Annotated in this window: 124 protein-coding genes and 2 riboswitches (2 of these 126 only partly in view); of the genes, 25 read left to right on the forward strand and 99 right to left on the reverse strand. The window is 46.1% G+C overall.

Annotated features, from left to right (window positions below; all coding sequences use genetic code 11):
- The 4 genes from der to BTA31_RS14345 all read right to left on the reverse strand — a co-directional run.
- On the reverse strand, window positions 1-47 hold the start of the coding sequence (gene der, locus BTA31_RS14330; protein WP_076792639.1) for a ribosome biogenesis GTPase Der. The gene continues 1264 nt to the left of window position 1, outside the view; the window shows 47 of its 1311 coding nt (coding positions 1-47); the start codon lies at window positions 45-47; its stop codon lies beyond the left edge, outside the window.
- 162 nt (window positions 48-209) lie between these two features.
- Entirely contained in the window at window positions 210-404 is a 195-nt protein-coding gene (locus BTA31_RS14335) for a capping complex subunit for YIEGIA (protein WP_076792641.1), read from the reverse strand.
- Window positions 401-1300: a YIEGIA family protein gene (locus tag BTA31_RS14340; protein WP_076792644.1), complete on the reverse strand. Its 900-nt coding sequence runs from the start codon at window positions 1298-1300 to the stop codon at window positions 401-403. The genes BTA31_RS14335 and BTA31_RS14340 overlap by 4 nt, the downstream gene beginning before the upstream one ends.
- On the reverse strand, window positions 1297-1899 hold the full coding sequence (locus BTA31_RS14345; RefSeq protein WP_076792647.1) for a YphA family membrane protein: 603 nt from the start codon (window positions 1897-1899) through the stop codon (window positions 1297-1299). The genes BTA31_RS14340 and BTA31_RS14345 overlap by 4 nt, the downstream gene beginning before the upstream one ends.
- 71 nt (window positions 1900-1970) lie before the next feature.
- Between BTA31_RS14345 and BTA31_RS14350 the strand changes: the two genes are divergently transcribed.
- Window positions 1971-2102: a YpzI family protein gene (locus BTA31_RS14350; RefSeq protein WP_076792650.1), complete on the forward strand. Its 132-nt coding sequence runs from the start codon at window positions 1971-1973 to the stop codon at window positions 2100-2102.
- A 29-nt stretch (window positions 2103-2131) separates the two neighbouring features.
- On the opposite strand, the gene fni is transcribed toward BTA31_RS14350, so the two are convergent.
- The 17 genes from fni to BTA31_RS14430 all read right to left on the reverse strand — a co-directional run bounded on the left by fni (window position 2132) and on the right by BTA31_RS14430 (window position 18508).
- Complete coding sequence (fni, locus tag BTA31_RS14355) at window positions 2132-3181, reverse strand: type 2 isopentenyl-diphosphate Delta-isomerase (protein ID WP_076792847.1); 1050 nt, start codon at window positions 3179-3181, stop codon at window positions 2132-2134.
- 15 nt (window positions 3182-3196) lie between these two features.
- A complete protein-coding gene (rpsA, locus tag BTA31_RS14360; RefSeq protein ID WP_043927968.1) occupies window positions 3197-4345 on the reverse strand; it encodes a 30S ribosomal protein S1 in 1149 nt (382 codons plus the stop codon).
- Between the two features lie 217 nt (window positions 4346-4562).
- The gene (gene cmk, locus BTA31_RS14365; protein WP_076792652.1) at window positions 4563-5243 is read right to left on the reverse strand and encodes a (d)CMP kinase; all 681 of its coding nucleotides are present in this window, start codon (window positions 5241-5243) and stop codon (window positions 4563-4565) included.
- A 79-nt stretch (window positions 5244-5322) separates the two neighbouring features.
- The gene (locus BTA31_RS22865; protein ID WP_023857462.1) at window positions 5323-5499 is read right to left on the reverse strand and encodes a YpfB family protein; all 177 of its coding nucleotides are present in this window, start codon (window positions 5497-5499) and stop codon (window positions 5323-5325) included.
- A 162-nt stretch (window positions 5500-5661) separates the two neighbouring features.
- Complete coding sequence (gene ypeB / locus BTA31_RS14370) at window positions 5662-7014, reverse strand: germination protein YpeB (RefSeq protein WP_076792655.1); 1353 nt, start codon at window positions 7012-7014, stop codon at window positions 5662-5664.
- 16 nt (window positions 7015-7030) lie between these two features.
- Window positions 7031-7948, reverse strand: coding sequence for a spore cortex-lytic enzyme (gene sleB / locus BTA31_RS14375; protein ID WP_375844483.1), 918 nt, complete (start codon window positions 7946-7948; stop codon window positions 7031-7033).
- 185 nt (window positions 7949-8133) lie between these two features.
- Window positions 8134-8802, reverse strand: a complete 669-nt coding sequence (gene prsW, locus BTA31_RS14380) for a glutamic-type intramembrane protease PrsW (protein ID WP_076792661.1) — start codon at window positions 8800-8802, stop codon at window positions 8134-8136.
- A gap of 79 nt (window positions 8803-8881) precedes the next feature.
- Complete coding sequence (locus BTA31_RS14385; protein ID WP_076792663.1) at window positions 8882-9850, reverse strand: asparaginase; 969 nt, start codon at window positions 9848-9850, stop codon at window positions 8882-8884.
- Between the two features lie 108 nt (window positions 9851-9958).
- Window positions 9959-10924, reverse strand: coding sequence for a YpdA family putative bacillithiol disulfide reductase (locus tag BTA31_RS14390; RefSeq protein WP_076792849.1), 966 nt, complete (start codon window positions 10922-10924; stop codon window positions 9959-9961).
- An 89-nt stretch (window positions 10925-11013) separates the two neighbouring features.
- On the reverse strand, window positions 11014-12288 hold the full coding sequence (locus BTA31_RS14395) for a Glu/Leu/Phe/Val family dehydrogenase (protein WP_043926775.1): 1275 nt from the start codon (window positions 12286-12288) through the stop codon (window positions 11014-11016).
- Between the two features lie 195 nt (window positions 12289-12483).
- Window positions 12484-13068 (reverse strand): genetic competence negative regulator, encoded by a 585-nt coding sequence (locus BTA31_RS14400; RefSeq protein WP_043926776.1) that lies wholly within the window; start codon window positions 13066-13068, stop codon window positions 12484-12486.
- A 153-nt stretch (window positions 13069-13221) separates the two neighbouring features.
- On the reverse strand, window positions 13222-14007 hold the full coding sequence (locus BTA31_RS14405; RefSeq protein WP_043926777.1) for a metallophosphoesterase: 786 nt from the start codon (window positions 14005-14007) through the stop codon (window positions 13222-13224).
- Between the two features lie 80 nt (window positions 14008-14087).
- A complete protein-coding gene (locus BTA31_RS14410) occupies window positions 14088-14477 on the reverse strand; it encodes a YpbF family protein (RefSeq protein WP_278192793.1) in 390 nt (129 codons plus the stop codon).
- Between the two features lie 121 nt (window positions 14478-14598).
- Entirely contained in the window at window positions 14599-15384 is a 786-nt protein-coding gene (locus BTA31_RS14415; RefSeq protein WP_076792669.1) for a LysM peptidoglycan-binding domain-containing protein, read from the reverse strand.
- Window positions 15326-15970 carry a CPBP family intramembrane glutamic endopeptidase gene (locus BTA31_RS14420; RefSeq protein WP_043926782.1) on the reverse strand — a complete coding sequence of 215 codons (645 nt, stop codon included), beginning with the start codon at window positions 15968-15970 and terminating at the stop codon, window positions 15326-15328. The genes BTA31_RS14415 and BTA31_RS14420 overlap by 59 nt, the downstream gene beginning before the upstream one ends.
- Entirely contained in the window at window positions 15964-17457 is a 1494-nt protein-coding gene (locus tag BTA31_RS14425) for a RecQ family ATP-dependent DNA helicase (RefSeq protein WP_076792672.1), read from the reverse strand. Before BTA31_RS14425 ends, BTA31_RS14420 begins: the two co-directional genes overlap by 7 nt.
- Window positions 17450-18508 carry a YpbB family protein gene (locus BTA31_RS14430; protein WP_076792675.1) on the reverse strand — a complete coding sequence of 353 codons (1059 nt, stop codon included), beginning with the start codon at window positions 18506-18508 and terminating at the stop codon, window positions 17450-17452. The genes BTA31_RS14425 and BTA31_RS14430 overlap by 8 nt, the downstream gene beginning before the upstream one ends.
- Before the next feature lie 263 nt (window positions 18509-18771).
- Between BTA31_RS14430 and BTA31_RS14435 the strand changes: the two genes are divergently transcribed.
- The gene (locus tag BTA31_RS14435; RefSeq protein WP_003183064.1) at window positions 18772-19020 is read left to right on the forward strand and encodes a ferredoxin; all 249 of its coding nucleotides are present in this window, start codon (window positions 18772-18774) and stop codon (window positions 19018-19020) included.
- 155 nt (window positions 19021-19175) lie between these two features.
- Here BTA31_RS14435 and BTA31_RS14440 read toward each other — a convergent pair whose 3' ends face one another.
- Window positions 19176-19754 (reverse strand): ECF transporter S component, encoded by a 579-nt coding sequence (locus BTA31_RS14440; protein WP_076792851.1) that lies wholly within the window; start codon window positions 19752-19754, stop codon window positions 19176-19178.
- Between the two features lie 153 nt (window positions 19755-19907).
- Window positions 19908-20041, reverse strand: a riboswitch (FMN riboswitch).
- Between the two features lie 253 nt (window positions 20042-20294).
- Between BTA31_RS14440 and serA the strand changes: the two genes are divergently transcribed.
- Complete coding sequence (gene serA, locus BTA31_RS14445) at window positions 20295-21872, forward strand: phosphoglycerate dehydrogenase (RefSeq protein WP_043926785.1); 1578 nt, start codon at window positions 20295-20297, stop codon at window positions 21870-21872.
- A gap of 47 nt (window positions 21873-21919) precedes the next feature.
- On the opposite strand, the gene BTA31_RS14450 is transcribed toward serA, so the two are convergent.
- The 20 genes from BTA31_RS14450 to BTA31_RS14545 all read right to left on the reverse strand — a co-directional run bounded on the left by BTA31_RS14450 (window position 21920) and on the right by BTA31_RS14545 (window position 41967).
- The gene (locus BTA31_RS14450) at window positions 21920-22744 is read right to left on the reverse strand and encodes a M23 family metallopeptidase (RefSeq protein WP_076792677.1); all 825 of its coding nucleotides are present in this window, start codon (window positions 22742-22744) and stop codon (window positions 21920-21922) included.
- 122 nt (window positions 22745-22866) lie between these two features.
- Window positions 22867-23973, reverse strand: coding sequence for a GerMN domain-containing protein (locus BTA31_RS14455; RefSeq protein ID WP_076792680.1), 1107 nt, complete (start codon window positions 23971-23973; stop codon window positions 22867-22869).
- Window positions 23909-24493, reverse strand: a complete 585-nt coding sequence (gene sigX, locus BTA31_RS14460) for an RNA polymerase sigma factor SigX (protein WP_003183073.1) — start codon at window positions 24491-24493, stop codon at window positions 23909-23911. The genes BTA31_RS14455 and sigX overlap by 65 nt, the downstream gene beginning before the upstream one ends.
- Before the next feature lie 274 nt (window positions 24494-24767).
- On the reverse strand, window positions 24768-25682 hold the full coding sequence (locus tag BTA31_RS14465) for an LCP family glycopolymer transferase (RefSeq protein ID WP_076792853.1): 915 nt from the start codon (window positions 25680-25682) through the stop codon (window positions 24768-24770).
- Between the two features lie 33 nt (window positions 25683-25715).
- Window positions 25716-26546, reverse strand: a complete 831-nt coding sequence (locus BTA31_RS14470) for a polysaccharide deacetylase family protein (RefSeq protein ID WP_076792682.1) — start codon at window positions 26544-26546, stop codon at window positions 25716-25718.
- 354 nt (window positions 26547-26900) lie between these two features.
- Window positions 26901-28025: a WD40 repeat domain-containing protein gene (locus BTA31_RS14475; RefSeq protein ID WP_076792685.1), complete on the reverse strand. Its 1125-nt coding sequence runs from the start codon at window positions 28023-28025 to the stop codon at window positions 26901-26903.
- Window positions 28022-29473 (reverse strand): sensor histidine kinase, encoded by a 1452-nt coding sequence (locus tag BTA31_RS14480; protein WP_076792687.1) that lies wholly within the window; start codon window positions 29471-29473, stop codon window positions 28022-28024. The genes BTA31_RS14475 and BTA31_RS14480 overlap by 4 nt, the downstream gene beginning before the upstream one ends.
- Before the next feature lie 3 nt (window positions 29474-29476).
- Window positions 29477-30178: a response regulator transcription factor gene (locus BTA31_RS14485; RefSeq protein ID WP_076792856.1), complete on the reverse strand. Its 702-nt coding sequence runs from the start codon at window positions 30176-30178 to the stop codon at window positions 29477-29479.
- A gap of 431 nt (window positions 30179-30609) precedes the next feature.
- Window positions 30610-32391: an ATP-binding protein gene (locus BTA31_RS14490; protein WP_076792690.1), complete on the reverse strand. Its 1782-nt coding sequence runs from the start codon at window positions 32389-32391 to the stop codon at window positions 30610-30612.
- Complete coding sequence (locus BTA31_RS14495) at window positions 32388-33110, reverse strand: response regulator transcription factor (RefSeq protein ID WP_043928422.1); 723 nt, start codon at window positions 33108-33110, stop codon at window positions 32388-32390. Before BTA31_RS14495 ends, BTA31_RS14490 begins: the two co-directional genes overlap by 4 nt.
- Window positions 33111-33254: 144 nt before the next feature.
- Window positions 33255-34430, reverse strand: coding sequence for a c-type cytochrome biogenesis protein CcsB (gene ccsB / locus BTA31_RS14500; RefSeq protein WP_043928421.1), 1176 nt, complete (start codon window positions 34428-34430; stop codon window positions 33255-33257).
- Between the two features lie 12 nt (window positions 34431-34442).
- Window positions 34443-36083 (reverse strand): cytochrome c biogenesis protein ResB, encoded by a 1641-nt coding sequence (resB, locus tag BTA31_RS14505; protein ID WP_076792692.1) that lies wholly within the window; start codon window positions 36081-36083, stop codon window positions 34443-34445.
- Window positions 36080-36616 carry a thiol-disulfide oxidoreductase ResA gene (resA, locus tag BTA31_RS14510; RefSeq protein WP_043928418.1) on the reverse strand — a complete coding sequence of 179 codons (537 nt, stop codon included), beginning with the start codon at window positions 36614-36616 and terminating at the stop codon, window positions 36080-36082. The genes resB and resA overlap by 4 nt, the downstream gene beginning before the upstream one ends.
- Before the next feature lie 87 nt (window positions 36617-36703).
- Window positions 36704-37438, reverse strand: a complete 735-nt coding sequence (gene rluB, locus BTA31_RS14515; RefSeq protein WP_076792695.1) for a 23S rRNA pseudouridine(2605) synthase RluB — start codon at window positions 37436-37438, stop codon at window positions 36704-36706.
- A 160-nt stretch (window positions 37439-37598) separates the two neighbouring features.
- Window positions 37599-38135 (reverse strand): spore maturation protein, encoded by a 537-nt coding sequence (locus BTA31_RS14520; protein ID WP_076792697.1) that lies wholly within the window; start codon window positions 38133-38135, stop codon window positions 37599-37601.
- Between the two features lie 4 nt (window positions 38136-38139).
- The gene (locus BTA31_RS14525; RefSeq protein WP_076792700.1) at window positions 38140-38727 is read right to left on the reverse strand and encodes a nucleoside recognition domain-containing protein; all 588 of its coding nucleotides are present in this window, start codon (window positions 38725-38727) and stop codon (window positions 38140-38142) included.
- Entirely contained in the window at window positions 38715-39869 is a 1155-nt protein-coding gene (locus BTA31_RS14530) for a D-alanyl-D-alanine carboxypeptidase family protein (RefSeq protein WP_076792702.1), read from the reverse strand. Before BTA31_RS14530 ends, BTA31_RS14525 begins: the two co-directional genes overlap by 13 nt.
- Window positions 39870-40022: 153 nt before the next feature.
- Complete coding sequence (locus tag BTA31_RS14535) at window positions 40023-40514, reverse strand: YpuI family protein (RefSeq protein ID WP_043928413.1); 492 nt, start codon at window positions 40512-40514, stop codon at window positions 40023-40025.
- Between the two features lie 114 nt (window positions 40515-40628).
- The gene (gene scpB, locus BTA31_RS14540) at window positions 40629-41222 is read right to left on the reverse strand and encodes an SMC-Scp complex subunit ScpB (RefSeq protein ID WP_043928412.1); all 594 of its coding nucleotides are present in this window, start codon (window positions 41220-41222) and stop codon (window positions 40629-40631) included.
- The gene (locus BTA31_RS14545; protein ID WP_043928425.1) at window positions 41212-41967 is read right to left on the reverse strand and encodes a segregation/condensation protein A; all 756 of its coding nucleotides are present in this window, start codon (window positions 41965-41967) and stop codon (window positions 41212-41214) included. Before BTA31_RS14545 ends, scpB begins: the two co-directional genes overlap by 11 nt.
- 181 nt (window positions 41968-42148) lie before the next feature.
- Here BTA31_RS14545 and BTA31_RS14550 point away from each other — a divergent pair, with 181 nt between their 5' ends.
- Both BTA31_RS14550 and BTA31_RS14555 read left to right on the forward strand, forming a co-directional pair.
- A complete protein-coding gene (locus tag BTA31_RS14550; protein WP_003183108.1) occupies window positions 42149-42244 on the forward strand; it encodes a YjcZ family sporulation protein in 96 nt (31 codons plus the stop codon).
- Between the two features lie 119 nt (window positions 42245-42363).
- On the forward strand, window positions 42364-42885 hold the full coding sequence (locus tag BTA31_RS14555; protein WP_043928411.1) for a DUF309 domain-containing protein: 522 nt from the start codon (window positions 42364-42366) through the stop codon (window positions 42883-42885).
- A 10-nt stretch (window positions 42886-42895) separates the two neighbouring features.
- Here BTA31_RS14555 and BTA31_RS14560 read toward each other — a convergent pair whose 3' ends face one another.
- From BTA31_RS14560 to BTA31_RS14610, 11 genes are all read right to left on the reverse strand, one after another.
- Window positions 42896-43270: a GNAT family N-acetyltransferase gene (locus BTA31_RS14560; RefSeq protein WP_020452011.1), complete on the reverse strand. Its 375-nt coding sequence runs from the start codon at window positions 43268-43270 to the stop codon at window positions 42896-42898.
- Window positions 43271-43371: 101 nt separating this feature from the next.
- Window positions 43372-43836: a 6,7-dimethyl-8-ribityllumazine synthase gene (ribH, locus tag BTA31_RS14565; RefSeq protein WP_076792705.1), complete on the reverse strand. Its 465-nt coding sequence runs from the start codon at window positions 43834-43836 to the stop codon at window positions 43372-43374.
- Window positions 43837-43870: 34 nt separating this feature from the next.
- On the reverse strand, window positions 43871-45067 hold the full coding sequence (locus tag BTA31_RS14570; protein WP_076792708.1) for a bifunctional 3,4-dihydroxy-2-butanone-4-phosphate synthase/GTP cyclohydrolase II: 1197 nt from the start codon (window positions 45065-45067) through the stop codon (window positions 43871-43873).
- Between the two features lie 21 nt (window positions 45068-45088).
- Window positions 45089-45736 carry a riboflavin synthase gene (gene ribE / locus BTA31_RS14575; protein ID WP_043928409.1) on the reverse strand — a complete coding sequence of 216 codons (648 nt, stop codon included), beginning with the start codon at window positions 45734-45736 and terminating at the stop codon, window positions 45089-45091.
- A gap of 11 nt (window positions 45737-45747) precedes the next feature.
- The gene (ribD, locus tag BTA31_RS14580) at window positions 45748-46836 is read right to left on the reverse strand and encodes a bifunctional diaminohydroxyphosphoribosylaminopyrimidine deaminase/5-amino-6-(5-phosphoribosylamino)uracil reductase RibD (protein WP_076792711.1); all 1089 of its coding nucleotides are present in this window, start codon (window positions 46834-46836) and stop codon (window positions 45748-45750) included.
- 108 nt (window positions 46837-46944) lie between these two features.
- Window positions 46945-47095, reverse strand: a riboswitch (FMN riboswitch).
- A gap of 101 nt (window positions 47096-47196) precedes the next feature.
- Window positions 47197-47541: a hypothetical protein gene (locus BTA31_RS14585; RefSeq protein WP_003183123.1), complete on the reverse strand. Its 345-nt coding sequence runs from the start codon at window positions 47539-47541 to the stop codon at window positions 47197-47199.
- 263 nt (window positions 47542-47804) lie between these two features.
- Window positions 47805-49994, reverse strand: coding sequence for an RNA ligase (locus tag BTA31_RS14590; RefSeq protein ID WP_076792714.1), 2190 nt, complete (start codon window positions 49992-49994; stop codon window positions 47805-47807).
- Between the two features lie 138 nt (window positions 49995-50132).
- A complete protein-coding gene (locus BTA31_RS14595) occupies window positions 50133-50570 on the reverse strand; it encodes an Hsp20/alpha crystallin family protein (protein WP_076792716.1) in 438 nt (145 codons plus the stop codon).
- Between the two features lie 158 nt (window positions 50571-50728).
- Window positions 50729-50998 carry a hypothetical protein gene (locus tag BTA31_RS14600; RefSeq protein WP_076792718.1) on the reverse strand — a complete coding sequence of 90 codons (270 nt, stop codon included), beginning with the start codon at window positions 50996-50998 and terminating at the stop codon, window positions 50729-50731.
- Window positions 50988-52118, reverse strand: coding sequence for a Rap family tetratricopeptide repeat protein (locus BTA31_RS14605; RefSeq protein ID WP_076792721.1), 1131 nt, complete (start codon window positions 52116-52118; stop codon window positions 50988-50990). The genes BTA31_RS14600 and BTA31_RS14605 overlap by 11 nt, the downstream gene beginning before the upstream one ends.
- A 229-nt stretch (window positions 52119-52347) precedes the next feature.
- Window positions 52348-52785 carry a peptidylprolyl isomerase gene (locus BTA31_RS14610; RefSeq protein ID WP_003183133.1) on the reverse strand — a complete coding sequence of 146 codons (438 nt, stop codon included), beginning with the start codon at window positions 52783-52785 and terminating at the stop codon, window positions 52348-52350.
- Window positions 52786-53122: 337 nt separating this feature from the next.
- Between BTA31_RS14610 and BTA31_RS14620 the strand changes: the two genes are divergently transcribed.
- Window positions 53123-54019, forward strand: coding sequence for a DUF1002 domain-containing protein (locus tag BTA31_RS14620; protein ID WP_043928400.1), 897 nt, complete (start codon window positions 53123-53125; stop codon window positions 54017-54019).
- Here the strand turns inward: BTA31_RS14620 and BTA31_RS14625 are convergent.
- Window positions 53985-54875, reverse strand: a complete 891-nt coding sequence (locus BTA31_RS14625) for a poly-gamma-glutamate hydrolase family protein (protein ID WP_076792727.1) — start codon at window positions 54873-54875, stop codon at window positions 53985-53987. The genes BTA31_RS14620 and BTA31_RS14625 overlap by 35 nt on opposite strands.
- A gap of 238 nt (window positions 54876-55113) precedes the next feature.
- Window positions 55114-56433 carry a diaminopimelate decarboxylase gene (lysA, locus tag BTA31_RS14630; RefSeq protein ID WP_043927050.1) on the reverse strand — a complete coding sequence of 440 codons (1320 nt, stop codon included), beginning with the start codon at window positions 56431-56433 and terminating at the stop codon, window positions 55114-55116.
- Between the two features lie 363 nt (window positions 56434-56796).
- On the opposite strand from lysA, the gene BTA31_RS14635 reads away from it, so the two are divergent.
- Window positions 56797-57126 carry a hypothetical protein gene (locus BTA31_RS14635; RefSeq protein ID WP_043927049.1) on the forward strand — a complete coding sequence of 110 codons (330 nt, stop codon included), beginning with the start codon at window positions 56797-56799 and terminating at the stop codon, window positions 57124-57126.
- Between the two features lie 44 nt (window positions 57127-57170).
- Here the strand turns inward: BTA31_RS14635 and BTA31_RS14640 are convergent, their stop codons facing one another.
- From BTA31_RS14640 to BTA31_RS14730, 19 genes are all read right to left on the reverse strand, one after another.
- Entirely contained in the window at window positions 57171-58643 is a 1473-nt protein-coding gene (locus tag BTA31_RS14640) for a spore germination protein (RefSeq protein ID WP_043927048.1), read from the reverse strand.
- Window positions 58603-59205, reverse strand: coding sequence for a stage V sporulation protein SpoVABEA (gene spoVAEA / locus BTA31_RS14645; protein ID WP_076792730.1), 603 nt, complete (start codon window positions 59203-59205; stop codon window positions 58603-58605). Before spoVAEA ends, BTA31_RS14640 begins: the two co-directional genes overlap by 41 nt.
- 6 nt (window positions 59206-59211) lie before the next feature.
- The gene (spoVAE, locus tag BTA31_RS14650; RefSeq protein WP_076792733.1) at window positions 59212-59562 is read right to left on the reverse strand and encodes a stage V sporulation protein AE; all 351 of its coding nucleotides are present in this window, start codon (window positions 59560-59562) and stop codon (window positions 59212-59214) included.
- A 1-nt stretch (window position 59563) separates the two neighbouring features.
- Window positions 59564-60583, reverse strand: coding sequence for a stage V sporulation protein AD (gene spoVAD, locus BTA31_RS14655; RefSeq protein WP_076792736.1), 1020 nt, complete (start codon window positions 60581-60583; stop codon window positions 59564-59566).
- A gap of 12 nt (window positions 60584-60595) precedes the next feature.
- A complete protein-coding gene (gene spoVAC, locus BTA31_RS14660; protein ID WP_043927044.1) occupies window positions 60596-61045 on the reverse strand; it encodes a stage V sporulation protein AC in 450 nt (149 codons plus the stop codon).
- A 13-nt stretch (window positions 61046-61058) separates the two neighbouring features.
- On the reverse strand, window positions 61059-61484 hold the full coding sequence (locus BTA31_RS14665) for a stage V sporulation protein AB (protein WP_043927043.1): 426 nt from the start codon (window positions 61482-61484) through the stop codon (window positions 61059-61061).
- Window positions 61474-62094, reverse strand: a complete 621-nt coding sequence (locus BTA31_RS14670; RefSeq protein ID WP_076792738.1) for a stage V sporulation protein AA — start codon at window positions 62092-62094, stop codon at window positions 61474-61476. The genes BTA31_RS14665 and BTA31_RS14670 overlap by 11 nt, the downstream gene beginning before the upstream one ends.
- A 169-nt stretch (window positions 62095-62263) precedes the next feature.
- Window positions 62264-63031 carry an RNA polymerase sporulation sigma factor SigF gene (gene sigF, locus BTA31_RS14675; protein WP_020452031.1) on the reverse strand — a complete coding sequence of 256 codons (768 nt, stop codon included), beginning with the start codon at window positions 63029-63031 and terminating at the stop codon, window positions 62264-62266.
- Between the two features lie 12 nt (window positions 63032-63043).
- A complete protein-coding gene (spoIIAB, locus tag BTA31_RS14680; protein ID WP_043927039.1) occupies window positions 63044-63484 on the reverse strand; it encodes an anti-sigma F factor in 441 nt (146 codons plus the stop codon).
- Window positions 63481-63834 (reverse strand): anti-sigma F factor antagonist, encoded by a 354-nt coding sequence (spoIIAA, locus tag BTA31_RS14685; RefSeq protein WP_043927037.1) that lies wholly within the window; start codon window positions 63832-63834, stop codon window positions 63481-63483. The genes spoIIAB and spoIIAA overlap by 4 nt, the downstream gene beginning before the upstream one ends.
- A 93-nt stretch (window positions 63835-63927) precedes the next feature.
- Entirely contained in the window at window positions 63928-65100 is a 1173-nt protein-coding gene (locus tag BTA31_RS14690) for a D-alanyl-D-alanine carboxypeptidase family protein (protein ID WP_076792741.1), read from the reverse strand.
- Window positions 65101-65257: 157 nt separating this feature from the next.
- The gene (locus BTA31_RS14695) at window positions 65258-66064 is read right to left on the reverse strand and encodes a purine-nucleoside phosphorylase (protein ID WP_035316189.1); all 807 of its coding nucleotides are present in this window, start codon (window positions 66062-66064) and stop codon (window positions 65258-65260) included.
- A gap of 20 nt (window positions 66065-66084) precedes the next feature.
- A complete protein-coding gene (gene deoB / locus BTA31_RS14700) occupies window positions 66085-67269 on the reverse strand; it encodes a phosphopentomutase (protein ID WP_076792744.1) in 1185 nt (394 codons plus the stop codon).
- A 193-nt stretch (window positions 67270-67462) separates the two neighbouring features.
- Window positions 67463-68353: a site-specific tyrosine recombinase XerD gene (xerD, locus tag BTA31_RS14705; RefSeq protein ID WP_043927033.1), complete on the reverse strand. Its 891-nt coding sequence runs from the start codon at window positions 68351-68353 to the stop codon at window positions 67463-67465.
- Window positions 68354-68359: 6 nt separating this feature from the next.
- The gene (locus BTA31_RS14710; protein WP_043927032.1) at window positions 68360-68584 is read right to left on the reverse strand and encodes a YqzK family protein; all 225 of its coding nucleotides are present in this window, start codon (window positions 68582-68584) and stop codon (window positions 68360-68362) included.
- A gap of 122 nt (window positions 68585-68706) precedes the next feature.
- Window positions 68707-69156, reverse strand: coding sequence for a ferric iron uptake transcriptional regulator (fur, locus tag BTA31_RS14715; RefSeq protein WP_003183178.1), 450 nt, complete (start codon window positions 69154-69156; stop codon window positions 68707-68709).
- Between the two features lie 118 nt (window positions 69157-69274).
- Complete coding sequence (spoIIM, locus tag BTA31_RS14720; RefSeq protein WP_043927031.1) at window positions 69275-69931, reverse strand: stage II sporulation protein M; 657 nt, start codon at window positions 69929-69931, stop codon at window positions 69275-69277.
- Between the two features lie 112 nt (window positions 69932-70043).
- Window positions 70044-71390 (reverse strand): PTS sugar transporter subunit IIC, encoded by a 1347-nt coding sequence (locus BTA31_RS14725; RefSeq protein WP_043927030.1) that lies wholly within the window; start codon window positions 71388-71390, stop codon window positions 70044-70046.
- A 19-nt stretch (window positions 71391-71409) separates the two neighbouring features.
- The gene (locus BTA31_RS14730) at window positions 71410-71709 is read right to left on the reverse strand and encodes a PTS sugar transporter subunit IIB (RefSeq protein WP_043927029.1); all 300 of its coding nucleotides are present in this window, start codon (window positions 71707-71709) and stop codon (window positions 71410-71412) included.
- A gap of 264 nt (window positions 71710-71973) precedes the next feature.
- Between BTA31_RS14730 and BTA31_RS14735 the strand changes: the two genes are divergently transcribed.
- The 3 genes from BTA31_RS14735 (at window position 71974) to BTA31_RS23710 (ending at window position 74201) form a co-directional block, all read left to right on the forward strand.
- The gene (locus BTA31_RS14735) at window positions 71974-73455 is read left to right on the forward strand and encodes an NCS1 family nucleobase:cation symporter-1 (RefSeq protein WP_076792747.1); all 1482 of its coding nucleotides are present in this window, start codon (window positions 71974-71976) and stop codon (window positions 73453-73455) included.
- Between the two features lie 186 nt (window positions 73456-73641).
- Window positions 73642-73812: a hypothetical protein gene (locus BTA31_RS23705; protein WP_422109657.1), complete on the forward strand. Its 171-nt coding sequence runs from the start codon at window positions 73642-73644 to the stop codon at window positions 73810-73812.
- Between the two features lie 35 nt (window positions 73813-73847).
- Window positions 73848-74201: a GNAT family N-acetyltransferase gene (locus BTA31_RS23710; protein WP_422109658.1), complete on the forward strand. Its 354-nt coding sequence runs from the start codon at window positions 73848-73850 to the stop codon at window positions 74199-74201.
- Here the strand turns inward: BTA31_RS23710 and BTA31_RS14745 are convergent.
- The 4 genes from BTA31_RS14745 to BTA31_RS14760 form a co-directional block, all read right to left on the reverse strand.
- On the reverse strand, window positions 74130-74408 hold the full coding sequence (locus BTA31_RS14745; RefSeq protein WP_076792749.1) for a hypothetical protein: 279 nt from the start codon (window positions 74406-74408) through the stop codon (window positions 74130-74132). The genes BTA31_RS23710 and BTA31_RS14745 overlap by 72 nt on opposite strands.
- Before the next feature lie 64 nt (window positions 74409-74472).
- Complete coding sequence (locus BTA31_RS14750; RefSeq protein ID WP_076792752.1) at window positions 74473-74925, reverse strand: GNAT family N-acetyltransferase; 453 nt, start codon at window positions 74923-74925, stop codon at window positions 74473-74475.
- A 21-nt stretch (window positions 74926-74946) separates the two neighbouring features.
- On the reverse strand, window positions 74947-76110 hold the full coding sequence (locus BTA31_RS14755) for a TIGR00375 family protein (RefSeq protein WP_076792755.1): 1164 nt from the start codon (window positions 76108-76110) through the stop codon (window positions 74947-74949).
- Complete coding sequence (locus BTA31_RS14760; protein ID WP_094777439.1) at window positions 76107-76664, reverse strand: NUDIX hydrolase; 558 nt, start codon at window positions 76662-76664, stop codon at window positions 76107-76109. Before BTA31_RS14760 ends, BTA31_RS14755 begins: the two co-directional genes overlap by 4 nt.
- A gap of 76 nt (window positions 76665-76740) precedes the next feature.
- On the opposite strand from BTA31_RS14760, the gene mciZ reads away from it, so the two are divergent.
- The 4 genes from mciZ to BTA31_RS14780 all read left to right on the forward strand — a co-directional run bounded on the left by mciZ (window position 76741) and on the right by BTA31_RS14780 (window position 78784).
- Complete coding sequence (mciZ, locus tag BTA31_RS14765; protein ID WP_076792758.1) at window positions 76741-76884, forward strand: Z-ring formation inhibitor MciZ; 144 nt, start codon at window positions 76741-76743, stop codon at window positions 76882-76884.
- 86 nt (window positions 76885-76970) lie between these two features.
- On the forward strand, window positions 76971-77576 hold the full coding sequence (locus tag BTA31_RS14770) for a TetR/AcrR family transcriptional regulator (protein WP_076792760.1): 606 nt from the start codon (window positions 76971-76973) through the stop codon (window positions 77574-77576).
- A 13-nt stretch (window positions 77577-77589) separates the two neighbouring features.
- A complete protein-coding gene (locus BTA31_RS14775; protein ID WP_275667494.1) occupies window positions 77590-77790 on the forward strand; it encodes a DoxX family protein in 201 nt (66 codons plus the stop codon).
- Window positions 77791-77863: 73 nt separating this feature from the next.
- The gene (locus BTA31_RS14780; RefSeq protein ID WP_043927020.1) at window positions 77864-78784 is read left to right on the forward strand and encodes an aldo/keto reductase; all 921 of its coding nucleotides are present in this window, start codon (window positions 77864-77866) and stop codon (window positions 78782-78784) included.
- Window positions 78785-78825: 41 nt separating this feature from the next.
- On the opposite strand, the gene BTA31_RS14785 is transcribed toward BTA31_RS14780, so the two are convergent.
- Window positions 78826-79059, reverse strand: coding sequence for a YqkE family protein (locus tag BTA31_RS14785; RefSeq protein WP_043927019.1), 234 nt, complete (start codon window positions 79057-79059; stop codon window positions 78826-78828).
- 142 nt (window positions 79060-79201) lie between these two features.
- Here BTA31_RS14785 and BTA31_RS14790 point away from each other — a divergent pair, with 142 nt between their 5' ends.
- Window positions 79202-80131 (forward strand): alpha/beta hydrolase, encoded by a 930-nt coding sequence (locus BTA31_RS14790; protein ID WP_043927018.1) that lies wholly within the window; start codon window positions 79202-79204, stop codon window positions 80129-80131.
- 23 nt (window positions 80132-80154) lie between these two features.
- On the opposite strand, the gene BTA31_RS14795 is transcribed toward BTA31_RS14790, so the two are convergent.
- Entirely contained in the window at window positions 80155-80394 is a 240-nt protein-coding gene (locus BTA31_RS14795) for a YqkC family protein (protein ID WP_003183211.1), read from the reverse strand.
- 13 nt (window positions 80395-80407) lie between these two features.
- Entirely contained in the window at window positions 80408-80731 is a 324-nt protein-coding gene (locus BTA31_RS14800; protein ID WP_020452052.1) for an iron-sulfur cluster biosynthesis family protein, read from the reverse strand.
- 108 nt (window positions 80732-80839) lie between these two features.
- Here BTA31_RS14800 and BTA31_RS14805 point away from each other — a divergent pair, with 108 nt between their 5' ends.
- A complete protein-coding gene (locus tag BTA31_RS14805; protein WP_043927017.1) occupies window positions 80840-81037 on the forward strand; it encodes a CDGSH iron-sulfur domain-containing protein in 198 nt (65 codons plus the stop codon).
- A gap of 14 nt (window positions 81038-81051) precedes the next feature.
- On the opposite strand, the gene BTA31_RS14810 is transcribed toward BTA31_RS14805, so the two are convergent.
- The 3 genes from BTA31_RS14810 to BTA31_RS22870 are packed head-to-tail and all read right to left on the reverse strand — an operon-like array spanning window position 81052 to window position 82575.
- On the reverse strand, window positions 81052-82023 hold the full coding sequence (locus BTA31_RS14810) for a bifunctional GNAT family N-acetyltransferase/GrpB family protein (protein ID WP_076792765.1): 972 nt from the start codon (window positions 82021-82023) through the stop codon (window positions 81052-81054).
- Entirely contained in the window at window positions 82020-82388 is a 369-nt protein-coding gene (locus BTA31_RS14815; RefSeq protein ID WP_076792768.1) for an antibiotic biosynthesis monooxygenase family protein, read from the reverse strand. Before BTA31_RS14815 ends, BTA31_RS14810 begins: the two co-directional genes overlap by 4 nt.
- 16 nt (window positions 82389-82404) lie before the next feature.
- On the reverse strand, window positions 82405-82575 hold the full coding sequence (locus BTA31_RS22870) for a hypothetical protein (protein ID WP_158039120.1): 171 nt from the start codon (window positions 82573-82575) through the stop codon (window positions 82405-82407).
- Between the two features lie 398 nt (window positions 82576-82973).
- On the opposite strand from BTA31_RS22870, the gene BTA31_RS14820 reads away from it, so the two are divergent.
- On the forward strand, window positions 82974-83588 hold the full coding sequence (locus BTA31_RS14820; RefSeq protein ID WP_076792770.1) for an esterase/lipase family protein: 615 nt from the start codon (window positions 82974-82976) through the stop codon (window positions 83586-83588).
- Between the two features lie 143 nt (window positions 83589-83731).
- Here the strand turns inward: BTA31_RS14820 and BTA31_RS14825 are convergent, their stop codons facing one another.
- Window positions 83732-83944: a hypothetical protein gene (locus BTA31_RS14825; RefSeq protein ID WP_043927010.1), complete on the reverse strand. Its 213-nt coding sequence runs from the start codon at window positions 83942-83944 to the stop codon at window positions 83732-83734.
- Between the two features lie 272 nt (window positions 83945-84216).
- On the opposite strand from BTA31_RS14825, the gene nikA reads away from it, so the two are divergent.
- Genes nikA through BTA31_RS14855 form a run of 6 tightly spaced genes read left to right on the forward strand, consistent with a single transcriptional unit; the run spans window position 84217 to window position 90493 of the window.
- Window positions 84217-85746 (forward strand): nickel ABC transporter substrate-binding protein, encoded by a 1530-nt coding sequence (gene nikA / locus BTA31_RS14830; RefSeq protein WP_076792773.1) that lies wholly within the window; start codon window positions 84217-84219, stop codon window positions 85744-85746.
- The gene (gene nikB / locus BTA31_RS14835) at window positions 85743-86684 is read left to right on the forward strand and encodes a nickel ABC transporter permease (protein ID WP_076792776.1); all 942 of its coding nucleotides are present in this window, start codon (window positions 85743-85745) and stop codon (window positions 86682-86684) included. Before nikA ends, nikB begins: the two co-directional genes overlap by 4 nt.
- The gene (gene nikC / locus BTA31_RS14840; RefSeq protein ID WP_076792778.1) at window positions 86681-87520 is read left to right on the forward strand and encodes a nickel transporter permease; all 840 of its coding nucleotides are present in this window, start codon (window positions 86681-86683) and stop codon (window positions 87518-87520) included. Before nikB ends, nikC begins: the two co-directional genes overlap by 4 nt.
- A gap of 1 nt (window position 87521) precedes the next feature.
- Window positions 87522-88364 carry an ATP-binding cassette domain-containing protein gene (locus BTA31_RS14845; protein WP_043927006.1) on the forward strand — a complete coding sequence of 281 codons (843 nt, stop codon included), beginning with the start codon at window positions 87522-87524 and terminating at the stop codon, window positions 88362-88364.
- Window positions 88364-89149 (forward strand): ABC transporter ATP-binding protein, encoded by a 786-nt coding sequence (locus BTA31_RS14850; protein ID WP_076792781.1) that lies wholly within the window; start codon window positions 88364-88366, stop codon window positions 89147-89149. The genes BTA31_RS14845 and BTA31_RS14850 overlap by 1 nt, the downstream gene beginning before the upstream one ends.
- 15 nt (window positions 89150-89164) lie before the next feature.
- Window positions 89165-90493: an MATE family efflux transporter gene (locus BTA31_RS14855; protein ID WP_076792784.1), complete on the forward strand. Its 1329-nt coding sequence runs from the start codon at window positions 89165-89167 to the stop codon at window positions 90491-90493.
- Between the two features lie 51 nt (window positions 90494-90544).
- Here BTA31_RS14855 and BTA31_RS14860 read toward each other — a convergent pair whose 3' ends face one another.
- The 3 genes from BTA31_RS14860 to BTA31_RS14870 form a co-directional block, all read right to left on the reverse strand.
- The gene (locus tag BTA31_RS14860; protein ID WP_076792786.1) at window positions 90545-91186 is read right to left on the reverse strand and encodes a FusB/FusC family EF-G-binding protein; all 642 of its coding nucleotides are present in this window, start codon (window positions 91184-91186) and stop codon (window positions 90545-90547) included.
- Between the two features lie 210 nt (window positions 91187-91396).
- Entirely contained in the window at window positions 91397-91735 is a 339-nt protein-coding gene (locus tag BTA31_RS14865) for a YolD-like family protein (RefSeq protein WP_076792789.1), read from the reverse strand.
- A 15-nt stretch (window positions 91736-91750) separates the two neighbouring features.
- Window positions 91751-93013, reverse strand: coding sequence for a Y-family DNA polymerase (locus BTA31_RS14870; RefSeq protein ID WP_076792791.1), 1263 nt, complete (start codon window positions 93011-93013; stop codon window positions 91751-91753).
- 274 nt (window positions 93014-93287) lie between these two features.
- Between BTA31_RS14870 and BTA31_RS14875 the strand changes: the two genes are divergently transcribed.
- Together BTA31_RS14875 and BTA31_RS14880 are read left to right on the forward strand one after the other, a co-directional pair.
- Window positions 93288-93500: a YqzH family protein gene (locus BTA31_RS14875; RefSeq protein WP_003183240.1), complete on the forward strand. Its 213-nt coding sequence runs from the start codon at window positions 93288-93290 to the stop codon at window positions 93498-93500.
- Between the two features lie 126 nt (window positions 93501-93626).
- Window positions 93627-94865 (forward strand): MDR family MFS transporter, encoded by a 1239-nt coding sequence (locus BTA31_RS14880; protein WP_076792794.1) that lies wholly within the window; start codon window positions 93627-93629, stop codon window positions 94863-94865.
- A gap of 51 nt (window positions 94866-94916) precedes the next feature.
- Here the strand turns inward: BTA31_RS14880 and BTA31_RS14885 are convergent, their stop codons facing one another.
- The 11 genes from BTA31_RS14885 to BTA31_RS14935 form a co-directional block, all read right to left on the reverse strand.
- Window positions 94917-95300: a VOC family protein gene (locus BTA31_RS14885; protein ID WP_076792797.1), complete on the reverse strand. Its 384-nt coding sequence runs from the start codon at window positions 95298-95300 to the stop codon at window positions 94917-94919.
- A gap of 14 nt (window positions 95301-95314) precedes the next feature.
- Entirely contained in the window at window positions 95315-96274 is a 960-nt protein-coding gene (gene coaA / locus BTA31_RS14890; RefSeq protein ID WP_043927052.1) for a type I pantothenate kinase, read from the reverse strand.
- Between the two features lie 259 nt (window positions 96275-96533).
- A complete protein-coding gene (locus tag BTA31_RS14895; RefSeq protein ID WP_043926997.1) occupies window positions 96534-97499 on the reverse strand; it encodes an ABC transporter permease in 966 nt (321 codons plus the stop codon).
- On the reverse strand, window positions 97477-98139 hold the full coding sequence (locus BTA31_RS14900) for an ATP-binding cassette domain-containing protein (protein WP_076792800.1): 663 nt from the start codon (window positions 98137-98139) through the stop codon (window positions 97477-97479). The genes BTA31_RS14895 and BTA31_RS14900 overlap by 23 nt, the downstream gene beginning before the upstream one ends.
- A gap of 115 nt (window positions 98140-98254) precedes the next feature.
- Window positions 98255-98743: a hypothetical protein gene (locus BTA31_RS14905; protein WP_043926995.1), complete on the reverse strand. Its 489-nt coding sequence runs from the start codon at window positions 98741-98743 to the stop codon at window positions 98255-98257.
- Between the two features lie 536 nt (window positions 98744-99279).
- A complete protein-coding gene (locus BTA31_RS14910; protein ID WP_043926994.1) occupies window positions 99280-99891 on the reverse strand; it encodes an undecaprenyl-diphosphatase in 612 nt (203 codons plus the stop codon).
- Between the two features lie 113 nt (window positions 99892-100004).
- On the reverse strand, window positions 100005-100739 hold the full coding sequence (locus tag BTA31_RS14915; protein ID WP_043926993.1) for an ABC transporter permease: 735 nt from the start codon (window positions 100737-100739) through the stop codon (window positions 100005-100007).
- A complete protein-coding gene (gene bcrA, locus BTA31_RS14920; RefSeq protein WP_142243753.1) occupies window positions 100732-101652 on the reverse strand; it encodes a bacitracin resistance ABC transporter ATP-binding subunit BcrA in 921 nt (306 codons plus the stop codon). The genes BTA31_RS14915 and bcrA overlap by 8 nt, the downstream gene beginning before the upstream one ends.
- A gap of 69 nt (window positions 101653-101721) precedes the next feature.
- Window positions 101722-102756 carry a sensor histidine kinase gene (locus BTA31_RS14925; RefSeq protein WP_076792803.1) on the reverse strand — a complete coding sequence of 345 codons (1035 nt, stop codon included), beginning with the start codon at window positions 102754-102756 and terminating at the stop codon, window positions 101722-101724.
- The gene (locus tag BTA31_RS14930; protein ID WP_043926990.1) at window positions 102743-103459 is read right to left on the reverse strand and encodes a response regulator transcription factor; all 717 of its coding nucleotides are present in this window, start codon (window positions 103457-103459) and stop codon (window positions 102743-102745) included. The genes BTA31_RS14925 and BTA31_RS14930 overlap by 14 nt, the downstream gene beginning before the upstream one ends.
- 158 nt (window positions 103460-103617) lie before the next feature.
- The coding region annotated (locus BTA31_RS14935) for a non-ribosomal peptide synthetase (protein WP_094777437.1) crosses the window boundary (this coding region is incomplete at its 5' end): on the reverse strand, window positions 103618-114194 show 10577 of its 16736 nt. 6159 nt of the annotated region lie beyond the right edge of the window.

Below are 114194 nucleotides of genomic sequence, written 5' to 3' on the forward strand. Positions count from 1 at the left end.
TTTCCCACATTGGGTCTTCCAACTATGGCTACGACAGGTTTTCCCATAGTACCCTTCCTTTCAATTCAGTAAAGCTTTTCCATCTTTAAATGAATGATCATTTGTTTCTCTTTTCAAAAAATCAGTTTGAAGAAAGAAACCCTTCTTATTCCATGCAGAAGGGCTTAACTCATATATTATATCAATTTCTAAAGAGATCACAACTGTAATTAAAAATGTTTCACAATCAAATAAAGGTCATCTCCTATCCCGTGGGCGATTCCGTCGAGAATGGCTTCAAGGTTTTTCGCGTACGTGTTCATTTCCTCGCGGGTGTCGCAGAAAAATGCAGCCGTCCCGCCGATCACCCGGTCTCGCCTTGTTGTGACGACGGCGAGAATGAATTTTTCGATTGATTCGCTCATTTTATCACCTTGCTGTGCTTTTCTTTAATGAATTCCATCGGTATGCGGATGGCGTTTTCCAGCGTCGGAACATCGCCGATCACCCTGATCGCAGTCTCCTTATCCTTGATGACCGGAAGGACAAAAACCGCGACCCGCCCGTCATTCAAATCCCTTTTCGCAAGCGGCGAAAGAGAGGGCTCTCCAGAATCTCGATACACGCCGAGCACATTGGAAACGTCAAATAAAATCGCTTGCCTTTGCCCGAGGTTGGCAATCGTCACTGCAGAATTAAAATTTTTCGGTTTCAAAATAAAACCCATGCCATGTTCCAAAATCAGCTTCTGCTTTTCAGGAAGCCCGATATTCATAATGTAAATATTGTCGACATAAAGTCCGGCCCCTTCAAAATGAGGCTTTTTATACTCTATATCGACGATATCCTTAATAAAGCTTCCGGACATTAAAATCCTGCCTGCGATAAAACAGATCAAAGCAGCAGCAAGGCCTGCCCATACCGATGAAAACAGAATGTATGCGAGGGTCGTCAGGAGCGATGTGAAAATGACAATGTAATTTCTGCTTTCAAAGGCGATCGCGATTCCTTCGATATACGTGCTGCCTCTTGAAACGAGTTCATAGCCGTCAAGCTGCGTCAATGTTTCCCGTTCCATATTCCGGACATCTCTGAATTGAGTTGCAGCCAGCGTTAAAAACGTAATCGCTGTATAATCCGATTTCAAGATCGACGGAATAATGATCGCTCCAATGCTGGCAGCGATCAAAGCCAGCGCAATATGTATCGTTTTCCCATGAAGATAAGTGGGGTACTGGCGGTAGTCGGTTCGGAGTATGTACACTCTGACAACAATACCGGCGATAATTCCCAAGATGATCGGATAAGTATATTGGCTCATGACATTTTTGCTGCTCCTTTATTCAATCGCTTCCATTTATGATAGACCTGATGCATCAGCCGTTCATACTGGGATATTCCGTAAACGAGAACGATACCCGCAGCGCACATTGACAGCCAGGAATAACCGCCCGCTGCAATGTCTCCATAAAGCTTTCTGATGACGAATGTGTACAAGAGCTCCCCTTGGCACATCCCGAGCACAAACAGCCCGAGACGGGCGGCGAAGCTTCTTTCAAAAGCCGCCGTCATGATGACAAACAGGATGATGATCAGCCATTCAGGCTTTAGGATAAACCAAACAGGGTCATATAATGCAAACAGAAACAAAAAACCGTAGGCAGACACCATCGAGAGCTGAAGCAGCAGCCGCTTAAAGCTTTTATGAAGCCTCAAATAACCGCACAGCATGAAGGCTCCCATATAAAACGACAAATAGGCGGCATTAAAATACAGAAAGAGCTGAACCTGATACATACTTAACATGATGTTGAGCAGAATAAATGCTGACGCATAAAAACGAAAGCTGTTTTTCTCAAGGATAAAAGTCGTCAACACCCATAAAAACCACATTGACCAATAATAATAGAATTCTTCCATATGTTTTCGTCCTCCATTTTCAGTATGGAGTGACTTGAGATTTTTTAAACATCTGATAAGGAGGGAACAGCGTGGGAAAAGACAGACAGGAAAAGAAGCTGATACAGCAGAAGCGAACCGAATCCGACCGTGACCAGTCCATCAGCTACAATGGTGCCGCCTCTCTTGAAAGCGCGGAGGACGCGCGGAAGCGAAACCCGTAAAAAAACCGGCTTATGAAAAGCCGGTTTTTTTAACGCTTGCTGTAAACAAAGGGGTCAACACCCCTCGCTTTCAGCCAATGATATGTATCGCCCTTGATGACGAGCGGTGCTTTTTTCAACTGTTCAATCGTCCTGCATCCCAAGACGGTCATGATCCTTTTGAAATCTTCGATCAGGCTCTCGATTTCGGCGGCTAACGCCTCTTCTCCCGAAGCTGTCAGCACTTGGAGAAAATAGCCCGCCATCCCTGCCGCAGACGCTCCCAGCGCTATCGATTTAGCCAAATCAAGGGCATCTTGAATGCCTCCTGATGCGATAATCGGCTGATCGCCGAACAGAGAGCTGACTTCGGCCAGGCTGGCAGCTGTCGATATACCCCATTGATCGAAAAACTCAACCGCTTTATCTCTGCGCAAATTTTCGATTTTCGAAAAATTCGTTCCCCCGAAACCGCCGACATCGACCGCCTGAACGCCGGCGTTAAAAAGCCGGGCTGCGGTATCCCTGCTCATCCCAAAGCCCACTTCTTTTACGGCGACCGGTACGCTGACATTTCGGCAAATGTCTTCAATCCGGCGCAGGCGTCCTGTAAAACTGCGGTCGCCTTCAGGCATGACGATTTCCTGAATCACATTGAGATGAATTTGAAGCATGTCGGCTTCAATCATGTCGACCGCCCGCTTTGCCTGATCCACTGTCGCTTCGCTCCCCAAATTGGCGAATACAAGCCCCTTCTGATTTTCTTTTCTGACAATCTCGTATGAAGGACGCTCATCAGGATCTTTCAAAGCCGACATTTGCGAGCCGACAGCGACCGGTATGCCTGTTTGTGCAGCCGCCCTCGCTAAAGCCCTGTTGATCTCAAACGTCGCCTTCCCGCCCCCGCCTGTCATCGCATTGATAAAAATAGGCGAACTTAAAAACAGTTCGCCTATTTTGGTTGAAGTATCAACTTGTGACAATTCCGTTTCCGGAAGGCTGACGTGAACAAACGTGATATCATCAAGCCCGGTCTGACGTTTCTGTCCGGTTGACAGGGCATGATCAATGTGTTCTTTTTTTCTTTTTGCTCGCGTCACCATTATCACCAAATTTTACTTTAATTTATTCAGTTTGTCTCCGATCATTTCACCAAGCTGGAATCCTGAAGACTCTTCCTTCGCCTGGTACTGACGGTAATCTTCCTGCTCTGCTTTATCGGCGTTTTCTTCAAGCTCTTTCATGCTTAAAGAAATGCGCTCTTCCTCTTCATTGACGTCAAGAACTTTCACTTTTACGTCCTGGCCTTCCTCAAGCACTTCATGAGGCGTTCCGATGTGTTTGTTAGAGATTTGCGAAATGTGAACGAGGCCTTCAACTCCAGGAAGCACTTCGACAAATGCACCGAAGCTCACCAAGCGCTGAACTTTTCCGTCCAATACGTCTCCAGGCTTCACTTTTTCACCGATGTTGGACCAAGGTCCAGGAAGCGTTTCTTTGATTGATAGCGAAATCCGTTCATTGTCGCGGTCGACGGACAGCACTTTGACTTTGACATCCTGGCCTTCTTCGACGACATCTGACGGTTTTTCAACGTGTGAATGCGAAAGCTGGGAGATGTGAACAAGACCGTCAATGCCGCCGATGTCAACGAAAGCACCGAAGTCTGTCAGGCGCTGGACTTTTCCTTCAAGCACCTGTCCGGCTTCCAGCGTTTGAAGAAATTCCTGTTTTCTTTCTGACTGCTTTTTTTCAACAACCGCACGGTGTGATAAAATCACGCGGTTTTTATCTCTGTCAAGCTCAACGACGATTAAAGTCAGCGTCTTTCCTTTATAATCTGTAAAATCTTCAACAAAATGCGCCTCTACAAGCGATGCCGGAATGAATCCGCGCACGCCGATATCGACGACCAGACCGCCTTTGACGACGTCTTTTACTTCGGCTTCAAACACTTCTTTTGACTCAAACTTTTTCTCTAGGTCTTCCCAAGCGCGGTCTGCATCAACAGCACGTTTTGATAAAATCAATGCATCGTCTTCCACTTTTGTCACTTTTAATTCAAGCTCATCGTCTACATTGACGACATCTGATGCTTTTTCAACATGAAGACTTGATAATTCACTGATTGGGATAATTCCGGTTTGCTTGCAGTTGGGGATGTCAACATCGACATGCTTGTCCTCAACTTTCGTTACAATACCTTTCACCACATCTCCAACCTCTGGTACTTGAACATCAATTTGATTCATTTCCTCTGTCATTTCAATAACCTCCTTGGTCCAAACCTACACAGCTTTTGTAAAAACGGTTATTCCGGACGAAATGATATCCGATCCGGACAGCCGATATGTATTAAAGAACCATTCAAAAATGGATATTTGAATGTTCTAAAACATGATTTATTATTACTAACTTCTAATAAAAGCCTGTGTTTGTCAAGTCAAAACATGCAGACAATAAGTAATTTGCCCGGATTTTTTATTTTTGAGCCTTTTTGTCTACAACCTGCAGGATTTTTTCGGCCACCTCATCGATCGTCAATGAGGTTGTGTCGATTTCAAGCGCATCGTCCGCTTTTTTCAACGGTGAAATCTCGCGTTCTGAATCGAGTTTGTCACGGCGCCGGATTTCTTTTGCAAGCGTTTCATAGTTTACATTGTACCCTTTTTTGACGTTTTCTTCAAAGCGGCGTTTTGCCCGCTCTTCCACGGACGCCAAGAGAAATATTTTCACTTCCGCATTCGGGAGAACGTGGGTTCCGATGTCGCGACCGTCCATGACGACGCCGCCTTTTTCAGCTAGCTGCTGCTGCCTTTTCGTCATTTCTTCGCGGATCCCGGCGTGTTTGGCGGCGATCGAGACTTGGTTGCTCACGTCATCCGTGCGGATCGCCTCTGTTACATCTTCGCCTGCGATATAAACCTTCTGTTCTCCTTCAGGCGAAACCGTGAGATCGATGGCAGATTTTTTTAACAGGGCCGTCAGCGCCGTTTCGTCGGTTAAATCAACGCCCTTTTTCAGCGCTAAATACGTAATCGCCCTGTACATGGCACCGGTATCAATATAAATATACGACTTTTTTCTGGCCACGATTTTCGCCACGGTGCTTTTTCCGGCTGCCGCAGGGCCGTCTATTGCAATGCATAATTTCTTTTCCATAATTCCTCTCCTTGCTATCTGGTACTCCTTATAGGATTGTATCATGTATTAGGCGAAAAAGGGGAGATTTTAGCGTGAATTACGGCTTAAATGTCTCGATCCATTCGCCGATTTTCATGTTGTTCACGCCTTCATACTGTACGACCTTTGACAGATAAGGCTCAGCCTTGGAGAAATGAAAAAGAAGCTGCACGCTGATTAAAATGACCGCCTGTACGACGAGAATCTTAAATAATAACCGTTCGATTGTTTTCATATCTTTCCTCCGCTGCCCGGAAAGTTTATGGCCCCGGGCATGTATAATTTTCACCGGCGGACGCGCCGCCCATACGTTCAGTATGGAAATGTTTACAGCGAATTATTCCGAATGCTAAAAAGGAAAAGGCATGTTATCGCCTTTTCCCTCTGATCTATCGTTTTACAAGTCGTTATATATCGGTTCTGCACTTTTCATTTTTTGGACCTTCTCTTCCGTGCCGTCTTCGGTATTGATAAACATGCGGAATGTATCGTTTTCAATCGTGCCGAGAATTTCGTAGCAGAGCACTTCTTGTGAAAGCTCATTCGTGACTAAAGCAAGGCGCGTCTCCTGAACTTTCACGTTGGGATTCAGGCTTGCTTTCGCTTTATCAAGCGTTAATTTCGGCTTCGGCAAGTCTCTTTTTTTATGTGAGATTAAGAAATCCTTTGCATTAAATCCGGTAATCTCGCCGTCGTCAAGTGCGACCTTGATGCGGATGCTGTCCGGATAAAGCCAGACATCGTCCTGGACCGGAACAAATGAAAATACGCCGACGCCGTCGTATTGCGAGCTTTCATCCATCTTCAAGTCTTCGGTTTTATAGCCGTTTTTTTTCAAAAATTGAAGGGCTTTGTTCGACGCATCGTTTAGGCTGATTTTTTCATCTTTAATTTTTTTGTTTTGGATCAAATAAACCGGATATCCGCCTTTTTCGGTAATGTCCATATAAATATCCGCTTTTTGATCAGGGTCCTGCATGCTGATGCTGTATACATCCCTGTTCGTTTTTTTGCCGCTTTTCGACACTTTGATATTGTAATTTTTGTCCTGAGCGAATTTTTGGGCAATCTTGCGCGCTTCTTTTTCGGTTATTCTTTTGCCTTGTAAATGGTCGTACCCTTGCTGCTCTTTTTTCGTGTTCGTCATCTCTGTCGCGCCTAAATCTGTATCCGAAAATGCACTTGCGCTTTTTTCAACGGTTTTAAATCCATTAATAATCGTATTGTCGCTCTGTTTTTGGCCGGACGCGAGCGCAAGCTCTACATCCATCCATCTCAAATTTTTGTCAATAATCAAATGCTGGACATTACGCAGTTCATTTTGTATATCCTTCGAATTTTCATATAGCTGATTTAAAGAAGCGTATTCTTTTTTATTGAGCGGCTCTTTGTCAAGGTCGCGCACGGCTGCTTTGTAGCTGAAATCTCCGACCTTTGCCAAAAACTCTTCAGTCTTGTTAAACGGCATTAAGGTCAGCGGCAGCTGGCTGACATTGTTATGCGCCTCAGAAGTCGTTTTCCAGACTTCCGCCAAAGCGGGAGACAGCGTTTTTTTGCTGTTCATCGCAAGCGTGCTCCCGATTTTATCATGCAGCTGATCCACCTGATAAGTTAAGTCGTGAAATGCCCTTTGATAGTTGTTTTCGGCATGAAGCAAAACGGCGTCTTTCTCCTGATGTTCTTTATAGCCCCAATAGCTTGTTCCGACGATGGCGACACCTAAAAGGGCGATTAAAATTCCTCTGATCATTTATAGCACCTCGCTTTTATTCACAGAAAATGTGTTTACCGATCCTTTTAATTTGAGGTCTGCCCCAAATCCATGAGCTAGTGGCCGTGTCAGGGTTAAAATAGTAAGTGGCACTTTCTGATGGGTCCCAGCCATTGATGGCGTCAAGAACGGCTTTTTTCGCCGTTTCATCCGGCGTCATATAAATCTGTCCGTCCGCGACAGCTGTAAATGCAAGCGGTTCAAAGATAACGCCCGCCACCGTATTCGGGAACGTAGGGCTGTTGAGCCTGTTTAATATAACAGCTGCAACGGCAACCTGGCCGTCATACGGTTCTCCGCGCGCTTCACCGTAAACCGCTTGTGCCAACAGGTTGATGTCGTTGTTCGAGAAGCCGCCCGGCATGTTGGCTGCAACGGCATCCTGTTTTTTAGGCGCGTCTTGTTTCGGTGCAGCCTTTTGCTGCGCTTGTTTTTTCGGCTGTGCAGGAGCGGCCTGCTGCTGTTGCTGCGGCTGTTGTTGGGCAGTGCCCTGTTGTTGTGCACCCTGCTGCTGTCTTGCTTCCGCCTTTTTTCGCGCCTGCTGCTGCACTTCTTTTGAAGGCTTCGTCTGATACTTCAGCGGCAGCCCGCCGTAATGTGTAAATTGGTTTCCTTTTCGAAGCTGTCTGTGCACGTAGTCGCTGTAATATTTAGTATGATTGATTAAAAATCGTTTTGTTTTCGGCCCGACCAGGCCGTCTGTATCCTTTAAGCCGAACTGATTTTGGAAATTGCGGACGGCCCAGTATGTCGCCCACCCGTATACTCCGTCAATTCTGCCATTGTAATAGCCGTTGTATTGAAGCCTTGCCTGCAGTTCAATCACATCATCCCCTGTCGCCCCCCGCTGTATTACCTGTTCAGAAAAGGCAGCGCTTTTTTGACTGAATGGAAGTGAAAGACTGGTTGCCATAATGGTACATAAAATGACATTCAAACAAAAAGAACCTTTCGACTTCATGTTTTAAGCCTCCTCCAGCATTTTTGTAACCATATCTTTTGTAGCGAGGCAGATTTTATACACGCTTTCCTTTCTGTTTCATCTTTAGGCAAATATGCCTGACAAGAAAAATAAAAAACCGCCCTTTTACAGGGCGGCTATTGCTGAAGGGGCTGTCCACCGGTTTTGACGGAACGGGCTTTTTTTGCTTTGCGCAAGCCGAACCACCAAAGAAACGCCATAAAGGGCAGCATAAAATAGATCCAGTTTTTTAAGGCTAGCAGAATATAATCGTAGAGACCGTGAAGCAAAGCCGGAACAAAAAGCGAGCATAACAGCCATTTCATCTTTGTTTTGCTTGCCGAAAAACGGGCTTTGCCGATGTAAAAGCCCATGATCACTCCGAATAGGGCATGGCTGGAAACCGGAAGCAAAGCGCGCATAAAGGCGTACTCCACCCCGTTCCCGATGAGATACAATATATTTTCAAGCGTCGCAAACCCCAATGAAAGGCTTGTCCCGTATACGATTCCGTCATAGTGTTCATCAAAGTCGATATGCTGAAAAGTGCTGACCATCAGCAAAAACCATTTTAAAAATTCTTCCAAAAAGCCTGAAGTTAAAAACGAAACGACAAAACTGCCCTCAGAAATGTGTTCTTTTTCCAATACATATTGGATAAACATCGTCGGAAAAACGAGCAAAACCCCCAGTATAAAAAGGCGGATAACCATATGAATGGGCTCGGATTCAAATTTTTCCTTTAAGTAAAAATATATTAACAGTGCAATTCCGGGAGCTAAGCCTGCTGAGATAATTCCGAACATGAGGAAACCTCTTTCCTTTTCATCTCATTCTATCCTACCATGATTCGGATTGTTTTGAAATTGAAAAAGAACAGGTCGCCTAGTAGCAGAATTTGTCTTTTATGCCTTCTTCATAGCTTGCAAGAAGGACGGCGAGTTTCATTCTCGCTTTTTTGCTGTCATAATCCTTGCCTAAGATGACCCCTTTTTTCGCCAGGTCATAGCTGCTGCCTGCATAGTCATAGGTCGTATAAACCTCGCCTTCCTCTGCGCTCGTCGTGATGACGATATATACTCCCTGGTTTAATGCTTGTTCAATATCGCCCATCATATTTGGCGGCACCTGTCCCCTGCCAACTCCCTCAAGGACAATTCCTGCGACACCCTCGCGGACGGCGGCTCTGATAAACTTGCCGTCTCCATCTAGATAGCATTTGACGATATCCACTTCAGGAAGCGGTCTTTGCAGCTGATGAACATCCCGCTTTAACGGCTTTTGATAGACGTATACTTTATCATTATCAATAATCCCTAAGTAACCGAAGCCGAATACGTCAAAACCCTGCAGATTCGAAGCGTGCACTTTTTTAACGTAGCGCGCGTTAAAGATCCTCTCGTTAAAAACAACGACCGTGCCGGCTCCTTTTATATCCGGGCTGCACGCTGTATAAACGGCGTGCCTGATATTTGTATATGCATCTGTGCCTTGCTGCTCGGGGGCCCGCTGTGAACCTGTGACAACGACCGGCCTCTCGTCCTGCAAGGTTAAGTCCAAAAAATAAGCGGTTTCTTCAAGCGTGTCCGTACCATGCGTCACAACCGCACCGTCATAGCTGCTGTCCTGAAACACGCGTTCGACGGTTTGTTTGAGCTCTAGTAAATGCTGAAATGTAATATGCATACTCGGAAGCTGAAACGCCGGATAGACATCGATCCGGACATCTTCCGGCAAGCTGCACATTTCGGCTAATTCAGGACCGCTGATCGCCCCTGCCGCTAGCCGGCCGCTTTCGGTTTTCCGGCTGGCGATCGTGCCTCCCGTAGTAATAAGAGCTACTTTCTTTTTCATGTTAGGCTGCCCCTTTTCTGTTGATCTGTGTGCCGATAAAAAAGAGAGCACATCTATATATAGAATATGCTCTCTTTTGCCTGATCCAAATCATAAAATATCCGGTTTTTATATCCGTTTTGCAATTTCAGCTGCAATTAAGCCGCCGTGAAAACGGCCGTTTTCAATAAAGATTTCATTTGCGTTATTCCCGGCCGCAATAACGCCGGCGATGAAAATACCTTCTTCGTTCGTCTCCATCGTTTCTTCATTAAAGAAAGGACGGCCCGATTCCGCGTCAATTTCGACTCCCATTTTTTGAAGGAAGCCGTGATCAGGGTGATAGCCTGTCATGGCGAATACAAAATCATTTTTGATCCTGTTCTCTTTTCCGTCGACAGAAAAAATCAGCCCGTCTTCCGTAATTTCTTTGACGACTGCCCGGAATTCCATTCTGATTTTTCCGTGCTTGACAAGCGAAAGGAATTCCGGAAGGATCCACGGTTTGATGCTCGAGGAATATTCGTTCCCTCTGTACAGCACGGTCACTCTTGCGCCCGCTTTAACGAGCTCCATCGCCGCGTCGACGCTTGAATTTTTGCCGCCGATAACCGCAACATCTTTATCAAAATAAGGATGAGCCTCTTTAAAATAATGAAATACTTTCGGAAGGTCTTCTCCCGGGACGTTCATATAGTTCGGGTTGTCATAATAACCCGTTGCGATAACGCAAAATGAAGACAAATACGTATCCTTTGATGTTTCCACGATAAATTGGTTATTCTCTGTTTTTGTTACGGATTGAACTTTCTCAAACGCGTTGATCCGCAAATTTTTCCGCTTGGCGACTTCCCTGTAATAAGAAAGCGCCTGATTTCTGACCGGCTTGTGATTTTCAGTAATAAAAGCCACATCGCCAATCTCCAGTTTTTCGCTTGAGCTGAAAAAGGTTTGGTGTGTAGGATATTGATAAATGCTGTTGACGATGTTTCCTTTTTCAATGACGAGTGCATCTATTCCGATCTCTTGCATGTGAATAGCTGCTGAAAGCCCGCAGGGGCCGCCGCCGATAATGATCACTTTTTCTTCTTTCATGTTCCGTTCATCTCCTGTCATATCCGGCAAATCAAAAAATCTCCTATTTTATGATAGGAGATTTTTTGGGTTGTTGCAAATGTTTGAGCCTATATCCAGCCTCTGAAGCGGGATGCTTCCGCCATCTTGCGGACGCCGACCATATAGGCGGCAAGCCTCATGTCAATTCTGCGGTTGTGCGCCATTTCGTAAATATTGTTGAACGATTTGACCATCATTTTTTCCAAACGTTCTTCAACTTCTTCTTCAGTCCAGTAGAATCCCTGGTTGTTTTGCACCCACTCAAAATAGGATACGGTTACACCGCCGGCGCTTGCCAGCACGTCAGGGACAAGAAGAATGTCGCGGTCGGAAAGAATTTTCGTCGCTTCGAGCGTCGTCGGGCCGTTGGCTGCTTCGACAACGATCTTCGCCTTGATGTTATGGGCGTTTTCCGCGGTAATTTGATTTTCTATTGCAGCCGGCACCAGAATGTCGCATTCCAGCTCCAGCAGTTCTTTGTTTGTAATGGTGTCATTAAACAGCTTTGTGACCGTTCCGAAGCTGTCCCGGCGGTCAAGCAGATAATCGATGTCAAGCCCTTCAGGATCATACAGGCCTCCGTATGCATCAGAAATGCCGACAATCTTTGCACCTGCGTCATACATGAATTTCGCAAGGTAGCTTCCCGCATTTCCGAACCCCTGCACGACGACAGAAGCTCCCTCAATGTCGATGTCTTTCTTTTTCGCCGCCTCTTTAATGCAGATTGTAACCCCTTTTGCTGTCGCAGATTCTCTGCCGTGAGAACCACCTAAAACGAGCGGTTTGCCGGTAATGAATCCCGGCGAGTTGAATTCGTCGATTCTTGAATATTCGTCCATCATCCATGCCATGATTTGAGAATTGGTAAATACATCAGGAGCCGGTACGTCTTTTGTCGGTCCGACAATTTGGCTGATCGCCCGAACGTACCCTCTGCTTAAACGTTCCAGTTCAGGAAAGGACATATCCCGCGGATCACAGATGATCCCGCCCTTTCCGCCTCCATATGGAAGGTCGATGATGCCGCATTTCAGACTCATCCAAATAGAAAGCGCTTTAACTTCTTTTTCTGTAACTCCCGGATGAAAACGGATGCCGCCTTTTGTCGGCCCTACTGCATCATTGTGCTGGGCTCGGTAGCCCGTAAAAATCTTAACAGATCCATCGTCCATACGAACCGGAATTTTCACCGTTAAAAAACGGATCGGTTCTTTTAGTAATTCATACACCTCTTCAGGATACCCCAATTTTTCAAGCGCCTTATGTATCACCGTTTGCGTTGATTTCAAAACGTCATGTGTGTTTTCTTCAGTATGACCGGTGTTTTGATCGGCTACCATTATAAGTTAACCTCCTAAAGTCTTTCTGGCATGTTGTCCTTTCAGAGAATAGTATACACCCTTGCACTAATCATGCAAAGAACAATCAACCATTTTTCGTGAAAATATTCAAGAAAAATCTTTTTTGTTATATTCTTATTTTCGGCAGAAAAAAACTGCTGTTTAACACAGCAGAATATCTTTTTTGAATGCGGGCTATTTGAAGTATCTCTGAATGGTCTGAATGGCATTGTTGTCCATGATTTTCTTTCCGTATTCCTGAAGCCTGTAAATCGTTAAAGTCGTCGGATTTCCATATTCGGCTAAAATCGAAATCACGCCGTCAACCTCATGGGAGTCAAAATCGTCAAGACTTAAGAAATACCTGCCCTCGTAGTGGTAGACTGTCCCGCCTTGAATACCGATGCGGTCCAAATTTTTGGAAAGTTCAATCAGATGCTCAAACGTTTGAAATTCATATATAATGTCAACACTCTCGCCAAGTTTGACTTGCATTTCAATATAGTCCTCATCATACTCATTATCGTCTTCATCTGTTTCCTGATTTTTTGTGACAATGATGACCATTCCTTGTGCTTGAAGAGAATACACTTCAACAGCAATTGGGCCATTTGCTTCGAACCCGAGCTCTGTATTCGCTTCGTTCATCATGTCTTTAAACAGCTGCTGAACCTTAAATGAGTCTTTCCAAAGGTCTTCTTTCGTCAGCCCCCGGTCTGTCAGATCGTCAAGTGTCAGAAAGATTTTGATCTTATTATAATTTAGACGCTCAAGCCGCATAACGTTCCCTCCTGCCTCTTCTTGCACACATCATATATCTTATTATATGGAGATGATGAGTCATAGGTTCTTAATTTTGATACCAGTTTACACTGTGTTTAGGCGGAAGACAAGCACAATGCCGCCTTTTCGTTTCTTTTCAGTGAAAAAGCATCAGTTTCCTTCCATGCGGGGTCCCGGAACCAGCTTGATCAGATGGGTTTCCGGCCTCGCTCCCAGCCGCAGAGGAAGCTTCGACGTTCCATAACCGTTGCTGATCAAGTACGGAGCCTTGTAAACGGTACCGGTTCCTCCGATTTCACAGAGCCCGAATCTGCCGAAGCGAATCTGTCCTCCGTGGGTATGACCGCTCAATATCAGGTCAATACCGTCCGCCTCCTGTATTTGATGATGAATTTCCGGATTATGTGACACGAGGATAGTCGGAAAGCCCGGCTGCACGCCGCCGAGAGCTGCCGGGTAATCATCCAATTCGAGTCTGATGTCATCCACTCCGCAAATATTGACGGCTTGTCCATGATGATCATGCAAAACCGAAGCATTGCGCAGAGGCGTTACGCCGTATGTCTTGAAAATTTCCTGGAGCCTTTCCTGATCAACTTCGTAATCGTTATTCCCCCATACAAAATACGTTTTTCCCAAACTTGAAAGCCTTTTGATATTTTCTTCAATTCTCGTATAAGGGACGCCGCCCTCCGCTAAGTCGCCACCGATGATGACGAGTTGAATCCCGCGTTCTTTCACTTCACGAATAATGTCTTCACTGACTGTCCGCCTATGAATATCTGAAATAAAAAAGACATTCAATTCCCTATTCAGGCGTCTGAGTGAAAATTCAGCCTTCAACAGCCGGTTTTCACGCGCAATGGCTGACATTTTCCACACTAAAGCAGCAAGACCGATGAAAGCGGCCGAAGCCAGACTGAGCCAATAGATCATGTGCATTCTCCAATCTGTTTTGTTTATGATAAGACGGCTTGATGCAAAAAGACGTTTCTTTTAACAAGAAAACGTCTTTTTTATTTGCTTTCGAAATAAAGATTAATGTCATACTGCTGTTTCATGATCTTAAAAACCGTTTCCCTTGATTTCCACTCTTCAGGCTGGGGCCATAGATCCGTGCTTTTCTGAATAATCTCGCATCTCAGCTTATGATATTCCCCTTCTGCTTTTTCTTCCTTCTTTTTAAAATAGTAAGCGGTGCTGTATGCAAAAGCGGCCGACAAAATCCAAAGAAGATAAACGGAGTCATTCAGCAAGCCGGAAAGGAAGCCGTTTTGCCCGAGCCCTTTTGACGCTGCAAACAAACAAAACGAAACCGCGCATATCGCCGCCAGCGCCTGCCACCTGAATGTCTGTCTGGCATAGTTTTCGTACTTTTTCTTCCTTTTAATTAAGGCGCGGAGCATTTGTTTCGTCGGTTCATCCGTAAAACGGTCCAGCTCTTCAAGCTCGCTTCCCACAGTCCTCACACCTTGTCCTATTTGTTAGTACAATGTATATGTATTCGCGGGCAAAATCATGCCACTGTTAATAAATCGGGATATCCAGGACCTGGCCGGCGTAGACATTGTTGCCTGATAATTGATTGTAATTGCGGATTTTTTCCTCTCCTGACCGGTTCTTATAATATTTCATCGAAATCCGGAAAAGCGTCTCTTTTTCGCCAACCGTATGCTTCAGCACCTTTTTGGGCTGCGGTGCTTGCTGAACTGGCGGTGTTTGAGCTGCGCTTGCCGTATTCTTCTCTTGTTCCGCAGGCTGCTTCGGTGCGGGCTTCTTTGCAGCGACAGGCTGCTCCTCAGCTTTTTTTGCCTCTTTCGACTGCTCTTTTTCTTTTTGCTTTTGCTCGTCTTTTTTTGACGGTTCATCCTCTTTATTTTCCGGTTGTTTGCTCTCTTTCAGCTTTTCTTCTTGAAGGGCGGCGGCTGTATGCTGCGAAGCCGCCTTTTGATCTGCCTCTTGTTCACCGTTTTGATTTTCATTCGTCATTCCTGTTTCACTGGACTTGTTTTCATAAAACACATCATCATACTGATCAGGGTTGGAATCGCCGCCTTGATTCAGCATGTACATGAACACCACGAAGACGATGATCGGAATGAAAACAAACAGGACTGCAAGAGACGTGAATAGTGGATTTCTGTCTTTATTCTTTTTTTTGCTGGGCTTCTTTTTTTTATGATAAGTCTGTCTGGAAGGAATCTCATCATCAGGTGTCTTCAGTTCAACAGCCGCGGCCGCCTCCCGGCTCGTTTCAGCACGGGCCTTCTCCTGCTCCCTCTTCTTCCTCTCTATTCTTGACATCTCCGTCATGTGAACTCCTCCTTACGTGTTGAAAACGAATCTGGCACGCAAATACAACATCGATCAAAAAATGTGCCGTGACAGGAACGAATAAATTCCCTGTCCATTCAAAGCTCAATCCGAGCAAAAAGCTGATGGACACAACCATTACAAACAGCAGCCATTTTTTCAAATAACGAAAATGCAAAATCGCGAAAATAATGCTCGCCGCCCAGAGACCGAAATGCGTCTGGATAACGCCCCTGAACAATATTTCCTCTGCAAATGCAATGAAAAGGGTAAGAATCACGATATGAGGATACGAGCGTTCACGAAAGAGCTTTTCATTTATCCCTTCATCGTCATACATATGCTTCGGAGCCCATTTCATCACCATCAGGTCGGCAATGATCACGAGGGCCGCGAGCGGCGCCCCGTACTTCAGGATGAAAAAGTCCGATGGATTCCAAAGCGATAGAAAAGCGTCTGTATCATCAAATAAAAAGATGCCCATCAATAATGCGGTAAAAAGCATCAGCATTTGGGAAAAATAGAGCTGTTTCAGCATTTCCCTGTCTGACAGGCGCCGTATGATTTCTGACTGTTTTTTCAGCATACACGATCACAGCTGGCGGCAAATATGGTATCCAATTCTTCTTCCCACGCTGTCAATTTGTTCATAGACGGACGGTCTCCTTTGACTTCGTATGCTTCAAGACTTAAACCGCAGGATGTACAGCACGTTGCATCCGTTTTCTGCGTTTTATTTTGTTCATTAAAATAAGCGAGCAAGCTTTCCCTGAAACACCCTTCGCTTTCGGTGATGGCGGCGAATCCCGCCGCTTTTTTCAATTTAAGCTGCCTGCGGCTGTCCATCTCCCTCTGAATGACTGCCCGGCCATCGCCGCCCAGATGATGCACCTTCTGATAAAGATGGAGAAAATGGCGGGCTTGCGTTTCCGATAAACCAGCCAGCTGCAGAACTTCCCGCCGGCTGCGTTCATCTTTCACTCCGGCAAGCTTTTCGTATAAAAAGCCGATATCATTTTGGGAGAGGGCTTCCATTTGAATCAGCTGCTCCTGGATCTCCTCGTCTCCCGGGGCTTTCAGCAAAATGCCGAGGCTCTGCTTTCCATCCCTGCCGGCACGTCCGATTTCCTGCAGATACGCCTCTATCGTCTGCGGAAGGCTGAAGTGGATCACATATCTGATATCTGGCTTGTCCACTCCCATACCGAAGGCGTTTGTACAGCAGACCACATCAAGCTGATTGCGGATGAACTGCTGCTGGATCAGCATCCTGTCGCTTGCCTCCATCCCGCCATGATAAAATCCCGTTCTCAAGTTTGTTTCTTTACGGAGCCTGTCAGCCAGTTCTTCAGCCCATTTTCTCGTCGGGCAATAAACAAGACCCGGACCTTGCAGCTTTTGAACCAGCTCTGTCAGCCGCTCCGTCTTCTCAGCGGTATCCCGCAGCTTTTCAATATGAAGCGCAATGTTCGGACGATCGACTGAATGGATCAAATAATTGGCGCCTTTAAGCCCCAGCATATCCGAAATGTCCTTCAATGTCGCTTCGGTTGCCGTCGCTGTAAGCGCCAGAGTGACGGGATGACCGAGGAGAGCCTTGATGTCTCCAAGCTTCGAATAATCAGGCCTGAAATCATGCCCCCATTGTGAGATGCAGTGAGCTTCATCAACGACAAAAAGACTGACATTGAGCAACTGAAGCTTTTTCAGCATTGGGCCGGACTGGAGTGCTTCTGGTGAAATATACAGATACTTGAGGCGGTGAAGCCGATTTAATACGGCATTTTTTTCTTGGTGTGTCAAAGCGCTGTTCAAGGCGGCAGCTCTCTTCTCTCCGCGCATCTTCAATTGCTGCACCTGGTCTTCCATTAAAGACAAAAGCGGCGAGACGATCAGGACGGTTCCGTCTTTCAACAGCCCTGGAAGCTGATAGCACAGCGATTTCCCGCCTCCTGTCGGAAGCATCGCCACCGTGTCCCGCCCCTCCAGCACGCTTTTGATGATCGTTTCCTGACCTTTTTTAAAAGTATGATAACCAAAATACCGGCGGAGCGCCTGATGAAGTTTATCCATTCCTGATCACCGTTTTCGACAGGGCGAGGCGGATTTTAAAATAACTGTATCGGCCGCCGAGTCCCTCTTTAATTTGTCTGATTTTATTGGTTTGGTTCGCTATCGCATAATCGGCAATGATTTTCTGCTCCTCTTTCGACACGTACTGATCGATGGAAAAAGACGGATCATGAATCGCAATTTCCACAATGTGATCCTCGATCGTCGCCGATTTCAGCTTTCGAATTTTTGCGATCCGGTCTAATGTATACCCTTCTTTTATAAGAAAGAGCGTTTTTCTCGTCGATTGTGTCAGACCATCCTTCAAAGGTATGTCCTGAATGAGCGTTTGAAAAAGCGGACTTTCACCATTTTGGGCGGATTGAATAAAATGATGCAGAACATCCCAAAACAGTGTATATATGTACCACTCATCAAGGTCCATTTTTTCGGAAAGCTGTCTAAATGTATAGCCCGCTTTTGCTCCGGACGTCAGGGAGTGAACAAAAATAGCGGCCTGTTCATCATGATTTAAAACAGACAGCTTCTCTTTCAGCTCTTGGTGAAACTGGGCTGCTGTTTCAGCGGCATTCCGGTTTCTTAAATACTGTTTAACCCAGTTCTGAATCTGATCATCTTTGACGATCGGCAAATACACGCGTTCACGGTAAAGCTTGTTGGAGAGCACTTGAATCAAAAGCGACATCCTTGCCCACATCACTTTGGCTGCTGCCTGATAATAACCGCCGTGAAAATGGCGGGGCCACGGGTAAAGGGCAAAAAAGCCGGCAAGTTCCGCTTCCCCTTTTTCGGTGACGGTGTAGGCGCCGCTTTCCGCTTTTTCTTTGACCAAAGACTCCTGCTTCAATTGTTGAACGCTGACTGTCACCTGCTCTCTCGACAGAGCCGAACAAAAGCCGAAGTATTTTGAAACGGCAAATAAACCGGCGTCCTGTATCGTCTGTGACGACCGTTTTCCTTTTAATAAATGATAGACGGCGCTTGGAGAACGCTCACCCTTCATGGATGACAGAATGTCAAGCACAATGGCGTCAAAAAAATGAACCGGCATATCTTCACCTACAATCTTCCGGCAACATTCGATCATTTCTTCTTTTTATTTTAACAGATTTTGCGGAGAAATCGACGTTTAAACTCATATAAAAGGGGTATGTTAGCAGTAGAACCCTTGTGTGATAAGCATTCTCAATATTTTTGAGTTGAAATGTAAGATTAACACCATTACAATAAGGAATGGGAATAGGTTTCATATCGGATAGATAGAGGGTTAAACCATTTGTTCCAACGAAGAACAATCTGGGAGGTTTTTTATTCATGCCAAAATATACAATTGTAGACAAAGATACGTGCATCGCATGCGGAGCTTGTGGTGCTGCGGCTCCTGATATTTATGATTACGACGATGAGGGAATCGCATTTGTGACCCTTGACGATAATCAGGGTGTCGTCGAAGTCCCTGACGTCTTAGAAGAAGACATGATGGACGCGTTTGAAGGCTGTCCTACAGATTCGATCAAAGTTGCGGATGAGCCGTTCGAAGGCGACCCGCTTAAACACGAATAAAGCCAAAAAAACATCCGGTGCATAAGGTGCCGGATGTTTTTTTATCAGATAAGGCACAGCTTCATCAACAAGCAAAAAGAAGCCGGCTAAAGAGATCCGGCTTCTTCTGCAGCTGAAAATATCCGGGCACATGTGCCTGTTATTTTCATGTCTATTTATTTGGCCATGCGGACGGTTTCCTTCAGCCGCGGCTTCAGCGAAAGGAAAATCGGCGTGGACACGAGAGCCACGGCGATGCCTTTGATGAAATTAAACGGCAGGATTCCAGCCAGAACTGTGGTCTTGAGCGCTTCTCCTGATAGCACTGGAGCATTCAAAAACCAAGTGTAGGCAGGCAGAAACAATAGATAATTTAAAATGCTCATCGAAACGGCCATCACAACCGTCCCTGCGAAAAGAGCTGTGACAAACCCTTTGGCAGAACTTGATTTTTTAAGCAGTACAGCTGCCGGCAGGATAAACAATGTTCCGGCAATGAAGTTAGCCGTCTGATCAATCGGCACACCTGAGGCGCTTCCTGCAATAAAGTAATTTAGCACGTTTTTGATCGCTTCAACGGCAATTCCGGCTCCCGGACCATACAAAATCACAGCGAGCAGTGCCGGGATATCACTGAAATCGATTTTTAAATACGGGAATGCCCCCAAGATCGGAAAGCTCAGCATCATTAAAATAAATGCGATGCTGCTCAGCATGCTGATTGAGACGAGACGTCTCACCTTGTTGTGTTTCATTTTGTCACTCTCTCCTTTTCGATCACATCTCACGAAAAGAGGAATGGTTCTTTCCCCTGCCCTAAACAAAAAACCCGCTTTATTGAAAAAGCGGGGCTGTTTTACAGACAGGTCAAATAAACGTTTGAAAATTTCTTTCAAAACGCACGGAACCTCCATCTTCTCCCATCCAGACTATACTGTCGGCTTCGGAATCGCACCGAATCCTGCCCCTAAAGAGGCTCGCGGGCTTAGAGCGCTTGCTCATCACCGCCGGTAGGGAATTTCACCCTGCCCCGAAGATTGATCTTATTTATTTTTAATACTGATATTATTATAAATTAATTGTGAAAAAATGTACAGATTCAAAGCTTATTGCGCTGTTTTGGGACGTCCGCCAGGATATTTCGGCAAACTCACTTTTTCCACATGCTAAAAACCGCACATTCACAGTTATTTCATTTTTAATTTTCGTCTTTCCGCGCGAAACTCATTGACACCCTTTATGGAATATGGTAAATTATCAGATATTTATGACGCTTATTTAGGAGGAAATCTTACATGTTTCGAGTATTGGTCTCAGATAAAATGTCCAGCGACGGCCTTAAACCATTAATGGAAGCAGATTTTATTGAAATTGTAGAAAAGAATGTTGCGGAAGCGGAAGACGAGCTTCATACGTTTGACGCTCTCTTGGTGCGGAGCGCCACGAAGGTGACCGAAGAACTGTTTAAAAAGATGACTTCGTTGAAAATCGTCGCCAGAGCAGGTGTCGGCGTCGACAATATCGATATTGATGAGGCGACAAAACACGGTGTCATCGTCGTAAACGCGCCAAACGGAAATACAATTTCAACTGCTGAACATACTTTTGCAATGTTTTCAGCGTTAATGAGACATATTCCGCAGGCAAACATCTCCGTTAAATCAAGGGAGTGGAATCGTTCGGCTTACGTCGGTTCAGAGCTTTACGGAAAAACGCTCGGCATCATCGGAATGGGCCGCATTGGAAGCGAAATCGCGAGCCGCGCAAAAGCGTTCGGCATGACCGTTCATGTATTTGACCCGTTCCTGACTCAAGAAAGAGCAAGCAAGCTCGGCGTTAATGCGAACAGCTTTGAAGAAGTTCTGGCATGCGCCGACATCATTACGGTTCATACCCCACTCACAAAAGAAACGAAGGGACTTTTGAACAAAGAAACCATTGCAAAGACGAAAAAAGGCGTTCGTCTCGTTAACTGCGCAAGAGGCGGCATCATCGATGAAGCGGCGCTTTTGGAAGCTCTGGAAAGCGGACATGTCGCAGGCGCTGCCCTGGACGTATTTGAAGTCGAGCCTCCGGTCGATTCAAAACTGATCGATCATCCGCTTGTGGTCACGACTCCTCACTTAGGCGCTTCAACAAAAGAAGCCCAGCTGAATGTTGCTGCACAAGTTTCCGAAGAAGTCCTTCAGTATGCACAAGGAAATCCCGTGATGTCCGCGATCAACCTTCCGGCCATGACAAAGGATTCATTCGAAAAAATCCAGCCTTATCATCAGTTTGCCAATACAATCGGAAACCTTGTGTCCCAGTGCATGAATGAGCCTGTTCAAGATGTGGCCATTCAATATGAAGGCTCTATCGCCAAGCTTGAAACGTCATTTATTACGAAAAGCCTTTTGGCCGGATTCCTGAAGCCGAGGGTCGCGGCTACCGTTAACGAAGTGAATGCCGGCACCGTTGCGAAAGAGCGCGGCATCAGCTTCAGCGAAAAAATTTCTTCCAATGAGTCAGGCTATGAAAACTGCATTTCTGTGACTGTCACCGGAGATGTGACGACATTCTCTTTAAGAGCGACGTACATTCCGCACTTTGGCGGACGTATCGTTGCCTTAAACGGCTTTGATATCGATTTTTATCCGGCTGGACACCTTGTGTATATTCACCATCAGGATAAACCAGGGGCTATCGGCCATGTCGGACGAATTTTAGGAGACCATGATATCAACATCGCCACTATGCAGGTGGGCCGAAAAGAAAAAGGCGGAGAAGCGATCATGATGCTTTCATTTGACCGCCACCTTGAGGACGCCATTTTAGATGAGCTGAAAAACATCCCGGATATCGTGTCTGTTAAAGTCATCGACCTTCCTTAATAAGAAACCCCAGAACCTGAAAGGAATTCCTTTCGGGTTCCGTTTTTTTAGGAATTCTCCCTGATCTCAAGCAGCTGGCGGGGATAAATCTGCTTTCCTTTCAAATCGTTCCATTCGATGAGGTGCTGTACAGTAACGCCCATTTTTTCGGCGATACGATGAAGCGTATCCCCTTTCTGCACTACATATGTGCCGGTCTTCGATTCATCGGCATGAAGGCGGAGTGTTTGACCGGCTTTAAGATTCGAATGTTTCAACCCGTTTATTCTCATGATCTCCTCGATTGATATACCGCTATCCCTGCTGATTTTCCAGAGCGTGTCCCCTTTTTGAACGGTTACTGCACCGCTCATTGTCCCGGCGTTTTGATGAACGTGGACAGAATTTTGCCGGAACGCCTCTTCACGAAACACTGTCAGCGGATTGATTGCATATCTTTTATCTTCAGTCCATGAACCGTAATGCATTTCAAAATGCAGGTGGGTTCCGGTCGATATTCCCGTATTGCCGATGATTCCGATTTGCTCGCCTTTTTTCACCCGTTCTTTTTCCTTTTTCAGGCGTTTGCTTAAGTGGGCATAAACGGTTTCATACCCGTTGTCATGTTTAATAAATATCACTTGGCCGTAGGAGTCGGATTGATACGATTTGCTTACCGTTCCGTCTGCGGCTGCCGCTACAGCCTCCCCTTCGGGAGCAGCGATGTCAAGCCCCTTATGCTTTCCGCCTCTCGTCCCGAATTGATCTGTGATCTCCCCTTTAATCGGTTCAATCCACTCTGAGGCTGCCGCTCCCGGCGCGGTGACGAAAAGCGCAAGTCCCGAAAGCCATGCGATCGCGAACAGGAAGTTTTGATGTCTGAGTTTCTTCAAAGTTTTCCATATCCTCCTATTACATGCATCTTCGGTAAAATTCCCCCCATTCGGAGACAGCTTAGTATACTTCCAAATCAATACATTTTATACATAAAAAAAAGACTCCGTACGTGGAGTCTTTAGCTTTCTATCGTCATCGGATTCGGTGCGTACGGAACCTGTACAGATTTCGACAAGTCATAGGCGCCGACCTTGGTTGTAGATGCATTTTTAAATTTCACTTTTGTGAACCCGAAATCTTTGGCGGTCAATAGAAGGCCTTCCACCATCAAGACGTCTTCAGGTTTATTTTCAATATTCGCGGAGGAAGAAAATTGAATGATCAGTTCTTTTCCATTCTTTTGTATATCTTCAATCTGCGTATCATCGGATAGAATGGGTTTTAAATGAGTGCCGCTTTCTTCATTTTTCATCATCTTTATCGCTTCCTGCACCGTTTCGTAAGGTTCGCTTGAAGGTGCAAGGAACCGGCGTCCATCAGAGCTTTCATATAAATAATAGCCTTTTTGCGTTTGATGCATAATCGCCATATCGGCGAGCATTCCGAATGTTTCAAACTCAACACCTGATTCATCATTGGAAATAAACAGAACAGAATCATACGAACCCCATTTAAAGGTTTCATTGATCACATTTTTCAGCCGTTCGAAATCTTCGACTGAAAGCCCCGGTATTTTCTCATTCACTTGAATCGTCAGTTTTTTACTGTTTTTCTGTTCTTTGAACTTCACCTGATCAAGATAAGATGTATCAAACGATGTAAATTGGTCCACTCCAAGCCGGCTGTACGCGTGAAGCGCGTCTTCAAGGTTCGTCATGCTTATGCTTTTCTCAAGGCTTATCGGGACAACGACAGACTTGGACTCGTCAAGGAAGGCGAAGGTGATATAGTCGTCTCTTTGATTCTGGGGGACGACAAACGTATTTGCCGGTTCAGACTTGGCAGCATCAGCCTCCGTCTGCACCAATTTTCCGTCAGAAGAAATGCCGGCGTCGGCGCTGTTTTGAGATCTGATCTGTTCGATTAATTGGGGAGTGATCAGCATCAGAAGAAAGAGAACCAAAACTGTAGCAGCAAATGCGCCGACCCGTTTTTTCGGTGATTTACGCTTTGGTGCGAAAATCAGCTTTTGATAGATCTGATTTGCCGAACGATTATCCTTAACCGTTGGAAGTTGGCTTAGTAACGCCTTCAGCCGTTCTTCGTTCCATTCTGACTTCTTCATTCTTTGGATCCTCCTTCAAAAGCTCCATCTGTTTACGAAGCACTTTCAGACCGCGGTGCTGAGTGGTTTTTACCTTGCTTTCGGAAAAATTCAAGGCTTTTGCTGTTTCACTGATCGAATACCCTTGGATAAACCGCAATACGATGACGGATCTTTGGTCAAGCGTACACTTGTCAAGGGCCTCGAAAATTTCCTTAAGGTTTTCATTTTGCATCACGATGTCCTCAGGCAGAGGCTTGCGGTCTTTTACATCTTGTTTCTCCCAGTCAAACGTCCCCAAAATCCGCTGGCGGATCGTCTGCTGCTTTCTGAACCAGTCGATCGCAACGTGCCGCGCAATCGAAAGAAGCCAGGTTTTTTCGCTGCTCCTGCCTTCAAATGTTTCATAAGAATGCAGAACGCGGATGTATACTTCCTGAACTAAGTCTTCCGCCTGGTTTTTGTCTTTTACCATATAAAATAAAAACTGAAATAAATCCTGATGATACTGATCATATATTTTCTGAAAGGTTTCTTCCACCTGAAAACCCTCCGTTCAATTTATTGTCGTTTGTCAATCTTAAAAGGTTACATTACAACTATTACAACTATATTACGAACATATGAAAATGGAAAGGGGGTTTAACTAAAGTTAAGCTTAATTTTAACTTAACAAGCATAAAAGCACCCGTTCGAAATGAACAGGTGCCAAGCTTATAGGAGCCCACATGTTCACTAAGCAGGCTTTCGTACTCCTGATCGGAGCGTTCAGGCAAATAAGGCGGATCCGTTGAAATGGACTGATGTCCATCTGTTTATGACTTTAAGTCCAATTGTTGGCGAAGCTTTTTGGAAATCTCCTTTCTCTTTTCGTCAGTCACGAGGTGATACCATAAGCCGTCAACTTTTTTATCTTCACCTTCAATTTCTATCTGTTTAATATCCTTAGCAGCTTCTTTATAAGAATTTTGAATATCGATCATATTGTCCAGTGTTAAGTTTGTTTTGATGTTTTTTTCTAATGCTGACAAAATCTCTTGATAGTTTGTTAATGATTTTAATTGTGCACCTTCATGAATAACTTCGTTGATGATCTCACGCTGACGCTCTTGACGTCCAAAATCACCGCGGGGGTCGTCTTTTCTCATCCGGGCATATGTCAAAGCAGTTTTGCCATCAAGATGCTGCTTCCCTTTAGACAGATGCACGCCTTCAAGAGTGAAATCAATCTGATTATCCACCGTAACGCCGCCAATTGCATCTACAATATCTTTAAACCCCTCCATATTGATTTTGATATAATAATTGATTGGAATGTTCAAAAATTGTTCTACAGTTTCAACGGTCCCTTCAATTCCGCCATAGGTGTAGGCCGAATTCATTTTCGAAAAGGTATTCTTTGATTTGATAAACACCCTTGTATCACGCGGAATACTTGTCATGGTCGTTTTCTTTGTCTCCGGGTTAACAGTCATCACAATCATAGAATCCGGGCGCCCTTTATCACCAGGGCGCTCATCTATCCCTAATAAAAGAATGGATATAGGGCCGTGCTGAGCAGCATCCTTCTGCTCAGCATCCCGATGAAGAGGCTCGTACATTCCATTGATTGATTTTGCGACGGTACGGTAAATCCCGTATGACACCACACTGCCAATCGTTATCACTAGCGCGAGGACAAACAATATCAAATTTTTCATCTTTAGTTTTCTTTTTCTCATTTTCACTATACTATCCCTTCCTTGTTGATGCATCTCATATTTTTAATTCCATCTGAAATGAACCGGTTTGATCGAATCATGCATTGGTTTCATTTCATATCCGTTTTCTTGGAAGTATTTCAACAGTTTTTCCAAATGGGCGGCAGTCGTCGGTTTTTCATGCATTAATACGACAAGCGGCTCAACACCGGCAAGGTTATTGACTTGCTGAATCACATTATTCACAAATTGACCGTTCGTATTTGCAGATTTCCAGTCCTCTGAATCAACAGTCCAATCCCAAAGGTTAAAGTGGTCCCGCTTAATGACTTCTTGAAATGGACCGGTAATATAAGGCTTTGATCCGTAAGGCGATCTGATCAAATGTGTGTCAACGCTGGTCGTTTCTTTGATCGTTTTCAGCGTATCGTTCATTTCTGCTGCAAAGCTTTCAGGAGATTTATAGATTTTCGATACTTGATGCGTCACTCCGTGAGAGCCGACAGAATGGCCGTTTTCAACCATTTTCTTCACAATATCGGGATTTTGTTCAATATTCGGTTTTAACATGAAAAATGTAGCTTTTGCATGATACTTATCGAGCAAACGTAAGATTTTATCTGAAGCTGCAGGATTCGGCCCATCGTCAAATGACAAGTAGACGACCTTTCCGATTTCCGGCGCTGTTTGCTTGTTTTCTTTTTTCTCTGCTTTATGCTTGCCTCCCGACACCGGCGCTGACGCGGCGGAATTTTCTTTTATTGGTTCCTGCTTTGGGCCGGCAAGTGCATTCCAAGACATGCATAACAAAGTGATACCCAGTACAATCAACATACCCAACACTAATTTTCCTAGTGCGCTCAATTTATGATCTTCTTTTGGTGAATTTGACACTTTTTCCAACTCCTTAGGCTATCATTATCAATCACTAGGTTTCTTTTAAACTCGTCACATACAAATGACATTTTTTAAGCTGTATTTTGAAGACAAAGTTCTATAAGAAGGATGCTCTTTAAATATAAGGAGAAGATATCGCAGAAGTTCGACCAACTTGTAAACAAAATGTCACAAAAAGAAGAAAAACATCATTTTTTGAGGAGTAAATATTCGGACTTATTACCCTGCAGAAAATAGTGAGAAGGGAATAAACGGGTGAAAAACATGAGGTCTTTACAAAAGAAAAACCTTATTTCGGTATTTAACTGAAATAAGGTTTATTTGTCTGATCTTAAAGTGGACAATGATCGGTTATTTAAATGTGATGATATATGCTTGTTCTTCTAAAAATCGCGCGGATGCACTCTCTACGGAAGGATACTGGTATTGTGCGTTAACGAGCAGGCTGTTGCCGTCCGGGCTCCAATATATTTCCGAAGGGATGGTGCCGTGGTATACCGGTTCTTCATACAGGATATTTTTCCCTTGAAGCTTGCCTGCATAGATATTGTCTTCATCCTTCAAAGAGTAAGCGATTTTCTTTCGGTCATTTGAGAATGTGAACGCGGCTACTTTTTCGAGCAGAGCAGAAAGCTCGCCGTTTCGGCGATCGTATTCGTACAGGGTTTCCCCGGTACCGAGGAATACAAATTGATCATTGTTTAACCAAACAGGCTCGCCAAGGCTGTTTTGACGCTTGTCCTGAATATCGATGCGATTGCCGTTAACAGTTCCCATCATGATGCTTTCTTTCTGCCCCATCTGTAACACAGTAAGCAGCAAGCCGCGTCCATTATCAGAGATGCGAACTCCCGTAAGCGAATCTTTCTCGGCAAAACCCTTCAATGAATACGTTTTGTGCGTTCCGGAATCTGTATCGAAAACATGAAGGCTAGTCTGACCATCTTGCCCGGCATCTATGACTAGATAACAAACGTATTTGCTGTTATTTGACCATGAAACATCTTGGACATAAACCTCACTGCTTGAGGGAAAACTTACGATTTCCGTTTTTTTCCCGTTTACCAACGAGATCAGATTCATTGATGCCTTATTTGATGACACGGTTACCCCAGCGATACTCTTTCCATCCGGAGACACCTTTAGGTTGGACGTATTGCTTTCAATTCCTTGCAGATTTTCAGCTTTTTCATAAGGGGAGGATAGACGCTGAAGACGGTGTGTTGCACGTTCAGGTGTCTCATCTCCCTTGAAAAAACCAACGATGGAGTCCGATGAAGACCATCCAAGCAACTGATCTGCTTTGGGAAGGCGATATATTGTTTTTACTTGAAAGGGGCGGTTCTTCTGAACATTCTCTTCCTTGCTTGGTATAATAATGGTTTCCGAGCGTTTTCCCACATTATAACTGGACACGATTATCACGAGACACAACAGCACCCCTGCCCATATGATAAATGGTTTGTTCTTCATCATTTCTCAACCTTTGCGTAAGCTAATTCAACATGAATCACTGTATCGTTTTCCTTGTAGAACATCTCAATTGTTCCTCCGTGTTCGTCAACAATTGTTTTCACAATGCTTAATCCCAAACCTACACTTCCCTCTTCCGTGATCTTTTGGTTTACCGAATAAAAGGGCTGAAACATTTTAGAGTGTTGGTTATGTTCAAATGGAGCACTCGGATTCTTGAACGTAAAAAGAACTTTTTCTCCAACGATCCCGGCTTTAATGATGATTTCCGAATGGGATAAGCTGTATTTGATCGCATTGTCCAGCAAATTGATAAAAAGCTGGCGCAGCCTATTCACCTGACCGTGAACGTACAGATCTTCTTCAATGTCACAGGAGATCGTTTTCTTATACCGTCCCGCCCGAAACTTCATCGATTCGCATACATCTTTTAAAATGTCCCCTGCGTCGATTCTGGTAAAATGATCATCCTTGGACGTTTCCCGGGATACTTCAAGAAGCTTGATCACCAAATTGTGCAGGCGGCGGCTTTCTTCAACAATGTGGTTCATTCCTTTATCAAAAAATGCCCGATCCGATTCCCCTTTATCTTTTATGATCTCTGCATATCCTTGGATGGAAGTCAGAGGTGTTTTCAGCTCATGCGTCATATTGTCAAAAAAGCGTTTCTCTTGCTCGTTCAGTTCCTTTAAGCGATCCCGATCCCTTTCAATGGTTGAAATCTGTTCTCTAATCCTGTTGATCATATCATTGAAATTGACGGCAAGCTGGCCAATCTCATCTTTTCTCTGAAAGTGGATATCCACATCCAACTTGCCCTTTTTGACTTGTGATGAAGCCTCTGTCAGCTTCACGAGCGGAATCGTGATATGTCTGGAGAGGATATAGGAGAAAAGAAACGCCGCCACAAATATGGCAAGGGCGATGTAAAAAACAATATCGAGAATCTCTCCGCTTTGCTTATAGAGCAGGTCAAAATCTTTCGAAAAACGCAATATGCCTACTTTTGTTCCGTCAATGACAACTGGATATGAGAAAAACACCTCCGCTTTATTTCGATCATAGGTGATATGATAGGCGGACTTTCCTTTGATAGCCTGTATAAGATCATCATCACTCCCTTCGGAAAACACCTTCTTATCGGAAGAAGACAGCAAAGTGCCATCCACGGTATAAACACCGACATTGCTTCCTGTAGAGTGATTTAAATTATCCACCATTTCATCGGCCATATCGCCGAAATAAAGTTCATTGTTTTTATAATGATTGATTAAAAATGCTTGGTTTACATACACGGTACTGTTTTTTTTCAATTCGACTAAATCCGATGTCACAATGTTTTCATTACTCGACCAAATGACGTTCTTGACCGTGTGATTGAGCACAAGGAAGGAGAGAGAAAAAATCAGAAAAAAGCCAACAATAAACTTGCCCTTGATGGTCCGTAACACGCTCTACTCCTCCTGCTTCTCGAATTTATATCCGATGCCGAACACTGTTTTAATCAAGTCGCTTGCATCAAGCTTTTTGCGGAGTCTTTGAATATGGGTATCGACTGTACGGGTGTCACCGAAAAAATCGTATCCCCAGATGAATTCCAAAAGCTCTGAACGCGTAAAAACTTTTCCCCGATGGTCAACCAAAGTCATCAGCAGATCATATTCTTTAGGAGTTAATTCAACGGCTGCCCCGTCTTTTTTCACCAGTCTTTCACCCGGAACGATCACAATATTTTTAAACCGGATCTCATCCTCTTTTTCCGTTTCCCGTCCGTTCACATGATGGGCTTGCTCCAGACGCCGAAGGATCGTGCGGATTCTCGCGACAACTTCGCGCAGATCAAATGGCTTTGTAATATAGTCATCGGCCCCGAATTCCAACCCAAGTATTTTATCCGTGATATCTGATTTGGCGGTGATCATCAGTATCGGAATATTATAGCTTTCGGTCACTTTTTTGCAAAGATCCAAGCCGCTGCAGTCCGGCAGCATCCAATCGAGCAGCAGAAGATCAGGTTTGAACTGATCTAATTTCCTCATTCCTGAAGAACCGTTATTGACCGTACACGTTTCAAAGCCTTCGGACGTCAGCCCGTATGAAAGCAAATCAGCAATTGCTTCATCATCTTCAATAATCAATATTTTGGTTTTATCCATCAAGTCATCACTCATTCCTTGTTTCATCCTTATTTTATCTAAAGAATCTCTTTTGTTTCTCGCATCCTTCTATAGAGATTATACATAAATCCAAACCAAAATCTTCATTTGACAGTCCGCAATTCGATCGCTGGCGGACTTTAAGGCACAGAAAAATATGAACTGCCTTTTACAGATTATCAGAACGGGAGCGATCATTTCCATATGCGGTTTTCTATGATAAAGTTTCCGGCTGTCCCAAATGCTTCATCCATTTCCTCTTAGACGTTCATCTGTCTTTTGAAATGCTCACTTTTTTAACGGCAACAAAGGCATAAACGTTTCAGGATCAGCAGAAATTTTACAAATTGGATACATTTTGCCCTCAAATAACTAAGCACCTGTTCTGCATGAACAGGTGCTCTTTGTTTCTTATGGAACAAGATTCTTCGTCAAATTTGGCCATCATCCTGCTTATTTCTTGGAATGTAAAACGTGAAGGAAGTACCTTCGTTCAACATGCTGTGGACGGTGATCGATCCGTTGTGTGCATCGACGATGTTTTTGACGATCGCAAGTCCTAGGCCCGTCCCGCCTTTTCCTCGCGTCCTTGCTTTATCCGCCTTGTAAAAGCGCTCAAAAATAAACGGCAGGTCCTCTTCGGGAATGCCGCTGCCCGAGTCTTTCACGGCGATCTTCAGCCCGCTTTGCGCTGACTGCACATCGACATGTACGGTGCCGCCGGCATTTGTATGGCGGATCGCGTTGTCAATCAGGTTTGTTAATACCTGCTCCATTTTGTCCGGATCAAACACAAATTTGGCTTCGTCCAGATCAAGATTGTGAGAAAGCGTAATATCTTTGTCCCCGGCCACTCCGTAAAACTTTCTGAACACCCTCTCAAAAAATTCACGGATTTCCACCGGTTCAACGTTTAAGGAAATATGCCCCGCCTCCATTCTGGCAAGGTCCAGCAAATCATTGACAAGCCTTCCCATTCTTAAAGACTCGTCATAGATGACCTGTGCGATTTCCTTTTTTTCTTCCTCAGAGCTTGCGATGTCGTCAACGATCGCTTCACTGTACCCTTGAAGCATCGAAATCGGTGTTCTCAGCTCATGGCTGACATTGGCGATAAAGTCTTTTCTCAGCTTATCAAGCCGTCTTTCCTCCGTCATATCCCTCAACACGGCGACCGCTCCGCGTACATGGGACTGATTGTACAGCGGACTCATGAGCAGCACCCATGTTCTGCCTTGCAGGGTCATTTCAATCATCTGCTCTTTCTCCGTGCTGACCGTGTTTTGAAAAAGCTCGCGCGCTTCAGGAGGCAGTTCATGGCCTTCTTTTACATTCATGTTCTGCTCATAATACCAAGCCTGTAAAAAGCGTTCAGCCGGAGGGTTTGTCACAAGGATCGTCCCGTCGATATTGATGGTGATCACGCCGTCGGCCATACTGCTTAAGATATTCGACAAATGCTCCTTTTCCTGATTGAGTGCTGTAATATGAAACTTCAGCTGGCGCCCCATTTGGTTAAAGGCAATTGCCAGCTCACCGATTTCATCCTGGGTCAGGATCGGAATCTTCGTATCAAACTTCCCTTTTGCCAAGTCCTGGGCACCCTGCCGCATTTTTCTGAGCGGGTAAGTAATCCGGCTTGAGAGGAAGAAAGCGAAAATCGTCGTTAACACAATCGCAATGGCAGCGGCAAAGAGGATGTACCTCGTCGTATGCTGTGTCGTATCCTTCACGGCGAGAAGCGATTGAGAAAGAAACACCATGCCTTCATCTTCGCCTTTCCCGTACGGTACGCCGACAATCAGCTGATCGTTCTTTTGATTGGAGATAACCGTCCTTTTCTGCACTTTTTGATGTTTGCGAAGGGCTTCGTTCAGATCGGGATCGGCTTTAATATCTTTTAATGTGATGGAAGCCACTTTTTGATGTTCCCGCGGCGAATACCAATATTCATTCTCATTTTTGATGACTGCGATGCTCGTCAGTTCATCGGCAAGCTCCCATGTGATCGACCTTGCTGTCTCCTGGTCTTTATGGTTTTCCATGATGACGGCCACCTTGCTGGCAAGCTTTGTCAAATCAGCTTCCGCTTCATCAACATGGTAGTTTTCAATAAACTCAAGCAGAAAGACCGTAAGGATAAATAAGACAAATGAAACCAAAAGCAGTATGGTAAACCACAGTTTACCGACTACGCTCTTCCAAAACTTCATTCGGTTCCGACCTCAAATTTATACCCGACACCCCATACTGTTACGATTTTTTTCGCAGCTTTCGGAGAGACTTTGTTCAGTTTTTCACGTAAACGTTTAACATGGGTATCGACCGTTCTCAAATCGCCGAAAAACTCGTATTGCCATACTTCCTTCAGCAGCTTTTCACGATCGTATACTTTATCAGGGGTTTTAGCCAGGAAGTAAAGCAGTTCGTATTCTTTCGGCGTCAGGCTGACTTCGGTTCCGTCCGCCATGACTCTGTGAGCATCGTGATCAATGGATAAGTGAGAAAAAACAAGCACATTTTTTGCCGTTGTATCTGTATTCAGGTAAGAGGTTTGCGATGATCTTCTCAAGAGCGCTTTGACTCTCAGCACCACTTCCCTCGGACTGAAAGGTTTTACAATGTAATCATCGGTTCCGACTTCAAAGCCCTGCACCCGGTTCGCTTCTTCGCCTTTCGCCGTCAGCATGATGATCGGAGTGGCTTTTTTATCGCGTACTTGGCGGCATACTTCAATGCCGTCGGTTCCGGGCATCATCAAATCGAGCAGGATTAAATCGTAATCGTTGCCGAGGGCTTTATCGATGGCTTCATCGCCATTCTCGGCTTCTTCGATCTTATAGTTTTCCCTTTCCAGGTACATTTTTAAAAGTCGTCTGATTCTTGCCTCATCATCTACTACCAATATTTTTGTCTCTTTCGTCTGTTCCATCGTAAACCTCCTGATTTGAATCTTCTTACATTCATTTTATTAGAAAAGCGATCGTAAGCCAAGCTAAGAATGGCCATTCCGCAATTTAAAACGAAAAGCTGTGGAAGGCCCGTGAAAAGCCCGGACCTTCCTGCTCCGCACGGATCATGCATAAGAGTGAAGTCCGGCGATGACAAGGTTTACAAAAATAAGATTAAACATAATAATGGCAAAACCAATGACGGCGAGCCACGCCGATTTTTCGCCGTGCCAGCCTCTTGAAAGCCTGAGATGCAGATAAGCTGCATAAAACAAAAATGTAATCAGCGCCCAGACTTCTTTCGGGTCCCAGCCCCAGAATCTGCTCCATGCCAGCTGTGCCCATATCATCGCGAAAATTAGCGCGCCAAGCGTAAAAACCGGAAAGCCGATCGAAACGGAGCGATAGCCGATTTCATCGACAAGGTCAAGGTTCACATTTTTCACGAGCGGCTGAAGAAGCTGACTGATGCGTTTTCTGATGATCAGCCTGATGACACCGTAAAGCAAGGCGCCGGTTCCAAACGACCAGAGAACGGTATTCAGCTTCCGGCCTGAAAAAATAGGCGGCACATTGACAAGCGGCTCCATCCTCTCCTCCGTTAAAAGTTCGCCCTTGTTCGGGCCGATAAGAGCGGGAAGCTCATAAATCATGACGTCTTCCTGATTGTCTTTATCAATCCACTTAAACTGCGCCTCATAACCCCCGATGCGGAATGAGGTCGTCACAAGGATAAACGCGAGCGTTGTCACAAGCATAAACATGACAAATTCGAGCCAGAACGTTTTTTTGCCCGGCTTTGACTGATCCACATGCTTGAGCAGAAAGATCACGCCGGCGACAAAGCTGATGGCGAGAATCGCCTGCCCGAGAGCTGCAGTCGTGACATGAATATAAAGCCAGTTGCTTTGAAGCGACGGTATCAGCGGTGTGATATCGGTCGGAAACATGCTGGCATATGCGATTAAAAGCAGAACAACGGGCAGTGTAAACAGTCCCAGAGCAGACAGCTTGTAAATAAAGTAGATGATGATGAACGCAAGGACGAGCATCATGCTGAAAGCAGTTGTAAATTCAAAGAGATTGCTGACCGGTGCGTGTCCGGAAACGCTCCATCTCGCAATAAAATATCCAAACTGGCATACAAATCCGATGATCGTGATCAACACTGCGATCGATGCCCAGCGGTTCTTCTTCTTCCGTTCTGAAGCCTTGCTCCTGATGGAGCCGCCAAAAAAGAAGACCGCTGAGAGATACAAGAGAAATGCCGCGTACAGTAAATTGCCGCTTAACTCTGCCATAAAAACCCCTCCCTATGCTGGCCGTTTATTTTTTTCCTTTGACAGTTCTTTTTGATCGGCCGGTTCGGATATCCCCGTATCCTCAAGTACGGCCTTCAAGTCCTGCTTCAGCCCGTACCAGTTTTTGTTCGTATGTCCGGCGACGAGCACTTGCCCGTCCAGCGTTCTGAGCCAGATCCTTCTGTGGTGCCAGTACATCCCCTGGATGACGCCGATCATAAAGATGGCGCCGCCGACCATGAGCACCCACAAAGTCAAATCTTTTCTGATTGTGAGGCCTGAGAGATTCTTCGTTTCGACATGGTCAAACTTCATTTTGTATTTATTGTCGTCAGAACCTTCGATTGTTTCCTGAATCGCCACGAAACTCTTTTCTCCTTTAGGCTTATCCGGTGCGGTGATCTGGAATACAAAAGCCGGATTGTTCGGATTCCTCGTTTTCGTGCTCGGCTCCCCGTCTTTGTTAAAATAAAAGTCCGGCAGGTAGCTTGCAATATGAACTTTGTAACCGTTACCAAGATCATATTCCGGTTTCGGCTCCAAGAGGTCGATTGCCACTTTGCCGAAAGATTTCCCGCTGTCTTTTTCAATCAGCTGAAACACCATTTTGTCGAGCTCGCCTTCCTTGTACGTCAGCTGATAGAGTGCATATGAACCGAATTTCAGGGGATCATTGACCCTGATCTGGCCGTTTTTCACTTTCTTCAATTCAGGCGCTTCACCTGGCAGGCTGTCATTTTTTCTTTCATACAGTTCAACATCGGTTTGGTATGTTTTTGCAACAGTCCCGTCACCGGCTTTGGTGATCGCCTCTGAAAATACTTCTTTTTCTTTTTCACTGTCGTACATTTCTTTTGTAAACCGGTTGTTTTTCAAGTAGTAATGGCCGTCAGTTCCCGGGATGGGCACAGTCTCCCCTTCCCTGATCCAAAGGGTTTCGTCGACATACATGCCCGGAACAAATCTGAGCATGACCCCGATGAGAAATATAATCAGCCCGATATGGTTAACATAAGGCCCCCACCTTGAAAAACGGCCTTTTTCTGCAAACAGGTTGCCGTTTTCTTCCTTGACGCGGTACCGTTTTTTCTTCAGTTTACCGACGATTTGCGCTCTTGTGTCATCGGACAAATCCGCTTCCGTCCGGCTGAAAAGGCGCTGCCTCTCCATAAAGTTTGGATTTCGCGTGACGCCCTGATTTTTCAGCGCCCTGTACAAAGGAACGACCCGGTCAAGGCTGCAGATGACAAGCGATATGCCGATTGAGGCAACCAGAATGATAAACCACCATGAACCGTAAAGGTTGTGAAAACCAAGAGCGTAATAGATTTGTCCGAGAAGCCCGTATTGTTCGCTATAGTATGTATCAGCCTGCGCACCCGGCGGCAGGAACATTTCCTGCGGGAAAATCGTTCCAAAAGCAGATGCTGTCAGCGTAATGACGATCAGCCAGACGCCGACCTTTACAGACGAAAAGAAATTCCATATTTTATCTACGATTGTTTTGTTATAGGTTTGAGAGCGTCTCGCACTTCCGTCATACCGCATGTCAAGGAGTTTGGCATCCTGTTTGACAAGCGGCTTTCCGCACGATTCACACAAAACGGTACCCGCCGGATTCACATGGCCGCATTCGCATTTGATTTCTTTCATGATGACGATCCCTCTGGTTTGATCATATTCATATAATCATGGATCATCCGTTCTGTCATCGTGCCCGACACGACCTTGACAATCTCTCCGTCAGGGTTGATGAGAAACGTGGTCGGCAGCGGTGTGACATCGTAGGCGTTCAGGACCTGCCTGTCTTTATCAAGCACAACCGGAAAATTGACACCGTGGTCTTTCATAAAGTTTCGGACGGCAAGGTTTGATTCGCCGACATTGACGGCGACGATTTCGACCCCTTTATCCTTAAACACCTTGTATTGATTCGCCATATAAGGAAATTCTCTTTTGCATGGTTCACACCATGTTCCCCAAAAGTTTAAAAATACCCCTTTGCCTTTTAGTTCGTCCAGCTTGAGACGGTTGCCGTCAACATCCTCCAGCGAAAAATTGGGAGCTTTTTCCCCCACCGCCACACTCTCCGTATTTTGAAACACGGCGCTGTACAGCGTGTAGCCAAGCGCTGCTAGCAGCACAAGGAGGATGCCTGTCCGAATGTAAAAACGCTTTTTTTTCATAATCCGCCCCCTCATTTAGACATTCAGTATCATTATATCATCTCAAGACTGACTGCCATTTACCTTTTTTGAAGGTTGTGTGAAAATTTAGAAAGCCGCTTTACCGTGTTCGGCTAATGCCCTGAGCCTTTTGACTTCATGAGGCGTGAGTTCTCTTTTTTCCCCTGTTTTCAAGCCCCCAAGATTTAAAAAAGCGTACTCTTCCCTTTTCAGCTTGAGCACCTCGTGTCCGATGGCTTCAAACATTCTCCTGACCTGGCGGTTTCGTCCCTCATGGATCGTGATTTGGACGATGCTTGTCTGCTTTTTCTTATCGAGTGACAAAAGCTTCACTTTTGCCGGAGCTGTCTTTCCTTCCTCTAGACGTACGCCCCGCTCAAGTTTTTTTAAATTCTCCTTTAAAGGAATGCCTTTCAGCTTTGCTACATACGTTTTATTAATTTCGTATTTCGGGTGCATCAATTTATTGGCGAAGTCCCCGTCATTCGTTAACAATAAGAGGCCGCTCGTATCATAATCAAGCCTTCCGATCGGATAAATCCGCTCCTCCACCTCGGTGAAAAAGTCGGTCACAACTTTCCTGCCTTTGTCGTCTTTGACTGCTGATATAACCCCTCTCGGTTTATACAGGAGAAAATAAACGGGTTCTTCGCTTTCAAGCTGGACGCCGTTTACCTCAATCCGGTCTGAGCTTGACACTTTAACGCCGAGCTCTCTGACGGTTTTCCCGTTGACCGTGACTCTCCCTTCTTTTATAAGTTCCTCCGCCTTCCGCCTCGATGCAATACCGGCGTGGGCGATTACTTTTTGAAGTCGTTCCATATCTTTCACCTCATGTATTATCTTACTTTTTTCCAGACCAACAAACAAGTTTGCGAGGCGCCTTCTTCCTTAGGAAAGAAGCACTCCGCCCTTAAATGTATCCTTTCTCACGTCAAAAGTAAAACAGTTTTGGCTAAAAAAGCAAAAAAGCGCCTGTTGATCAGGCGCTTCCAAACAGCAATGTTACAATGATCACAGACGCGATAATCCCCGCTAAATCAGCAAGCAGTCCCACCTTCAAAGCATCCCCCATTTTCTTAATTCCGACCGCTCCGAAATAGACGGTCAAAACATACAGGGTCGTGTCTGTCGATCCCTGCATGACAGAGGCCAGCCGGCCGATGAACGAATCGGGCCCGTAAACAGCGATCAAATCGGTCGTCATGCCGAGCGCTGCCGTTCCTGAAATCGGCCGGATCAGACCCAGCGGAACCACTTCCGTCGGAATTCCCACGGCGGAAAACACGGGTTTTAAAAGATTCATAAAAAAATCGAGCGCCCCTGAAGCACGGAAAACGGTGATCGCTACAAGCATACCGACCAAATAAGGGATAATGGAAAACGCAATTTGGATTCCTTCCTTCCCTCCCTCAACAAATGCCTCATAAGTCGGAACTTTTTTGAATGTACCGTATAACAGAATCGTGACGATGATAAACGGGATAAGGGCCAGAGAAAGCCAATTGATGAATTCCAAATGCTCACCCCTTCTTTTTTCTTCTATAATAAAAATATCGGTCGATGAAGATCGCAAAGATCCCCGATATTAAAGTCGCCAAAATGGTCGGCCCGACGATGTCTGTCGGCGCCTTTGCATCATATGTCATCCTGACCGCGATGACGGTCGTCGGAATCAAGGTAATGCTTGACGTATTGACCGCCAGAAAGGTGATCATTGAGCGGCTCGCTTCCCTGCGGTTCCGGTTGAGCGCCTTCATTTGTTCCATCGCTTTAATGCCGAGCGGTGTCGCCGCATTGCCCAATCCGAAAAAGTTGGCCATTAAATTGGATAAAATGTACCCCATCGCCGGATGCTCCGGAGGGATCTCGGGAAACAGCTTTGAAATGAACGGCCGGCACAACCTGCTGAATTTTTCGAGAAGCCCGGATTGTTCAGCGATTTTCATCAGCCCCAGCCAAAAAACAAGGACGCTCATCAGTCCGATCGCAATCGTGACGGCTTCCTTCGAACCTTTAAATACGGCTTCATTGACTTCCTGAACCGTTCCGTTGAAAAGTGCAAAAACCAAACCGATCACCGTTAAGCCGACCCAGATTATATTGACCATGATGAACCGCCTGCCGCTCTTTGGAATACGGATTGAAAGGTCTCAAAAAACGATTTTTTCGGCTTTTTGTTGCGTTCGTTTTCATAGTAGATCGGTACGCTTGCAATCGTTTTTCCGTTGAACATGACGTTCATTTCCCCGATGATGTCCGGGATTTCTTGTTTGTTTTTGCGCCATGATTTTTTCGGTTCAAGAAGCTCGATGTCAACCTTCACATCTTCTTTTTCATCTTCGTTTAACAGATATGTGACATCCCGTTTAATAAAAGCTTTATTTCCGTAAAAAGAGTCTTTTAATTTCGGAATCTCGCCTTTTTTTGCGATGATATATGTTTTGTAGTGGCCGTATACATAGTTGAACATGTTCATATGATCATTCCAGTCGTCGGGGGCATTGATTGTGACAGCGATCAAATCGGTTCCGTCTTTCGATGAAGTGGAGACGAGTGTACGCTTTGCCAGCTTTGTATATCCCGTCTTCCCGCCTGTACTGTATTTGTAAAGCCCTGTTAAAAGCTTGTTTTTATTTCTCCAGATGCCTTGCATCGTTTCAGCCTTATAGTGCTTTGTTCCGGCGATTTTTCGGTACGTTTCATTTGTCATCGCATATTTTGTCAAAAGCGCCATATCATAGGCCGAAGAATAGTGATCAGGGTGGTCATCGAGTCCGTGCGGATTGCGGAACAGGGTGTTTTCCATGCCAAGGTCGGCCGCTTTTTGATTCATCATGTAGACAAAGCCCTCCAGGCTTCCGCCCACATGCTCGGCAATCGCAACGGCTGCGTCATTTCCCGACCTCAGCATCAAACCGTAAACAAGGTCCTTCAGCTTCACCTTTTGTCCGCTTGTCAAATAGATCGATGATCCCTCCGTCCTGACCGCTCTGTCACTGACCGTGACCGTTTCATCCAATTTACCCGATTCCACGGCCAAAATGGCTGTCATAATCTTCGTTATGCTTGCAATGCGCCGTTTTTCATGCTCATCCTTCGCAAACAAAACCCGTCCCGATTGCCCGTCCATGACAATCGCGCTTCTTGCGCTGACATGAAGGGAAGGCTGTGCTTCAGCGGTTTGGAATGAAGAGCATAAAAGAGAGCATATGATGATGACTGCTGCAGCTTGTTTTAGAAAAAAGCGCATTTTTTCTCACGTCCTTGTGGTTGTTTGTACAAGTTTATGCGCTTGTCTTTCCGTTATGAACACCAATTGGATGATTCCCCGAGAAAAATCTCAAGCAACATCAAAACTCCCCCTTTCATGAAAGGGGGAGTTCCGGCTCACAGTTCATTTAAGCTATGATCTCGGCTGAACCATCTTCATCCGATAGTCAGTCGCATAGTATTCCAATTCTTCTCTCATCGATTGATATTCTGTTTCAAGCGAAGCCATCAAATTTTTTAATGAGGCCGGCGCTGGTTCGTGAAAGCAAATGGCGTTTTTTCCCGTGTAGGCCGCTCTGCTGTCTTCGTACCAAGTGTCTTTTTTCGGTGTAAAAAATTCTTCTATGCATCGATGATAGATCTGATAGAGCGTCCTTTCGGCGGCAGCGTCCTGAAAAGGAGCCTGCTGCAGCCTGATTCGGCAGGCCGCAAGCCCTTCTTCACAGTAAACCGCCAGTTTTCTCAAGTTGCTGAGGACATCGCGATAATAATCTCTCCTCCCGGGCTCTTCGGCTTCAAGGGATGAGAGCGTCGTTTCGTTTAAATAATCGCTCAGCGTCTGAACGGTCTGTGCTAAAAATTCGCCTGCCTGCTCGGTTTGGGCTCTTGCCATAGATTTTCCCATTGGTGTCGGCACCCTCTCCTCATCGCTTTGTTACAATCGTATTCTTTCATGAATGAAATTAAACATAAAAAATACGATAATACATATTATCATACTTCGGTCCTTAAGGTGAATCTATTTTAAATCTTCAAACGTCTGGTTAAAGTTTTCAAAGAACAGATCGGCTTCCTCCTGAACCCCGTCTTCTTCTACATTTTCGGGCAGCGGCGGAAGCTCTTCAAGCGTTTTCAAGCCGAATTGTTCAAGAAATGTTTCTGTTGTACCGTACAAGATCGCCCTGCCCGGTCCGTCCGCCCGGCCTACTTCGCACAACAGCGCTTTTGCGATAAGGCTCTGGAGAATCCGTTCAGATTTGACCCCTCTGACCTCCTCGACTTCTGCTCTCGTAATCGGCTGCTTATATGAGACGATGGCTAAAACCTCGAGGGCAGCCTGAGAAAGCCCTTTTGAAGGGGCTTCAATCAGCTTTTTCAAATAGACGGCGAATTCTTTTTTGGTCGAAAGCATGTACGTATCCGCGTACTCGACAAGCTCGATGCCCCTGTCTTCTTTTTCATAGGTTTCTTTGACATCAAGCATAATATCCTGCAGCTCAGCTTCATCGACCTCTAAGACCGATAATAGCTGTTTTTTTGTCAGGCCCTCGTCGCCGGCGGCATACAAAAGCGCTTCGACAATGGCTTTCCAATTCACGATATCATGCGTCATGAATCGCTTCACTCCCTGTTATGTAAATGTCTGAAAAGTTATGTTCCTGTTCAATAATGATCAGCTGGTTTTTCATCAGCTCCAAAATCGCCAAAAACGTCACAACGAGATGCTCTTTCTGTTCGTACGGGAACAGTTCCATAAAATGCATCCTTTTGCGGGACGTTTTCAAACAGTCGACGATTTGTGTCATTCGTTCTTCTATCGGTATTTCCTGCCTTGAAATTCTTGTTTCAGACGGCCGGTTGATTTTTTTGCGGTTCAGCACCTTTTGAAACGCCCCGAGCATGTCGTAAACGGTGACGGACAGCTTTTGCTCGCTGAGTTTTATTTCCTTGGCGTAGTCGCTTAAGTCGCTCGGCGGCTTTGCGAATGCTTTTTGCCGCTCTTCCTCGCGCTCCTTTAAATTTTGCGCAGCACTTTTGTATTTTCTGTACTCTATTAATTTTTCAATCAATTCTTCTCTCGGGTCCTCTTCCTCCTCGAGAAGCTCTTCGTCAAACAGCTCTTCTTCCTGCTTTGGAAGGAGCATTCGGCTTTTGATGCTGAGAAGGGTCGCAGCCATCACCAAATACTCGCTGGCCACGTCGAGCTCAAGTTCGCGCATCGTGTGCACATATAATAAATACTGCTCGGTTATCTTCGCAACAGGTATGTCATAAATGTCTATTTCAAGGCGGTTGATTAAGTGCAGCAGCAGATCCAGGGGTCCTTCAAACGCCTCGATTTTCACCTGATATTCCATGTCATTTCTCACCATTTTCAAAATCGCTTCTAAGCCGGCTAAAACTGGCTACCCTTTAGTATAAATTACGCGTCTGCATGAAGTCCAATATAATTTAAGAAGCTTTGGCATCCGCCTATACGGCTTGAGCGTATCCTGCATAGAATACTGTGTAAAATCTTAAATCTGAGGAGGGAACAACATGGGAGGTAAAGGCTTCGGCTACGGCGGAGGATTTGCTTTGATTGTCGTTCTGTTTATTTTGTTGATTATTGTAGGAGCGGCATGGATCTATTAACATAAAAGATGAGAAGCGTCCGTTACCGGGCGCTTTTTCACTGCCTGGATATATCAGCCGTTTTTCCTCCGTTCCGTTCTTATGATACACTTTAACGGAAACTTAAAGGAGGATGTCAGATGTATCCCCAAGCTTATATTGATTACCTGGCCGAATTTCACGGGGCAAGGGATTATTTTGAGTGCCACGAAATTCTAGAAGACCATTGGAAAAAGGACCCTCCCGGCGAGCGGAAATTATACTGGGTCGGGTTGATTCAGCTGGCTGTCGCGCTCTACCATCAGCGGAGAAACAATTTTGCCGGCGCAGAGAGATTAATGGCGAACAGCATCCGCATCCTGACGTCCGAAAAAGACGCAGTCGAATCGCTCGGATTGGATTACAGCCGCTTCATCGAGCTGTTAAGGCAGACTTATCAAAAAATCAAAGCCCATTCTCCTTATGTAAGCATCATGCTTCCGATCGCAGATGAAGCATTGATCAAAGCATGCCGGAAACAATGCGAAAAAAAGGCGTATGAGTGGGGAGCAAACGCTGCACCAAACGCCTTCATTATCGATAAACACCGGCTGAGGGACAGAACTGAAGTAGTTGCCGAGAGGGAAAAACAAATCGAACGGCGAAAAAAGAGCAGAGGCTAAAAGCCTCTGCTCATTGGTTATATGTGATGTCTTCATTTTCGTGATCCTGACAGCGCTCAAAGAATCCTTTAGTTAATTCATTCGGAACCAGCGGTTTAGGTGCAAACATTTGCGAAATGGCCGACACCATTTTTTTGCCGATTCCCTGATGACGGTGAGACGGGTTTACACTGATATGCTTGATCTCGACTTCTTCTTCTCTTTTCTCTACTCCTACACAGCCGACAATATCTTCGCCTTCTTTCCATAGGAACAGTTGCCTTTCAGTGTCCGTTTCATAGTCTTTAATTGTCTGCTGAAGCTGCTTGACGTCCTTCTCATTCGGCATAAACGAAAGGAGCCCCATCGCAATCTTTTCGAATGACTTTTTATAACGAATTAACATAAATACCCCTCAATATATCAAAATGTGGATCTAACGAAGGCTAGTCGCTTCACATCACATTATAAACATTTTTATAACCTTTTTAAACTCTTTTTCGGTAATTATTGAAGCGACCGGGTCAGGTTCGCCATTTCAATCGCTGCCGCGGCAGCTTCTGCACCTTTATTTCCGGCTTTTGTTCCGGCGCGTTCTACCGCCTGCTCGATCGTGTCTGTCGTCAATACGCCGAAGATCACCGGAACACCTGTTGACATGCTGCTCGCTGCAATCCCCTTTGCCGCTTCATTGCAGACATAGTCATAGTGGCTTGTCGCTCCTTTGATGACCGTGCCCAGTGTAATCACGGCGTCGTATTTTTTCGTTTCAGCCATTTTTTTGGCGATCAGCGGAATCTCGAATGCGCCGGGAACCCAGGCGACATCAATATCATCAGCTTTGACCCCATGTCTCAACAGCGTATCTTCTGCACCGCTTAGAAGTTTGCTTGTAATAAAATCGTTGAATCTTGACACAACGATCCCAATTTTCAAATCTGTTCCAATTACATGACCTTCTATTTTATTCATATGAATCCCGTCCTTTTTTGTGATTGATTTTAGTTTAAAAATGAAGCATATGCCCCAATTTTGATTTTTTCGTTTTTAGATACTGTTCATTATCTTTTTTTGTCTCCATCTGCAGCGGCACCCTGTCTGCGATCGTCAGACCGTAGCCTTCGAGACCGGCAATTTTTCGCGGGTTGTTCGTTAGCAGCTTCATTTGCTTCACACCGAGGTCTCTTAAAATCTGGGCGCCGATCCCGTAGTTGCGAAGGTCTGGGAGAAAACCGAGCTTTTCGTTAGCCTGCACGGTGTCATATCCTTCTTCCTGCAGCTTATAAGCTTTCAGTTTATTGATTAAGCCGATTCCTCTTCCTTCCTGTCTTAAATACAGGAGCACACCCCGGCCCGCTTGTTCGATTTGTGCGAGCGCAGCAGCAAGCTGCGGGCCGCAGTCGCAGCGGTAAGAGCCGAAAACATCGCCCGTCAGGCATTCTGAGTGTACGCGGACAAGCACAGGCTCGTCCCCGAAAGGTATGTCGCCTTTGACGAGTGCTATATGTTCTTTGTCATCGATTTCGTTTGTATAGCCGTAAACCTTGAATGTACCGAATTCGGAAGGCAGCGTAATCTTCACTTCTCGGTTGATCAGCGTTCCCTTGCTGTAGCGGTATTCGATCAAATCTTTAATCGTAATCATTTTCAAGCCGTGCTGATCGGCTATTTTTTTAAGTTCAGGCACCCTTGCCATCGTGCCGTCTTCATTCATGATTTCGCAGATGACGCCGGCCGGCGCGGAACCGCACGCTTCTGCAAGGTCAACGGCCGCCTCCGTATGTCCGGCTCTTTTTAAAACGCCGCCTTGTTTCGCAATCAGAGGAAAAATGTGCCCCGGCCTTTTAAAATCGCCCGGAAGCGCATGATCATCGATCAGGGACATGACGGTCAACGACCGCTCCTGAGCGCTGATCCCCGTCTTTGTATCGCGGTGATCCACGCTGACCGTAAATGCCGTGTTATGAGAATCTGTATTTTCGTCCACCATCGGATGGAGGTCAAGCCGTGAAGCGATCTCTTCATTGAGCGGCGTGCAGATCAACCCCCTTCCGTGCGAAGCCATAAAGTTGATCACTTCAGGTGTTGCGTATTCTGCGAGTGCAACGAAATCACCTTCGTTTTCCCTGTCCTCATCATCGACCACGATGATGACTTTCCCTTGCTTCAAATCGCGTATCGCTTCTTCAATTGTGTGAAACATAGACGCACAGCCTCCTTTCATTTAAAACCCGTTGTCTTTAAAAAATGCTTCGGTCAATGGTTTTGTCTGTTTTTCTTGTTTTCCTTGGTGGAGAAACCGGTAAATGTATTTGCCGATCATATCGCACTCGATGTTGACGATGCTTCCGGCCTTTTTTTCCGGAAAAATTGTTTCATCCAATGTGTGCGGGATAAGCGAGACTGTTACTTGATCCTCCGTCAGTCCAAAAATGGTGAGGCTGACGCCGTCTACGGCGATCGAACCTTTTAACACAAGCATTTTGGCCAGTGAAGGGTCAAGTTTTAAATCATAGTATACGGCGTTAGCCGCTTTTTCTATGCGTACGATAGATGCGGTGCCGTCGACATGCCCTGACACCATATGCCCGCCGAAGCGGCCGTTTGCTGCCATCGCCCGTTCAAGGTTGACGCGGCTTCCTTTTTTTAATGTGCCGAGTGATGTTGCTTTCAGCGTTTCAAGCATGACATCCGCCGTGAAACTGCCGGAACCGAACTCATTTACGGTCAGGCAGACTCCGTTGACAGCAATGCTGTCGCCGAGCTTCACATCTTCGATCACTTTGTTGGATTGAATGACTAAAGACATGGCGCTTCCCGCCTTTTTCATGTCCAAAATCGTTCCGACTTCTTCAATGATGCCTGTAAACATATGCCACCGCCTTATTCTTTTATCGGTTTTGCCGCCAGCTTTATATCCTGGCCGATCTTGGTAATGGTTGTGAAATGCAGTAAGGGGACATCTTTCATCGATTGAAAGCCTTCACCGGAGAGGATGCTGGGAGATTGCAGCCCTCCGATTAATTTAGGGGCAAGATAGAAGATCATTTGCTGATAGAGTCCTTCTTTGACGAAGCTTGCGTGAACCGTTGCGCCTCCCTCGACAAAGACTGAAGCGATGCCGCACTCTGCAAGGTGCTGAAGCACGTCGCGCACCGGAAGTTCATCCGCATCCAGCACGGTTACCTGTACACCTTCTTTTTCCAGGTTCCGAACCTTTTCGGGATCTGCCTTGGACGTCGTGTAAATCCAAGTTGGCGCTGCTTTGTCCTGAACCACTTTTGACTGGAGCGGGATGGACAGCGTCGTATCAAGAACGACACGCACCGGCTGATTCACCGCACCGGGGAGACGGCATGTCAAACTCGGGTCGTCTGCTTTTATTGTGCCCGAACCGACTAAAATACTCTGGTGATTTTTTCGGTATTGGTGAGCGTCCATCCGCGCTTCTTCAGAAGTAATCCATTTGCTGTCGCCTGTTGCGGTGGCGGTTTTGCCGTCAAGGCTTGCAGCGGCTTTTAATGTCACATACGGAAGGCCTGTCCGCATATAATGCATGAACTTTTCGTTCAGCTCTTCCGCCTGTTCTTTGAGAACACCCGTTTCCACCTCGATCCCGGCGCTTCTCAGCATCTCGATTCCTCTTCCGGAAACGAGCGGATTCGGATCTTCAGCTGCCACGACCACCCGCTTCAAACCGGAACGAATAATCAGTTCTGCGCAAGGAGGCGTTTTGCCGTAATGGCTGCACGGTTCAAGCGTCACATAGATGTCGGCTCCTTCCGCATGGCGGCCTGCCATTTGAATGGCGTGCACTTCTGCATGCGCTTCGCCGTATTTTAAATGGGCTCCCATTCCGACCACTTCGCCGTCTTTGACGACAACCGCTCCGACAAGCGGATTGGCCCCGGTCTGACCTTCGCCCTGCCTCGCCAGCTCCAATGCAAGATTCATATAATGCGCATCCGTCATGAATTTCCCTCCTTTCTTTCAAAAAAATAACCCCGGATGTTGATCCGGGGGTTGTTTTTGTGCATGAGAAATAAAACTATGCTTATTCATTATTTTTTACATAGTCTCTTCATCCTTCTCCCATCCAGACTTTCACTGTCGGCTTCAGCTTTTCACTGAATCCACCGCTTTGCACGAAGCACAGCGGGTCACGGGCTCTAAAGCTGTCTCTCGCTTTATTACCGCCGGTCGGGATTTTCACCCAGCCCCGAAGGATACAATCGATATTTACTTGTCCTTATGCGTAATTATAGCGGCCGCATATTAAAATTGCAATGAAAACTGCTTGCACAGAAAAACCCTCTGAAAAACAGAGGGTTTTTATTCTGCCACTTTGACGACTTTGATTAATCCGTCGATTCTGTTGGCATTAGAGAAGTAGGCCTTTACTTTATCTCCTTCTTTAATGTCGGACAGATCCTGGTTGAGATTTTTCGCATTAAAAATGATCTTCGTTCCGTTATCTGATACCCCGTGGTATTCAGTGCCGTCAATTTTGGTGATCTTATATTGATAAATGGTATAGTTCTTTTCCTCAGATGAGACGGTTTGGCTGAGCGCCGTTGAGACATCCTGAACGCTTCCGTTTTTTAAATAATAAAAGCCTCCGGCCAGTACGGCAGCCAAAACGAGCAGAACCGTGAGCTTGAATTTTATTTTCCCCATGATCAAAACCTCCAGAACACGTTCTGAACTATCCTATGTTTATTTCCTGTAAATGATGAAATAAAACATATTCGATTCAGACGGAAAATATGTGGTTTTTAAGTATAACGCAAAATGAAGGGAAATCGTTTCATATTCAGACGAAATACTACTTATAACCTACGAATATACATTCTGATTTAGGGGTGTGTATGAAAAACAAGGTTGGAAATTGAGTCTAAATAACTATTTTTCAAAAAACCGTTTGTTGTGTTTTCTTCGCTTTAGGTTTCGCTGTAAAAGTCGTTTCGGATGGCGATAACGGACTGATTTTTAAAATACTCGCTGTCTTTCGTTTTTGCCCAGGCGAGAAACTTTACATGCTCGGAATGGAACAAGGCATCGTGTTGGGACGAGCGAGCAGCAGCCGCGCCCAGTCTGTGTTTGATTCCGCGGATGAACTTCCAATATTGATAGAAAGGCAGTTTCAATTTTGTCATAAATCCTGCCGAGTCTTCAATCACATATCCTTCCTCTTCAATCGACGGGTTATTTGACATAGACAGGTACCATTTATAAAAATCGGTCCACTGGTGAAAAGCAATGACTTTTTGCTTACATTCTACGCGATATGTCTCGGCAAAACGGACGATGTCTTCATACGGCAGCTTTTCATATTTCATTTGCCTTTTGACAATGTCGAGAAGGACAAGCTTGTCCGATTTGTACTCGATAATGTGCGGATCTTTTTCTGGCAGCACGACTTCAAACACTAACGAAACATTGCGTGTTTTTACATATTCTTTTATATCCTCTGTCTGAGATGCGTCAAACGTTTTGTGAAACAGTTCTTCCACCCATTTTGCATGCCCATCTTTTTGTCCGCTTGCCGATGTGTAGGATTTTGAGGTGAAGACGAGCCCATCGGTTTCAGAATTGTAGCCGACCGTTCCCAAAAATCCATTCGCCTTATCATAAACGGTGACCGGAAAGCGCAGCGTGTTAACGAGAACATGCATTTTCGTCGTCAGGCGCTCATCGATGTTGAAAAATTTATTGTAGCTCCTGCTGACGATTTCATTGGTGTTTCTGTTGATAAACAGCCCTCTTGCCTTCATGCTGACGCTGTCCCATTTTCTCTCCTGAAAAGCCTTCCTCGTAAAGTTAAAAGAGGAAATGCCGCCGGCTAATTTTTGCTCAGATACATAATCGTGTTCGTCCAAATGCTTTAGAAAATGTTCGACCGTCAGCTCCTCGTGTTCGTGATGAGAAGTAAGCGGAGGAGCTGACGTTTTAAACACATCATTTTTGATTTCATATGTTTGAATTCCCGACCGGTCAATGGTGACAACTCTTAAATGCCCGCCGTGCTCCACCTGCCCTTCCAGGTTATATGATGTTGCGGCTGCATGCACTGGAAGCCGGAACATGTTTCTGTGCCCGTGGATTTGAATGATATTCCGCCCTTTCATATTTTTCGTAAAGACATGGTCGATATCTGTCTCATATCCGCCGACACCGTTGATCAGCTGGCTGGTTGCCGTAAACAGAAGGTTGTCAGGGAGCGCGGAAATGCCGCCGTGCGTGATGATGTAAGTGTCTTGTCCATACGTGAAGTAGACAATTTGGTGGAAGCGCCTGGCCAGTTCCCTGATATTTTTTTTATCAAAGCCCGCTTCGTCTAATTCCGGTTTGGTCTTCTTGTTGAATACGCTGCTTCTTGTCTCTTCATCATGCCCGTATTGCTTTAAGTATTTATCATGATTTCCTTCGAGCAAAATCACATTTTTGCGGTCTTTGATACTGAGCAGAAATTGAACGACTTTTGCGTTTTCTATTCCTCTATCAAGCATATCGCCTGTAAAAATATATAACTCGTCATCTTCGAGTCTGCCTTTCAAATAGGAATCAAGCACCGTAAAACAGCCGTGCACATCCCCGATGACATGTATTTTTTTGTAGCTGTCAAGCCGCCTCGGCTTATACTGCATCACATCGTCAAATTCTTCCGGCTTGATGACCGTTGTCCAGGAAGGCGCCGGTTCAGATAAAATCCGCTCGTGCATGGCGTGAACCACGCTGTCGGGCACCTGCTTATGCTCAGCCCTCTCCCGGTTTCTCAACAGAGCGGTCTCAAGCGGAATATCGGAGAAATCAACCACATACGCTCTGTAGCGATACTTTAAAACGAGAGCTTTATAGCCTGAAATCATGCTTTGCTTCGCATGTGTGGCATCAATAATGGTGAATTCCCCCCTTTCCATCCTTTCTTCAAGCAGGCTGAACAAAAGCTTCCATACCTTGCCGTCATTTTTTTGGGAGACGTCGTATTTCCCTTCCAAATTTAACACGGGTGACTGATGGATCAGCCTCAGCTGATCGGCAGACAGCGTATATTGATTCAATTGATGATCCCTGATCCACGTTGATTTTCCGGTGCCAGGGCAGCCTCTAAGCAGTACCAAAGTCCTCATTGTTGATCTCCTTATTTAGTTCTGATGAGTTTTATTATAAAAAATGTTAGCATTCCTTCCAAGAATATACGTACTTTTTTGCTATTTGTTTCAAAAAACAAATAAAAAAATCCCCTAAAGGGGACTTTTTTCGTGTCCTTAATGAAATTCCACATCTATCCTCTTTTTATCGTCCGGCTTGTCTTTCGGCATTCTCACTTCAAGCACGCCGTTCTTATAAGAAGCTTTTATCCCTTCATGGCTGACGGGAGCCGGAAGCGCGACTGATCTGTGAAACCGTCCTGTAAATCGTTCTTTCCGGTGCATGTTTTCATCTTTTACTTCGTTTGATCTGTTGATGGATCCGCTGATATGAAGCATATTGTTTTCAACCTCGATATGAACATCTTCTTTGCTCTCAAGGCCGGGGATATCACAGGACGCGACGATTTCATTCCCGGCTTCATGCACATCAACCCTAATATCGCCAAAGCCGTGCTCTCCTCCAAAGTTCGCCGGAAAATCAGCAAACACCCGATCAAACTCTCTTCTGATCGTATTCAAATGTTTAAATGGTTCATAAGGTACTAACGGCATTTTCTTTCCTCCTTCATGTTTTCATAACCTTATGATTTCTTGTACGCTTTGATTTATGCATGCCTGTATGAGACCAAGCTCAGGGAGGAGGCGGCTTTTTATCGGATATAAAAAGAGCAGTGCTGATATAGACCAAGCACTGCCCTTTTACGGAAATACTATGTTACATTTCGTTCTCCGATATGAATCGGTGACGTTTTGACAGATGTTACGTTTCTCTCAGCGATTTGCACTGGTGCGGACGTTACGTTTCTCTCGGCGATTTGCACTGGTGCGGACGTTACGTTTCTCTCGGCGATTTGCACTGGTGCGGACGTTACATTTCTCTCGGCGACCTTCATACCATCTGTTTGCGTCATCAGCACAGTACTTGCCAAAGAAAGTCCTGCTACTGAAGCAGCGGCGGTTAACAACAGTTTAGATTTCATACGACCAGTCCCCTTTTTTCATTTGTTTTCGAGCACTGAATACCGTTTGATAGAAATAAACAGAGTCGCTCAAGCGCCCAATTTCATTATAGTATTCAGCTGCTTCCAATGCCAAGTCCTCAATATCGGGATACATCTTTTTTGACCCGAGCAGCTGAAAAGTTTCCAGCATGGGAGCCCTGCCGTCATCATCAACATACAAGGCTTTTAAAAAATGAAATTTTGATAGATAGATCGAATCGTTTGATCGGCGGGCGATGTCAATTCCTTTATTTAACGCATCATCCGCCTGTTCCGGCTGCTTCAGCTTGAAATATGCAAGTGCAAGACTAAAAAACGCTTTTGGAAGAATATCTGATGACTCTTCTTGATAAATCACAGCAGCCCTGTTGAAGTATATGGCTGCCTGATCGAAATCTCCCATCTTATAATAGCAGTTTCCCAAATTATAATAGGTGTGTCCTTCCAATATGAGCTGGCCTTCTTGCTGTGAAAGCTTCAGCGCCTTTTCCAGATGTGACAGCGCTTTTTCATTCGACTCCAGATCGTCATAGTTCCCCGCGATGACGAACTCGCATTGGATTCTCCGAACCGTGTAAGTTTCATGCGCCTGATAGGTTTCAATCGCTTGAAGCGCATAGTTCATCGATACATGGCTCTGTTTCATATGATAAAACACTTCAGCCATTTTAAAATGAAACTCGGCTCTCTCTATTTCGTCCTCGACGTGCAGCAGCTTTTTTTCGGCGCGCCTGTAAAAAGAGATCGCTTTAATATAATCATGGTTTTTATATTCATACATCCCTCTAAAAAAGTTAAAATAATATTCGAGCAGGCCTGTCAGTTTTCCTTGTTCATCTTCGATATCTTTTAATATTTCAGAAAAGTCAGGCGGGGTTTCGCCTTCTTCCAAAGGTTTTACGTAATCAAGCATGATTCTGTGTCTGAATTCCATTAAGGCGTAATACAATAATAAGTCTTGATCCTCTTCCATTTGAGAAATTTCGCGCTCAATTTCTGCCTTCAGCATTTCGGCGTCCGTGACATTGAATTTGCGTATCGCGTTATACCAGTCATTAATTTTTACGCCGACTGCCGTCGACGGGATTTTTACGCTCACCCCTTACGCCCCTTCCTTTTTTACAGATTGCGTTCTCTATCTAGCTCTTCACTTGAATATATTTTACATAAAGGGTCATTTTTTCACAATTATTTTATTTATTAGCATCATAATTTCCTAGCAGAATGCGGACGAAGAATCGGTCCCCGGTCCTGTTGCACCTGGAAAATGAACACCGTTTCAGACAAAAAAACAGCCCGGCTAAGCGGGCTGTTTTTGCACTTTCTGATTATGCGTCAAACACTTCGACTTTTTCCATGCCTTGTCCTTGCTCCATTGAAGTGACGGCATCAAGACCTGATGTGACCTTTCCGAAAACGGTATGAACACCGTTCAAGTGCGGCTGAGGCTCATGGACGATAAAGAATTGGCTGCCTCCGGTATCTTTTCCTGCGTGAGCCATTGAGAGTGAACCGGCTTCGTGTTTATGCGGATTCCCTTCTGTCTCGCATTTAATCGTATATCCAGGTCCGCCTGTTCCAGTGCCGTGCGGGCAGCCTCCCTGGCTGACGAAGCCCGGAATGACGCGGTGGAATTTCAGCCCGTCATAGAACCCTTCGTTTGCAAGTTTTTCAAAGTTGGCGACAGTTCCCGGCGCCGCATCCGGATATAGTTCAAACTCGATTTTTTTGCCGTTTGTCAGTTGTATGTATCCTTTTTTAGCCATCTTGATTCTCTCCTTTCATTTCACAAGGGTCATTATATCATATAGAAGAAGCACAGAGCCAATCACCTGAAATAAACGCCCGCTCTTGTATCGCTTTTGTAAAAGATTTTTAAAAATGGTTGAATCGCCTGTGAAAATCATGAATGATAAAAGAGGGTGTGCTAGGATACCGGGAGAGCATTTGACTTGAAGAGAAAATTTCTCTCTTTTTTTCTTTGAAACCTCCCTCATCTTTCATCCGTCTATATTTCGGAACGCATTATTTCCGTTCCGGCAGGCTTCTTTAAAAGTACAGCAATTCTGCCTGAAGCCTGCATTTTTAAGGAGGGCATTGAGCTTGAAAAAATCGATACTAGGAATCTTTACAGCATTATGTCTGCTCATTTTCCCGCAGGTCAGCTTTGCTGACGCCGCAGTGGGTGATGTCATCGTCACGCTGGGGAAAGACTTGTCAAGCCAGGACAGACAAAAAGTATTAAAAGAAATGAATGCGCCTGAAAATGCGACCATCATCGAGGTGACAAATGATGAAGAGCATAAATATTTAGGGGATTATATACCGAAAGCACAAATCGGATCAAGAGCGATTTCTTCTTCTTCAATTACCGTAGCGAAAAAAGGCACCGGTTTGGAAGTTCAGACACACAATATCAGCACAATTACAGATGAAATGTATTTGAACGCGCTGATGACAGCCGGTGTAAAAGACGCCAAAATTCATGTCACCGCTCCGTTTGAAGTGTCAGGCACAGCCGCTTTAACCGGATTGATGAAAGCGTATGAAACGACTTCGGGCGAAAAAATTTCTGAAGATGTGAAAAAGGTCGCGAATGAAGAGCTTGTCACCACTTCAGAGCTTGGCGAGAAAATCGGCAGTGAAAACGCGTCAGCGCTGATGGCCAAAGTCAAGGAAGAAATCTCGAAAAACGGGGTTCCCGAATCGAAAGAGGAATTGGAGAAAACGATTGATTCGGCTGCTTCCGAACTGGGCGTGACGCTCACAGAGGATCAGAAAAAATCTCTCATTTCTTTATTTAATAACATGAAAAATATTAATATCGACTGGAACCAGGTTGGAGACCAGCTTGACAAAGCAAAGGATAAAATCACGAAATTCCTGGATTCTGAAGAAGGACAAAATTTCCTTCAAAAACTGATCGACTTCTTTGTGTCTCTGTGGAATGCCATCGTTTCCGTATTCACCGGCGGCGGCACCTCAGAGTCCAACGGTTAACACAACCGCCAAACACCTCCTTTTTTAATTGAAGGAGGTGTTTTATTTTTGCAGAGGGGAAGTCCCCTCCGTCTTCTTTATAGTTTTCATGAATAAAGTCTGTCAGCAGTTTTGTAAATCGGTAAAACGTTTCGTTTTGCGTCGCCGCCCTGTCTTTTAGCGTGAACCGATCGAATAAAGATTTACGGAAACCTGTGCTCATTTCAAGCTGAATGCTCAGGCCGGATAGCGACTTGTTGGCGATGTTATTCGGATGGGTTCCGGCATACTTGTCGTCTGTCGCCAGCATTTCAGCGGCAAACCCCGAGCGGTTCAGCTCATCAACCAATATTCTGATTTTAGCGCGGTCTGTCCCGCCCACTTTAATATTGCGGTCTTCACTGTAATAGCCGTGAAGCGACATGACGTACCGGTGGCTTGCAGTGATTGCGAGCGCCGCCGGCTCGTCAAAACGCGTGCTTGTAATGTGAAGGTCCGTATTGCCTGATGATTTCAGCCCTTCAAACAAGTACAGGGAATAATTTTTGGACACTTCATTGGCAATCTCACTTGTTCCGGGTTCGATACCGCCTCCATGGATGGCCATGATGAGCATCGGCACTCTTGCGTCCTTCTCCGTCATTCGATAAGACGCCGGATCTTCATTCCGCTCCAATTCTTCAAAGCTTGAATATTTATCACCGGACTGTGTTGCACTATGGGCCGCAGCAGAATATGGGAATGAGATCACAGCAGAAATTAATAAAATATTCACAAAACTGTTTATTGCTGTAAAACACTTCACTGTGTTACAATCAACACATTGCTTCAGGCACTGGAGCATGCGGTGGAGTAGGGATACTTTGGCCGGTTTCATCTACTCCGCCTCTAAATCCACGAAATCAGTAAAACTCATCCTTTTCACCTTGATCATTGCCTTTATCATCTCCTTTGTTAAATTTTTGTTAAATTCTCAATATTATATACAATTGGCCCGGTCGCTGTTCTATGCATGTCATGATCTTTTTTACAAAAAACACCTCCCGATGGCCGGGAAGTGTTTTTCATGCTTGAATAAAAAATGGAGACCCCCTCTTCAGGGAATCTCCATTTTTTTATTGTTTTACTTTCGATTTCAGCGGCAGATCCAGTTTGACGATATCTTCATACGTCTCTCTTTGAATGACGAGCTGCGCTTCTCCATCCTCGACAAAGACGACGGCCGGGCGCGGAATGCGGTTGTAGTTGTTGGCCATGCTGTAGCCGTATGCACCGGTGCAGAAAACGGCGAGCACGTCTCCGTCACGGACTTCAGGGATTTCCAAATCCCAAATCAGCATATCTCCGCTTTCGCAGCATTTTCCTGCGATCGATGCGGTATCATGACAAGCATCGTTCATCCTGTTGGCGACGGCCGCTTCATATTTTGCCTCATAAAGCGCCGGCCTGATATTATCGCTCATGCCGCCGTCAATGGCTACATATTTGCGAATGCCCGGCACCTCTTTTTGAGAACCGATTGTGTATAGCGTAGTCCCCGCGTCTCCGACGAGAGACCTGCCTGGTTCGATCCAAATCTCAGGGATGTCAAAGCCAAAATGCTCGGCGTTTGCTTTGACCGCTTCGATGATTTTTTCAACATAAACATCAGCTGCGAGCGGCTCGTCGTCTTTTGTATAGCGGATGCCGAAGCCCCCGCCAAGATTGAGCACTTCCGGAATGAATGAGTAATTCTCCCTCCATTCCGCCAGCTTTTCAAAAATCTTGTCTGCTGCAAGGACAAATCCTGCCGTATCAAAAATTTGCGAACCGATGTGACAGTGCACGCCGAGGAGCTTAAACGCAGATGAGTGGAGGACTTGTTCGATGGCTTGTTCGACCTGTCCATTGTGCAGATCAAAACCGAATTTCGAATCTTCCTGTCCCGTCGTAATATAATCGTGCGTGTGCGCTTCAACTCCCGGCGTGATTCTGAGCAAAACGTCTACAGTTTGTCCTGATCGCTTGCAAAGCTCTTCTGTAATAGCGATCTCGTGAAAGTTATCGAGCACGATGCAGCCGATTTGATGCTCCAGAGCCATAGCAAGTTCTTCAGCGCTCTTATTGTTTCCGTGAAAATGAATCCGCTCAGCTGGAAACCCTGCTTTGGTCGCAGTGAAAAGCTCTCCTCCCGATACCACATCCAAAGACAGTCCCTCTTGTTCGGCAAGCTGAATCATGGCAACCGATGAAAACGCCTTGCTTGCATACGCTACCTGCGCTTTTAAACCGGCTTCCCTGAATGCCTTCTGGAATTTTCGGGCGCGCTCTCTAATCAGCGCGACATCGTATACATAAAGAGGTGTTCCGTATCTTTCTGCCAATGATAGAACATCGACACCGCCGATTTCGAGGTGTCCTCTTTCATTTTGTCTGCTAGTACCATGTAAATACAATTGTCATTCCCTCTTTCTCTATCTACAAAGGTGCAAGGGGCGGTCCGGTTGCTGCCCGATGCATCTTCCGGCTTCATGATAGTGCGATTCTTATGTTGTATTATAACATTTCATTTTAAAAACTAAACCACCATTTGTCCAAATTTTCTTGATTTATAAAGGGAATAATCCCCTAAAAAACCAATCAATTCTATTGATTCTAGCATAACAGAAAACAGCACTTGATAGAAATAGGCATACACAACGTCCATTCAATTAAAAAAAGAGCCGAAAACCGAGATTTTCGCCCATGCAAATAGGCATTTACCTGAATATAATCTTAAAGATGAAACCCAAAAAACGAAGTGGGAAAGAGGTTATCATATGTATCCAAACCGTTACCCCTACACCCCGGCTCCCGGCTATACACCTGAAGATATATACGGCCCTTATCAGCCGGCTGTGCATGATGAACAAAGAATTTATGAGCCTTATGAAGGGCAGATTATTACAGCTCCGGCGAATACGAGATTTTGGCGGAGAGGAACTGAGGTTTTCCTTCATTCGTCAACGATCGACCCGTCCGGCCGCGAAATGCTGTATGTCGTCTATCCGATCAGAAGACAGAACAACATCTGCAGCCTCCGGGCAGTCGCGATTTCTGCCAACGAATACAGAGGCATCGGGACTCGAAGACCGGAATTCGATTACTGAAAAAGAGGTTTTTCCTCGGGGAAAAACCTCTTGGAATGCCGGCTTCACGGCTGTCTGGAGCGGTTTCTCGGATGAACGATGCTCGGCCTGACTTTTCCCCCGGGAACAGAAGTTCGCACGAGAACATGCCAAAACGCTTTTCCATTGAACGGGAGGAGCGGCCATAAGTAAGGCGTCCGCAATGACCTGATCGAAGTCATCACTATAGTTAAGATCGTTAATCCGATGACAAATCCCTCTACTTTAAAGAGCGCTACCAATATCAGCATAAACAGCTTCACCATTTTATTCGCCAGACTCAGCTCGTAGCTTGGTGTCGTGTAAGCTCCGATTGCCGAGAGGGAAACGTATAAAATAACTTCAGGAGAAAACAAGCCGACATTGATCGCAATATCGCCGATCAATACGGCAGCGATCAGGCCCATTGCAGTCGAAAGCGCCGTCGGCGTATGAATGGCGGCCATTCTTAAAAATTCAACGCCGAGATCCGCCAGGAAAATCTGCATGATAATCGGAATATGAGTGTCTTTGTTTAAACCGATAAACGATAAATTATCAGGCAAGAGCGACGGCTGAATGACAAACAGCAGCCAAAGCGGCAGCAAAAAGGTGGAGGCCAAAATACCGAAAAACCGCACCCACCTTAAAAACGTCCCAACAGCCGGCGTCTGTCTGTATTCCTCAGCATGCTGAACATGGTGAAACAAAGTGGTCGGCGTGATGATGACGCTTGGCGACGTATCGACAATCACGATGACATGCCCCTCTAAAATATGGCTCGCGGCTACATCCGCCCTTTCCGTAAACCTGACGAGCGGAAACGGGTTGAAGCCTTGGCCGACAAGGAATTCCTCTACCGATTTATCCGACATCGGCAGCCCGTCGATCTTCACATTTTCAATCTCTTTTTTTAATACTTCAACAAGATCGGGATCTGCGACATCTTCCAAATAGCAGAGACAGATGTCTGTTTTGGAGCGTTCACCGATATGAAGCATTTTATAGCGCAGGCGCTCATCTCTGATCCGGCGTCTGATCAGGGCTGTGTTGACGATGATGTTCTCGACGAATCCGTCCCTTGCACCGCGTACGACTTTTTCTGTATCAGGCTCTTCCGGCGTTCTGCCCGGATAGCTTCTGACATCGATGATAAAAGCAAAGCCCGCATCTTCGACGATGATGGCAACCAGTCCTGACAACACTTGGTCGACCGCTTCATCAAGCGTTTCTGTTTTTGAAACCTGCTGGTTCAAAAGCCTGTTTTCGACGATGTCTTCGACCTCGCCCGACTCTTTTTCTTTATCATTTAGATGCACCAGTTCCCTTAACAGGTGAATGATGTATTGTGTGTCGCACAATCCGTTGACATAATAAAGCTGAACCTCATGTCCGAGAATAAAGACCTTGCGTACGCCAAGGTCAAAGCTTTCTCCCATGCCGACCCGCTTCTTGAAATACGCTTCATTCTTAGAAGGATCAAGGAATATGTTCGTCTTCTCTTGCTTTTGAGCACTCATGATACCCGCTCCTTTCTAAAATGAGCTCGACCGCTTTCATTGTAATCGGCGAACCTTTTTCCACATCGTCTTTTCTGTTCATTTTACCGATATCACCGATTCCGACAATGATCGGAACATCCAGCTGGTCAAGGCAATAGACCGTATCACCGTTCATTCGTTTGACATCGAGCTCTTTGACCCCGTGTTTATCGACGCCGTACTCTGTCAGTTCGCCTTCTGCATCGATTGATACATTGACCCTCGTCCACTCTGCATAATGAGTTTTTGAAGCGACGGCGATGACCCCGAGCACCTCGATATCGGGATGCACCGCTACATATTTCATAGCTGTCTCTCCCGGCCCTTCGCCTTGAAGTCCGGAATCATCAAACATGACGAACACAGGATCATGAGGGGTTTGCAGGATCATGGATACAAGCTCCGGTCCTGTTTTAACGCTCGGATTCCCCGCCGATTGGGAAATGCAGCGGCCACCCGTTTTTCTTGCTGCATATTCGATTGCTTTTGCAGCGTAAATATCGCCGTCTGTGACCAAAATGACCTTGCGTTTTGCTGGCATTATCTTTTATCCTTTCGGTTTAAAAATCACGGCAACAAGAAAAGCAAACAAAATAGCGGAGGATATACCGGCAGACGTCAGTTCGAATATCCCCATGGCAATCCCGATAAAGCCGTGTTCCTCGGCTTGGTGCATCGCACCGTGCAAAAGGGAGTGGCCGAAACTGACAATCGGAACCGTAGCCCCGGCACCGGCAAATTCGATAAAACGGTCGTAAATGCCGAATCCGTCAAGGATGGCTCCTGATACGACAAAAGATGTCATGACATGGGCCGGCGTCATTTTAAAGACATCAAGCAGCAGCTGGCCGATTACGCAAATCAGCCCGCCTGCAATAAAAGCAATGACATACTCCATCTTAGGCGTTCCCCCTTTCGGCCCGTTCAAATACGACGCCATGGGCAATACAAGGAATCGATTCTTTTTGCTGAATGATCGTCGGGCTCAAAAGGGCGCCCGTCGCTACGACAAACACTCTGCCGAGCCTTCCTGCTTCAATTTCTTTAAAGATGTGGGCAAAAGTGACGACCGCCGAACAAGCACATCCGCTTCCGCCTGCAAAAACCTGCTGGTCAGGCGTATAGATCATCAACCCGCAGTCATTGTGTTTGGTCCCGACATTGATCCCTTCCTCTTTTAACAAATCCTTCAAAATCGGACTGCCGACACCTGAAAGGTCGCCGGTTAAAATCAGATCGTAATCATCAGGAGTGCGTCCCAGATCCTCCAAATGCTGCTTGATCGTATCCGCCGCAGCGGGCGCCATCGCTGAGCCCATGTCTTGGGAATCGGTAATCCCCAAGTCGATGACCTTTCCGACGGTTGCACTGGTAATTTTAATTGTGCCGGGCTGCTGGCTGAGGACGACTGCTCCGCTTCCAGTCACTGTGGATGTCGCGGTTCCCGGCTTTTGGCCCCCGTATTCCGTCGGATAGCGAAACTGCCTTTCAGCCGTCGCATTATGGCTGCTGGTTGCCGCTAAGGCACGCTTGGCGAAACCTCCGTCAATCAATGCCGAACTGATCGCAATCGATTCCATTGATGTCGAGCAAGCTCCAAACAAGCAAAGAAAAGGTATTTTCAAATGCCTCGCCACATAGTTGGCTGTCACGTTTTGGTTGAGCAGGTCACCCGCCAAAAAGATATCGATGTCTTCCTTTTTAAGATTTTGTTTTGATAGCGCGGACTGAACCGCATCCTCCATCAGCTTGCGCTCTGCCATCTCCCAGTTTTTCTGGTTGCAGTGCATTTCATCATAAGTTTTGTCAAATAAGTGTCCTAGAGGCCCTTCTTTTTCCTTGGGACCGACCGCTGTTCCGCTCGAGTTAACAAACAGCGGGTTCTCGAACTCCCATGTTTGTTTTCCTGTTAATTTCATGTTGTTTTCCTCCTAAAACAGCTTATCAAAAGCAAAGCGAATCATTCCCACAATATAAGCGGCCGCAACGCCGAAGACGATGACATTTCCCGCCAGCTTAAACATATTGGTTCCCACGCCGAGGACGTATCCTTCGCTTTTGTGCTCAAGCGCGGCGCTCGTCATACTGTTGGCAAACCCTGTAATCGGAACAGCAGAACCCGCACCGGCAAACTGGCCGATTCTGTCGTAGACGCCAAGACCCGTTAACAGAGCAGAGATTAAGATTAGCGTGGCAACCGTCGGATTCCCCGCCGTTTTTTCATCAAAATTGAACACGGCCATATAAAAATTCTGGAACGCTTGGCCGATCGCACAGATCAGACCACCGACGAGAAAAGCCTTAATACAGTTTAGGACATAAGGCGGCGAAGGCTGATACGCTTTGACTTTCGATTGATAATTATCTTTCAAACTTGACATCATAATCCTCCTTTTATGACAAATGTACAAAAATGAGCCATTGGAACATCGATCCGAGAATCTTCCCGAAAACAATGGCCATTAAAAGAATCAAAATCCTGTTCCCCATGCCGATACGTTTCGCCAGTATCGGCAGCACGTTCAACACTTCTGTAAGCGCCGCTGCAAGCATTCCGATGAAAACACCCGCAAAAAGGCCGATCGGAACAAGCAGCCATTTGGATAAAAAAAAGCGGGACATGTTCAGCGATTCCCATCCTCCGAAAACCGCGCCCAGAATGACAGCCCATTCATACGCCTGGATAAACCGTTTCGTCTTCGTCAGCTGAGTCAGCCTCGGGATAATGCCAAGCACGGTGAGAAAAGCGACAAAGCCGGACCCAACCGCGACCCCTCCTGCAAGTCCGAGAAAGATGATCAATATCACGCTAATGATCATGAATATCCTTTGTCGTTTCTTTGTTTTCGTGCAAGGCCACATAATGGTCCAAATCAAGCTGATATTTAAACATCTCGACCTCCAGAGGGCTGGGCTCCTCGTTAAACCGTTTTTTAAATAAATGATTAAAAAACAAGATCATGCCGAGCCCGAGACCGATGCTGTACGGAACCTGCAAAAGGTATGGATAGCGGTTCACCTTGCCCGTCACCATTTCGTAAAGCAGGATGTGCACTTCCCTCATACTGACATCTTCATGAAAGTTCATTACGGTAAGGCCGGCACCGACGAACAGGAGCAGCCAGACGGCGATGAACAACACGGGCGACAGACCCCTTTTCGGATATTGGATCTCCACGATGGTTTCAGAACCGCCGACGGTTTGGACATCAAGGTCAGGAAACGATTTATGTACAGCTTCAATCACCTTCATCACGTCCAACACCACCATGCTTTGATCCGCTTTGCTGACCTGATAAATAGGCAGCCGTTCAAGCTTTTCTTTGTATCGGCGGTCACCCGCTACCTGTGCGATATGGCGGAGCAGAATCAATTCATCGGGATCTGCCTCAAGCCGGTGGCGGAGTCTGATAAAAACTTGACGTTCCATCTGGGTCACTTCCTATATGATGGTTATAGTTGTAGTATGAAGTACATCCCATTTATCATTCAGCAAGCCGCAAAAGACCATAAATTACCATAAAAAAACCGGAACGCTCTTTTTTGGAGCGTTCCGGTTTTTCATCAGACATCCGAGGTTGCCTGTAATGCGAGCAGCCTCAGCTTTCAAATTGATCCATCTGGTTTTTGATTTGCTTTAAAATCTTTTTTTCAAGCCTCGACACTTGCACCTGGGATATGCCGAGGCGGTCGGCAACTTCAGATTGCGTCTTGTCTTTGTAATACCTTAAATAAACAATCAGCTTTTCCCGTTCATCCAAATCCTTGATAGCTTCCTTTAAAGCGATTTTATCGAACCACTTCTCTTCCGACTGATCGGCGATTTGATCCAGAAGTGTAATCGGGTCTCCGTCGTTTTCGTAAACCGTTTCATGAATGGACGAGGGAGAGCGGACCGCTTCCTGGGCCATCACGACCTCTTCTGAACTGATTTCGAGATAATCGGCGATTTCCTGAACGGTCGGAATCCGGCCGTTTGACTTGGAAAGCTCGTCTTTCGCCCGCCGGATTTTGTTGCCGAGTTCTTTCAGCGAGCGGCTCACTTTGACGGTTCCGTCATCTCTGATAAACCGCTGAATCTCGCCGATAATCATCGGGACGGCGTAGGTGGAAAACCGAACGTCATAGGAAAGATCGAATTTGTCCACCGACTTCAAGAGGCCGATGCAGCCGATTTGAAAGAGGTCGTCAGGCTCATAGCCTCTGTTCAAAAAACGCTGAACGACAGACCAAACAAGACGCATGTTTTTTTCTATGAGGAGGTCCCTTGCTTTTTGATCGCCGTTCTGGCTGTTTTTAATCAGTTCTTTCACTTCATGGTCTTTAAGCTGAGTGTTCTGGTTTTCTTTTTTAACCTCCACATCCATAACAAATCTCCCTTAATTGCAAAGCGCTTTGCTTTTTGATAAGTGCTTTGTTAAGTGTATTGTGGTTCCCATCTCAGGTGAGGAGTCGATCGAAATATCATCCATGAAATTTTCCATGATCGTAAAGCCCATTCCCGACCGTTCGAGTTCGGGCTTTGTCGTGAACAGGGGCTGGCGCGCTTCTTCAAGATCAGGGATGCCGACTCCTTCGTCACGGATCGTTAAATAGACGATATGGTCATGCAGGGTGACGGAAATGTATACGTTTCCCTGCCCTGAGTTTTCATAACCGTGTATGATCGCGTTTGTGACCGCTTCAGATACGACCGTTTTAATTTCGGTCAGTTCATCCATCGTCGGGTCAAGCTGAGCGATAAAAGCAGCGACTGTCACCCGTGCAAACGATTCGTTTTGGCTGAGTGCCGTAAACTGGATATTCATTTCATTTTTCATGACGCCACCCCCAACGTTTCAAGTGCACGCTGCTCTGATTGCTCAAGGCGAATGATTTTAAACAGCCCGGACATATCAAATAAACGTTTGACAGCAGGGGAAATGGCGCAGACGATCATTTCTCCGCCGAGCTGCTTAATCTCCTTATATCTGCCGAGCACGACGCCAAGCCCTGAACTGTCCATAAACGAAAGGTCTGCAAGATTCATGACAATATGGCGAATGTCGGATTGTTCCAGCTGGTCACTGACTTGTTTTCTCAAGGTTTCTGCTGTATGGTGATCGAGTTCACCTGTCAACCGAATGCATAGTACGGATTCTTTGACGTAAATATCGATTCCGAGGCTCATCCTCATTCCTCCTTGGTTTAAATCGGATAATGAGTGTTTCGCTTCAGACTTTATAAATTCCTTCACCGTGACAAAACTAGTGACCGTTCGGCATTATTCACTCCACTTCGTCCAGTGGGTCATCGTCCGCTTGAACATCGTCCACATCCCCGCTTTATCCATGTCTTTTTCTGCCACAAGAGGGCTTTCAGCGAGAACCTTTCCGTCCTTTTTCAAAACGAGCGTCCCGAGCTCTGTGCCTTTTTTGACAGGAGCCTGGATATCTTTCTTCTGTTTGATTTCTTTTTTAACAGATTCGATATTTTCGCCTTTTTTCGTCAAAAGGGAAATCGGTTCTGAAGTGACAAGGTTTATTTTTTGCTCACGGCCTTTATTGACCTTCAAATCGGAAATGATTTCATTGCGTTTATACATCGGATGCGTTTCATATTGGCTGAACGCGAAGTCAAGCATTTTTGTAATTTGGGCATTTCGTTCTTTCGGCGTGCTGGCTCCAAAAACGACAGCGATGACGCGCATGTTTCCTTTTTTCGCTGAAGCTGTCAGGCAGTACTTTGCTTCATTTGTAAAGCCGGTCTTAACTCCGTCAACGCCGGGATAAAATTTGATGAGGCGGTTTGTGTTGACGAGCCAGAATTTTTTATCAGTGTTTTCTCTCAGATAGTCTTCATACGTTCCCGTAAATTTCGTGATGTTTTCATATTTTAAAAGCTCTTTCGCCATGAGCGCCATGTCGTAGGCTGTACTGTAATGGCCTTCTTCAGGCAGACCTGTCGTATTTTGAAAAGACGTATCCTTGAGGCCGAGCTCAGCAGCTTTTTCATTCATTCTTTTGACAAATTCCTCTTCAGACCCGGCAATATGCTCTGCCATTGCAACAGAGGCATCATTACCCGATCCGATGGCGATCCCTTTCAGCATATCTTCAACCGTCATTTCTTCACCGGGCTCAAGAAAAATTTGCGAACCCCCCATTGAAGCGGCATACTCGCTTGTTCTGACTTTGTCTTTCATTTTGATCTTGCCTTCATCAAGAGCTTCCATGATCAGCAGCATGGTCATCACTTTTGTCATGCTGGCCGGGGGAAGCTTTTCACGGCTGTTCTTGTCATACATCACCTTACCGGTATCCCGCTCGATTAAAACGGCAGATTTTGCGTCATCAGCAAGCTCCGACGGTTTCTTTGCGCTCTCTTTTGCAAACGCCGACGGCGCAGTCATCAGGATTATCGTAAAAATCAGCAATTTGGATAAATGACGTTTCATCACCCAGACCTCCATTTCGTAATCCTCTCTATTTTTTCCAATCCGGTTGGATTTATACGGATCGGTTGGAAAAAATTTCTCGGCGCTCAAAAAGAAAGAGCCAATGCAGGTTCTCATTTGAACTTGCATTGGCTCACATTTCAACTTCGCTGTAGTTTTAGCCGATTTTGGCGACGGCCGCTTTAACAAACCGCAAAAAGTCGGCTTTTACTTTTTCGGTGACTTCGATCACTTCATCATGGGAGAGCGGCTGATCGAGGATTCCGGCTGCCGCGTTTGATATACACGAAATGCCGAGCACGCGAAGGCCCGCATGTTTTGCCACGATGACCTCCGGAACCGTCGACATGCCGACGGCATCCGATCCGATCGTTCTGAGGAAGCGCACTTCGGCAGGCGTTTCGTATGTAGGCCCTGTAACGGCTGTATAAACCCCTTCTTGTACACTGATGTTCAATTCTTCGGCTGTTTTTTTCGCTAAGAGGCGCAGTTCCTTATCATATGCGGACGACATATCAGGGAATCTGACGCCCAGCGAGGAATCGTTTGGACCGATCAGCGGGTTCGTTCCCATATAATTGATATGATCGGATATGATCATCAAATCACCGGGACGGAACGATTCATTGACGCCACCTGCGGCATTGGTCACAATTAAAGTCTCGATCCCGAGCTCTTTCATGACCCTTACCGGGAAGGTTACCTTGTCCATTGAATACCCTTCGTAAAAATGAAAACGCCCTTGCATCGCGACGACTTGCACATTTTCAAGTCTGCCGATGACAAGCTGTCCGGCATGCCCTTCAACAGTGGAAACAGGAAAGTCCGGGATGTCTTCATATTTGATGCGGACGGCGTCTTCTATCTCATCAGCAAGCACGCCAAGGCCGGATCCCAAAATCAGGCCGACCGCCGGTTTGATTTCCGTTTTGCTTTTAATATAGTCTGCGGCATTTGCAATCATCTGTTTCACGTCGTTTCCTCCTATTTCAGCAGGGATAAAAAGCTTTTTCCGTACTTTGGCATATTCGTTTTAAAGTTGTCGGCGATCGTCGCGCCGATGTCCGCGAATGTATCTGCGAGCGGAAGCGCCCCAGGCTTTTCGTGTTTTTTGCTGTATACAAGAAGCGGCACGTACTCCCTTGTATGATCCGTGCCATGGTGAACCGGATCATTGCCGTGGTCGGCGGTAATGATGAGCAGATCGTCTTCGCGCATCTTTTCAAATACTTCAGGAAGGCGTGCGTCGAACTCTTCGAGCGCTTTTCCGTATCCTTCCGGATCGCGGCGGTGTCCGAACAGCGCATCAAAGTCCACGAGGTTTACAAAGCTGATCCCTGTAAAATCTTTGTCAAGCGTTTGCACCAGCTTGTCCATTCCGTCCATATTCGATTTCGTTCTAAGCGATTCCGTAATGCCTTCGCCGTCATAGATATCGGAGATTTTGCCGATCGCAATCACATCAAAGCTGTCATCTTTCAATTCATTCATCACGGTTCTGTCGAACGGCTTCAGCGCATAATCGTGGCGGTTCGGCGTCCGTTTAAATTCGCCCGGCTTACCGACAAACGGTCTCGCAATGACGCGCCCGACCATATATTTCTCGTCAAGCGTCAGCTCGCGCGCGATCTCGCAGATCTTGTACAATTCCTCAAGAGGCACGACTTCTTCGTGTGCGGCAATCTGCAGAACGGAGTCTGCTGAGGTGTAGACGATCAGCGCGCCGGTTTCCATATGCTCCGCACCGAGTTCATCCAAAATCGCAGTGCCTGATGCAGGCTTGTTTCCAATCACTTTTCTTCCGGATTTCTGTTCAAGTTCATGGATCAATTCGTCCGGAAAACCTTCGGGAAACACCCGGAAAGGTTTGTCTATGTAAAGTCCCATAATCTCCCAATGTCCAGTCATCGTATCTTTTCCGTTTGAGGCTTCTTTCATTTTGCCGTAATAGGCAAGCGGCTCTTCCGCCTTTTCGACACCTTTGATTTCACGGATGTTGCTGAGCCCGAGCTTCGCCATGTTCGGCAGGCTGATGCCTCCCATGTGTTCGGCAATGTGGCCCAATGTGTCTGCGCCTTTGTCATTAAATGTTTCGGCATCAGGCGCCTCGCCGATTCCAACGGAATCCATCACAATTAAAAATACGCGGTTATAATCAAATGCAGGCATTTGTCGGCCTCCTTTTTTTCTTTCTGTCAGCTATAGGCTGTCACACTTGGCATAAAAAAACCAAAATACCGCTATTAGCCAAGTATAAACCGTTTACACAACAGTTGACAATACGAACGGAAATAGTGAGAAACTTCCCGCAATTTGCTACTCACTCAACATGAAAAACCGTGCTTTCGCCTGTCCTTTCAGGCTATGCACGGGGATGATATTGCTTATACACGTCTTTCAGCCTTGTTTTCGTCACGTGCGTATAAATTTGCGTCGTCGAAATGTCGGCGTGTCCGAGCATTTCCTGAACGGCCCGGAGATCGGCTCCGTTTTCGAGCAGGTGTGTGGCGAATGAGTGCCTCAGCGTGTGCGGCGTCAGCTCTTTATTAATTCCCGCTTCCAAGGCGATTTTCTTTAAATTTTTCCAAAATCCCTGGCGGCTCATTTGTCTGCCGTGGTGATTCAGAAACAGGGCGTCTTCGGTATTTTTTTTCAAAAGCTTTCCCCTCGCTTTTGACAGATATTCGCCGACCGCATGTGACGCCGCTTCGCCGAGCGGAACGATCCGCTCCTTTCTTCCTTTACCGAAGCAGCGGATAAAGCCCATCGATAAATGGACATCGGACAGCTTTAATGCGATCATCTCGCTGACGCGGATCCCTGTCGCATACAATAACTCCAGCATCGCTTTATCGCGGTAGCCGAACGGCCCCGTCAGCTTCGGCGTATCCAAAAGCGTTTCGACTTCCTGTAATGACAGCACCTTCGGGAGCGTCCGTTCCGTTTTTTGCGATTCAATATGGACGGACGGGTCCTGGGCCGTCACTTTTTCCCTCAGCAGAAACTGGTGAAAGCTGCGGATGGAAGCGAGATGCCTCGCAACCGTCTTTCCGGATTTTCCGGCGTCTTTTAAATGCTTCAAAAACTGGATGATGTGCAGCCTTGTCACCTGGTCAAAAGAGCTCAGCTGCTCCTGTTCCTCTAAATAGGCGGCGTAGCTGTTCAAATCCCGTTCATAGCTCACAACCGTGTTGTGGGAAAGCCCCCGTTCAACAACGGCGTAGTGGATAAAGTCTTTAATATGAACTTTCACGCTATCCTACTCCCCGTTCAAATAAAAAAAGATTAACCGGTTAAACCAGCTGCCCTGCTCGTCCCCTTCCATCGAGACGACCTTGAGGGCTGCTCCTTCAGGTTTATCATACCGATGATAGTTTTCATACTCTGAATTTATCCATATCATAGCATAATAAAACAAGACGGTAAAACCGGTAAACAGCACAAACACCTTGATCATATCGGCAGCCGTTTTCAGCATTTTCATACGGTTTCAGGTCCCTTCTTTTGATTCGATTACTAAAACTTATGCCAAATGAGACAAGTTTTATACGTCTGAATCAAAAAAGAACCCGCTCATGGCTGAAAGGGTTCTCTCCGGTTTATAGACTATTCCGATTCCTTTTGCTGACAGTCATGACAGATGCCGTGGAACGTCAGCCTGTGGTCTTTTATTTTAAATTTCCAATCCTTTTCAATGATTTCTTCCACGTCTTCAAGCAAATCTTCTTCAATTTCAACAACCGAACCGCATTCCATGCAAACCAGGTGGTGATGGAAATGGGCGGCACCTTCTTTGCGGAGGTCATATCTTGACACACCGTCGCCAAAATTGATTTTATCCACTACTTTTAATTCAGTTAACAATTCAAGAGTCCGATATACTGTCGCAAGACCAATCTCAGGAGATTTCTCTTTTACGAGGAGGTATACATCTTCTGCGCTTAAATGGTCTTCCTCATTCTCAAGCAGCACCCTTACAGTTGCCTCGCGCTGAGGGGTGAGTTTATAGCTGGAAGAATGCAGTTGCTTTTTAATCCGATCAATACGTGTTTCCATTGACTTTCCCTCCTACGCCGCATTACCTAGCTTATTATAACAAAACAAGCGCAGGGAGCCAACTATAATCATTATAAATTGAGAAACAAAATGAATATTTTTTAATAATCATTATAAATTAATGCTGTTTCGGCAAGACGTACTCCGTCAGTTTTTCCATCAACACTGGCGATAGATATGCTTCAAAGGAAGAGGATATAAGAGACATTGCGAGAATCAGGACGAGCACAAAAGCGTACCGGCCAAACCAATGGACAGGCGCTTCTGCAAGGCTGCGTTTGACAAAAAGCTGGCGGATGAGCCTCATCGAAAAGGCGATGGCACAGGTGCCCATGATCAAGTAAGCCGGGATCAGCAGAATATTTTGCGGGAGCACGGAGACAAAAGACAGGAAAAAACCGTTGATTCCCATTTGATTGACCAAAAAGCCGACTGTAAATCCGACGACGATCCCTTTTAAGAAGACCATGATAAAAATGACGGGCAGGCCGATGATGGAAATCCCGAGAATCCACATTAAGCCTAAATATTTCATATTATGAAGAAAGCTCTGCAAAAACATTTCCTTTGAGCTGGCTGCTTTTCCTTCGGAAAGCTGTCCAAAAAATTGATTCAGATAGTAGAACAAATCTTCCTTTTGACCGATCGTCATGCTGTTGACGATGACGGCGCCGAAAATCACACCCATTAAAAACAGCACAGAAACAAATAAATAGATCGAAAGATGATCCTTCATATGTTGAAAGATGAGCTCTTTGATTGTGGGCTTCCGCATGTATCTTCCTCCCAGACGTGCTTTTGATTTTAATAGATTGTATGAGAGAAAAGAGAGCCGCATGACTTTTTTTGAAAAAAGACAGGCGCCCGTAAAAGGCGCCCCGATAAAGTTATGATTCCTCCCTGTTTTCCGCGGAATGCTCCCTGTCCGTATTCACAGTCTTGTTGGCAGCCATCACAAACGGCAGATAAATCACCGTTGAAATGGCGAGGCAGAGAAAGCCGACGCCGAGCGCAAGCCAGTTTCCTCCGGTCCCGAGAAACGGAATCAATGGCCCGGGCGTTGTCCACGGAACAGCGTATGCGATTGGCGGGATCAGCTGAAACTTGATGAACAAATAGCCGATGACAGTATTGACTGCCGGAACGATGATAAAGGGAATCATGAAGATCGGATTGAGCACGACCGGAAGTCCGAAAATGACAGGTTCATTAATATTAAATATTCCCGGCCCAATCGAGAGCTTGCCGATATCTTTATAATCCCGCCGCTTTGAAGCGATGAATATTGCGATTAAAAGCCCCAGCGTCATACCCGATCCGCCGTAGTTTGCAAAGGCGTCATTCAGCGCCCATGTTTCAGGAAACGGAGCGTTCCAGGCAGAGCCTGTTTTGGCGGCAAAAGCGAGGTTTTCAAGGTTTGCTTCTGCAAAGATCGTTTCTCTGATCGCCGCGATCGTATTCGGACCGTGAATGCCGAACAGCCATAAAAAGTTGGCGACGATTCCAAGAAAAACAACGGTGAAAATATTCGTTCCCATCTCTCTCAACGGCGCCTGCAGCACGGTATACACCAATTCATGCAGACCGTTTTTCGACAGGGACATCAGCGCAAAGCTTAATATCGCAAAACCAATCGTAATGAAGATGATCGGAAACAGCACTTTAAATGTCCGGGCGACCGCAGGCGGCACCTGTGGAGGCATATGAATTTGCAGGCGCTTGGCATTTGATAGCCTGCTGAACACTTCACCGACGATGATCCCGATGATTAAGGCGACGAACAGTCCTTGGGCGCCGAGCCACTTCGTCGTTAAAAAGCTCTCATTTTCGATCAGGCGGTAAGGTGAATAAATGATAAAATAGCAGGATACGGCCGTTAATCCGGCAAGCAGTTCATCCGCTTTCATTGAGATGGCTAAGTTGCGGGCGACGAGAAACACGACAAATATGGACATAATATCGAGCGACCCCCGCAGTACGGGCGTAAAGACCGACTGATAATCAGCTAAGTTCGGAAACACCTTTTCAAGGAATAAAATTTTGGCGATAAACCCGTCCGGAGATAAAATGGCAAAATTCAATAAAATGATAATCGATCCTGCCATAATAATCGGAAATGATAGAATAAAAGCATCTCTGATCGCACATATATGGCGCTGTGAATTCAGTTTTGCAGCAACGGGAACCAAAAACCGCTCCACGTTCCGCTCAAACTTCTCCATAAACCCGCTCATCCCTGTCTCCCCTCCTTTTTTATTTCATCAGCTGCAGCGCTTTTTGCAGCACAGCTTCGCCGTTCATGGTGCCGTAGTCTCGCATGTCGATCACCTGGACCGGCGTGTCTCCTGCGCTCGCCTCAACCTGTGACTTTTGGTACCTGACTTGCGGCCCCAACAATACGACGTCCGCGCTTGACGCGGCAGTTCCGGCTTCGGATACAGGCAGAGCGATGATGTCAATTTCTTCGTTCAGCGCTTCTGCATGCTTTTTCATTCTGCTGACAAGCAGGCTCGTTGACATGCCGGCCGCACAAACCAATAAAATTTTCTTCATTATTTGTTGACCCCCTTCGGATTCACCTTTTCCTCCGCTGTATAGAAAACGCTTTCATTATGATGCGGAGTAATATTTCAACCTGGTCTTTTATCCTATGATCGCGATAGACAACTGTTTCATAAAAATCAATATTTTTATAGACGTTCCAAACGGCTCGTTTAGTCAACCTCAACAAACGCCTTGAAATATTTGTTTAGTTTATCTAATGAATTTTTCAGGATAATAAGTTATATTTTCCCTTAAAAATAACGGAGGGATTATATGAAACCTGTCCATCAAGAAAAAATTCAAACAGACCGCACGCTCTCAAACAGCGACCTGCAGCCACTGAAGCCAGAGGAACGCACATGGAAAGCGGTTAATTTCGCATCGATCTGGATGGGCTGCATCCATAACATCCCGACTTACGCAACGGTTGGCGGACTGATTGCGATCGGACTTTCTCCGTGGCAAGTGCTTGGGATTATCGCTGTCGCTTCGATCGTTCTCTATGCGGCTCTCGCGTTGAATGGACATGCCGGCGCAAAATACGGCGTGCCTTTTCCAGTATTAATCAGATCTTCTTTCGGGATATACGGGGCTAATATTCCGGCGCTCCTCAGGGGTTTTGTAGCAATTATGTGGTTCGGCATTCAAGCGTTTGCGGGAAGCACGGCGATCAACATCCTGATCTTAAATGTGTGGAGCGGCTGGAAAGACATCGGCGGCGATTGGAACTTGTTTGGATTGCATTTATCGGGTCTTTTGTCATTTGTTTTCTTTTGGGGAATTCATCTTCTCGTCCTCCACCACGGGATGGAGTCGATTAGAAAGTTTGAAGTCTGGGCCGGCCCGCTCGTTTATCTCGTCTTTGGCGGGATGGTGTGGTGGGCGGTCGATATTGCGGGGGGACTCGGTCCGATTTATTCGCAGCCGGGAAAATTTCAAACATTCGGCGAAATGATTTGGCCATTTCTTACCGGTGTGACGGGGATTATCGGCATATGGGCGACACTCATTTTGAACATTCCCGATTTTACGAGGTTTGCAGCCTCCCAAAAAGAACAAATCAGAGGACAGTTTTACGGTTTGCCGGGCACATTCGTTCTATTTGCATTTGCAAGCATCACCGTCACCTCCGGCTCACAGGCTGCCTTCGGGGAGCCGATTTGGGACGTTGTCGATATTCTCGCCCATTTTGACAATCCTTACGTGATCGCTCTTTCGGTTATTACGCTTTGCATCGCTGCCATTTCGGTAAACGTTGCGGCAAATATTGTCTCGCCGGCCTATGACCTGGCCAATTTTTTGCCGAAATACATCAATTTTAAGCGAGGCAGCTATTTGACAGCTGTTTTGGCCCTGTTCACTTTCCCATGGAAGCTGATGGAGAATGAAGCGAGTGTGTTTTCATTTCTCGGCACAATCGGCGGAATATTGGGCCCGGTCGCAGGCGTTATGCTTGCCGATTATTTTATCATCCGGAAGCGCACCCTCTGCCTGGAAGATCTCTATTCCGCAAGAGGACAGTATATGTATGATAAAGGCTATAATTACAGGGCTTTTGCTGCGGTAGCTCTCGGAGCGCTGATGTCTCTCATCGGCTCTTACATCCCCGCCATGAAGCCGCTTTATGACATCTCCTGGTTTTCGGGCGTGCTGATCGCTTCCTTCGCCTATATCTTTTTGATGCGCGTCCATCCGCCGGATTCCATTTTAAATGAAACGGCTCAATATGAAGCCGGAAGAAAAATAAGCGGGTAATATGGAAACTAGTGAAAATCGTCTTTTCTTCTGTCCGTTTTTTTTCAGAGGCAGCTTATGATAGACTTATATTATCAAAAAATTCCCATAAATTGATAGAGAACGACGATGCAAACGGGGCAGATAGACCGTTTCAGCGTTGCGATGGCAACATTCGATGAATAACGTCTGCAGGAGGAATACTCTATGAATCCGATACTGCTCGATTTTCCGGACAGCTTTGAAACAGAGCGTCTGCTGATCAGAGCGCCGCGCGCCGGCGACGGCAAAGCTGTATATGACGCTATTACAGCTTCGTTTTCAGAACTAAAGCCGTGGATGCCGTTTGCAAGGGAAATGCCCGAAAAGAACATGTAGAAATCAATGTCAGGCAGGCACAGGCCGATTTTATTTTGCGCAACGATTTACGGATGCATATTTTCCATAAAGAAACGGGGAAATTCGTCGGCAGCACCGGTCTTCACCGCATGAACTGGAAAGCGAAACGGTTTGAAATCGGCTATTGGCGCAGTTCCGAATTTTCCGGACAAGGGTACATGACAGAAGCGCTTCACGGACTGATTGATTTCGCGAGAAGACACGTCAGAGCCAAGCGGCTTGAGATATGCTGTGACAGCATGAACACGAAGAGCAGAAAAATGGCGGAGCGCCTCGGTTTTCAGCTAGAAGCCGTTTTACAGAGCGATGACCTTTCGAATGATTTGAGCGAGTATCGGGACACATGCATGTATTCGCGCATCTTCTAAAAAAGAACCCTTATGATCTTCATGAAGCAAATCATAAGGGTTCTTTCGTTTATGTTTCATATGCAGCTTTGCAAGCTCTTCCCGCCTGCTTTTCGTTTTTCTGACGTGCGTGCTGAAGTCAGGCGCCTCGCCTCTTGATGCGGCGGCATCTCTGCCTGTGTTTCTCAACATGTGCTCGCGCTTTTTCCTTGCCTTGCTTTTGGCCATGTTCCCCACTCTCCTGTCAAATTTTTACCTTACTATTATAGAAAGTCGGGGTTCTGAACGCAAGTCATACGGTTTCTGCCGTTCTGATCATCTCCACATGCGGAATGCCGTCCTCCATATAGACGTCTGATATTGCATTAAATCCGAAGGAACCGTAAAAGGAACGCAAATGATTCTGGGCGCTGATCTTGACCTTTGTCTCTCCCCACTCGCCTTCCAAAAAGCGGAGCGCTTTATCAAGAAGCGTCTGCGCATATCCCTTTCCCCTGTCTTCTTTGCGGACGATCACCCGGCCGATTGATGCCGCCGGGTATGCCGTGCCGCTCGGAAACAGCCTGCAATACGCAGCGATCTCTCCTTCTTTGCTCAGAAATAAATGGTGTGCCTGTTCATCCAAGTGATCAAGCTCGTGATACGGACAGTTTTGTTCAACGATAAAGACGTCTATTCTGAGCTTGATGATGCGATACAGCTCTTCCTTCGACAATTCCTCATACGATTTTAGTTTCCACTCCATCCCTTTTTTCTAAAGCCCCCTTTAGCTCTGCACTTTTCCATAGGTTCCGCCGCCTCCGGCTTTCAGCTCTAAATCCCCGTTCCTTGCTTTGATCACGAGCTCTGCCGTCTGCGGACGAATGGTTTCTTTTAGATCGCCTTCTTTTACACGGTGAAGTATATTCATCTCAGTACCGAAAGCCTCTTTCAGCTTCTGAATCGTTTTCGGGCCGATGCCGGGGATCAGCTGCAGTGGAACCTGGTGGACGTACGGCGGGCGCTTGACCGGGCTTTCATCCTGATCGTAAAGCTCCATTAGACGCGTGCTGACGCCTTTTGTAAACTTTCGGCTTCTGCACGCTTTACACACCGTTTCATCTGCCTCCTGCAGACGGCCGCATCTTTCACAAGCGGTTTGAAAATATTTGCCCAACTGCGGATTCATCCCGTAATTCGCGGCAATGCAACGACCCTCTTGTCCTTTTAAAGCAAGCGAAAACTCTTGAAAGCTGGCATGTTTGATGTGCAGCTTATTATACTCCCTGCCGATTTTCCCAAGTGAATGGGCGTCCGAATTGGTCAAAAATGTATAAGGATTCAGTTCGGATACGTGTGAAGCCATATCGGTGTCGCTGCTCAGCCCGAGTTCAACCGCATCAATCATCTTCGGGTCAAACACCTCTTGCAGCGAAAATTTGACTCCTTTTCCATACAGGCTCTTATGCGGTGTAAAAATGTGCGCAGGAATGAACAAACCGCCGAGCTCTTTCACCTTCCGTTGAAGGCCGATGCCCGTCTCATAGATGCGCTGGGAGCTCAGATGGATATTTGTCACCCTTTCTGAGAGCCAGCCGGAAAACTGCTTCATTGCGGAGATTGACGGCATAAAGGCCAGCACATGAATCGGGCCGCGGCATCTGTCATCATTGATTTCCAATTCAGACCCGCACAGAAGCACGGTATCTTTATATTTGATTCCGCCGTCTTCAAGCTCTGTATAACGGCCTGAAGACACCCCTTTTTCAATTTCGGCCAGCACCTCGGGTGAATGACAATCTATAATGCCGATCAGTTCAATGCCTTTATGTTCGCTTGCTTCAATCAAAATTTCGTCGAGCGTAAGCGTTCTGGCAGCCGTTATCTTAACGGGGCGGCCTGATTCCGTCCGCCCGATATGGATATGCATGTCTGCGAATATTTCTTTCATTTTTTTGCTTGCAGGGCCTTTTTCAGCTCCAGATACTGCACGGCATAAGCCGTTTTCGCATCATAGATGTCCTGAGTTTCCATCAGTTTCAGCGCGCCTGTAAGCGGCACCTCCATTACTTCTACAAATTCGTCTTCATCAAGTTCGCGTTTTTCTTCAAGCGGTGTCAGCTCTTCAGCTAGATACAGATGCACCAATTCGTCCGCAAAGCCCGGCGATGTGTAAAAAGCGGTGATTTTCTCCAGCTTCGCCGCCGTGTATCCCGTCTCTTCCTCAAGCTCCCGCAGCGCGGTATATTCAGGTTTCTCCCCTTTTTCAAGCTTGCCCGCCGGTATTTCAACGATCGTCCGTTCAAGCGCTTTTCTGTACTGCTTAACTAAGATGATATTTTCTTCATCAGTCAAAGCAAGCACCGCTACAGCGCCCGGATGCTTCACGATTTCGCGCTTTCCCGTTTTACCGTTCGGCAGTTCGACGTCTTCAAGATAAAGATCGATCACCTTGCCTGAAAAAAGTTTTTCTTTTGATATGGTTTTCTCCTCTAAATGCTTCAGTTTGATCATCTCCTAAGTTCTGCTCTGGCTTTTGATCCCATACATTTTATCATACACCATGGAAGGGGGACGCGCCATGAAGGTCTACCGGCTGAATAACCGCATCGTCATGTCGGGGAAAGCATGGGAAATCCGCGCCAAGCTGAAGGAATACGGACAAATGTATCACTATGTGAAAGACTGGCTTTCTGAAAAAGAAAATCGCCTGCCCAAAGCTTGATTTTCATTGACATCAAGAAGGACTGCATGAAATAATACTCGTGAGTAACATTATTCACGAGTATTATTGTTTGGAGGCGGATGGATGTGGGAAATGAAAAGGGCCGTAAAGGCAAAGAAAGCCGGAAGCGGCTGCTCGCAGTCGCTGCAAACGAATTTGCAAACCGGGGATTCCATGAGACGAAAGTGAGTACGATTGTCAAAAGAGCGGGGCTGACTCAGCCGTCTTTCTACTTATACTTTCCAAGCAAAGACGCCATCTATGACGAGCTGATCAATGACTTTCATGCGAACTTAAAAAATCTGATCAAATCGTTTCGTTTAGAAAACGGAATCGAGAAAAAACACGTATCAAAACGGGTAACGGCCGCTGTAGAGGCTGTATTTCGGTTTTTGGCAGAGGATCCGGATTTGACCCGCATCGGTTTTTTTCTCAGCCCGGAAGCATGCGAAATGAAAAAAGATTTAACGCTGGCCTTGAAAGAAAACTTGAAAGCAGAGCAGGAGCTTGGCTACTTCCGGTCCGGCCTGCAAATGGAGACTGTTGCTGAATGCCTGACAGGCATGATTGAGCACCTTGCCGATATCTATTTGCTTGACGGATCAATGGACCCTTCAAGTCTAGCAAAACAAATCACGGATCTTTTGATCCACGGAATGCTCGTTAATCCGCAGCATCCAGAAACGGAGTGAACGATGTCTCGAAATCGCCGGAGCGCTTGGCATGATCGGCGGAATTTGGAATGTGCATCTGGCTGTCGGCTCAGGGCTGTTGTTCTCCCTGCTTATGACAGGCGCCATTCATGCCCACCTATTGCGGGCGCGGCAGCCTTTTTTCACGGCCATCCCTGCCGCGGTTTGTTTGATTTGCGCTCTAAGCGTTATCATCTTCGAGCTGCACTTCTGATCCCGATGCCGATGGGTTGAAAACTTCGCTCCTTTGTATTACGTTCAAAGTAAGAAAAAAAGGAGTGAAGCTTATGAAAAAAAGGACGCTCGGACATTCCGATTTACAGGTGAGTGAAGTCGGCCTCGGCTGCATGTCTCTCGGAACAGACAAAAAGCACGCACTGTCAATTTTAGATGAAGCTTTGGAGCTTGGCATCAATTATTTGGATACTGCCGACCTGTACGATTTTGGACGCAACGAAGAAATTGTCGGTGAAGCGATCAAATCAAGGCGCCAAGATGTCATTCTCGCGACAAAAGCGGGAAACCGCTGGGAGGAAGGAAAACCGGGCTGGTTCTGGGATCCACGGAAAGCGTACATAAAAGAAGCCGTCAAGCGCAGCTTAAAGCGGCTGCAGACCGATTATATCGATCTTTATCAGCTGCACGGCGGAACGATTGAAGACAATATCGACGAAACGATCGAAGCCTTTGAAGAATTAAAACAGGAAGGCATCATCCGCCATTACGGCATTTCTTCGATTCGGCCGAACGTCATTAAGGAATACGTCAAAAAATCAAACATCGTCACCGTCATGATGCAATACAGCTTGTTGGACAGACGGCCTGAGGAATGGCTTTCTCTCCTTGAAGAACATGGAATCAGTGTGATTGCAAGAGGACCTTTGGCAAAAGGGATTTTGACAGAAAAACCCCTGTCAGATGCAAACGCCGCGATCAAGAAAAACGGCTATTTATCATATTCCTACGATGAACTTGTCAAAACAAAGGCGGACATTGAAAAAACAGCGCCGGATTTATCCGCGACCGAAACCGCGATGAAGTATATTCTCGCCCAGCCGGCTGTCGGCGCGGTCATCCCCGGGGCGAGCAAAATCTCCCAGCTTCGGGAAAACGTTGAATCTGTCGGCGGACGCGGTCTGACAGAACAGGAAATCAAAGCGCTCCGCTTTTATACAAAACGCGGCGTGTACACTGCACATCGCGAATAAAGCAATAAGAAAGCCCCGTCTCTTGGTCAGACGGGGCTTTCTTACTTATACTTCCTCCAGTCGTCAAGTCCGTTTTCGTTGAGGAGTTCTTCAAAGCTTTTATTTTTTTCCCTTTCCTGTCTTTCCTTGATGAGCCGCTCTTTCTCACGCTCTTTTCTTTTTTCGTCCTCCTCTTTCAATTCGCTCTTCATTTCCTGAAGTTTATGTTTCAAGTCGTCGGCGAGTGCATCTTTCAGCAGCTGCCGGGCATTTGCCTCTTGTTTTTTCTTTCCCATATCCTGTCCTCCGTTTCTCCCTGTTCGTGATGATAGTTTATCAGGAATCTAAAAGTTCAGGCAAGCCGCCCCTCTCGGCAAATGTCAATCGTTGTGTGGTATGATAAAGAGAGAAGCATTTAAGAAAGGAAGAATACAACAGATGTTGATTTGGCTGGCTGCTACCGGAGCGGTTTTGCTGTTCATTGCTGCGCTCGGAATCTATTTTACGAATCAAATCATGTACATTAAAAAACGGACCGACCAATACATTATTGAGCGGGAAACGGCCGACGGCCACTATGATGAAAAGGCTTTTGCCGCTCTCCCGAAAGAAGAAATCACCCTCTCTTCTTCTTACGGATACAATATTAAAGGGTATTACGTCCACCCGCACAAAACGAAAAACACCGTGATTATCTGCCACGGAGTGACGGTGAATCTGCTGAATTCAATCAAATATATGAATCTGTTTCTGGATCTCGGCTGGAACGCCGTCATATATGACCACCGGAGGCACGGCACAAGCGGCGGAAAAACGACGAGCTACGGATATTATGAAAAAAACGATTTGAAAACAGTTGTCAATTGGCTGAGGGAAAAACACGGCGAACACGCGCTGATCGGGATTCACGGCGAATCGATGGGCGCTGTCACGACGCTTCTTTACGCGGGAATGGATGATGCCGACGCTGATTTTTATGTGGCCGACTGTCCGTTTGCCACATTTGAGGATCAGCTCATTTACCGGCTGAAAGAAGATTTTCATCTTCCAGGAGCTTTCATTTTGCCGCTTGCCAGCCTCTTTTTGAGATGGCGGGACGGCTATCGCATCCGTGATGTCTCTCCTTTATCCGTCGTCGGGGAGATCAAAAAACCGGTGCTGTTCATTCACAGCAAACACGACGACTATATCCCGGCTGAATCGAGCGAAATGCTTTACGAGAAAAAACCGGGGAAGAAAAGGCTTTATATCGCTGAAAAAGGAGCGCACGCAATGAGCTACACCCAAAACAGAAACAGCTACAAAAACACGGTGCGGGACTTTCTTCAAGAGATCACAAACCGGCACAAAGAAGGCGAACGAGCATAAGTCTCGTCCGCCTTCTTTTGATGCTACAGAATATCCGTAATGTCGCTCATATGATCGCCGATCCAGGAGATGGCCGTCTCAATTGTATCAAATTCCTTTGTTTCAAAAGTCATTTCATCCTGAAGAAGCCAGACATCCTTTTTGACGGACTCTGTCCCTCCGATTGACCAATGAAGGAGTGTATACGGATGATTTTGATGTAAAAAGGACGCCCATGTTTTATTTTGAGCGGTTTGCTTTAAAGATTTTACCTTTTGATTCAAATCGAACGCCACCCTATTTCACTAAAATACTCATTCTGGGAGAAAGCACCTGTGCCGGACTCTTCAGCATCAACGCACCCGCTTTCTCATAATAATCGATGGTCATCGCTTCATCAAAAAAGACTTTTTGCGATGACTGAATATAAATCGGAAGCCCGTTTGTCTCAAGAGGCTCGCAACTTCCCGATAATTCGTCCGTCAGCCACAAGACCGGTACGCCGCTGACCGCGCATCCGCAGCCCTCGGAATCATAGCGGAGCTGGATCTTTTTATCAGGGTAAGGCTCTGTTGCCCGTTGAATGGCTTGTTTTGCCTGAGCAGTGATTTCAAGCTGCATGATATCATCCTTCTTTGTTACGTTTACGGACATTGTACCACGGGTCGGGAAAAAGCGCATCGTTTCCGGCTGTCAGGCATAAATATGAAGGGATTCGGAGGTGGAATGATGCCCAAAAAAGTGCAGATTAAAGTGATGGACAACGGCGGTTTCCGGGTTTCGGGAGACGTCGAACTGATCGACATGGAAGGAAACCCGTTTCCTGAAAAACCCGCTTTTTCGCTCTGCAGATGCGGAAAATCGCTGAAAATGCCTTACTGTGACGGAAGCCATAAAGGAACGTTTAACTCTTGTGTCAGAGCCTGAAGCAGGAGGGGGCTTTACCTGTCCTCCCCTGCCCTTTCCCATTGTTCAGCCAAGCGCTCAGTCTCTTTTATCCAGCCGTTTTTGCATTCAACATAGCCCGCCATGTTAAACGGAAACATCTCCGCCAGCTTCATCTTCAGAGCAGCATATTCTTCTGCCCGCTCCGGATGGGAAATTAAATAATCCCGAAACGCGAGATGGCGTCTGATATCGGGATGCCCGCTTTCATACAGATGGACATGGTGTGTACGGTTCCGTCCCCCTTTTTGAAAAAACCTTCTCCCTGGAATTCCGTTTTCCCCCTTCGGTTCATAGCCGAGCATTTTCATCCCCTTTTCGAAGCCGGCGGCGGAGCCGAGATCGTTCACTTCGATCAATATGTCAATGATAGGCTTGGCGCTCATCCCCGGAATGGACGTGCTTCCGATGTGGTGAATATGCAAGACTTCATTCTGAAAAAGCGCTTCAAGCTGCTTTTTTTCTTTGGAAAATTCGCCCTTCCACTCCTCTTGATAGGAGACGACTTTGACCTTTCTCGGCGCCTGCAGCATAAGCCTTGAAAGAACAATTCCTTTTTCAGGTTCATACTGCTTAACCTCGGAAAATCCCAATTTCCGATACAGCGCTTTTGCCGGCTCATTCCCCGCTCCCGTCGTCACTTCAAACGATTCGGCTTCCTTCTCCATCAATATATAACGAAGCAGTGCCATTGCAATCCCTTTTCGAAAATGGACCGGATGAACGGCCAGCCTGCAGATCGTCAGCTTTTCGGCTGTATGTATAAAGGAAGCGATTCCGGCTAATTCTTCCCCCTCAAACCAGCCGATGAAAGTTTCACAGGAATCCATTACATCAAAAGCCGTTTCATTCAGCTGCGGAATGCCTTGAAATTGAATGATCTCCGCTTCTCTTTCATAAGCCGGCCTTTGAACATTTACAATGCAGCGGGCCGTGTGCGGGTCTTTTTGATTTAACAATTGAATCATTGCATCTCCTTCCCGTTGGTGCCATCTGACGGGAGCCGGCCAGGCCGCTCCGAAATCCTGGCGTCTTCAACTTTTGCAATCCGCACAGCAAAGTCAGAATACCATTCTGTTCGGCCTTTTTCCTTCGCCTGCCGGTGTTCGCTGTGAAACTTCCATTTTTCAATCGCTTCAAGGCTTTCCCAATAGGAAACCGTTATTCCCTTTCCGTTCATGTCCCTTGCGCTTTCTGCTCCTAAAAAGCCGGGCTGTGCTGCGGCAAGCTTTAGCATGTTTGCAGCCGTCTCGTTGTAGCCATTATCCCCGTTCGTTCTGACCGATGTGAAAATCACCGCGTAATACGGCGGCTCCGGCGTTTTTGAAATCATATTCATCCCCCTTGATTTACAGCTCTTTGATAAACAGGACTTGATCCTGTCTGTCATCATTCGAAACGTCTGATGTTTTTGCTTCTTTATTCAATTGAAAATCCATTACCCGCTGATAAGCAATCAACACTTTGTTGACATGCAGCGGACCGTTTTGCAGTCGGAAAAACGCTGCACATGAGAGCACAAGCGCATTTTTTCAATGCCTACGTTTTCATCAAGATCTAACCTCTCCTTTTCAACATTGTACCTGATCATCGGCACAAACGTTCTGCAACTCAGCAATAGATATGCTTCTTTATTATACCGTTTCCCGCTCCTAATTTACCATTTTAATACGTCAGTAGATTAATAGGAGAAAGTTCTTAGTTCTAATTCAACTGCACAAATCGATTTGCCACCTCCCTAGAAAGCTTCACTCTCCTAGCCCCGTAGGAAATCGGCACGCCCAGCGCCAAAAAATCGTTTCATATACGGCTCTATTTTCGGGTGTGAAAAATAGATAAATTTACACTTCGTTTTCATATGTTCGTTTTATAGAATTGTCGTTGTTGTGAACTTATTACTTTTTTAGGAGGAGAAACAATGCGTCGTCATTCATTTTTATCAATTCTATTGATTTGCATGCTGTCTGTTGTATCCGTTTTTTCGTTCCGGCCTTCAACAGCTTCCGCCGCTTCCCACAATCCGGTCGTTATGGTCCACGGCATCGGCGGAGCCGATTATAACTTCATCGGCATTAAATCGTATTTACAATCTCAAGGCTGGACAAGCAGTGAGCTTTACGCCATCAACTTTATCGATAAAACAGGAAATAATAGAATCAATGCGCCGAGATTATCCGAATTCATCAAGCGTGTGCTGAATCAAACAGGAGCATCAAAAGTCGATATTGTCGCCCACAGCATGGGTGGGGCCAATACGCTCTATTATATTAAAAATCTGGATGGCGCAGATAAAGTCGGACATGTCGTTACCCTTGGGGGCGCTAATCGTCTCGTTACAAACACGGCACCTCAGAATGACAAAATCTCATACACTTCGGTTTACAGCACAAGCGACTATATCGTCTTAAACAGCCTTTCCAAACTTGATGGTGCAAACAATGTGCAAATCTCAGGCGTAAGCCATGTCGGCCTTTTGTTCAGCAGCAAAGTGAATGCCTTGATTAAAGACGGGCTGACCGCCAACGGGAAGTAAAAGTGAAGGAACCTTGAAGGGCTATACCTCTTCAAGGTTCCTCATTTATCGGGACTGTCTTCCCGCCCGGCAAAAATAAAAAGGACTCTAAATAAACGCCATTTCCGACCGTTCATTCAGTGTCCGTCAACCCCGTCATATGATTATTCCACAATGATTTCAAAAACTCTTTGTTCGAGATTGTATTTAGCATCCTGGAATGTAAATTTATAATCATCTGCGTCGGCATCAGGCGTAAGCCAAGCTCCGTATTTTCTGATCGTCTGGACGATGCTTTCGAGTTCAGCAGGAGTGAAGTCACCTATGTCTGTGCCTTCGGTTTCAGCGGTATGGCGTATTTTTACTGTAATCATCATCACTTTTGGCTCCTTTCACTTGCTGTTTGAACATCTTATTAACAGCATATTTTTTCCCCCTGTAAATCGTTCCATTAACTCCCTTGTTTCAAATTATTCGGGCTTTCTTTTTTGCAGACCTATTTTATATGGAAAAGCTGGCCGGGCTCCGAAAAAATTGTCCCCGAACTTTCAGCAAACGCGAGCAAAAATTCCTGTTTACAATAAAGGGAATATCCCCTATGATAATGAAAGAATAAAATCGTAATCATTACTTTTTGGAGGTATAACCTATGGCATACATAGCAAAACGCATGATCATACCGATTGTTTTTCTCTTCATTCTCGCTTCCTGCTCCGCCGGAGGCGCTGACTCAGCGAAAGGTGATGAGAAGAAACTCACCTTTCTTTTCAATATTCCAAGTCAAACCCTTGACCCGAATCTTGATGTCAATTATACGGCTGTCCGCGCCGGCATCAGTGAAACACTCGTCAAAATCAGCGCTGACCTTTCCATCGAACCTTGGCTTGCCAAGGATTGGAAAAGTAAAGACGGACAAACTTGGGTCTTCACCCTTAAAGACAATCTGACGTTTCAAAATGGCAAAAAAGCGGATGCCAAAGCGGTAAAAGCGTCTTTAGAACGGACGATACGCGAGAGCAAAGCCATGAAGAACGCCTTAAAAATCAAAGAAATAAAAGCTGCAGGCCAAACCTTGACGATTACAACGAAGGTGCCGTTTCCCGAATTCCCTTCAGAATTGGTTCATCCGAACACATCGATCATTGACGTCAGCGCAGCAAACATTTCTCAACAGCCCGTCGGAACCGGCCCTTTCCAAGTTTCCTCTTTTGAGGCCGGCCATAAAATAGAGTTAGAACGATATGACGATTATTGGGACGGCAAACCGAAGCTGAAGCACGTCACATTCTCGTTTAATGAAGACGCAAACGCCCGCGTTATGGCTCTCCAATCAAAAGATGCCGACATCATTTACAGACCGAGCGTGGAGGATATTGACCAAATTCAAAAAGATTCGTCAATTACCGTTGATTCGGTGCCGAGCATGCGCGTTCACCAGATTCTTTACAATACAAAGAAGGATCATCTTGCTGACCGTCACCTGCGCCGCGCCTTCGACGCATTACTGGACCGCAAAGAAATCGCTGAAAGCATTTTGAACGGACATGCTCAGCCGGCAGACGGCCCCTTCTTAACGGATTTCCCATTTTCCGCCGATACGGTTCAAAAGCCGAGCGGACTGCAAGCGGCAAAAGCTGAGCTGAAAAAAGCCGGCTACGAGCTTGAAAACGGCAAAGCCGTAAAGGACGGAAAAGCCTTATCTTTTACACTGCTAACCTATCAGTCTCGTCCGGAATTGCCTTTAATCGCACAAATTCTTGAATCAAATGCGAAGGAATTGGGCATTTCGATTAAGATTCAGCAAGTCGAAAATATCGATGAGTATTTGGCGAAGAACGATGATTGGGATTTGGCGACATACAGCTCGATGACCGCGCCCAGAGGTGATGCCGGCTATTTGCTGAACACCGCCTATATGCCGAATGGCGCTTTAAACTACAGCGGCATCGAAAATCAAACCCTGATCAAATGGATTGAGGAATTCAACCGCACGATCGGCGAAGAGAAGCGGAACCGACTTGCCAAAAAAGCAGCTGAATTGATCGAGAAGGAGACATTGAACTCTTTTATCGTCACTCCGGAAAACATCACAGCATACCGAGACGGTGTATTAAATTGGGAAACGAGCAAAAGTGAGTATTATATGCTGACGAAAGATTTGGATGTGAAAACGAAATGAAGCAGATCGCCAAGCGGCTGTTTGAACTGGTCCTGTTCCTATTCCTGCTTTCATTTATCAGCTTTGTGTTTATGAAAGCGGCTCCCGGTGATCCGGTGAAACAGATGCTTCGCGTAGATGATGTTGCGGTAACGGACGAGCAGATCGAGGCATTCAGAGAGGAACTCGGTTTGGACAAACCGGTTTATATTCAATATTGGAACTGGTTCAAGCGCTTTTTCCAATTTGATTTGGGAAAATCCTATACAACACACGAGCCCGTCATCGACGAGCTCAGCCGGAAATTCCCGGCGACATTGCTTCTGACCGGCGCATCGCTTCTCGTTATGCTGCTGATTGCCGTGCCGGTCGGAACGCTTTCCGCTTTATACCGGGATCGGTGGATCGATCATCTCGGCCGCTTGCTCGCTTTAGTGGGAGCCGCGCTCCCAAGCTTTTGGCTCGGCTTGATACTGATCGATCTCTTTTCCGTCAGGCTGAATTGGCTGCCGTCGATGGGAGCCGGAACGTTTAAACATTTGATTCTCCCCTCTCTCACGCTGGGGATCGCGATGTCGGGCGTTTATGTCCGCCTTGTACGGTCGAGCCTGATCGAAAGCCTTGGTCAGGATTTCATCAGATCAGCCAGAGCACGCGGCATCAGCGAGGCGAGAATTTTCTTCTTTCACGCGTTTCGCCACAGCCTTGTCCCTGTCATCACGATATTCGGGGTCAGCCTCGGCAGCCTGCTCGGCGGCACGGTGATTATTGAAGTCCTGTTTGCATATCCCGGCGTCGGCAAGCTTGTCGTTGATGCCATCGTTCAGCGTGATTATCCGATCATTCAGGGGTACATTCTTTTCATGGGGATCGCGGTTGTCCTGATCAATCTTTTAGTCGACCTTTCCTATCGGTACCTCAATCCGGAAATTCGCTTAAAGGAGGCTGGACGCCGATGAGAAAAAACGGAAAAAACGTCAAACATATATTCCGATCCAAAACAGGACTGTGGTTTGTGCTGCTGTTTTCCGCGGCGCTGTTCACCGTCCCCTTCTTTTTGCCGTTCGATCCGCTCCGCACAGATATGGCCAACCGCCTTCAGCCGATCAGCATGCAGCATTGGCTCGGGACCGACCATTTGGGCAGAGATATATTTTCCCGGATGCTCGCCGGTGCGAAAGCGACGGTCGGCACCGCCTTGGCCGCGATTCTGATCTCCGTTTTCATAGGCGTTCCTGTCGGGCTTGTCTCCGGCTTTTTCGGCGGACGGCTGGACCGGATGATCATGAGAATTGTTGATGCGGTGATGGCGTTTCCGGACTATATTGTCGCGATTGTTTTAAGCGGTTTGCTTGGTCCGGGGCTGATGAACTTAATATTGGCCGTCGTCGCTGTCAAATGGGTCGGCTATGCAAGACTGGTTCGCAGCACGGTTTTTTCGGAAAAACAAAAAGATTACATCGCCTTGGCCGAGCTGACGGGTTTAAGCTCCGGGGCGATTTTAAAAAAACACTTGCTGCCCCATGTTCTCGGCAACGTTTCCGTACTTGCGACACTTGATATCGGAAAAACGGTGTTAATGATTGCTGCCCTGTCCTATATCGGACTGGGTGCTCAGCCTCCATACCCGGAATGGGGCGCCATGCTGAACGACGGAAAACATTACTTTTTGCATGCGCCTCAGCTTATGGTGATTCCCGGTCTTGCGATCATGTTCATCGTTCTGTTGTCCAACCTGTACGGTGATCGTTTAAGGGACAGGTTTGACGTTAAACACAAGAAAGGAGTTTCTTAGCATGCCGATGTTATCCATTGAGGGCTTATCAATCAGCTCCCGACAGCACACCATTGTCAAAAATGCCTCCTTCTCGATCCATGAGGGTGAATGGTTCGCGCTGCTCGGGGAAAGCGGCAGCGGAAAGAGTCTGACCGCTTCGGCCATAGCCGGGCTGCTTCCGGACGGGCTAACGGTGACCGGCGGAGACGTGATATTTGAGGGTCAACAGATGCTTCAAGCCGGCCGCAAAGCACTCCGACGCATGCGCGGAAAGGATATCGCCTGTATTTTTCAGGACTGTCACGGAGCATTCACCCCTTTTATACGGATCGGCAGACAAATTGACGAAATGGTCAAAACGCATACAGATTGGTCTAAGAACAAGCGAAGAGAAGCGATTCTCCGCGCTTTTCGGGAGGTTTCTCTGCCGGAAAACAGAGTATATGAAAGCTACCCGTTTCAATTGAGCGGAGGGCAGCTGCAAAGGGCCGCGATCGCTCAAGCGATGGTGCTCCGCCCGAAGCTTCTCATCGCAGACGAACCGACGACGGCTTTAGACAGCATCACGGCCGCAGACGTCTTGCAACAGCTTGCCGTGATGCGCGCCAAAACAAACTGCGCCATCCTTTTTATCACTCATGACCTGCGGCTTGTCAAAAGATACGCCGATCATACCGCCGTCATGCAAAACGGAGTAATCGTCGAAAGCGGCTTAACCGCTGATTTAATCAGACAGCCGGCACATGAATATACGAGGTGTTTATTCGCGGCCATCCCGCCGCTGAAAAATCCTCCACCGAGGCTGACGTCAGCCGCGCCTGAAACAAAGGAAACGGCGCTGGCGGGAACAGGAGGTGCGTGATGACCCATTCAGCAGAGACCGTTCTTTTTGTCAGCAATCTGACAAAACATTACGCTTGCGGCCACAAAGCGGTTGACAATGTATCATTCTCCATTCGAAAAGGCGAATGCCTCGGGCTCGCCGGCGAGAGCGGCAGCGGGAAAAGCACCCTCGCACGCTGCCTTCTGCTGCTCGAAAAAGTCGATCACGGAGAGATTAGGCTTCATCAACATCCGCTTACCGGCATAAACAAAAAAGAGACCCGAAGACTGCGCCGAAAGCTGCAGGCTGTTTTCCAAAATCCGGCCGCATCATTTAATCCAAAGCTCAATATTATCGATTCAGTTATGGAGCCGCTTGATGTTTCCAAACAAGACATGCCGTCATTTTTAAGAGATTGCGGAGGCAGCCGTCGTCTGACGGCTGAGCGTCTGTTCTCAATGGTCGGTCTTCCCTCGCGCCTCCTTGACCGCTATCCGCACGAATTAAGCGGCGGGCAGCGCCAGCGGGCCTTAATCGCCAGAGCCATCAGCACTCAGCCGTCTTTAATCATCTTTGATGAGCCTACGGCAAGCCTGGATGTCACCAGTCAGGCGAAGATCCTGGACCTCCTCAAAGATTTGCAGGAGGATATGGGCCTTTCCTATTTGTTTATTTCCCACGATCTGGCCGCTGTCCACTTCATGAGCCATCGCATCATGGTCATGAAAGACGGGCAGATTGCCGATCAATTTGAAAAAGAAGAGCTTTTTTCTTCCGAAAGGCACCCATATGCCAAAAAGCTGCTTCAAGTGTTTGAATCCTAAGGGAGGTCTTAACAGATGAATCACAAGCAGTATCTAGCACTCGCCGTTCCGCTGATCATTTCAACGATTACCACTCCTTTATTGGGTGCGGTCGATACGGCGGTCGCCGGCCAGCTTTCCTCCCCTGCTTACATCGGCGGTGTTGCAGTCGGAACGATGATTTTTAATACGATGTATTGGCTCCTCGGTTTTTTGCGGGTAAGCACATCGGGATTCGCCGCTCAGTCGCTTGGCTCCCAAAACAGAGCAGAGAGCGTTTTGGCCCTTGCCCGGCCCGTTTGCATCGCGTTTTTTGCCGGACTGATGTTCATCATCTTGCAAAAACCGCTTGAATACGCAGCGCTGACGCTCATACAGCCCGACCGCCATACCGCTGAATTTGCCTCGCAGTATTTTTCACTGAGGATTTGGGGAGCTCCATTTGCCTTAATCAGCTATTGCATTCTCGGCTGGCTGATGGGAATGTCTCTTATCAAAGTGACATTGCTTTTGCAGATTTCGATGAACGTCTTGAATATCGTGCTTGACATCGTTTTTGTCTACGTCTTTCACATGGAAGTATACGGCATCGCTCTGGCCACTTTGATTTCGGAAGTGACGGGGTGCCTGATCGGCTGCTGGCTTGTGAAAACGAATGCCGCCATGCCGTTTAAGCTGCCGTCCGTCAAGCTTTTATTCGACCCGAAACCATTTAAAAAAATGATGGTTGTCAACCGCGATCTATTGATTCGGACATTGTGCCTTTTGACGGTTTTCAATTTATTTACGGCTAAAGGAGCCGGCTTCGGCGCTGAAATTTTAGCCGCAAATGCGATCTTGATTCAAATTCATTATTTGATGGCTTATGTTTTTGACGGGTTTGCCAATGCATCGAGCATTTTTGCCGGAAAAGCCGTTGGAAGAATGGACCGGGATCTCTATTCCCGTACGCTTTCTCTTTCGGTCCAATGGTCGTTGATCTCAGCCGCCTTGCTTTCAGTCGGCTACTTTCTTTTGAAAGATGCAATTCTTTCATTGTTTACACCGCTTGAAAGCGTTCTGGAAGCAGCGAAAACTTACGATGTTTGGATCGCTCTCTTTCCTTTGGCCGCAAGTTTCGGACTTGTTTTTTACGGGATTTTCACAGGTGCCACCGAAATAGGCCCGGTCAGAAATTCAATGTTTTTGGCTGTTCTCGTCTTCCTCGCCGCCTTTTTTACCGCTGTGCCCGCTTTCGGAAACCATGGCCTGTGGCTCGCTTTTCTTTTATTCAGCCTTGGACGTTCCGTATTCTTATGTATGGCTGTTCCCGGGCTAACCACCCGTCTTTTCGGAGAGCGGAGCGCCGCGAGAGAGGCAGGCTAAAGGTCAAATCATAAAACACCCCGGCTAAAGCTTAGCCGGGGTTGTTCACGTTTATTCTTTCGTTAATTGTGCGACGAAATGGTTCAGATGATCCAGCGTCATCAAATTTTGATTGCATTTTTCACTGTCACAGCAAATGTAATTGCCTCTGTCCGTATAGGTTTCTTTCCCGCTTTTCACCCGGGCCATGAACAGTCCGATCTCTTCGGTCCTGTTGCATATCGAGCAGATTCCTTTTTTATTGCTGGATTTGATGGTGCCGTGTATTCCGGTCAGCTTTCCGTCGACGTCCACAATCATGTATTTCCTGCCTGATCCTGCATCATTCCATCCCAGGTAGGAATATCCGCTGAAATCCATCTGCTCAAATTCGGGCGTCTTTAACTTTTTCACTTTAGAGAACAGCTTTTTAGCAGTCTTTACCGTTACACGCTGAAATGGAATCACATGAAGTTTCAATTCAGCTAAAAAGCGCATCGCTTCACTGCTGTCTTCCACTTCTGTCATCTTCTGCAGCAAAGACTTTTGATCGCTGCTGAGATCAGGAAACAGATTGAACACTTGATCCAGCGCATTGCACTTCACAGCGTCAAGTACGTTTTCGTCATTGATGTTCGCATGTCCCTGGACGAGGCTGTCCGTTTGAAACTTAATAAAATTATATTGGTCATTTCTGATAAAAGGTGTCTTCATTTCTGCCAGCTCCTTATTTATAGATCTATATTTAAAAATAAGGTGCAAAGCCGGATGATCAGAAATGATACCTTGCTTTTTTAGGCGATTTGTTTATAACCCCGCCTCATGCAAAGTATCGCCTTTCAAGATAACAGGCTTTGCATGAGACGCTGCAATCGGCAAATGAATGTCATTTACCATTTTATCCACCTCCGAATACTGATTCTATTATAAACGACAATCGTATTCAATCTCAATGATATCCTCCATCTTTAAAATGCATATTTCATCCGCTCGGTTTACGATCCGCAGCTCCCTTTTCAAGGCGTCAGCATAGTGAATCCGGCCGGCGAGCGTTTTCACTTCCCCCTGCCGGTAATAGGCAAATTGCAAAAACCTGTTTTCTGCCATCGCTTCACAAATGATTTCATTGAATTCTTCATATTTTTGTTCATCCAGGATCGGTTTTTTGAGTTTTTGAAAGCTTTCATGATATTCCCTGAGCAATTCCACGTGCTCAGGCAGCATCATGGAAACCCATTTGATACTGCCTCTGTCGCGAAGCATAAATGATTCTCCTTTCTATGCCTGATGGCCTCCGACCAATTTTGACCGCAGCCGGGCCGTCCCGGCGTTTGTATAGGAAACGGCCCGCAAAAGCGCTGTTGAGCCGTGCCGTTCTCTGATGCCGTCCATCACATACCCGAGCTGCCGCTTCTTTTCCTGATCAGGGCGAAAAAGATTAAGCTGCATATTGGTGTCATCTTGAATATTGGACAAAGAGACGGAAATTTTCCGAACCGTTTTGCCGGCATAAAACCGCTCGAACAGTGCCAGACATGTGTGGTAGAGATCAAGCGTGACATTTGAAGGGCTTTCCATTGTTTTTGAACGGTAAAATCCGCCGCCTAGCTCATCGCGGCTGTATTCGACGCCGAGACTGACGGTCCGGCCCGCCTGGCGGTGGGCGCGCGCCCTTTTGGCCACTTCCTCACACATTTCAAGAATGACATGCTTGACTTCATCCGGATTCGGATAATCACGAAGCAGAATCTGGCTTTTTCCATAGCTGACCTGCCCCTCCATGATCGGCGCTCCGATCGCTGAAAGGTCGATGCCCCAGGCGTGATAATAGAGCTGGTTTCCCATCACCCCGAATGTTTTCTCGAGCCGCCTGAGATCATAGTGCGCCAGCTGGCCGACTGTAAAAATCCCCATCCGGTTTAACGTCTTTTCCAGCCTGGAGCCGATTCCCCACATGCGGCGCAGCGGAGACAGAGGCCACAGCTTCGTTTTCACGTCTTCGTAGCCCCAGACGGCCACCCCGTCTGCTGATTTTTTCGCTTCAAGGTCAAGGCACAGCTTTGCCATCAGCAGATTCGGTCCGATTCCGACAGCACAGGGAAGGCCAAACTCCCTTTCCATATCATCTTGAATTTTCATCGCAATCGTTCGGGCGTCTCCCCATATGCTCTCAACACCGTCCACCTGAATAAAGCTTTCATCCACGCTGTACGTATGAATGGCATCAGGCGGCACATAGCGGCAGAACAGCCGGGTGAGCTCAGTAGAAACGCGGACAAACAGCCCCATCTTCGGATTGACCAGCTTGATGCGCGGATCATCCGGCAGCTGATAAAGCCTTGTTCCCGTTTGAACGCCGAACTCTCTTTTCAGAGCCGGAGAAGCAGCGAGAACGATGCTCCCCTGCCGCTCCGTGTTTCCGACAACCGCCAGCAAGCAGGTCATCGGATCAAGTCCGAGCAGGACTGCGGCACAGCTTGCATAAAAGCTCCGCATATCAACGCACAAAACCGAACGCGACGGATATTGACTGTAATCCATATCTCTCCCTCCAGCAAGAACTGATGTTCGTACAATTAGTGTATGAATACTATACTCCGAATATACGTTCGATTTCCAGGCGTAATTTTATCCAAAGAAAATCCTGGCTGAAAGCAATAAAAAACACCTTCTTTGGAAAGAAGGTGACATGGTTGATCATTCCAATTCGGAATGTTGCCGCATTCAGTTTGATGGTTCAATTTGAAAGTTCCCTTGAGAACATCTGTTTTTCTTAGTAAGATAAAAGAAAAAGCGCTCCTAAAGGAGAAGACAAATGGATGAGAAACTGATTGAAAAAATGCTCGGACAGGCGCTGAAGCAGTACGGACGCAATGTTGCAACCGATCCGCTCAGCCCCGGTGAAAAAGAAATCCTGAAGCTGGCTTTACAGGAAAGGCGGATCGAGGAGCCGAATGAAGGGCTGCATGCCCATATCGAGGATGTCATCTATGATTATGTCACAAATCAAGGCTTATTCTCATCATAAATCGATTTTTCCTTTCGGCTTCCTTTATACGGAAGCCTTTTATCACCCAGCATTTAGAAATTCCTCTATTCACCGCCATCTGTTTCATGTATGATAAACAAATAAAAACGTAACGGAGAGTTTATCATGAAACAAAAATGGCAGAACATCCACCCGCTCAGCTGGACCATTATTGTCGGAACCATTTTTGGACGTATGGGCACAGCCATGAGCATCCCTTTTTTAGCAATTTATTTGACACAAGTGAAAGGCGCCTCTTCCGGCTTTGCCGGCGCCGTCATTGCAGCGAGCTCTCTGATCGGAATTGCGGCAAGCTTTTACGGCGGATATTTATCAGACAGGTTCGGCCGGAAAACCATCATGCTCGTTTCGATTTTCGGCTGGACATTCGTGTTCGCCGGTTTTGCACTCGCCGATCATGTCTGGACATTCTTTGTCATGAATGCCTTAAACGGATTATGCCGCGCTTTGTTTGAACCGACTTCAAGAGCGCTGCTTTCAGACGTATCCAAACCCGAAACGCGCCTTTTCGTCTTTAATCTCCGCTATACCGCGATCAACCTCGGCGTCGTCTTCGGTCCGCTTTTAGGACTGTATCTCGGATCTTCCAAAACGACGCTGCCGTTTTTCATTGCGGCTTTCATTTATTTTATTTATGCAGCGGTGCTGGTCATTCAATTTAAACACCACACCGTACCGGCAACTGAGCGTAATAAGCGTATAAAAGTACGGGACGCGCTGGAGGTGACAAAAGCAGACCGGGTATTTACGATTACGCTAATCGGTTCGATTCTTTGTTTGTTCGGTTATTCCCACTTCACATCGACGCTTGCACAATACATGGCGGCCAGCCCTTTCATCGAAGACGGGACGAAAGTGTTCGGCATGATGCTGACGCTGAATGCCTTGGCCGTGCTTGCCGTACAGTACCCGATCGTACATATCGCCAAACGGTTTTCCCCGATTTTATCGCTGATTGCAGGAAATGTGCTGATTAGTGGAAGCCTGTTCAGCCTCTCGTTTTTCCATGATCTATGGTCTATCGTCTTCATCATTATCGTGTTTACGATCGGGGAAGTGCTTCTCTTTTCGATGATGGATTTACTGGTCGACCGGATTGCCCGGCCTGAGCTGAAAGGCACTTACTTCGGGGCTATGGGCTTCACCCAGCTGGGAAGCGTGATCGGACCTTGGGCGGGGGGAATGCTGCTGGACGCTTTTGGAGCGGAAAAGCCGTTTTTTACTTTTGCAATTCTGTCTGCTGTCACCATTTGCGGCATTCCTTTCTTGATAGCAGCCTTCCGGAAACTCAAAATAGATGAAACAAAAGTCAAATTCAGTTCGAAAAAAACGATGCAGCATTAATTGAAAACAGGCCGGCTCAATCAAAGGCCGGCCTTCCGGCTGACGCCGGCCTCAAGGCGCAGCAAGTTCAACTTTGATGCGATCCGGATCTTCGGTATACAAGGCATAATGCCCGCTTCCGCCGGCAAACGGATGTCTGTCTTCATATAAAATGCGGCATCCCCGCTCTCTCAGTATCATTGTCATTTCGTCGACCTGTTCTTTGGATGCCGCATAAAAAGCAAGATGGTTTAAGCCGACGCGGCACCTGTGATAACCCGCTTTGATAAACTGTTCTTTCGCCTGCACAAGCACGAGATAGGCGCCGTTCGCTTTCCAGCTGATCCCGTCTTCCCATTGTTGAAAAACCTCATAGCCGAGCTCGCCGAGAAACCAGCCCCAAAAGCGCTTCGACGCTTCCAAATCTGAAACATACAGTTCAATATGATGGATCATGCAAGCCTCCTCATCTATACCCGTCTGACCAGAATCTCTTCCACCTTGTGGCCTTCGCCTTTTCTCAAGATTAAATCAGACCGGAATTTTGTAGGCAGAATGTTCTCATACAAATTCGGACGGTTGACGGTCTCCCATATTGACTTTGCCATATGGTCCGCTTCTTCGTCCGCAAGGTCTTTAAATTTATGGAAATAAGAAGTCGGATCTTGAAAAGCCGTCTCCCTGAGCATGCGAAAGCGTTCAAGATACCATTTGATAATGAGGTCTTCTTCGGCATCCACATAAATCGAGAAGTCAAAAAAATCGGAAACGAAAACCCGCGGTTTTGTCCGGTCGTCTTCGATCGTCGGTGTCTGCAGTACATTGACGCCTTCGATGATCACGATATCCGCTTGTTCAACCGTTTCGTAAACCCCTTCCAATCTGTCGTACGTTAAATGGGAATAAACGGGTGCGCGAACGATTTCCTTGCCGGATTTTAAATCGTTTAAAAACTCAAGCAATGCTTTGACATCATAGCTTTCCGGAAACCCTTTTCTCGACATCATCTGTTTTTCTGTCAGAACCGCATTGGGATAAAGAAAACCGTCGGTTGTGATCAGACTGACTTTCAGCCGTTCCTGCAAACGGGCGAGCACAGTCTGAATGATGCGGGCCGTCGTGCTTTTTCCAACCGCGACGCTTCCGGCAATCCCGATGATGAACGGAATCTTAGCCGCGTGAGGATGGTTCAAAAAACCGTTCACCCGGGTGTTCCGTTCATATTGAGTTGTCCGGTGTAAATAAAGCAGCCTCGCCAGCGGAACATAAACGGTTTCGACTTCTTCCAAAGACAGATAGTCATTTAAACCTTCAAGCTTCTTTACTTCCTCTTCGGTCATCTCTACCGACATATGCCCGCCGAGATTTGCCCAGGCATCACGGGTATGACTCGTATATAACGTGTGCAAATTCAAATCCTGATTCGCCATTATTCTCACCTGCCCTCTGTTCAAACGCTGTTTACTAAAAAAGTGCATGAATTCCTGAGACCGCTTTATTATTATATAGAATTTTTCGAATATTTACGAGGAACAAGGTTGCAATCAAAAAAGCCGCCTCATTCAGAGACGGCAGGTTTCATTTGCGGTCATGCTGTTCCAATGGTTTGACACTCGACTGTCAAACCTGAGCCACCAGGTATCCTTCGCTTGTAAAAGAAAAAAGAGCGCAGGTGCCTGCACTCTTTTTTCAAACGACATATTTGCTTTGCCTGTGCGCCATGTAATAAGTGACCGCAGACAGCAAGCCGACGGATGCCGCTAAAATGATGATGACCGGAATCATGTCCACCTTCACCGGTGTAAACAGTTTAAAGCCGCCGCTGAAACTGAAAACCGCATGCCCGAGATTAGACAGCAGGTTTTTCAAATCGAACCTGCCCAAAGCAGGGATAAGCAGGCTGTAAACGATATAAAGCAAAGCAGGCGTAATAAAGCTTCTGAAGAGGACGCCCAAATAAAATCCGATCGTCGAAAAGATGAAGCTGACCGCCAGAACGACAACGAGCTGAAGCGGGATATTGCTTTTTGAAACAGCGGGTATTGTGAACTCGCCGACCGGTATGGCCCTTGAAGCCAGGGAATAAAAGACGAGGCTTGATACATATGCCATACATACAACAGCAATCACGGCGGCAGCCATCACCATGTAAACCGAACACTGTTTGGCAAACAGAACGGATTTCCAATCATGGCTGACCGCTTTCACTTTCACCGTCTTGAATCTGATGTCGTAAGAGGAGATATAGATGGCATACAGCGTAAAAGCCAAGGGAAAAATGATGAAGCCCATCAGCTCAAGCGTCATGATGACCGACTGCTTCGGCTCCAGGTGATGGAGGGACAAGACGAAATTCTCATAGTCAAACCTTAAAATATTTTCGACGATCTCTCCGTCGCCATCCTCGCTTTTCAGCTCACCTTCCTTCACATTGACTGGCGACTCCAGCGCCTGCTTAATATCGATGCCGAGTTCTTTATATTCGCCTTCAGTCTTTTTAAACTGCTGATAGCTGTCAATTGTATTTTTATAATGAACATATATGTATCCGGATGAAATGAATAGTAGAGGAAGCAATAAAATGATGAGCATTTTAGAATACGATTGAAATGCAAGCTCTTTCTTAAAAAGATTATAAATATTCTTTATAGACATCGCCCAATTCTGCTCCATTCGTTTTAAAATTGTCAATGTGGATAGCTGAACCGTCTTTCAAGACGTATAATTGATCGACGATTGAGGAATAAAACTCAAACTGATGGCCGGCGGCAACAATCGTCATCCTGCTTGACCAGTCATTGATCAGCTCCTGAAGCTCCATCATGGACCGGTAGTCAAGGCCGTTTGATATCTCATCCAAAAACAAGTATGACGGTTTGTTTAATGCAGCGATCATTAAAGCCAGCTTTTTCTTTTGTCCGTATGAATAGGTCTTAACCTTTTTTTTCAGCAGCGCCCGGCTGAGAAACTTTTGCGACAATTGTTCAAGCTCTTCTTTGCCAGCAGGTTTATTGATCAGCAGTTTGATATTTTGATAGCCGCTCAGATGATCATAAAACGGGGAATCGTCATAGATGACGTGCACTTTGCTCCTGACGGCTTCAAGCGGCTCGCCGTCGTACAGAATGCCGCCTTCGAAAGGTTCCAGCTTGAGCAGGCATTTCAAGAGCGTCGTTTTCCCGGCGCCGTTTTCCCCCATCAGGAAGGTGACTTTGTTTTTTTCGATATTCATGTTGAGACGGCTGAATACCGTTTTGTTTCCATAAGATTTCGTCAGGTCATCAATTTTGATCAATTTAAAAAACCCTTTCTCGCATCAGGATGGTGTTGCAACATTCTCCATTATACAACGCTGCCATTAATTTCAAAATAGTCTTTTAGCAGCGTTGTATGAAATGGCTTATGGTAAATTAATCATTTCCGTATTTTCCTTTTTTATTGACCCACCTTCTGTCTGTAAAGGTTGTGCTGGCGAATTCAACATCTCCCCACGGTGTAACGGTACCGAAGCTCAGCGTTTTTTTCGCTCTCCATTTGTGAAGCCCTGAAGACTTATAATACCTTTTAATCCCCTTTGCCCTCACGACATTCGGAAAGACGTAGCCGACATCCTGCGATCCGCTGCTTTTCGATACTTTTTTGCCGTTGTAGTACCAGTCGATATAATCTTTTGACCAAGCGAGGAAGCTTCCTCTTTTAATTGTGAGCCTTTTTCCTGCATATGCCGTCACACCGCTTTGGACGGATGCCTGTTCAGGAAGTGATTGAACGTATTCTGTTTTGGCTTCAAGCAATTCCTTTTGCTCGCTTGTCAGCTGCCCGTCCCCAGCAGCCGCAGCGAATGAGGATGGAACCAGGAGCGCCGCAGACAAAGAAAACCCTAAAATCGCTTTTTTCATTTCGTTTCCCTCCGTATTTTTGAAATATTTGTATGTACGTCTTCAGCTGCCATCCATAAGCTACTGCCACATCCAAAACGATTTAAGTCCGAGTTCTCTTATTTTAATGGATGAAAAAATAGATTCCTAGCAGAATGGACCATTTTATCGTTGCCTATTGGAAATTATCACCTCCTACTTATTTAATACTATACCATATTTTTACTTATTATCAATTCCTATTATTTGGAATTATTTTCATAAATCACTCGCATCTTTTATAACGGAACTGAAAAAAGGAAGCGTGAGGAAAGGCGAAAAAAGAGGAACCTATATACCTGGAAAGCGATTCAACAGCTGAAAATTCCTAATCGTTCAAAAGAATTCATCACTACAAAGCACTCGACAGACCGTCCTCCTTCATGGAAACGGTCATATGCTCTTGCTGCCGGGAACCGCCTTCGATTTTGGGGGATGAAGCGGGTTTCAGATCAGCCGATCGTTTATTTGTGAGTGCACATAGCAAAGGCTGCCCAAAACCAAGGCAGCCTCACCCTTTAAAAGTTCTTCGATTTATCGTTCGATTTGCTTTTGGAAGGAAAAATCCGCTGTTCCACCTTTTCATAAAGGGTCAGCATTTGATGAATAAATGACAGCTTCGGTGCTGTCCAGAATACAAACAGAGCTGACAACACGCCAAGAAGAGCTCCCGCTGCAACATCGAGTGGATAGTGAACGCCCGACCAAATGCGGGAAATCCCCACGGTAAACGCAAGTACAAGCCACAGCCAGCCCGTCTTTTTGTGAAACAGGAAGATTAAAAAACCAATTGAAAAAAACAAAATCGTATGGTCGCTTGGAAACGAATTGTCAATTTCGTGTTCAAGCAGCTTGTTGACGTTCGCAAGCACGGCAAAGGGCTGGTAGTTGGAATAAAGAGAGCCCGCAATTTTTCCGAGAACTTCGGCAATCCCAAATGCGATGACTGCATAAATGACCATCAATCTGTTTTTGGTCGTCCGGGTCAGCCAATAAACGACAAGACCCAGTGCGAGGAAATAGATCATATATTCGGCCATAAAGTAAACGACCGGATTCAGCATCGAATACTCTTTTCCCAAATCATTAATGAAACGAAAAACATCAATATTCAACTCCGAAAAAGACATGTTTCAATCTCCTTTTTTATACTTTTATTTAAAATATTTACATTTCAATCGCACAAAAAGCCCTTAGTAGTATTAGGAATGTGCAAACATTCGTTGCACATTCCCCTTTTGCATCAATGAATATCAATTTTCTTAAAGTAAACGATTGTCGCGGCTAATCCGAGAACGGTTGTGGCGGCAACACTGATAAAAGAATATTCGGGCGGATATTCCGGAAAGAACGTACCCGAAGCGATCACCCATACCGCCGACCAAGGGAATAAAGCGCTGTACTCTGTGCCGTATACCATAATGCTGATCATTGTGATAACGATCGTAAAGATAATGGTCGGCACGTAATTTTTAAACAGCAGCGTCACAAATATGATCGGACTCAGCAGGAAAAAGAGAAGCGCTCCGCCTATCATAAATTGTTTAAACCCTTCTATTATAACCGCCGAGCTGAGCCCTTCAAACTGTCCGATCAGCCCAAACAGAAGCGTCAGCACCCAGGCGATTAACGTCAGCATCATGATCCAGATGAAGAGCAGGACCAATTTGCTGACAATCAGGCTGATTCTTGAAACAGGAATCGTCAATAGATTCTTTAGCGTGCTTTCAGCGTATTCCCGATTGAATAAATATGATGTAATCACGCCGTACAACGGGACTCCGATCAAAAGCACAATATACAGGTTGGTGTCGGAAAAGGTCTCGCTGAAACGAATCGGTACATCAGGGTACTTGGCTTTCTTAGCCAAAGACGATATAAAACAGATGAAAGGGGCTGCCGCCGCTCCCAAGATGCTGACCAGAAACATCTGTGAGCGCTTAAGCTTCAGCAGTTCGGTAAACAGCAAATTAGCCAATCGTCCCGCCCCCTATCAATTTTACAAAGTAGTCTTCAAGACTGTCTTCGCTCATCGTAATCTTCAATACGTCAATTCCGTTTTCGACAAACATTTTATTGAGCTTTCCCTGCTGGCCCAAATGGGAGTATACCCGGATGATTCCGTCCTGGTGAACTTCGTAGTCATGAATATTAAGATGCTGTTCCATCAGCACGGCCGCTTTATTTTGATCAGATAATTGAAATTCCAGATATTTGCGGTTTCTTTTTTTGAGATGGTCAAACGGAATTTCCTCAAGCAGTTTTCCTTCATGAATGATCCCGACATGATCGACGAGCTGTTCGATTTCAGACAAAATGTGGCTTGATATAAAAATGGTGATGTTTCTTTCTTTGGCGAGAGAATGGATGAGTCTTCTCATTTCCTTGATGCCGATCGGGTCCAGACCGTTTGTCGGTTCGTCCAGTATCAACAGCTCCGGATAGTGAAGCAAGGCTCTTGCAATTCCCAGCCTTTGTTTCATTCCCAAGGAATACTTGCCGACGAGCTTTTTCGTTTCATGATGGAGTCCCACGATCTCCAATACTTCATCGATCGCATTTTTTTTATGGATACCTATGATTTTCGCGTTGATCAAAAGGTTTTCCCTTGCCGTCAAGTTCGCGTAAAAGCCGGGCACTTCCACGATAGATCCGATTCTTCTTAAAATCTCTTTTTTATTCTTGAAAAAATTCTCTCCGAAAATTTCTATCTGCCCACTGGTCGGTTTGATCAGACCCAGCAGCATTCTGATTGTCGTCGTCTTGCCGGCGCCGTTCCGCCCCAGAAAGCCATATATATCTCCTTGTTTTACGTTGATATTGAGATGGTCTACAGACTTTTGCGGCCCGTACATTTTCGTGAGATCCGTCGTTTTAATAATTGTGCTCAAAGTTGATCCACTCTCCTTATAACTACATCATAAACAGAAGGATTTAACTTCTTCTTAACCAATTCTTAATTAATTCTTAAATGATTGGAGATGGTTTTGTTTAGGCAGCGAAAAACCAAACGTCGTTTTTTCCCACGGGACGCTCTGTGCCCATATACGTCCGCGGTTTTTTTCGACGAGCGATTTGGCGATGGCAAGCCCCAGGCCGCTCCCGTCATCAAGGCTTCTCGACCGGTCTCTGCGGTACATTCTATCAAACACATTTTCAATATCGTTTTCCGGAATCCCCGGACCTTGATCCCAGATGAGAAGCTGATATTCATGTTCTGATTCTGTCAGTTCGATTCCAAGTACTTTTCCTTCTTTTCCATAGTGAATGCCGTTTCTCACGATGTTTTCGATCACGCGGATCAGGCTGAGCCGATCTGCGATAACAAAGCATTTCTTTTCCGGAAGCTGCACATTCAAATCAATATCATGTTTTTTCAGTTCCGGCAAAAAGTCGATCAGCGTTTCCCTAGCGACTTCGGCAAGGTCAAAAAACTCTGTTTTCAACTGGACTTCATTCGCATCCAATTTCGCCATGTTGAATATTTCATCGATCAATTGCTTGAGGCTGTTTGATTTTTTAGAAAGGATGTTGAGATATTCCTGTTTCTCTTCTTCCGAAGACGCGACCCCGTCTTTTAATGCATCAACATAGCCAATAATTGATGTGAGCGGCGTTCGGATATCGTGGGAAATATTAGACAGCAGCCGTTTTCTAGCCGCTTCCGATTTTGCGGCGTCGATTTGAATTTTTTCAAGCTGCTCTATCAATTCGTTAATGGAAAAAATGATTTCATTAAATAGCTGATCGCCTTTCGCCAGCAATCTTCTTCTTAAATTTCCATCCGCCACGCGCTTCAGCTCGGTTTCAATCAGCTTTAAGCGATCGATGAAGCGAAGCCTCAACGTAAACAGCACCGCGGTAACGGCAAACAGAAAAATAAACAACGTTGTGCTGAAAACCCCAAAGGAAGCCGTTTTCATATAGATGAACAGAAGTGCTGTAATCGCCGCACATTGCAGAATGAGAAGCAGCAGCTTTTTATCGGTCAGCATCTTTCTCACCTACAAACTTATAGCCAATTCCCCAAACGGTTTGAACAAATTGTGGATCGGAAGGATCCGGCTCTATTTTTTTTCTCAGCCTTCTGATATGCACCATGACCGTATTATCATCTTCTATGTATTGGTCGCTCCAAGCGTTTCGAAACAGTTGCGTTTTCGTAAATACCTGCCCCGGATTTGAGGCGAAAAACTTCAGCAGTTCAAACTCCTTCGCCGTCAGGGAGATCTCCTGTCCGCCTGCGGTGACCGTATATGTTTTCAAATCGATGGTCAATCCTTTAAATTGAATCAGTGATTGTTCATCGGAGCGGCTTTCGCTGCCGAGGACCAAAAAGCGTCTCAGCATGGCTTTGATCCGCGCAAGCACTTCGTTCACGCTGAATGGCTTTGTTATATAATCATCGGCACCGATGGACAGTCCTAAAATTTTATCGCCTTCAAGGTCTTTGGCGGTCAGCATCAGGATCGGAACATTCGTATGATTCCTCATCCTTCTGCAGACCTCAATGCCGTCGATTTTCGGCATCATCACATCCAATATCACGAGGTGGTAATGGTTTTGTTCAAACAGCCTTAACGCATCTTCACCGTCAACTGCCACGTCAACCTCATAACACTCTCTTTTTAAATAGGTTTTCAATAAATCTCTGATTTCTTTTTCATCATCCGCTATGAGCACTCGAATGGCTTCCACTTGGTTCACCCGCTTTTATTTTGTCTTGATAGATGTTAACACCGCAGCACCCGCTGCTGCTTGTTTTTTGAAATATTTCCTCTCTTTTCTTTGCCTATCATTATAACAGAGAGTTGATGGGGCAAACAAAAGGCATCCCGAGAAGGATGCCTTTTTGCTCATATTTTGACAGTCTTATTGACGATATCATGGATCAATCTTGCATTTCTTTCGAGAATGTCGGGATGGGATTTGGAGATCATTTGCATATGTGTTCCGGCTCCTTGAACGACTGTAAAGGTTTTGGACGCCGCTTTTTCCCACATCATCATATTTTCATCCCGCTGATTGTCGCTTGACTTGATATAGCTGATATGTCCGTCAATTGCGCCGGTTGTGAGTGTGTTTTGTATATATACATAAGATTTCATCACCAAGTCCACTAAATAGTCGCTCAATAATTTCTCTGCATCGTGGTATTTCTCAAGTTCAAATGTTTTGGATATCTCTTCTCTGTATTCCTCCTCTGTGAACTGATGTTTCTCGGCTTTTGTCCGATATTTTGAATCGATGATGATCAAATCCTCGACTTCATATCCTTGCCGGTTCAATTCTTTCGCCACATCAAATGCCAGGATTCCGCCGGATGAATAGCCGATTAATGTGTACGGCCCTTCACCTTGAATGTTTTTGATGATATCCGCGTATTTTCGAATCCTGTTTGCGGATGGAATGAAGTTGAAGCTGTACACCGAATGCTGCTTTAGATGCTTGGCCAAGCCCATGTAGGCAATACCCATCGACGCGGCCGGCGGGAAGCAGAACAGGTTTTTGCCGCCTTCTTCCGCCCTGGTCAGCTGCATGCAATCATCTGTGTAGTCTTTCAGCACGTCTTGTGCATGCTTCAGAAAATCAGACAGCTCTTTAATTGTCGGCTTGGAGAAAATGTCCTTAAACGGAACTCTGAAGCCAAGCTCTGCATATAGCCTAGAGACAAATGACATGACGTTTAAAGAATTCGCCCCGATATCGAATATGTTGGCGTTGATGCCAATCTGTTCGATATTCAGGATGTCTTCCCAAATGGCGGCCATTTTTTCTTCCAGCTCATGTCTTGGAGGCTCGTATTCCAGTATAGCGCCCGCGCTTCGATCTGGCTCCGGAAGGGCCTTCAAGTCGACTTTTCCGTTTGGTGTCAGCGGCAACTCATCAAGCTTCAGCAAATAAGACGGCACCATATATTCCGGAAGCTCCTTCGCCAAAAACGCTTTGATGTCTTCCTGTGTGATGTCTCTTTCGGAAACGACGTATGCGCAAAGAACTTGATTGTTGCTTTGATCTGTTTTGGCGGCAACCGCCGCTTCTTTTATATCACAGTACCTTAATAATTGATGTTCGATTTCGCCAAGCTCGATGCGGTAGCCCCGAATCTTGACTTGATGATCGATCCGGCCCAGATACTCAATATGTCCGTCAGGCCTCATTCTCGCAAGATCTCCTGTTCGATACATTCTTTCACCCGGTAAAAACGGATTTGGCAGGAATTTTTCAGACGTCAGCTCCGGTTTGTTCAAATAGCCTTTTGCGACTCCGTCTCCGCTGATATACAGCTCTCCGGCAATTCCGACCGGCTGCACTTCCTGACGCTCATCCAAAATATATAGCTGCACATTGGAAGCCGGCTTGCCGATTGGGACAGAAACTTGGCGGTCCCGATCGGCATCATATTGATAGATCATGCAGCCGACAACCGTTTCAGTCGGTCCGTATTCATTATAGATTTCAATGTTGTGATCAAATCTTTCCGTGATATCTTTGGCCAGTTCCGTTTTTAAATCTTCCCCGCCGACGATCAGGCGTTTGATGCTTGATCCGCTGACATCCATGTCTTTGACAAGGCTTAAATGAGACGGGGTTAATTTGACAATCCCGGCTTTTTTGTCTCTGAACACTTTTCGAATCAGCGGTTCCCCGTCTCCGCTATGCTGATAAACAATCACCTGATTTCCCGAGATTAATGGCGTAAATATCGATGTCACCGTTAAATCAAAGGCAATGGATGAGTAGAGGGCAAAATCGAGCTGTTCGCCTTGGACATATACATGCTCAGCCCATGTGATATAGTTCACCAGCCCGCTTTGTCTGATCATCACCCCTTTCGGTTTGCCTGTTGAGCCTGACGTGTAAATGATATAAGCGAGGCTGTCGCCGTCACTGGCCGGTTCCGGATTGTCAGCCGGATAGCTGCTGAAATCTCCGGTTAATTCGACGGCTTCTTGATGAAGTGTGCCCAAGTCCTGCCTGTGATCCACAAGGATGATGGCCGCGCCGCTGTCTTCAAGCATATACTTGATCCTTTCTTCCGGATAATCGGGATCAATCGGCAAATAGGCTCCTCCGGCTTTCAAAATCCCCATGATTCCGATCACCATCTCCGGCGAGCGCTCTGCCATGATGGCGACAATCGTGTCCGCTTTGACTCCTTTGTTCCTGAGATATCTTGCGAGCTGATTTGATTTTTCATTGAGCTCACGGTACGTCAGTTTGTCATTGCCGCAGACAACCGCAGCAAGATCAGGGGTTTTTTCGGCTTGTTCCTCAAACAGCCGGTAAATCGTCTGATTCGGATATTCCGCTTTCGTGTCATTCCATTCGTACAACAGCCTGTTTCTTTCAGCTTCCGAAAGGACTGTGATATCGTTTAATGACTGATCTTCATTTTGGACCACCTGTTCCATCACTTGTTGAAGGTGTCCTTTGATACCGGCGATGATCTGGTCATGATAGATATTTCCGTCATAAGTCAATTTGATGACCAAACGTTCGCCCGGGACGGCCACAATATTAAACCCGTAATTTGTTTGTTCTTCGGCGTGAATTTCTTCAAAGACAAAACCGGCACCGCGTTTGCCGCTTGTCTCAAATGCACTCTGATCAACCGCGTAATTTTCGAAAATCAGGATATGATCCAGCAGCTCTCTTTTTAATTCACTGAGCGACTGCACTTCCGACAAATTCATGTCATGATATGTCCTGCCTTCCAAAGCCTGTTCCTGAACGCTTTTGATGAGCTCCTTAAAGCTTTGGCTTTTTTCCAGTCTGATTCTCGTCGGTACAGTGTTGAGGAATAGTCCGACCATTTTTTCAATTCCGGCTACTTGTGCATCCCTTCCGGAAATGACTGTACCGAATACGACATCATCCGTTTGATTGTACCTTGCCAAAAGCATTCCCCAAATGCATTGTAAAACAGTATGGAAGGTGACATTGTTACGGCTGGCAAGCTCTGTGATCCGGCCGGTCAATTGTTCCGGGAATTCTATGACGGCCTCTTTTCTCTTATATTTTGCATGTCCGGAAGAGCTCGCCAAAACCGAAATCGGCGATTTTTCGGTAAAGCCTGATAAATAGTTTCTCCAGTACGCTTTTGCAGCTTCTTTATCCTGTTGCTTTAGCCACCCGATATAATCGCTGTACGGTCTTGCCTCTTCAAGCCGGTGTTTTTGCCCGGCTTCTTTCATATGATACATTTGGAACAGCTCTCCCAGAATGATTCCCCGGGACCAGCCGTCAAGCAGAATATGATGGTTTGTCCATATGAACGTATAACTGTCATCCCCGGTTCTCATCAGCGCGGCTCTGATCAATGGTTCGCTGTTTAAGCGAAAACCTTTCTCCCGATCTGCTTTACGGTACGCTTGAATCACTTGCTCCTGTTCCGCCGGACTCTGCTTTCGCAAGTCATGATAGTCAAGATTGATCTTTCTGTCCTTGATGATCACATTTCTTGGTTCATCCGTTATTTCATACTCAATAGAGGCCCTTAGAATCTCGTGTCTTTCCATGATGTCATTGAACGTTTCTGCAAACAGGTGCTCATCGATCAATCCTTTCATATTGATGGTCATTTGTTCAAAGTACGCCTGTGATTCCTTGTCTTCGAGCGCGTGGAACAGCATGCCCCTTTGCATGTTGGCAAGCGGATAGATTTTTTCGATTTCCATCCCTTTATATTTCAGTTTGATTTCCTCAAGTTGATCTAAGCTGATGCCTTTGTCTCCGTAATCGGACGGCGTTTTTTCCGTCTCTTCTCGTTCCGCACAATGGTGAATGACCGCTTTAAGGGCTTCTTTATACTTTTGAGCAAAAGCTCTAACGACGTCTTCACTGTATGCTCTTGTGTTATAGGTTGTTTGAAGCGCCAGTCTTCCGTTAAAGACAATCGCATTGATTTCGAGCGGATGTTCTCTTGTGATGCCCTTTCCGGCCGCTTCTCCCGGCGGGAGATGTGATGAAGAAAATTCGCCGCTGTTGATGTCTTCATCAAGCTGTCCCAAGTAATTCAACAGGATTGGAGATGCGGCTCCTTTTCCGATGTCACTGTCCCGAGTGAGATACTTTAAAATTCCGTAGCCAATGCCTTTGTTCGGCACATTTCGTAAGTGCTCTTTCACCATTTTAATCGTTCTGGACATGTCTGTTTCTTGTCCCAAATCGATGAATACCGGGTATTTCGAGGTAAACCATCCGACCGTTCTGCTGATGTCGATGCCGTCTGTCACCCGCTCTCTTCCATGTCCTTCCAGTGTGATTCTTAATTTATTTTGCCCGGTCATATTCCTTGCCGCCATCAGAAGCGCAGTGATCAGAAGATCGTTGATTTCGGTACGGTAAGCTTGGTTTGTTTCTCTTAAAAGCCGCGCTGTCTCCTCTTTTTCGAGTTCCGTGCTGAATGTTTTGCTGTCCTCAACTTTGAAGACACCTGCATCTTCATTCATTTCCAGGAATTCGACGTCATCGCAAATGGCCTTCAGCCAATACTGTTTTTCACCAAGCAGTTTTTCAGTTTTTGAATATTCCGTGATGTGCCGCGCATATTCCTGGTAGGAAGCCGTTTTTGGATAAAACTCGACTTTTTCCCCATTCGATAACTGACTGTACCCCAGCGCCAAATCTTCAAATAATATTCTCCAGGAGATACCGTCGACCACAAGGTGATGGATGATGATCAGCAGATGATCTCCATTATTCGTTTTGAAGAGCGCAAGTTTGACCAAAGGACCGGTTTTAATATCGATGCTTTGCTGAAGCTCCGTCGCCAATTGGTACACTTTCTGAGGCTGGTCGTTTTCGCTTGAGACATCATAGACAAATAGGTCAAACAGCTTTTTGTCCGGTCCCCGGTTGTACTGAATGATCTTTCCGTCTTCTTCTTTAAACACCGTCCGGAGTGCATCGTGATGTTTGATGATTTCTCTAAATACTCGTTTGACGATGCTCTCGTCGAATCCGTTTTTTCTATACAGCATAACCGCATGGTTGTAATGGTTCCTGTCCGTTTTGTTCAATGAGAAATACTCTTGTTGAATCGGGGTCAAGAGAATCTCGCCCTCTACCGTTTCATAGGATGCTGATTTGTCGGTTTCGGCCTTGACATATCGGCTCAAAGACTTGATTTGCGGGTTTGCAAACAGATTTTTCATTTCTAGCGACAGGCCTTCTCTTGATAATCTTGAGATCATTTGCAGCGCTTTGATGGAATCGCCGCCTGCTGCAAAAAAGTGATGAGTGATCCCGATCTTGTCCATGCCAAGCACTTCTTCCCATATTTGAACAAGCTTTTCTTCCGTCTCGTTCCGCGGCGGTTCGTATTCCGTCTCTTTTCCCGGCTGCGGTTCAGGCAATGCGGCCGTATCGATCTTTCCGTTGGCTGAAAGCGGCATCTTCTCAATTTGGACAAACGAAGACGGAATCATATATTCTGGAAGCTCATGCATCAGATACGTCCTGATGTCCTCGAACGGCAATTCGGCGTCTGCTGTGAAATAAGCGCACAGCTGTTTTGCACCTTTATGGTCTTCCCTTGCCACAATAAAGGCTTCCTTGATATCATCATGAGCCAACAGCCTGCTTTTGATTTCGTCCGGTTCTATTCTGTAGCCCCTTACCTTCACTTGGGTATCTATCCGGCCTGCAAGTTCGATATTTCCATTGCTCAGCCTTCTGGCGAGATCCCCTGTCCTGTACATTTTTGTATGCGGTGCAAACGGGTTTTCGATAAATTTTTCTTTCGTTTCATCCGGCCTGTTGACATAACCGCCTGTCACTCCGGCTCCTGCGATGCAGAGCTCTCCGTACACACCTTCCGGAAGCAGCTTCATGTTTTCATCCAGCACATACGCATTCGTATTATGGATCGGAGTGCCGATAACCGGATATTCTTTGAAAGAATGGAGGTGTTCCGGGTCGATCACTTTAAAGACTGAGCCGATTGTCGTTTCCGTCGGGCCATAATGATTCATGACCACATGGTCCGGATATTGGTTGTAAAATGTCTCAACATCCCTTGTATTGATCATCTCTCCGCCTAAGACGACCAGCCTGAGAGTGGCGCAAGATTTTTCGGCGGAAAAGCCCGGATCATTGACAAAAATGTTAAACAGAGATGGCGTCAGTTTGATATAGGTGATGCCGTTTTCTTTGATATACTGTAAAGCCCGGTGTGCATTTGTATAACATTCTTTTCGTGCGATATGCAGTTCGCTTCCGCTTAAAAGAGCCGAAAAGATGCTCGTATAGCCCAAATCGAACGCATATGAGGACACAAGCATGGCTTTGTCGTCTTCTGTCAGACCCGCTTCCTTCATAAACCATGTTGTATAGTTCACCACATTCCCGTGTCTGACAAATACGCCTTTCGGCTTTCCGGTGGAGCCTGATGTGTATATAATATATGCATTCTGATCGGCTGAACCAGATGCAGGCAGGTTTGACGCGGCCTTCGCATCTATCAAACGGTCGGCAATATTGACGATTTCTCCAGCGAACGCGACGTTTTCTTTGACAGAGCCTTTGACAAGCAATATTGCAGCTTTGCTGTCACTTAAAATCTCATTCGTCCGTTTGGCCAATTGCTCCGGCTCGATCGGCACGTAAGCCGCTCCGGCTTTCAGTACCGCCAGCATGGAAATGATCATCTCAAGCGATGGTTCAATCATGATCGCCACAGGTGCACCGGCTTTTGCTCCTTTGTCTCGCAAAAGCCTTGCCAATTGGTTTGCTCTTTCGTTCAGTTCCCTGTACGTCAGCTTTTCATCCGCAAAGACCACCGCTGTTTGCTCCGGCGTTTTGCCAGCCTGATGCTCAAACAACTGATGAACCGTTTGATCTTCAGGGTAATCGGCTTGTTGTCCTTGATTTTGATTCCGAAGCACTCGCATTTCTTCATCTGACAGCATGTTAACGTCGCTCAACGGCTTTTGTGGATCGTTTGCCGCTTCCTTTAGAATATTGATCAAATGGCCCGCCATTCTTTCAATCGTGGACCGCTTAAACAATTTTGCACAGTAGTTGAAAACACATTGAATGCCTTCATTTGTCTCAGCGGCTGTCAGCGTCAAATCAAATTTTGAGATGTTCACCTCGGTTTGAAGCGGCTGGAATGTCAAGCCGTCGATGTCCGCTTCATCGCCGTCGAAGTTTTGCAGAACAAACATGGTATCAAATAGCGGGTGTCTGCTCATATCCCGTTTGACATCAAGTTTTTCAACCAGTTCATCAAATGGATAGTCTTGATTTTCATAAGCTTTCAGCGCTGTTTCTTTGACCTCTTTTAAATAGTCGGCAAAAGGCTTGTCTCCTTTTGGATCGTTCCTCATCGCCAGCGTGTTGATAAACAGTCCGATGACATGTTTCAAATCGCTGTGATGCCTTCCCGCGATCGGTGAACCGACAACGATATCCTCCTGGCCTGTATACTTGGCCAAGAGCGTTGTGTATCCCGCCAAAAGCAGCATATACATCGTCGCGCCGTTCTCTTTCGCCAGTTTGTTCAGCATGGCGGACGTTTCGCCGTCTATTTCAAACTGAACGATATCTCCTTCAATCGAACGCTTTTGCGGACGTTTTTCATCCGTCGGTAAATTCAGCACCGGCACTTCGCCTTGAAACACGTTGAGCCAGTAGTCTTCCTGCCGTTTGATCTCTTCCTTTTGATAAAAAAGTTTTTGCCATTCTGAAAAGTCTTTGTACTGAATCGTTAACGGCGGTAATGTTTTTCCCTCGTACAGCTCGGCCAGCTCTTTTGTGAAAATGGCCATGGACACCCCGTCTGAAATAATATGGTGCATATCGAGCATCAGTACATGTTCATCGCCACTCGCTTTTAATACTTCCGCTCTTAAAAGCGGCGCTTTTTCCAAAGCAAACGGCTTGATGAACGCTTTGATTTTTTCTTCTAACCGGTCCTGCCCGAGTCGCCCGTACTTCACTTTAAAATCGACTTCTTTTTCGATTTTCTGTACAGGTTCGCCGTCATCCATCATAAAGGCCGTCCTCAAGGCTTCATGCCTTTCTATCAACTGCCGAAAAGCATCCTCAAACCGGTCGACATCAAAATCTCCTGCAATTTTCATGGCGAACGGCATGTTATAAGAAAGGCCGCCAGGTTCGATTTGGTTGAGAATATACAGCCTTCTTTGCGCGGATGACAATGCGTAATATTCTTTCTCTTCCGCTTGTGTGATGGACGCATAAGAGCTTTCTTTCATGGATTCGATAAAATCGGCGATGTCTTTGATTGTCGGTGTTTCGAATAGTTGTCTTAAAGGGACTTCAACTTTCATTTCTTTATGCAGTTTTGCCGCCAATGCCGCAGCTTTTAAGGAATGGCCGCCAAGCTCAAAGAAATTGTGGCTGATGCCGATGTTTTCGATCCCTAAAACGTCCTCCCAGATGGAGACAAGCTTTTCCTCTGTACGGTTCCGCGGTACTTCGTACGTCGCCTCGCTGATCGCGCCGCTTGGTTCAGGGAGCGCTTTTCTGTCGATTTTGCCGTTTGCCGTGAGCGGCAATTGATCAAGCTTGACAAAGTATGACGGCACCATGTAATCAGGCAGTTCTTTTAACAAACATTTTCTGACGTCTGCTATACCAGCCGTTTTGTCCGCAACGATATATGCGCAAAGATATTTGCTGCCGTCTTGATCTTCCCGTGCCATGACTGCCGCCGCCTGAATGCTTTCGATTTTAAGCAATTGGTTTTCGATTTCGCCCAGTTCGATTCTGAATCCGCGGATTTTGACTTGATGATCGATTCTTCCTAAATATTCGATATTACCGTCAGGCAGAAATCTTGCGAGATCCCCCGTCCGGTACATGCTTTCCCCTGGAGCAAACGGGTTTGGAACAAATTTTTCAAGCGTGAGGTCAGGTCTGTTTAAGTATCCGCGGGCAAGGCCTTCCCCGCCGATGTACAGCTCACCGGGCGCGCCGATCGGCACCGGTTTCCGCCGGCTGTCTAAAACATAGCAGGTCAGCGTCGGAATTGGCGACCCGATATTGCTCACACTTGTTTCAATATCTTGTTTTGTAATTTCTTTATATGTGGCGTGCACGGTCGTCTCTGTAATGCCATACATATTGATCAACTTTGTCTGCGGATACTTTTTGCGCCACTGTTTCAGCATCGAAGGATTCAGGGCTTCTCCCCCAAAAATGACGTAGCGGAGGTTTAAGTGCGCCTCAGAATGTTTACATTCTTCGTTCATCAGCTTAGAAAAAGCGGTCGGCGTCTGGTTAAGCACCGTCACCGATCTGTCCCGCAAAAGCTTCAAGAATGCCCTGCTGTCTTTTGCAGTATATTTCGGCACAATGACAACTTTTCCGCCATAAAGCAATGCGCCGTACATTTCCCATACTGAGAAATCGAAACAGTACGAATGGAACATTGTCCATACATCATGATCATTGAAATCAAATTTCTGTTTTTCGTTCACCATCAAGCGCACCACGTTCCGGTGCTTGATCATACAGCCTTTCGGTTTGCCCGTCGTTCCCGATGTATAAATGATATACGCAAGATCGTCCGGATGGTTGATCAGTTTTGGATTCACCGCTTTCTCTGCATTGTCCTTGTATAAATCATCCGTGTTTAAGATAAGGCCGGTGAATGATTTCGGGCAGGACGTTTCCGAATCAATTAGCAAAATACCCGTCCCGCTGTCTTCAAGCATATACTTGATTCGTTCTTGCGGGTAATCCGGATCGATCGGAAGGTACGCGCCTCCTGCTTTTAAAATTCCGAGCATAGCAACGATCATGCCGGCAGACCGCTCCATCATCACTCCCACAATAGTATCCGGGCGGACGCCTTTTTCCCGCAGAACATGTGCCAGCTGATTGGCTCTGGCATTCAACTCACTGTACGAGAGCTGCTCTTCTTCGAACACAACCGCAATATGTCCTGGCGTCCGTTCCGCCTGTTCTTCAAATAATTGATGGATCGTTTTATTCCTTGGATAATCGGCGTTCGTCCGGTTGAACTCATATAGAAGCGTCTTTCTTTCTTCCTCCGCCAGCATGTCAATCTCTGCGATTGTCCGGTTTTCATTTGCCGCCACTTGCTCAGCGACCTTTTTGATATGACCTTCAATATTATTGATGATATCCCTGTCATAGACATTGCCGTCATATGTCAAAACAAGGGTGAGCTCTTCGCCTGGAGTCACCGACATACTAAAACTGTAATTGCTTTGTTCCGCGGCACTGATCTCATTCACCTTAAAGCCTGTCTTCATTTGACTCTCTTCAAAGTCCTGTTCATCAGCTTCATAGTTCTCAAATACGAGAATATGATCGATCAGATCTTTCTTTAAGCTGCTCAAAGCCTGGACTTCAGCGAGATTCATATAGTTGTAGCGGTTGCTTTGAATCGCATCTTCCTGAACCTTTTGCAAACAATCGTTAAAACGCGCCT

The sequence above is a fragment of the Bacillus haynesii genome, from assembly GCF_001969855.1.
Lineage (GTDB): Bacteria > Bacillota > Bacilli > Bacillales > Bacillaceae > Bacillus > Bacillus haynesii.

Bases quoted from the DNA above. Each gene is read 5' to 3' on its own strand.
- BTA31_RS14335 (WP_076792641.1), bottom strand. From the start codon at position 404: ATGAGCGAATCAATCGAAAAATTCATTCTCGCCGTCGTCACAACAAGG.
- BTA31_RS14340 (WP_076792644.1), bottom strand. From the start codon at position 1,300: ATGAGCCAATATACTTATCCGATCATCTTGGGAATTATCGCCGGTATT.
- BTA31_RS14345 (WP_076792647.1), bottom strand. From the start codon at position 1,899: ATGGAAGAATTCTATTATTATTGGTCAATGTGGTTTTTATGGGTGTTG.
- rpsA (WP_043927968.1), bottom strand. From the start codon at position 4,345: ATGACAGAGGAAATGAATCAAATTGATGTTCAAGTACCAGAGGTTGGA.
- cmk (WP_076792652.1), bottom strand. From the start codon at position 5,243: ATGGAAAAGAAATTATGCATTGCAATAGACGGCCCTGCGGCAGCCGGA.
- BTA31_RS22865 (WP_023857462.1), bottom strand. From the start codon at position 5,499: ATGAAAACAATCGAACGGTTATTATTTAAGATTCTCGTCGTACAGGCG.
- ypeB (WP_076792655.1), bottom strand. From the start codon at position 7,014: ATGATCAGAGGAATTTTAATCGCCCTTTTAGGTGTCGCCATCGTCGGA.
- sleB (WP_375844483.1), bottom strand. From the start codon at position 7,948: ATGGCAACCAGTCTTTCACTTCCATTCAGTCAAAAAAGCGCTGCCTTT.
- prsW (WP_076792661.1), bottom strand. From the start codon at position 8,802: ATGTTCGGAATTATCTCAGCAGGCTTAGCTCCCGGAATTGCACTGTTA.
- BTA31_RS14385 (WP_076792663.1), bottom strand. From the start codon at position 9,850: ATGAAAAAGAAAGTAGCTCTTATTACTACGGGAGGCACGATCGCCAGC.
- BTA31_RS14390 (WP_076792849.1), bottom strand. From the start codon at position 10,924: ATGAAAGAAGAAAAAGTGATCATTATCGGCGGCGGCCCCTGCGGGCTT.
- BTA31_RS14395 (WP_043926775.1), bottom strand. From the start codon at position 12,288: ATGGTAGCCGATCAAAACACCGGTCATACTGAAGAAAACACACATGAC.
- BTA31_RS14400 (WP_043926776.1), bottom strand. From the start codon at position 13,068: ATGCGGCTTGAGCGTCTAAATTATAATAAGATCAAAATCTTTCTGACA.
- BTA31_RS14405 (WP_043926777.1), bottom strand. From the start codon at position 14,007: ATGATCTATTGGCTCAGTCTGGCTTCGGCCGCTTTCATCGGTCTTGCT.
- BTA31_RS14410 (WP_278192793.1), bottom strand. From the start codon at position 14,477: ATGCTCCGCGCCTTAATTAAAAGGAAGAAAAAGTACGAAAACTATGCC.
- BTA31_RS14415 (WP_076792669.1), bottom strand. From the start codon at position 15,384: ATGACGGAGATGTCAAGAATAGAGAGGAAGAAGAGGGAGCAGGAGAAG.
- BTA31_RS14420 (WP_043926782.1), bottom strand. From the start codon at position 15,970: ATGCTGAAAAAACAGTCAGAAATCATACGGCGCCTGTCAGACAGGGAA.
- BTA31_RS14425 (WP_076792672.1), bottom strand. From the start codon at position 17,457: ATGGATAAACTTCATCAGGCGCTCCGCCGGTATTTTGGTTATCATACT.
- BTA31_RS14430 (WP_076792675.1), bottom strand. From the start codon at position 18,508: ATGCCGGTTCATTTTTTTGACGCCATTGTGCTTGACATTCTGTCATCC.
- BTA31_RS14435 (WP_003183064.1), top strand. From the start codon at position 18,772: ATGCCAAAATATACAATTGTAGACAAAGATACGTGCATCGCATGCGGA.
- BTA31_RS14440 (WP_076792851.1), bottom strand. From the start codon at position 19,754: ATGAAACACAACAAGGTGAGACGTCTCGTCTCAATCAGCATGCTGAGC.
- serA (WP_043926785.1), top strand. From the start codon at position 20,295: ATGTTTCGAGTATTGGTCTCAGATAAAATGTCCAGCGACGGCCTTAAA.
- BTA31_RS14455 (WP_076792680.1), bottom strand. From the start codon at position 23,973: ATGAAGAAGTCAGAATGGAACGAAGAACGGCTGAAGGCGTTACTAAGC.
- BTA31_RS14475 (WP_076792685.1), bottom strand. From the start codon at position 28,025: ATGATGAAGAACAAACCATTTATCATATGGGCAGGGGTGCTGTTGTGT.
- BTA31_RS14485 (WP_076792856.1), bottom strand. From the start codon at position 30,178: ATGGATAAAACCAAAATATTGATTATTGAAGATGATGAAGCAATTGCT.
- BTA31_RS14490 (WP_076792690.1), bottom strand. From the start codon at position 32,391: ATGAAGTTTTGGAAGAGCGTAGTCGGTAAACTGTGGTTTACCATACTG.
- BTA31_RS14495 (WP_043928422.1), bottom strand. From the start codon at position 33,110: ATGGAACAGACGAAAGAGACAAAAATATTGGTAGTAGATGATGAGGCA.
- ccsB (WP_043928421.1), bottom strand. From the start codon at position 34,430: ATGGCAGAGTTAAGCGGCAATTTACTGTACGCGGCATTTCTCTTGTAT.
- resB (WP_076792692.1), bottom strand. From the start codon at position 36,083: ATGAAAGAAATCAAATGCGAATGCGGCCATGTGAATCCGGCGGGTACC.
- resA (WP_043928418.1), bottom strand. From the start codon at position 36,616: ATGAAAAAAAAGCGTTTTTACATTCGGACAGGCATCCTCCTTGTGCTG.
- rluB (WP_076792695.1), bottom strand. From the start codon at position 37,438: ATGGAACGACTTCAAAAAGTAATCGCCCACGCCGGTATTGCATCGAGG.
- BTA31_RS14525 (WP_076792700.1), bottom strand. From the start codon at position 38,727: ATGGTCAATATAATCTGGGTCGGCTTAACGGTGATCGGTTTGGTTTTT.
- BTA31_RS14530 (WP_076792702.1), bottom strand. From the start codon at position 39,869: ATGCGCTTTTTTCTAAAACAAGCTGCAGCAGTCATCATCATATGCTCT.
- BTA31_RS14535 (WP_043928413.1), bottom strand. From the start codon at position 40,514: ATGGGAAAATCTATGGCAAGAGCCCAAACCGAGCAGGCAGGCGAATTT.
- scpB (WP_043928412.1), bottom strand. From the start codon at position 41,222: ATGACGCATGATATCGTGAATTGGAAAGCCATTGTCGAAGCGCTTTTG.
- BTA31_RS14545 (WP_043928425.1), bottom strand. From the start codon at position 41,967: ATGGAATATCAGGTGAAAATCGAGGCGTTTGAAGGACCCCTGGATCTG.
- BTA31_RS14550 (WP_003183108.1), top strand. From the start codon at position 42,149: ATGGGAGGTAAAGGCTTCGGCTACGGCGGAGGATTTGCTTTGATTGTC.
- BTA31_RS14555 (WP_043928411.1), top strand. From the start codon at position 42,364: ATGTATCCCCAAGCTTATATTGATTACCTGGCCGAATTTCACGGGGCA.
- BTA31_RS14560 (WP_020452011.1), bottom strand. From the start codon at position 43,270: ATGTTAATTCGTTATAAAAAGTCATTCGAAAAGATTGCGATGGGGCTC.
- ribH (WP_076792705.1), bottom strand. From the start codon at position 43,836: ATGAATAAAATAGAAGGTCATGTAATTGGAACAGATTTGAAAATTGGG.
- BTA31_RS14570 (WP_076792708.1), bottom strand. From the start codon at position 45,067: ATGTTTCACACAATTGAAGAAGCGATACGCGATTTGAAGCAAGGGAAA.
- ribE (WP_043928409.1), bottom strand. From the start codon at position 45,736: ATGTTTACAGGCATCATTGAAGAAGTCGGAACGATTTTGGACATGAAA.
- ribD (WP_076792711.1), bottom strand. From the start codon at position 46,836: ATGACGGATGCGCATTATATGAATCTTGCATTGGAGCTGGCGAGGCAG.
- BTA31_RS14585 (WP_003183123.1), bottom strand. From the start codon at position 47,541: ATGGGGAAAATAAAATTCAAGCTCACGGTTCTGCTCGTTTTGGCTGCC.
- BTA31_RS14590 (WP_076792714.1), bottom strand. From the start codon at position 49,994: ATGAGGACTTTGGTACTGCTTAGAGGCTGCCCTGGCACCGGAAAATCA.
- BTA31_RS14595 (WP_076792716.1), bottom strand. From the start codon at position 50,570: ATGCCGTTAGTACCTTATGAACCATTTAAACATTTGAATACGATCAGA.
- BTA31_RS14600 (WP_076792718.1), bottom strand. From the start codon at position 50,998: ATGAAATCTAAACTGTTGTTAACCGCCGCTGCTTCAGTAGCAGGACTT.
- BTA31_RS14610 (WP_003183133.1), bottom strand. From the start codon at position 52,785: ATGGCTAAAAAAGGATACATACAACTGACAAACGGCAAAAAAATCGAG.
- BTA31_RS14625 (WP_076792727.1), bottom strand. From the start codon at position 54,875: ATGAAACCGGCCAAAGTATCCCTACTCCACCGCATGCTCCAGTGCCTG.
- BTA31_RS14635 (WP_043927049.1), top strand. From the start codon at position 56,797: ATGTATCCAAACCGTTACCCCTACACCCCGGCTCCCGGCTATACACCT.
- BTA31_RS14640 (WP_043927048.1), bottom strand. From the start codon at position 58,643: ATGAGTGCTCAAAAGCAAGAGAAGACGAACATATTCCTTGATCCTTCT.
- spoVAEA (WP_076792730.1), bottom strand. From the start codon at position 59,205: ATGCCAGCAAAACGCAAGGTCATTTTGGTCACAGACGGCGATATTTAC.
- spoVAE (WP_076792733.1), bottom strand. From the start codon at position 59,562: ATGGAGTATGTCATTGCTTTTATTGCAGGCGGGCTGATTTGCGTAATC.
- spoVAD (WP_076792736.1), bottom strand. From the start codon at position 60,583: ATGAAATTAACAGGAAAACAAACATGGGAGTTCGAGAACCCGCTGTTT.
- spoVAC (WP_043927044.1), bottom strand. From the start codon at position 61,045: ATGTCAAGTTTGAAAGATAATTATCAATCGAAAGTCAAAGCGTATCAG.
- BTA31_RS14665 (WP_043927043.1), bottom strand. From the start codon at position 61,484: ATGATCATTAGCGTGATATTGATCATCTTTCTCGGACTTGCAGGAGGG.
- BTA31_RS14670 (WP_076792738.1), bottom strand. From the start codon at position 62,094: ATGGAACGTCAAGTTTTTATCAGACTCCGCCACCGGCTTGAGGCAGAT.
- sigF (WP_020452031.1), bottom strand. From the start codon at position 63,031: ATGGATGTGGAGGTTAAAAAAGAAAACCAGAACACTCAGCTTAAAGAC.
- spoIIAB (WP_043927039.1), bottom strand. From the start codon at position 63,484: ATGAAAAATGAAATGAATATCCAGTTTACGGCACTCAGCCAAAACGAA.
- spoIIAA (WP_043927037.1), bottom strand. From the start codon at position 63,834: ATGAGCCTCGGAATCGATATTTACGTCAAAGAATCCGTACTATGCATT.
- BTA31_RS14690 (WP_076792741.1), bottom strand. From the start codon at position 65,100: ATGAAACGTCATTTATCCAAATTGCTGATTTTTACGATAATCCTGATG.
- BTA31_RS14695 (WP_035316189.1), bottom strand. From the start codon at position 66,064: ATGATTGCAAATGCCGCAGACTATATTAAAAGCAAAACGGAAATCAAA.
- deoB (WP_076792744.1), bottom strand. From the start codon at position 67,269: ATGCCTGCATTTGATTATAACCGCGTATTTTTAATTGTGATGGATTCC.
- BTA31_RS14710 (WP_043927032.1), bottom strand. From the start codon at position 68,584: ATGAAAATGCTGAAAACGGCTGCCGATATGATCAAGGTGTTTGTGCTG.
- fur (WP_003183178.1), bottom strand. From the start codon at position 69,156: ATGGAAACACGTATTGATCGGATTAAAAAGCAACTGCATTCTTCCAGC.
- spoIIM (WP_043927031.1), bottom strand. From the start codon at position 69,931: ATGCGGAAGCCCACAATCAAAGAGCTCATCTTTCAACATATGAAGGAT.
- BTA31_RS14725 (WP_043927030.1), bottom strand. From the start codon at position 71,390: ATGAGCGGGTTTATGGAGAAGTTTGAGCGGAACGTGGAGCGGTTTTTG.
- BTA31_RS14730 (WP_043927029.1), bottom strand. From the start codon at position 71,709: ATGAAGAAAATTTTATTGGTTTGTGCGGCCGGCATGTCAACGAGCCTG.
- BTA31_RS14735 (WP_076792747.1), top strand. From the start codon at position 71,974: ATGAAACCTGTCCATCAAGAAAAAATTCAAACAGACCGCACGCTCTCA.
- BTA31_RS23705 (WP_422109657.1), top strand. From the start codon at position 73,642: ATGAATCCGATACTGCTCGATTTTCCGGACAGCTTTGAAACAGAGCGT.
- BTA31_RS14745 (WP_076792749.1), bottom strand. From the start codon at position 74,408: ATGGCCAAAAGCAAGGCAAGGAAAAAGCGCGAGCACATGTTGAGAAAC.
- BTA31_RS14750 (WP_076792752.1), bottom strand. From the start codon at position 74,925: ATGGAGTGGAAACTAAAATCGTATGAGGAATTGTCGAAGGAAGAGCTG.
- BTA31_RS14755 (WP_076792755.1), bottom strand. From the start codon at position 76,110: ATGAAAGAAATATTCGCAGACATGCATATCCATATCGGGCGGACGGAA.
- mciZ (WP_076792758.1), top strand. From the start codon at position 76,741: ATGAAGGTCTACCGGCTGAATAACCGCATCGTCATGTCGGGGAAAGCA.
- BTA31_RS14780 (WP_043927020.1), top strand. From the start codon at position 77,864: ATGAAAAAAAGGACGCTCGGACATTCCGATTTACAGGTGAGTGAAGTC.
- BTA31_RS14785 (WP_043927019.1), bottom strand. From the start codon at position 79,059: ATGGGAAAGAAAAAACAAGAGGCAAATGCCCGGCAGCTGCTGAAAGAT.
- BTA31_RS14790 (WP_043927018.1), top strand. From the start codon at position 79,202: ATGTTGATTTGGCTGGCTGCTACCGGAGCGGTTTTGCTGTTCATTGCT.
- BTA31_RS14800 (WP_020452052.1), bottom strand. From the start codon at position 80,731: ATGCAGCTTGAAATCACTGCTCAGGCAAAACAAGCCATTCAACGGGCA.
- BTA31_RS14805 (WP_043927017.1), top strand. From the start codon at position 80,840: ATGCCCAAAAAAGTGCAGATTAAAGTGATGGACAACGGCGGTTTCCGG.
- BTA31_RS14810 (WP_076792765.1), bottom strand. From the start codon at position 82,023: ATGATTCAATTGTTAAATCAAAAAGACCCGCACACGGCCCGCTGCATT.
- BTA31_RS14815 (WP_076792768.1), bottom strand. From the start codon at position 82,388: ATGATTTCAAAAACGCCGGAGCCGCCGTATTACGCGGTGATTTTCACA.
- BTA31_RS14820 (WP_076792770.1), top strand. From the start codon at position 82,974: ATGCGTCGTCATTCATTTTTATCAATTCTATTGATTTGCATGCTGTCT.
- BTA31_RS14825 (WP_043927010.1), bottom strand. From the start codon at position 83,944: ATGATGATTACAGTAAAAATACGCCATACCGCTGAAACCGAAGGCACA.
- nikA (WP_076792773.1), top strand. From the start codon at position 84,217: ATGGCATACATAGCAAAACGCATGATCATACCGATTGTTTTTCTCTTC.
- nikB (WP_076792776.1), top strand. From the start codon at position 85,743: ATGAAGCAGATCGCCAAGCGGCTGTTTGAACTGGTCCTGTTCCTATTC.
- nikC (WP_076792778.1), top strand. From the start codon at position 86,681: ATGAGAAAAAACGGAAAAAACGTCAAACATATATTCCGATCCAAAACA.
- BTA31_RS14845 (WP_043927006.1), top strand. From the start codon at position 87,522: ATGCCGATGTTATCCATTGAGGGCTTATCAATCAGCTCCCGACAGCAC.
- BTA31_RS14850 (WP_076792781.1), top strand. From the start codon at position 88,364: ATGACCCATTCAGCAGAGACCGTTCTTTTTGTCAGCAATCTGACAAAA.
- BTA31_RS14855 (WP_076792784.1), top strand. From the start codon at position 89,165: ATGAATCACAAGCAGTATCTAGCACTCGCCGTTCCGCTGATCATTTCA.
- BTA31_RS14860 (WP_076792786.1), bottom strand. From the start codon at position 91,186: ATGAAGACACCTTTTATCAGAAATGACCAATATAATTTTATTAAGTTT.
- BTA31_RS14865 (WP_076792789.1), bottom strand. From the start codon at position 91,735: ATGCTTCGCGACAGAGGCAGTATCAAATGGGTTTCCATGATGCTGCCT.
- BTA31_RS14870 (WP_076792791.1), bottom strand. From the start codon at position 93,013: ATGGATTACAGTCAATATCCGTCGCGTTCGGTTTTGTGCGTTGATATG.
- BTA31_RS14875 (WP_003183240.1), top strand. From the start codon at position 93,288: ATGGATGAGAAACTGATTGAAAAAATGCTCGGACAGGCGCTGAAGCAG.
- BTA31_RS14880 (WP_076792794.1), top strand. From the start codon at position 93,627: ATGAAACAAAAATGGCAGAACATCCACCCGCTCAGCTGGACCATTATT.
- BTA31_RS14885 (WP_076792797.1), bottom strand. From the start codon at position 95,300: ATGATCCATCATATTGAACTGTATGTTTCAGATTTGGAAGCGTCGAAG.
- coaA (WP_043927052.1), bottom strand. From the start codon at position 96,274: ATGGCGAATCAGGATTTGAATTTGCACACGTTATATACGAGTCATACC.
- BTA31_RS14895 (WP_043926997.1), bottom strand. From the start codon at position 97,499: ATGTCTATAAAGAATATTTATAATCTTTTTAAGAAAGAGCTTGCATTT.
- BTA31_RS14905 (WP_043926995.1), bottom strand. From the start codon at position 98,743: ATGAAAAAAGCGATTTTAGGGTTTTCTTTGTCTGCGGCGCTCCTGGTT.
- BTA31_RS14910 (WP_043926994.1), bottom strand. From the start codon at position 99,891: ATGTCTTTTTCGGAGTTGAATATTGATGTTTTTCGTTTCATTAATGAT.
- BTA31_RS14925 (WP_076792803.1), bottom strand. From the start codon at position 102,756: ATGCTGACCGATAAAAAGCTGCTGCTTCTCATTCTGCAATGTGCGGCG.